The 115343-nt window shown below is 61.2% G+C and carries 87 protein-coding genes, 9 tRNA genes and 1 pseudogene (2 of these 97 cut by a window edge); 36 read left to right on the plus strand and 61 right to left on the minus strand.

The features are described 5' to 3' along the window. Window positions 1-136, minus strand: partial view of a DUF1654 domain-containing protein gene (locus tag GXB78_RS06485; RefSeq protein WP_329514802.1) — the start only. 179 nt of this gene lie to the left of the window's left edge; the window shows 136 of its 315 coding nt (coding positions 1-136); its start codon is at window positions 134-136; the stop codon falls past the left edge of the window. Between the two features lie 512 nt (window positions 137-648). Here GXB78_RS06485 and GXB78_RS06490 point away from each other — a divergent pair. From GXB78_RS06490 to GXB78_RS06500, 3 genes are read left to right on the plus strand one after another with little or no spacing between them, the layout of a single operon-like run. Beyond that, window positions 649-891 carry a hypothetical protein gene (locus GXB78_RS06490; protein WP_329514803.1) on the plus strand — a complete coding sequence of 81 codons (243 nt, stop codon included), beginning with the start codon at window positions 649-651 and terminating at the stop codon, window positions 889-891. Between the two features lie 15 nt (window positions 892-906). Beyond that, entirely contained in the window at window positions 907-1209 is a 303-nt protein-coding gene (locus GXB78_RS06495) for a hypothetical protein (RefSeq protein ID WP_329514804.1), read from the plus strand. A 60-nt stretch (window positions 1210-1269) separates the two neighbouring features. Beyond that, the gene (locus GXB78_RS06500) at window positions 1270-1449 is read left to right on the plus strand and encodes a hypothetical protein (RefSeq protein ID WP_329514805.1); all 180 of its coding nucleotides are present in this window, start codon (window positions 1270-1272) and stop codon (window positions 1447-1449) included. 242 nt (window positions 1450-1691) lie between these two features. On the opposite strand, the gene GXB78_RS06505 is transcribed toward GXB78_RS06500, so the two are convergent. Next, on the minus strand, window positions 1692-2042 hold the full coding sequence (locus GXB78_RS06505) for a hypothetical protein (RefSeq protein WP_329514806.1): 351 nt from the start codon (window positions 2040-2042) through the stop codon (window positions 1692-1694). Window positions 2043-2236: 194 nt separating this feature from the next. Between GXB78_RS06505 and GXB78_RS06510 the strand changes: the two genes are divergently transcribed. The 10 genes from GXB78_RS06510 to GXB78_RS06555 all read left to right on the plus strand — a co-directional run bounded on the left by GXB78_RS06510 (window position 2237) and on the right by GXB78_RS06555 (window position 6024). Next, window positions 2237-2473: a hypothetical protein gene (locus tag GXB78_RS06510; protein ID WP_329514807.1), complete on the plus strand. Its 237-nt coding sequence runs from the start codon at window positions 2237-2239 to the stop codon at window positions 2471-2473. Then, window positions 2470-2703, plus strand: coding sequence for a hypothetical protein (locus GXB78_RS06515; protein WP_016773974.1), 234 nt, complete (start codon window positions 2470-2472; stop codon window positions 2701-2703). The genes GXB78_RS06510 and GXB78_RS06515 overlap by 4 nt, the downstream gene beginning before the upstream one ends. Next, a complete protein-coding gene (locus GXB78_RS06520) occupies window positions 2700-2894 on the plus strand; it encodes a hypothetical protein (protein WP_252869377.1) in 195 nt (64 codons plus the stop codon). The genes GXB78_RS06515 and GXB78_RS06520 overlap by 4 nt, the downstream gene beginning before the upstream one ends. After that, window positions 2891-3016: a hypothetical protein gene (locus GXB78_RS06525; RefSeq protein WP_329514808.1), complete on the plus strand. Its 126-nt coding sequence runs from the start codon at window positions 2891-2893 to the stop codon at window positions 3014-3016. Before GXB78_RS06520 ends, GXB78_RS06525 begins: the two co-directional genes overlap by 4 nt. A 119-nt stretch (window positions 3017-3135) precedes the next feature. Continuing rightward, entirely contained in the window at window positions 3136-3282 is a 147-nt protein-coding gene (locus tag GXB78_RS06530) for a hypothetical protein (RefSeq protein ID WP_236169851.1), read from the plus strand. Between the two features lie 11 nt (window positions 3283-3293). Continuing rightward, window positions 3294-4160: an ATP-binding protein gene (locus GXB78_RS06535; RefSeq protein WP_083352042.1), complete on the plus strand. Its 867-nt coding sequence runs from the start codon at window positions 3294-3296 to the stop codon at window positions 4158-4160. Beyond that, a complete protein-coding gene (locus GXB78_RS06540) occupies window positions 4157-4828 on the plus strand; it encodes a 3'-5' exonuclease (RefSeq protein WP_329514809.1) in 672 nt (223 codons plus the stop codon). The genes GXB78_RS06535 and GXB78_RS06540 overlap by 4 nt, the downstream gene beginning before the upstream one ends. Before the next feature lie 9 nt (window positions 4829-4837). Continuing rightward, the gene (locus GXB78_RS06545) at window positions 4838-5080 is read left to right on the plus strand and encodes a hypothetical protein (protein ID WP_090283103.1); all 243 of its coding nucleotides are present in this window, start codon (window positions 4838-4840) and stop codon (window positions 5078-5080) included. Continuing rightward, window positions 5077-5541 carry a hypothetical protein gene (locus GXB78_RS06550; protein WP_329514810.1) on the plus strand — a complete coding sequence of 155 codons (465 nt, stop codon included), beginning with the start codon at window positions 5077-5079 and terminating at the stop codon, window positions 5539-5541. The genes GXB78_RS06545 and GXB78_RS06550 overlap by 4 nt, the downstream gene beginning before the upstream one ends. 75 nt (window positions 5542-5616) lie before the next feature. Next, window positions 5617-6024: a hypothetical protein gene (locus GXB78_RS06555; RefSeq protein WP_329514811.1), complete on the plus strand. Its 408-nt coding sequence runs from the start codon at window positions 5617-5619 to the stop codon at window positions 6022-6024. On the opposite strand, the gene GXB78_RS06560 is transcribed toward GXB78_RS06555, so the two are convergent. Further along, a complete protein-coding gene (locus GXB78_RS06560) occupies window positions 5978-6274 on the minus strand; it encodes a hypothetical protein (RefSeq protein WP_329514812.1) in 297 nt (98 codons plus the stop codon). The two genes, GXB78_RS06555 and GXB78_RS06560, sit on opposite strands and share 47 nt — an antisense overlap. Window positions 6275-6368: 94 nt before the next feature. Continuing rightward, on the minus strand, window positions 6369-6953 hold the full coding sequence (locus GXB78_RS06565; protein ID WP_329514813.1) for a hypothetical protein: 585 nt from the start codon (window positions 6951-6953) through the stop codon (window positions 6369-6371). Between the two features lie 131 nt (window positions 6954-7084). Between GXB78_RS06565 and GXB78_RS06570 the strand changes: the two genes are divergently transcribed. Next, window positions 7085-9142: a DNA cytosine methyltransferase gene (locus GXB78_RS06570; protein ID WP_329514814.1), complete on the plus strand. Its 2058-nt coding sequence runs from the start codon at window positions 7085-7087 to the stop codon at window positions 9140-9142. Between the two features lie 101 nt (window positions 9143-9243). On the opposite strand, the gene GXB78_RS06575 is transcribed toward GXB78_RS06570, so the two are convergent. Further along, window positions 9244-9690: a hypothetical protein gene (locus GXB78_RS06575; protein WP_329514815.1), complete on the minus strand. Its 447-nt coding sequence runs from the start codon at window positions 9688-9690 to the stop codon at window positions 9244-9246. Between the two features lie 5 nt (window positions 9691-9695). Further along, the gene (locus tag GXB78_RS06580) at window positions 9696-10094 is read right to left on the minus strand and encodes a hypothetical protein (RefSeq protein ID WP_329514816.1); all 399 of its coding nucleotides are present in this window, start codon (window positions 10092-10094) and stop codon (window positions 9696-9698) included. Between the two features lie 339 nt (window positions 10095-10433). Here GXB78_RS06580 and GXB78_RS06585 point away from each other — a divergent pair, with 339 nt between their 5' ends. From GXB78_RS06585 to GXB78_RS06600, 4 genes are all read left to right on the plus strand, one after another. Beyond that, window positions 10434-10652, plus strand: coding sequence for a hypothetical protein (locus tag GXB78_RS06585; RefSeq protein ID WP_329514817.1), 219 nt, complete (start codon window positions 10434-10436; stop codon window positions 10650-10652). A 263-nt stretch (window positions 10653-10915) separates the two neighbouring features. Then, window positions 10916-11245, plus strand: coding sequence for a hypothetical protein (locus GXB78_RS06590; protein ID WP_329514818.1), 330 nt, complete (start codon window positions 10916-10918; stop codon window positions 11243-11245). Between the two features lie 44 nt (window positions 11246-11289). Then, on the plus strand, window positions 11290-11523 hold the full coding sequence (locus tag GXB78_RS06595; protein WP_016773953.1) for a hypothetical protein: 234 nt from the start codon (window positions 11290-11292) through the stop codon (window positions 11521-11523). Next, window positions 11523-12545, plus strand: coding sequence for a phage integrase Arm DNA-binding domain-containing protein (locus GXB78_RS06600; protein WP_329514819.1), 1023 nt, complete (start codon window positions 11523-11525; stop codon window positions 12543-12545). The genes GXB78_RS06595 and GXB78_RS06600 overlap by 1 nt, the downstream gene beginning before the upstream one ends. A 223-nt stretch (window positions 12546-12768) precedes the next feature. Here GXB78_RS06600 and GXB78_RS06605 read toward each other — a convergent pair. Then, a tRNA-Val gene (locus tag GXB78_RS06605) sits at window positions 12769-12845 on the minus strand. A 183-nt stretch (window positions 12846-13028) separates the two neighbouring features. Here GXB78_RS06605 and GXB78_RS06610 point away from each other — a divergent pair. Further along, window positions 13029-14312, plus strand: coding sequence for an NAD(P)/FAD-dependent oxidoreductase (locus tag GXB78_RS06610; protein ID WP_329514820.1), 1284 nt, complete (start codon window positions 13029-13031; stop codon window positions 14310-14312). Window positions 14313-14355: 43 nt separating this feature from the next. On the opposite strand, the gene GXB78_RS06615 is transcribed toward GXB78_RS06610, so the two are convergent. The 23 genes and pseudogenes from GXB78_RS06615 to leuC form a co-directional block, all read right to left on the minus strand. Next, entirely contained in the window at window positions 14356-15327 is a 972-nt protein-coding gene (locus GXB78_RS06615; protein ID WP_329514821.1) for an XdhC family protein, read from the minus strand. Window position 15328: 1 nt separating this feature from the next. Next, window positions 15329-16564: a c-type cytochrome gene (locus GXB78_RS06620; RefSeq protein ID WP_329514822.1), complete on the minus strand. Its 1236-nt coding sequence runs from the start codon at window positions 16562-16564 to the stop codon at window positions 15329-15331. Window positions 16565-16566: 2 nt separating this feature from the next. Next, on the minus strand, window positions 16567-17106 hold the full coding sequence (locus GXB78_RS06625) for a (2Fe-2S)-binding protein (protein WP_329514823.1): 540 nt from the start codon (window positions 17104-17106) through the stop codon (window positions 16567-16569). Then, on the minus strand, window positions 17099-19930 hold the full coding sequence (locus tag GXB78_RS06630; RefSeq protein ID WP_329514824.1) for a xanthine dehydrogenase family protein molybdopterin-binding subunit: 2832 nt from the start codon (window positions 19928-19930) through the stop codon (window positions 17099-17101). The genes GXB78_RS06625 and GXB78_RS06630 overlap by 8 nt, the downstream gene beginning before the upstream one ends. 483 nt (window positions 19931-20413) lie before the next feature. After that, window positions 20414-20490: transfer RNA gene (locus GXB78_RS06635), tRNA-Asp, on the minus strand. Window positions 20491-20583: 93 nt separating this feature from the next. Next, window positions 20584-20660 (minus strand) — tRNA-Asp (locus tag GXB78_RS06640). 55 nt (window positions 20661-20715) lie between these two features. After that, a tRNA-Val gene (locus tag GXB78_RS06645) sits at window positions 20716-20791 on the minus strand. 176 nt (window positions 20792-20967) lie between these two features. Then, window positions 20968-21744 (minus strand): annotated as a pseudogene (locus GXB78_RS06650) (SDR family oxidoreductase). Continuing rightward, window positions 21741-22952, minus strand: a complete 1212-nt coding sequence (locus GXB78_RS06655) for an O-succinylhomoserine sulfhydrylase (RefSeq protein WP_016773944.1) — start codon at window positions 22950-22952, stop codon at window positions 21741-21743. The pseudogene GXB78_RS06650 and the gene GXB78_RS06655 overlap by 4 nt, the downstream one beginning before the upstream one ends. Window positions 22953-23023: 71 nt before the next feature. After that, window positions 23024-24529 carry an amidophosphoribosyltransferase gene (gene purF / locus GXB78_RS06660; RefSeq protein WP_007956466.1) on the minus strand — a complete coding sequence of 502 codons (1506 nt, stop codon included), beginning with the start codon at window positions 24527-24529 and terminating at the stop codon, window positions 23024-23026. Between the two features lie 41 nt (window positions 24530-24570). Next, window positions 24571-25131 carry a CvpA family protein gene (locus tag GXB78_RS06665; protein WP_016773942.1) on the minus strand — a complete coding sequence of 187 codons (561 nt, stop codon included), beginning with the start codon at window positions 25129-25131 and terminating at the stop codon, window positions 24571-24573. Window positions 25132-25229: 98 nt separating this feature from the next. Further along, the gene (locus tag GXB78_RS06670; RefSeq protein WP_329514825.1) at window positions 25230-25880 is read right to left on the minus strand and encodes an SPOR domain-containing protein; all 651 of its coding nucleotides are present in this window, start codon (window positions 25878-25880) and stop codon (window positions 25230-25232) included. Continuing rightward, window positions 25864-27171: a bifunctional tetrahydrofolate synthase/dihydrofolate synthase gene (folC, locus tag GXB78_RS06675; RefSeq protein ID WP_329514826.1), complete on the minus strand. Its 1308-nt coding sequence runs from the start codon at window positions 27169-27171 to the stop codon at window positions 25864-25866. The genes GXB78_RS06670 and folC overlap by 17 nt, the downstream gene beginning before the upstream one ends. After that, complete coding sequence (accD, locus tag GXB78_RS06680; protein WP_016773939.1) at window positions 27168-28088, minus strand: acetyl-CoA carboxylase, carboxyltransferase subunit beta; 921 nt, start codon at window positions 28086-28088, stop codon at window positions 27168-27170. Before accD ends, folC begins: the two co-directional genes overlap by 4 nt. A 199-nt stretch (window positions 28089-28287) precedes the next feature. After that, on the minus strand, window positions 28288-28920 hold the full coding sequence (locus tag GXB78_RS06685) for a phosphoribosylanthranilate isomerase (protein WP_329514827.1): 633 nt from the start codon (window positions 28918-28920) through the stop codon (window positions 28288-28290). 64 nt (window positions 28921-28984) lie between these two features. Then, on the minus strand, window positions 28985-29809 hold the full coding sequence (gene truA, locus GXB78_RS06690; protein WP_329514948.1) for a tRNA pseudouridine(38-40) synthase TruA: 825 nt from the start codon (window positions 29807-29809) through the stop codon (window positions 28985-28987). A 266-nt stretch (window positions 29810-30075) separates the two neighbouring features. Beyond that, entirely contained in the window at window positions 30076-32751 is a 2676-nt protein-coding gene (locus GXB78_RS06695; RefSeq protein WP_329514828.1) for a FimV/HubP family polar landmark protein, read from the minus strand. A gap of 208 nt (window positions 32752-32959) precedes the next feature. Beyond that, window positions 32960-33970: an aspartate-semialdehyde dehydrogenase gene (locus GXB78_RS06700; RefSeq protein ID WP_329514829.1), complete on the minus strand. Its 1011-nt coding sequence runs from the start codon at window positions 33968-33970 to the stop codon at window positions 32960-32962. Between the two features lie 234 nt (window positions 33971-34204). Next, a complete protein-coding gene (asd, locus tag GXB78_RS06705) occupies window positions 34205-35317 on the minus strand; it encodes an aspartate-semialdehyde dehydrogenase (RefSeq protein ID WP_329514830.1) in 1113 nt (370 codons plus the stop codon). 66 nt (window positions 35318-35383) lie between these two features. Then, a complete protein-coding gene (gene leuB, locus GXB78_RS06710; RefSeq protein ID WP_016773933.1) occupies window positions 35384-36466 on the minus strand; it encodes a 3-isopropylmalate dehydrogenase in 1083 nt (360 codons plus the stop codon). A gap of 55 nt (window positions 36467-36521) precedes the next feature. Then, window positions 36522-37289, minus strand: a complete 768-nt coding sequence (locus tag GXB78_RS06715) for a class I SAM-dependent methyltransferase (protein ID WP_329514831.1) — start codon at window positions 37287-37289, stop codon at window positions 36522-36524. Window positions 37290-37420: 131 nt separating this feature from the next. Beyond that, entirely contained in the window at window positions 37421-38065 is a 645-nt protein-coding gene (gene leuD / locus GXB78_RS06720; protein ID WP_329514832.1) for a 3-isopropylmalate dehydratase small subunit, read from the minus strand. Window positions 38066-38067: 2 nt separating this feature from the next. Further along, a complete protein-coding gene (gene leuC, locus GXB78_RS06725; RefSeq protein ID WP_329514833.1) occupies window positions 38068-39498 on the minus strand; it encodes a 3-isopropylmalate dehydratase large subunit in 1431 nt (476 codons plus the stop codon). Between the two features lie 139 nt (window positions 39499-39637). Between leuC and GXB78_RS06730 the strand changes: the two genes are divergently transcribed. From GXB78_RS06730 to GXB78_RS06740, 3 genes are all read left to right on the plus strand, one after another. Then, window positions 39638-40528 carry a LysR family transcriptional regulator gene (locus GXB78_RS06730; protein ID WP_042609424.1) on the plus strand — a complete coding sequence of 297 codons (891 nt, stop codon included), beginning with the start codon at window positions 39638-39640 and terminating at the stop codon, window positions 40526-40528. A 63-nt stretch (window positions 40529-40591) separates the two neighbouring features. Further along, window positions 40592-43870, plus strand: a complete 3279-nt coding sequence (locus GXB78_RS06735; protein WP_329514834.1) for a PAS domain S-box protein — start codon at window positions 40592-40594, stop codon at window positions 43868-43870. A 94-nt stretch (window positions 43871-43964) separates the two neighbouring features. After that, window positions 43965-45656, plus strand: coding sequence for a molecular chaperone HscC (locus GXB78_RS06740; protein ID WP_329514835.1), 1692 nt, complete (start codon window positions 43965-43967; stop codon window positions 45654-45656). Here the strand turns inward: GXB78_RS06740 and GXB78_RS28095 are convergent. The 14 genes from GXB78_RS28095 to uvrB form a co-directional block, all read right to left on the minus strand. After that, window positions 45653-47008 (minus strand): DUF805 domain-containing protein, encoded by a 1356-nt coding sequence (locus GXB78_RS28095; protein WP_408005112.1) that lies wholly within the window; start codon window positions 47006-47008, stop codon window positions 45653-45655. The genes GXB78_RS06740 and GXB78_RS28095 overlap by 4 nt on opposite strands. A gap of 48 nt (window positions 47009-47056) precedes the next feature. Beyond that, complete coding sequence (locus GXB78_RS28100; protein ID WP_408005113.1) at window positions 47057-48343, minus strand: J domain-containing protein; 1287 nt, start codon at window positions 48341-48343, stop codon at window positions 47057-47059. After that, window positions 48340-49035: a DUF1266 domain-containing protein gene (locus GXB78_RS06750; protein ID WP_329514836.1), complete on the minus strand. Its 696-nt coding sequence runs from the start codon at window positions 49033-49035 to the stop codon at window positions 48340-48342. The genes GXB78_RS28100 and GXB78_RS06750 overlap by 4 nt, the downstream gene beginning before the upstream one ends. Window positions 49036-49223: 188 nt before the next feature. Further along, window positions 49224-49670: an Hsp20 family protein gene (locus GXB78_RS06755; RefSeq protein WP_329514837.1), complete on the minus strand. Its 447-nt coding sequence runs from the start codon at window positions 49668-49670 to the stop codon at window positions 49224-49226. A 119-nt stretch (window positions 49671-49789) separates the two neighbouring features. Then, on the minus strand, window positions 49790-50749 hold the full coding sequence (locus tag GXB78_RS06760) for a tRNA dihydrouridine synthase (RefSeq protein ID WP_016773924.1): 960 nt from the start codon (window positions 50747-50749) through the stop codon (window positions 49790-49792). Window positions 50750-50923: 174 nt separating this feature from the next. Beyond that, on the minus strand, window positions 50924-51367 hold the full coding sequence (locus tag GXB78_RS06765; protein ID WP_016773923.1) for an acyl-CoA thioesterase: 444 nt from the start codon (window positions 51365-51367) through the stop codon (window positions 50924-50926). Between the two features lie 46 nt (window positions 51368-51413). After that, window positions 51414-52247: an alpha/beta fold hydrolase gene (locus tag GXB78_RS06770; RefSeq protein WP_329514838.1), complete on the minus strand. Its 834-nt coding sequence runs from the start codon at window positions 52245-52247 to the stop codon at window positions 51414-51416. Between the two features lie 30 nt (window positions 52248-52277). After that, window positions 52278-52817 (minus strand): TetR/AcrR family transcriptional regulator, encoded by a 540-nt coding sequence (locus tag GXB78_RS06775; RefSeq protein ID WP_016773921.1) that lies wholly within the window; start codon window positions 52815-52817, stop codon window positions 52278-52280. 182 nt (window positions 52818-52999) lie between these two features. After that, window positions 53000-53075, minus strand: a tRNA-Glu gene (locus GXB78_RS06780). Window positions 53076-53154: 79 nt separating this feature from the next. After that, window positions 53155-53230 (minus strand) — tRNA-Ala (locus GXB78_RS06785). A gap of 53 nt (window positions 53231-53283) precedes the next feature. Beyond that, window positions 53284-53359: transfer RNA gene (locus tag GXB78_RS06790), tRNA-Glu, on the minus strand. Window positions 53360-53438: 79 nt separating this feature from the next. Next, window positions 53439-53514, minus strand: a tRNA-Ala gene (locus GXB78_RS06795). A 189-nt stretch (window positions 53515-53703) separates the two neighbouring features. After that, window positions 53704-55185 (minus strand): glutamate--tRNA ligase, encoded by a 1482-nt coding sequence (gene gltX, locus GXB78_RS06800; protein ID WP_329514839.1) that lies wholly within the window; start codon window positions 55183-55185, stop codon window positions 53704-53706. Window positions 55186-55399: 214 nt separating this feature from the next. Next, complete coding sequence (uvrB, locus tag GXB78_RS06805; protein ID WP_329514840.1) at window positions 55400-57415, minus strand: excinuclease ABC subunit UvrB; 2016 nt, start codon at window positions 57413-57415, stop codon at window positions 55400-55402. Window positions 57416-57752: 337 nt separating this feature from the next. Between uvrB and GXB78_RS06810 the strand changes: the two genes are divergently transcribed. Together GXB78_RS06810 and GXB78_RS06815 are read left to right on the plus strand one after the other, a co-directional pair. Continuing rightward, the gene (locus GXB78_RS06810) at window positions 57753-58949 is read left to right on the plus strand and encodes an amino acid aminotransferase (RefSeq protein ID WP_329514841.1); all 1197 of its coding nucleotides are present in this window, start codon (window positions 57753-57755) and stop codon (window positions 58947-58949) included. Window positions 58950-59202: 253 nt separating this feature from the next. After that, window positions 59203-59403 (plus strand): hypothetical protein, encoded by a 201-nt coding sequence (locus tag GXB78_RS06815; RefSeq protein ID WP_329514842.1) that lies wholly within the window; start codon window positions 59203-59205, stop codon window positions 59401-59403. Here the strand turns inward: GXB78_RS06815 and GXB78_RS06820 are convergent. Further along, complete coding sequence (locus GXB78_RS06820; protein ID WP_329514843.1) at window positions 59400-59630, minus strand: hypothetical protein; 231 nt, start codon at window positions 59628-59630, stop codon at window positions 59400-59402. The genes GXB78_RS06815 and GXB78_RS06820 overlap by 4 nt on opposite strands. A gap of 219 nt (window positions 59631-59849) precedes the next feature. Between GXB78_RS06820 and GXB78_RS06825 the strand changes: the two genes are divergently transcribed. Continuing rightward, window positions 59850-59925 (plus strand) — tRNA-Asn (locus GXB78_RS06825). Window positions 59926-60124: 199 nt separating this feature from the next. On the opposite strand, the gene GXB78_RS06830 is transcribed toward GXB78_RS06825, so the two are convergent. Further along, complete coding sequence (locus tag GXB78_RS06830) at window positions 60125-61648, minus strand: nucleobase:cation symporter-2 family protein (RefSeq protein ID WP_329514844.1); 1524 nt, start codon at window positions 61646-61648, stop codon at window positions 60125-60127. 253 nt (window positions 61649-61901) lie between these two features. Between GXB78_RS06830 and GXB78_RS06835 the strand changes: the two genes are divergently transcribed. Both GXB78_RS06835 and GXB78_RS06840 read left to right on the plus strand, forming a co-directional pair. After that, window positions 61902-62186 (plus strand): BrnT family toxin, encoded by a 285-nt coding sequence (locus GXB78_RS06835; protein WP_329514845.1) that lies wholly within the window; start codon window positions 61902-61904, stop codon window positions 62184-62186. A 3-nt stretch (window positions 62187-62189) separates the two neighbouring features. After that, window positions 62190-62525 (plus strand): BrnA antitoxin family protein, encoded by a 336-nt coding sequence (locus tag GXB78_RS06840; protein ID WP_329514846.1) that lies wholly within the window; start codon window positions 62190-62192, stop codon window positions 62523-62525. Here GXB78_RS06840 and GXB78_RS06845 read toward each other — a convergent pair. From GXB78_RS06845 to mgtA, 8 genes are all read right to left on the minus strand, one after another. Then, complete coding sequence (locus GXB78_RS06845) at window positions 62522-63355, minus strand: arylamine N-acetyltransferase family protein (RefSeq protein WP_329514847.1); 834 nt, start codon at window positions 63353-63355, stop codon at window positions 62522-62524. The genes GXB78_RS06840 and GXB78_RS06845 overlap by 4 nt on opposite strands. 100 nt (window positions 63356-63455) lie before the next feature. Beyond that, window positions 63456-64250, minus strand: coding sequence for an exodeoxyribonuclease III (xth, locus tag GXB78_RS06850; protein ID WP_329514848.1), 795 nt, complete (start codon window positions 64248-64250; stop codon window positions 63456-63458). 82 nt (window positions 64251-64332) lie between these two features. After that, window positions 64333-65775: a mechanosensitive ion channel family protein gene (locus GXB78_RS06855; RefSeq protein ID WP_329514849.1), complete on the minus strand. Its 1443-nt coding sequence runs from the start codon at window positions 65773-65775 to the stop codon at window positions 64333-64335. Window positions 65776-66001: 226 nt separating this feature from the next. Further along, window positions 66002-66868, minus strand: coding sequence for a pirin family protein (locus GXB78_RS06860; protein WP_329514850.1), 867 nt, complete (start codon window positions 66866-66868; stop codon window positions 66002-66004). A 157-nt stretch (window positions 66869-67025) separates the two neighbouring features. Then, window positions 67026-70232 (minus strand): transporter substrate-binding domain-containing protein, encoded by a 3207-nt coding sequence (locus GXB78_RS06865; RefSeq protein WP_329514851.1) that lies wholly within the window; start codon window positions 70230-70232, stop codon window positions 67026-67028. Window positions 70233-70242: 10 nt separating this feature from the next. Then, a complete protein-coding gene (locus GXB78_RS06870) occupies window positions 70243-70875 on the minus strand; it encodes a response regulator transcription factor (protein ID WP_329514852.1) in 633 nt (210 codons plus the stop codon). A gap of 128 nt (window positions 70876-71003) precedes the next feature. Beyond that, a complete protein-coding gene (locus tag GXB78_RS06875; RefSeq protein ID WP_329514853.1) occupies window positions 71004-71438 on the minus strand; it encodes an ANTAR domain-containing protein in 435 nt (144 codons plus the stop codon). A 230-nt stretch (window positions 71439-71668) separates the two neighbouring features. Then, window positions 71669-74368, minus strand: coding sequence for a magnesium-translocating P-type ATPase (mgtA, locus tag GXB78_RS06880; protein ID WP_329514854.1), 2700 nt, complete (start codon window positions 74366-74368; stop codon window positions 71669-71671). Between mgtA and GXB78_RS06885 the strand changes: the two genes are divergently transcribed. After that, on the plus strand, window positions 74367-74498 hold the full coding sequence (locus GXB78_RS06885) for a hypothetical protein (RefSeq protein ID WP_329514855.1): 132 nt from the start codon (window positions 74367-74369) through the stop codon (window positions 74496-74498). The two genes, mgtA and GXB78_RS06885, sit on opposite strands and share 2 nt — an antisense overlap. 428 nt (window positions 74499-74926) lie before the next feature. Here GXB78_RS06885 and GXB78_RS06890 read toward each other — a convergent pair whose 3' ends face one another. Then, window positions 74927-76264 (minus strand): lysine N(6)-hydroxylase/L-ornithine N(5)-oxygenase family protein, encoded by a 1338-nt coding sequence (locus GXB78_RS06890; RefSeq protein WP_329514856.1) that lies wholly within the window; start codon window positions 76262-76264, stop codon window positions 74927-74929. A gap of 132 nt (window positions 76265-76396) precedes the next feature. Then, window positions 76397-76879 (minus strand): sigma-70 family RNA polymerase sigma factor, encoded by a 483-nt coding sequence (locus tag GXB78_RS06895; protein ID WP_016773904.1) that lies wholly within the window; start codon window positions 76877-76879, stop codon window positions 76397-76399. 280 nt (window positions 76880-77159) lie between these two features. Between GXB78_RS06895 and GXB78_RS06900 the strand changes: the two genes are divergently transcribed. Genes GXB78_RS06900 through GXB78_RS06910 form a run of 3 tightly spaced genes read left to right on the plus strand, consistent with a single transcriptional unit; the run spans window position 77160 to window position 81696 of the window. Further along, window positions 77160-78323 (plus strand): efflux RND transporter periplasmic adaptor subunit, encoded by a 1164-nt coding sequence (locus tag GXB78_RS06900; RefSeq protein ID WP_329514857.1) that lies wholly within the window; start codon window positions 77160-77162, stop codon window positions 78321-78323. Further along, window positions 78324-80294, plus strand: coding sequence for a MacB family efflux pump subunit (locus GXB78_RS06905; protein WP_329514858.1), 1971 nt, complete (start codon window positions 78324-78326; stop codon window positions 80292-80294). It begins immediately after the preceding gene. Window positions 80295-80301: 7 nt separating this feature from the next. Further along, the gene (locus GXB78_RS06910) at window positions 80302-81696 is read left to right on the plus strand and encodes an efflux transporter outer membrane subunit (RefSeq protein WP_329514859.1); all 1395 of its coding nucleotides are present in this window, start codon (window positions 80302-80304) and stop codon (window positions 81694-81696) included. 1177 nt (window positions 81697-82873) lie between these two features. Here GXB78_RS06910 and pvdP read toward each other — a convergent pair. After that, window positions 82874-84499 carry a pyoverdine maturation tyrosinase PvdP gene (gene pvdP, locus GXB78_RS06915; RefSeq protein ID WP_329514860.1) on the minus strand — a complete coding sequence of 542 codons (1626 nt, stop codon included), beginning with the start codon at window positions 84497-84499 and terminating at the stop codon, window positions 82874-82876. Between the two features lie 207 nt (window positions 84500-84706). Here pvdP and pvdM point away from each other — a divergent pair, with 207 nt between their 5' ends. The 5 genes from pvdM (at window position 84707) to GXB78_RS06940 (ending at window position 92636) form a co-directional block, all read left to right on the plus strand. After that, window positions 84707-86071 carry a pyoverdine-tailoring dipeptidase-like protein PvdM gene (gene pvdM, locus GXB78_RS06920; protein ID WP_329514861.1) on the plus strand — a complete coding sequence of 455 codons (1365 nt, stop codon included), beginning with the start codon at window positions 84707-84709 and terminating at the stop codon, window positions 86069-86071. Next, a complete protein-coding gene (gene pvdN / locus GXB78_RS06925) occupies window positions 86068-87354 on the plus strand; it encodes a pyoverdine-tailoring periplasmic protein PvdN (RefSeq protein WP_329514862.1) in 1287 nt (428 codons plus the stop codon). The genes pvdM and pvdN overlap by 4 nt, the downstream gene beginning before the upstream one ends. Window positions 87355-87390: 36 nt before the next feature. After that, window positions 87391-88278 carry a dihydropyoverdine dehydrogenase gene (gene pvdO, locus GXB78_RS06930; protein WP_329514863.1) on the plus strand — a complete coding sequence of 296 codons (888 nt, stop codon included), beginning with the start codon at window positions 87391-87393 and terminating at the stop codon, window positions 88276-88278. A 109-nt stretch (window positions 88279-88387) separates the two neighbouring features. Beyond that, entirely contained in the window at window positions 88388-90037 is a 1650-nt protein-coding gene (locus GXB78_RS06935) for a cyclic peptide export ABC transporter (RefSeq protein ID WP_329514864.1), read from the plus strand. A gap of 115 nt (window positions 90038-90152) precedes the next feature. After that, window positions 90153-92636, plus strand: a complete 2484-nt coding sequence (locus GXB78_RS06940; RefSeq protein WP_329514865.1) for a TonB-dependent siderophore receptor — start codon at window positions 90153-90155, stop codon at window positions 92634-92636. Between the two features lie 1209 nt (window positions 92637-93845). On the opposite strand, the gene GXB78_RS06945 is transcribed toward GXB78_RS06940, so the two are convergent. The 4 genes from GXB78_RS06945 to GXB78_RS06960 form a co-directional block, all read right to left on the minus strand. Beyond that, window positions 93846-94808 carry an alpha/beta hydrolase gene (locus GXB78_RS06945; protein WP_329514866.1) on the minus strand — a complete coding sequence of 321 codons (963 nt, stop codon included), beginning with the start codon at window positions 94806-94808 and terminating at the stop codon, window positions 93846-93848. Window positions 94809-94874: 66 nt separating this feature from the next. Then, window positions 94875-107189: a non-ribosomal peptide synthase/polyketide synthase gene (locus tag GXB78_RS06950; RefSeq protein ID WP_329514867.1), complete on the minus strand. Its 12315-nt coding sequence runs from the start codon at window positions 107187-107189 to the stop codon at window positions 94875-94877. 13 nt (window positions 107190-107202) lie between these two features. Then, window positions 107203-115029, minus strand: coding sequence for a non-ribosomal peptide synthetase (locus GXB78_RS06955; protein ID WP_329514868.1), 7827 nt, complete (start codon window positions 115027-115029; stop codon window positions 107203-107205). Then, window positions 115026-115343, minus strand: partial view of an amino acid adenylation domain-containing protein gene (locus GXB78_RS06960; protein WP_329514869.1) — the 3' portion only. 3084 nt of this gene lie beyond the right edge of the window; the window shows 318 of its 3402 coding nt (coding positions 3085-3402); its start codon lies beyond the right edge, outside the window; it ends in the stop codon at window positions 115026-115028. The genes GXB78_RS06955 and GXB78_RS06960 overlap by 4 nt, the downstream gene beginning before the upstream one ends.

Below are 115343 nucleotides of genomic sequence, written 5' to 3' on the forward strand. Positions count from 1 at the left end.
CAAGCCGATGGATCCTCACTTCGCGTCGCTCTTGGGCGATCGGGTGATTGATCATCGACGACACGCGCAGCACAAGCCGCTCCATCGGGTTCATTGGTGTGATTCCTGAGTCGTTCTTTTTGCTCTGCCGCGCCATAAACACCTCCTTATCAAAGGCTGTACATGCATCCAGTAGTCGAGCGCGAGCATAGCGAACCTTCGGTTCAGCGTAAATCCCATTCCGACCGCCAATTTCTGAACCTAAAAATTAACCAGATAAAATTTATGTACTTTTGGTACTTGACGCAATGTGAACCAGTAGTTCATATTTGCTCCATCGAGCAGCGAAACAGCGGCTCGACAGGGCCTCAACAGACCCGCCGCTCTTTAACAGCCAGCGCCATGAACGACTACCCGGCCAGTCCGGTTAGGTCACTCCCGGCTCCATCGGTGGGAGGTCAGTAAACCGATGAACAAAACCGCACTTGCCTCTACCGGCGACCGGCGATCCGACAGGCCCGAAAGCCTGCCCACGCGCAGCCCACTGCGACGGCGGACGAGGTGTTGACCGAACTGAGTGAATGACCTGGTAAGCGGGTGCGGAGAAAGACCAAAGATTTACTGATGCCGCTTCGATGAGGCGGCATTGGAGATCAACGGAGAAAGACGATGAGCAATTTAGCGTTTGAAGCAAGTGATGAGGTAGTCAACGAAGCCGCCGCTGCCTGCGCAAGGCTTCTGGAAAAGTGGTTCGGCGGCGTTGATGAGGCGATCGCAGCGCTTGAGGCTGATCCTGCCGACATGGCAGACCTTGCGATGCGCAGCCACATCAATCAGCGCCAGGCGATGACGGTAAGGACGCACATGAACATCCAGGCCTTCAGCCGGGAAGTTCTCGAAAAGGTTGCATGAAACGAGGGCAGGACAATGCAAGTTACACGTGAGCAGCGAGAGCAACAGTTGATTGATGCGAGCCTTGGCGTTCTTCACAGCCATCTGGCTATTGATCTGAGCGATTCAGAGCTGGATAGGCTGCTTGGCCCATGTGTCTGCGGCCCTCAATTGATAGCCATCATGAAGAACTGGCGTGACCGGGGAAATGTCATCCCCACGGTTCGGCTGGATTGGGATGACACCGAACTTCTGAAGACGCTCGAACGACCGCTGCCGTACTGGGCGCTGGCATATCAAGCGGCGGAACCCTGCCAGCAAGAATTATTCGCGGCATGAAGATTTCACTGGCTGGCCTTGGCGACAGGGCCAGACGGGAAATCAACCCGGAGAATAAGCATGACTCGTAACGAATATGAAGACGCTGAAGCACTTGCAACAGTTGCATTGGCCGGCCTTCTGGCTCGCGGTACTCCGTTCACGCCTGAGGATATCGCCTCGCATGCATTCGAAATCGCCGAGGCATTCCAGCAAGAAAAGCTGAAGCGCATCGGCGAAAAACCTCCATACGACTTCTGAACAACCAGCGCCACGACAGCCTGTCGTTAACTGCCCGATCCTCTCTATGAGAGCGCATCGGGGTGTGATCTGAGGCTAAGTCTCGGGCAGCGGATGTGCCAACCGGTCGCCTTCAGGGCTATCCCTTCCGCCGAATGCCGGTTGAGCCCCGGCCAGATCACACCCCGATGCGGAAAGACAGCGGCCTGTAACCGCCGACATGCATCAGGCATGGCTCACAGCGAAGTGAGCAAGCGAGTTACTTACTTCGCGGTGATGAACCCGCCACAAAGGCTGTCCAGCAAGCTCTGGCCGCCTTTGGAATTGAAGAATTCCATCGACTGCTTCACTTCCATTTCGTACCTAGGATTTGTAGCAACATCACGGATGTGTTTCGCCATCTCGTCAGTCATGCCCTCTTTCTGCTCAGTCAGGAATTTTTCTAAAGTGATACCTGCTTCTGGATGTTTCTTTGCGCACGCCTGGGTGGATGCGACAGCCGTAACCGCAGTGTTGTGGTCTGTGACAACGTCGGTGGTAGCCGAAGCTGGGACAGCATAAGCGAGGGCAATCACCGCGATGGCTGTAGCACTGCGAACTTTACTCAGAAACATTCAGATCTCCAGATCTCAATTATTTGGCATTAATGCCAAGACGTATCGGCCAAGCTCGCTGGTTCCTTAGCGATTTAGTCACCCTTCCCCGACACCACCCGAATGCACTCCCCTCCGCGCCCAACGGCAACCAGCGGAGCGGCTGAGTGCATCCGAGTTTTGTTGGATCAACACCCGCCACCACGGAGGCGACCATGGCAACCAGCTATGCAGACAGTGCGCAGGCCCGAGAGTGGGATCGGCGCTTTGATGAATGGGGGCGCCCTAAAGCGCCAAAGGTTGAAGACTTTCACGACTACGAAGCCGCTGAGCGAGAACGCACACAGCGTCAGGCGCTGATGGCAGCTCAAGAGTTGGTCGACCGCAAGGCGCGGGCCAAGCGAGTCGCGGCAGCGGTGGTCGCCTACGGCGAATTCTGGGGGCTCAAATGAACATCCAGCAGCGCGACCATCAAACGGCGGTGACCTGGATCGAGGGCGAGATCAGCAACATGATCCGCGACCTCGGCAAGCCCAACGCCAGCGCCGCCGCGACATCCTGCATCACCCTGGCCTTCATGCTTCGTGCCATTGACGACAACGAGCATCGTCACTACCGCGCACGCATCGACCAGATTTACGCCTCCTACAACGCCTCCGTCTCGCAAGGAGCTGCAGCATGACAACCCCTCTGGTGAAAACGCTGGCCGATGAGCAGCTCGAGGATATCGAGCGCCGCATTGCGATTCTTGGCTTCGGCCTGCCCTTCAATGAAGTGATCGGCCGAAAGCGAGAGGATCTGGTCGACAGCCTCCCGCAGCGCCTGTCGGTGACCATGAAAGGCGGACGCATCGCGGTGAGGGCTCGGCCATGAATCTCTTGTACTGGTTTCTCGTTGTGATCTTGATTGCCGGTGCCGGCGCCTACGGCATCGTGAAAGACGGCTCGGGCACTTGCCAAGTGCCGCGCTCGACCACCTACCAGGTGTTCCGATGACCGGCCGGCAGATGGCCCGCCGCATCCTGATTCGGCGCGGATCGTTCTCCGCCATTGGCGTGTTCACCTTCCTGATGCTGCTCAGCGCCCTTGCCGATCGCATCACACAGTAGGTCCCCATGAACAGCTCCCCCCGCTTGGCCGCCCAGCTCGACTGGGTGACGGTCGGCGCCTTCTCGCCCGAGCAGTTCAGCGGCGAGCAGCGCAAAGAGTACGAAGACGAAGCCCGCCGCATCGAACAGCAGTGGGACAACCAACCGAACTGAGGAAACTCGCAATGTTCAAGAAAGCCGAACGCAAGCAGGCCAAGCTACGGCTGGCACTTGCTGGGCCATCTGGTTCAGGCAAAACCTACTCCGCTCTCCTGCTCGCACAGGGGCTCGGCGGCCGAATCGCAGTGATCGATACGGAGCATGGCAGCGCCTCGCTGTACGCGGATATCGCGGACTTCGACACACTGGAATTGCACGCGCCCTACTCGCCTGAACGATATGTCGACGCCATCACCGCTGCCGAGCAGGCCGGTTACAGCGTGCTGATCATCGACAGCTATTCCCATGAGTGGACAGGCTCCGGCGGATGCCTTGAATCGAACGAGAAGCTTGCCCACCAGAAATTCAAGGGCAACACCTGGGCGGCCTGGAACGAGACAACGCCGCGCCACCGGCGGCTGACCGACAAGATCCTGACCAGCTCGTTGCACATCATCTGCACCATGCGGAGCAAAACGGAAACCGTGCAAGGCGAAGGGAAGAAGATTCTCAAGCTGGGCATGAAGTCTGAGCAGCGAGACGGCACCGATTACGAGTTCACCGTCGTGCTGGACCTCACTCACGACGGGCACACTGCCATGGCGAGCAAGGATCGAACAAAGTTGTTCGAGGAGCCTGAACTGATCACCGAAGAGACCGGCCGGCGATTGCTGGCGTGGCTGAACTCGGGTGTAAGCCCTGAGGAGCGCGCCAAGGAGCTGCTGGTGGATGCACTGGCCGATATCGCCACAGCCAAGGACATGGCCTCGCTGCAGTCGGCATTCAACGCGGCCAAAGCCATCGCCGTCGGCTTTGACGATCTCGTTCAGCAGGTCGTGGCCGCCAAAGACAAGCGCAAAAACGAACTCTCCCCACAAAGGCAATCAGCATGACCGCATACATCTTTGATAGCGAAACAACCGGCTTGAACGATCCGCATCTGGTCGAGGCGGCCTGGCTGAAACTGAGCGGCGTCAGCAGTCTCGCGGTGACTGACTCTTTCCTGCACCGCTACAAGCCGGGCAAGCCGATTGAGCTGAGCGCGCTCGCCACCAGCCACATTCTCGATGAGGAACTGGCTGACTGCCTGCCACACACCGATTTTGCCCTGCCCAGCGACGTCGTCTACCTGATCGGGCACAACGTCGACTACGACTGGCGCGTGATTGGCGAACCGGATGTAAAGCGAATTTGCACCCAGGCCCTGAGCTCGAAGCTGTGGCCGAACGCGGGCAGTCACACCCAGTCGGCGATGATCTACCTGCACTACCGCGCCGAAGCGACCGGCCTGCTCCGCAATGCCCACGCCGCGCTCGACGATGTGAAGAACTGCCGCCTATTGCTGGTCAAGATCCTCGATCAACTCGCTGCTGAGCTTGGCCGGCCGGTTAATGACTGGGAGGAGCTCTGGCAGATTTCCGAGGATGCACGCATCCCGACGGTCATCGGATTCGGCAAACACAAGGGCACCGCCTTCGCGGACTTGCCAAGCGACTACCGGCGCTGGCTTTTGAACCAGCCCGACCTTGACCCATTCGTTCGTAAAGCGCTTTCGCGCTGATGGTGACTCATGATCAGCAACCACCTCAACCTCGTCGAGCAGCACCGACCGGATGCCGAGTCGATCGCTGAACGAATCGCGCAATACCTGGCCGCCGGCGGGCGGATCGATCAACTGAAAAGCCCGCCGCGCAATCCGCTGCCACCGCCCCGCTCGAAGAAAATAGACCCTGAAACGGTCCTCAAGCGCCGGCCGAAGCCGATATCGGCAGCCGAACGCAAGGCTCTGCGCAAAATGGCGGACTCGCTATGAAGTCGAAACGCAAACCCAACAACGGTTTCGCCCGGGCCGAACGCAGTTGCCGGGCGCTGCTGCGCACCAACCACGTTGCGGTGGTGAACATCGATCCCAGCGGCAGCCAGATCATGGCGAACTGGAAGAGCTGCCGGCAGATCCGCAGTCTGGCGATCGCGAACGCGATATTCGACTTCTCCTACCGCTGGACGATCTACATCGCCGCCATGTGTCGCGACGAGCGCGGCGCCGAGTACATCAAGTCAGTCGAGATCTCGCCCGAGGGCATCTACAAGGTCGAGCGCCTGACCGATGCCATCGAGCATTACTACCTGGAGCTGCGCAACAGCGCGAACCCGGCCCATCTGGTCGCGTCAGGCTGGATCGCCATTCCGGATGAAGTTTCGATGGATGAAGCCGAAGCCGCGAAGCTGTTCTACGCCGCCGGCGCCTGGCATCAGGTGAAGGTAGCTGCGTGAGACGTTCCAGACCCCAACAACGCAAACGACAGACCTGGCTGGACTTGCCGGCCAGCGGAATTGAAGAGGTAGGCCATGGCCGACGAAAAGGAACTGACGGAGGAAGCCAAGAAGCAGCGCAGGAAGCGCGAGAAGGCTGCAGCAAAGGACGCTGTATTGGGCGTCGAGAAGTTTACGGTTGAGGTGGCCGGCGTGTTCAAGCCTGACCTCAAGCGGGTCATGGCAGCGCACGGCATCAACAACCAGCAGGAGGTTTACCAGCTGCTGCTGATGAACCTTATCGCCGCTGACTTCGATACCCAAGCCCAAATGCTCAAGTGTGTCACGACACCTTTTGTCGCTACTGAAAAGGTGTCGCGGCCTATTGAAGCGGCCGGCATGAAGTCCTTCGCCGACGATCCGCCAGAGCCTGACGACGAAGTCGAGAAGCCCGAAACTAGGGCAGCTCGGGATCAGGTTCGTATGGCCCCATCACCTTGTTGATGTTCGGCCACACCATATAGGCCTTCCAGATCTCATTGTCCCGAGAGCAGTAAACGAGGTATTCGCTGTCGCTGCTGCGGCTGACGCGGTAGCGATAAATTCCGCAACCTTTCACTTTTGCCTGAACCAGCGCGCCGGTGACTGCGTTGTTGAATTCATAGACCCATGGCCCCGGATACATTTCCTTCACCGATTCTGCGGAAGCGGCCATCGGTATCAGTGCGGCAAGCGCGATCATCAATCGCTTCAATTTGAATCCCCTTCCGGCTCCATGCCGGGCCGAACACAAATACCCCACTTCTACGAATCACGCCAGCCGGCGGGGTAACAGAAAGCGAGTGCCTTCACTGCCTGTACTTTTGGCGCAGCATCCATTCAAGCTCAGAGACCGTTGCAGCATACAAATGTCGAACCTCGTCGGTTATCAAGCGGCACTGCTCAAGATACTCATGACGGGCGTAGACCGAAGGAGCGTTAGCGTACGCCATTACTATTCTCAACGGATCGTCTAACGATCGCTTAACGAATACCGGCGCAGGCCCGCTGAATGCTGACTCTTCATCAGGCGTGAAGAAAACAGCGGCAGTCCCCCAAGCCTGGTTATAGGCCTCTAGGTCCTTGGTCCACTGCTTTCGGGCTTCTTCCTCGGTTTCTCTCAAATCTAAATCTTCAACGCCGCCGCTTTGCATCAGGTGAATACATCGCGCCTGAACAGTTAACAGATACTTCCTGAAAGTATGCAGCCTCGTGGCAGCGTCTTTGAGAGCCTTCAAAGATTCGAATCGCGCCGCATGGCGAAATTGACTGCGCCAGTTTGATAGCGCAATCACCGCTACGGCAGCAGCGATCATAGTTGCAATGGCGCCGAAGATATCGAACAGATCGTGGACGCTCGTAACCGTCATAAAGCTTTTTTTGTCCGGGATCATTCCCCAAACGACGCCACTACAAAAAGCAGGATACACCCCAGCCAAATTACCCAGTCCCTACTCACGCGCCTCTCCCGTCAATTTCCCACAACAGTTTATGCCGAAGCTACTGCTAACGGCGAGGATCCCCTATGTCCGCACAACAGAAGAAACACCCCTTCGATTTCAAAACTCAATACGGACTCGGCTTCAGCACTCAGGACGATGAGATCGTTGTCGACTTCTTCTGCGGTGGCGGCGGTGCCGGTACCGGGCTGGAGATGGGCCTTGGCCGCGCGGTGAATGTCGCGAAGAACCACAGCCCGCAAGCAATCAGCATGCACACCGTGAATCACCCGGGCGCCGTGCACTACACCACCGACGTGTTCGAGGGTGATCCTGACACCGAATGCGGCGGCAAGGCCGTGGGCTGGTTCCACATGTCGCCGGACTGCACGCATCACAGCCAGGCCGCCGGCGGTCAGCCGCGCAAGCGCGAGATCCGGAACCTGTCATGGATCGGCCTGAAGTGGGCCGGCAAGAAGAAACCTCGCGTCATCAGCTTGGAAAACGTGAAACAGATCCTGCAGTGGGGGCCGCTGATCGCCAAGCGCTGCAAGGCCACCGGCCGGGTGATGAAGTTGGGCGGCGCCATTGCCGAGCCTGGCGAAGTCGTCCCGGTTCACCAGCAGTTCCTGGTACCTGACCCGAAGCGCCGAGGGCAAACGTGGGCGGTGTTCGTCGCTGAGCTCCAGCGTCTGGGCTACGCCGTCGAATGGAGGGTCATCAAGGCCTGCGACTTCGGCGCGCCGACCAGCCGCGAGCGCCTGTTCATGATCGCCCGTTGCGACGGGCAGCCGATTGTGTGGCCTGAGCCAACCCACGCGAAGAATCCGGCGAAGGGCCAACAGAAGTGGCGCACCGCCGCCGAGTGCATCGACTGGACCATCCCGAGCAAAAGCATTTTCGACCGGCCCAAACCGCTTGCACCGGCCACCCTGCGCCGCATCGCAAAGGGCATGAAGAAGTTCGTCATCGATGCGGCCGACCCATTCATCGTGCCGATCGCGAACTGGTCGGGGGAAAGCGTTCAGTCTGCGCATGAACCGCTGCGCACCGTGACGTCCTGGCCGCGCGGCGGATCGTTCGCCATGGCCAGCCCGATCATCGCGCCAGCAACGCATCAGGGCAGCGACCGCGTAAACGATCCACACGCCCCGCTGCCGACGGTTACCTGCGCGAATCGCGGCGAGCTGACGCTTATCAGTCCTACCCTGATTCAAACAGGCTACGGAGAGCGTGCCGGTCAAGAACCGCGCGTGCCGGGCCTTGACCAGCCCCTCGGCACTGTGGTCGCCGGCGGCGTGAAACATGCACTCGCTGCCGCGCACCTGGTGAAGTTCCGGTTTGCGGACGAAGGCAAGGCGCTCGACGAGCCGCTGCCGACCATTACCAGCGGCGGCGACTACAAGCGTCCCGCCGGCGCCGCCCACGCCATGGGAATCTCAACGGTATTCATGGCCCAGATGAACGGCGGGTTCAACACCACCGACGCCAAGAGCGTCGACGATCCGATGACCACGGTGACCAACACCGGAAGCCAGCAACAGCTGGTGACGGCGAACCTGGTGCACCTGCGCGGCAACTGCGATGCGCGGGACACCGCCGATCCGCTGCACACCATCAGCGCCGGCGGCACTCACCACGGGCTGGTCACCGCTTTCATGGAACGTCAGTTCGGCGCCAGCGTTGGCCAGGGCGTGGATGAACCGGCGCCGACCATCACAGCAGGCGGTGGCGGCAAGAGCTCGCTGGTCGAGCTGCAGCTCTCTCCAGAGGTTGAGGCCGGCGCGCTGCGGGTCGCGGCATTCCTGATCAGCTACTACGGCACCGAGAACATCAGCGCCGCAGACGCTCCAGCGCCAACCATCACCACCAAGGATCGGCTGGGACTGGTGACCGTCACCATCAAGGGCATGCCTTACGTGATCGTCGACATCTGTCTGCGGATGCTGCAACCGGCCGAGCTGTACAAGGCTCAGGGCTTCCCCGCCGACTACATCATCAGCCACGGCGCCGACGGCAAACCGTTCACCAAAACACAGCAGGTGCATATGTGCGGCAACAGCGTCAGCCCTCCGCCCATGGCGGCACTGGCCCGAGCCAACGACCCATGGAGCGTTCGCGAGCACGATATTAAAGCCGCTTAAAATCGACTCTTTCCGGCGGCATTCCTCCATTCGCTAATTGGAATAATGCCGCACATCGATCAGCAGTAAAGGGACTGAGCGTAGAATAGCCACAACACTACTTAACCTTTTTCAGGTGCTGCCTTGGCTTTAGCGGATCGGTTGCGTTTAGGAGCTTGATTCTGTGCACGTGGAGTTGCGACCGCATGTTTTTTCAGACGCTCTGCTTTATTCTTGAGCATACTCATCCGAGCATGATTTCGAGTTGCTATAACCTCTTCTCTGTCACTACTCGTAACTGCTTGATCCTTCAGGATGCTATCGCATTCCTGTAGGATAAAATCAACATCCGCTTTTTCAGTTCGTGACGACCACCAATCACTAACCCGCGATTCGACGAAATCCGTGATAGTGTAAACAACTAACGTTATGGGTGGAATCGCATACAGTACACCACCCCAAAAAACATCATCCGGATACTTCCCGACCACATAGGTTAGTAAAGATCCGACGGCACCAGCAAAACATGTGGAATAGCTGAGCCGGGCATAAGGGTCATCCTTGGCCATTCACTTTAAACTCCATCAGGAAATTTTGTCACGACGTCTGAATAAGCAACATTCAAACTCCGCAATGAATATTCCAAAGTTCGCTTAAAGTCTTCTGCGTTCTTAACAAATGATTCTAGAGAAACAAAAAGCCCTTCATCAACGTAGAAACACTTTACAAGCTTATAAGTCATTGCGATGTGATTGCACACCTCATAACGCTTAGAAAAGTCTGAAGCCCCATCCAATTCGTATGGAAGAATTATTTCTATAAAACCGTCATCATCTTTATCAACACGGAGTATATAGTTCAGTCCCTGAGCGATAAATCCAAGCTCATTTTCATCATAAATTTTTTCAATTTCACAGCCTGCCTCAACAAGTGAAGCTTTGTACTTATCTAAACTAGTTTTTTTTAAAGACATATATATCCAGCTTCCTCAATATTACGTGAATAGCCATCCATGGAATTTACTTAGAGGCTACCATCAAAACCTCGAGATGATACCTGATTCGCGCCTGCACCCGTAAAGCGATTTAGAAGACATCTTTATTTTTTTTGAACGAAAAACCTCATCCGAACCGTCCAACACAATCCAAATGCAAGATCGCGAAACCTTCTAACACCATTCTTCAAAGTCAGCCGCTTTAGCGGCAAGGACGAAGTTATGCCAGCAGAAAACCAAGCTCCAGAGTTCTAACTCAAGGGCGCCCAGCCAGCGCACCCTCTCCCGCTCTGCTTCCAAGTCGGCGAATGTGAGTGGGTGGCTGCCCGCGACGAAGACGAGGCACGTCGCGTACTGGCAGAAATGAACGGCGATGACCCGTCTGAATATACGAACTGGGATGTCGAACTGACCAGCGAAGCGTTTCTCGATAAGCAGTGGGTCGACGAAGAACCACCCCACCCTGAATGCGGTTGTCTCCGTCAGTGGCTGGCAGAGGCTACCGAACCTTCCTACCTGATTGGCACGGAGGGCTGAGCCATGATCATCGCCCCGCTCTCTATCCACTACCGCATCTACAAGGGGCCGTGGCGATGACTCACCAACCCAAAGGCGGAATGTGCACCACCTGCACCCACGCCCACCGCGATTGCAGCCACCTTCCCTTCAGCACCATGCCTCCGCTTTCGAACGACAAGCAGACCGTGATCGTGCGCTGCACTGACTTCAAACGCCGCGCCCAGCGGTAACCCCTCCCCCAACTCAACAGCCTGCCGGTGTACGGCGGGCGAGGTGCACCCATGAAAAAAGAACAGTTACCAGAAGTGGTGGCAGCAGTCGCGCGCGCCCTCGAAGCAGGTAAGGCCGCCGCAGCAGCGGCACCGGACGATGGCGGTAGCGCGAACCTCGACCGGGTTTATCTCCGCGTCGGCCTTCTCCGCGAGAAGACGCTCCACGATGCCGGCCTTCATGGCTGGATGCAGTCTGCCAGCACTTACCACGCCCGAGCCTTTCACCTCGGCGCGCCGTTTGATGGCCAGGGTAACCGGCGCTATGCCGGCGTGCAGGCCATGCACAAATCGCTGCAATCCGAAGGCGTCGATTGCGGCGTCTGGTACCAAATGGATTAACCCATCACCACCTTCTGCCGCCACGCGCGGCATGGAGCATCACAATGGCAAAAATTCTGGCCCAGATCACGGTCAAGTTGCCGCGCCTTATGGAGGCAGGCGAATACAGAAAGCTCCGCTACGTCGGCGGCAAGCCGAGTTTGCAGCAGTTGAAAAAATGGATTGAGGAAGGCGAAGTGGTAGGAGAGGTAAAAGGCGGGATGTATTTTGTGGATGTGCAGGCGGCCGTGATGGGGTCAGATGATCCCCTGCTGGCCAAGATGTTGGAGATAGGCTGATGGCTGCCCGGCCGCGCACGCTCAAAAACAGGAAGCTACCCCCAAATCTTTACCCGAACGGTAAATATTTTCGGTACCGGAACCCCATCACCGGTTTGATGACCAGCATCAACCGCCCACTTGAGGAAGCAATCAAGCTCGCGCACGCAGCAAACCTCAAGGTCGCGGCGCTGGTCGTCGATGACGGCGCCCTGCTTACCCTGCTGACAGGCGACCGGTTGCCAACGGTGAGCAACCTGCTGCAGCGGTTCAATGACGAATGGCTAATCGACAAGGGCTATGCGGCGCGGACACTGGAAGAGATCAAATTCAAGCTCGAGCGGTACCGGCAAGATCTCGGCGATCGCCTGATCGGGCAGATGGATGTGCTGGCCATGGCCGAATACCTGGACCAGTTCAGCAACAACGCCTACACAAAGCATCGCGGGCTGTGGGTGCAGATCTTCGCTTTCGCCGTGGCCAAGGGGTTGGCCGAGCGCAATTGCGCCGAGCTGACTCTGGTCAAGAAGGAAGCCGAGAAGAAGCGCCAGCGGCACACGCTGGAAGGATTACAGACGATCATCGGCGCGGCGACCACGCCGCCTTGGCTGAAACGAGCAATCCGCCTGGCACTGGCCAGCCTTCAGCGCCGTGAGGATATCGTGACCTGGCTGAAGTCGGCGGTCGACATGGACAAGAACACGCTGACCGTGTCGCCGGGCAAGACTCAGGGCTACGACAATCCGGTTCACCTGAAGATCACCATGGGAGCCGCGCTGCGTGAAGTCGTCGGCGAGTGCCTGCGCTCGCCTCTGGTCTCGCCCTACCTGATCCACTACAAACCGAAGGCGCGGCGCCGCGAACAGATCGATGCGAAGGACCACTGGACGTCGGTGACGCCGGACTATCTGACCAAGGAGTTCAGCAAGGCCCGCGACGCGGCGCACGCTTATGACCACGTGCCGGCCGGTGAGCGCCCCACTTTTCACGAAATCCGCGCTTTAGGTGCGTGGCTGTACGAGCAGCAGAACTTCCCGCAGTAATACATCCAGGCGCTGCTGGGCCACGCGGACGAGAAGATGACGAAGCACTATCAGGAGGGACACGGCGACAAGACGATCGACTATGTTGAGGTAAGCGCCGAACTGGCGTTCTGAGGTGGGGGTTTTGCAAAAGTTTTGCAAAAGTTTTGCAAATCGTAGGCAACAAAAAAGGGCTCACCTTTCGGTGAGCCCTTCTAGACCGCCCAGCAGAGCGGATTTTGTTTGGTAGGCGCGATTGGACTCGAACCAACGACCCCCACCATGTCAAGGTGGTGCTCTAACCAACTGAGCTACGTGCCTGCTGTGAGGCGGCATTCTACGGAATTCCGGAGGGGTGTCAACACCTTTTTTTCACCTAACCCTATGAATATGCAAAATATTTAATTTTGGTTTGGCGCAGAAGATTTTCCGGCGGCTGGCGGAGGTTTTTCAACTCGGGTAGGATCGACGCACTCGTAAAATATATTAAACAGAGGCGGCAGGATGGCGAACACCCAATACCCAGAGTCTTATTACGCTGCGTCGGCCAATGCCGTACCGCCCCGTCCTGTGCTGCAGGATGATGTGGAGACGGACGTCTGTGTGATCGGTGCCGGGTATACCGGGCTGTCTTCCGCTTTGTTCCTGCTGGAGAACGGTTTTCGCGTAACCGTGCTGGAAGCGGCCAAAGTCGGTTTTGGAGCATCGGGGCGCAATGGTGGGCAAATCGTCAACAGCTACAGCCGCGACATTGACGTTATCGAACGTACGGTCGGCCCCGGGCAAGCGCAGCTGCTCGGTGAAATGGCCTTTGAAGGCGGCCGGATCATTCGCGACCGCGTAGCCAAATACAACATCCAGTGCGATCTGAAGGACGGCGGCGTGTTTGCCGCCCTCTCCGCCAAACAGATGGGCCATCTCGAAGCGCAAAAGCGCCTGTGGGAGCGCTTTGGTCACACCCAACTGGAGCTGATGGACCAACGCCGCATCCGTGAAGTGGTCGGTTGTGATCAATACGTCGGTGGCATGCTCGACATGAGCGGCGGCCACATCCATCCGCTGAATCTGGCGCTCGGTGAAGCGGCGGCGGTCGAGTCTCTCGGCGGCACCATCCATGAGCAATCTCCTGCCGTGCGCATCGAGCGCGGCGCCAATCCGGTTGTGCATACGCCGCAAGGCAAGGTCAGGGCCAGGTTCATCATCGTTGCCGGCAATGCCTACCTCGGTAATCTGGTGCCGGAACTGGCGGCCAAATCGATGCCGTGTGGCACTCAAGTGATCACCACCGAGCCTTTGGGCGATGAGCTGGCAAAGGCGCTGTTGCCGCAGGATTACTGCGTGGAGGACTGCAACTATCTCCTCGACTACTATCGCCTGACCGCCGACAAGCGTTTGATCTTCGGCGGCGGCGTAGTCTATGGCGCGCGCGATCCGGCGAACATCGAAGCAATCATCCGCCCGAAGATGCTCAAGGCGTTCCCGCAACTCAAGAACACCAAGATCGATTACGCCTGGACCGGCAACTTCCTGCTGACTCTGTCCCGCCTGCCTCAAGTCGGACGCCTGGGCGACAACATCTATTACTCGCAGGGCTGTAGCGGTCACGGCGTTACCTACACGCATCTGGCAGGCAAAGTCCTCGCCGAAGCATTGCGCGGTCAGGCCGAGCGTTTCGATGCCTTTGCCGACCTGCCGCACTACCCCTTCCCCGGCGGGCAGTTGCTACGCACACCGTTTGCCGCGCTGGGTGCATGGTATTACGGGCTGCGCGACAAATTCGGGATGTAAAAAAGGGCCGCAAATCGCGGCCCTCTTCATTTCTGCATAAAGCTCAAAGCTGATCCCGAGCAATCCCGCTGCGAATCCTCAGGATATCCGCCAGTACCGCCAGCGCAATTTCCGCCGGGGTCTTGCTGCCGAGGTTGAGGCCGATCGGCGCGTGAATCCGCGCCAGCTCAGCCTCACTCAAGCCACCAATGCGCCGCAAGCGTTCGAAACGTTTTTGCGATGTCTGCAGAGAACCCATTACACCGATGTAGAACGCTTCGGTGCGCACCGCTTCCATCATCGCCAGGTCATCGATACGCGGATCGTGGGTCAGCGCCACCACCGCTGTGTCGCGATGACAGCCACCGTCGGCGATGAACACCGCAGGCAACTGCCGACGGATTTCCACGCCATTGAGCACCACACCTTCAAGCACTTCATCGCGCGGGTCGCAGAGAATCACTTCGAAGCCAAGCCCTACCGCAAACTCGGCACAGGCCTGCGCCACACTGGAGTAGCCGGCGAGCAACAAGCGCTGCGCCGCGCCAATACGGATGCGCACCCGATCGATCTCACGCTCGATCCGCGCGCCCTGCTCACGATCAGCGAACAGAGTGCGCGCACCGCTGGCCAGGTCGACCTCGCGAAGCAGCCGACGCTGACCGAGCAGCGCTGATTCCAGTTCGCGCAGATGCGCCTGCACCTTGCAGTCAGCGTCAAGTTTCTCTACCAACACATCGAGAATGCCGCCACAAGGCAGGCTGACCCGCGAGCGCGGATCATCGCCTTCGCCGTAGCGCACGACGCTGACCGCTTCGAGAAACGCACCTTCGGCGACGCGCTCAAGAAAGTCCTCTTCCACGCAACCGCCCGACAGCGAGCCGATCCACTGCCCGCCGTCGTTCACCGCCAGCAGCGAACCCGGCGCGCGCGGTGCCGAGCCGTAGGTGGCCAGCACGGTGCACAGCCAGATGCGCTGCCCGGCCACCGACCATTCCAGCGCTCGACGCACCACTTGCAGATCGAGATGCTGCATATCAGTGGGCCTTGTGCTCGACGCTCGGCGCGTCGGCTTGCAGCTTCTGCACTTCGCTCACCGCCAGCTCAGCGCTCTGCCCACCCCAACCCTGACGCAGGTAGTTGAGCAGATCGGTCAATTGCTCGGGACTGAGCTTGTCGGCAAAACCCGGCATCGGCTGCATGTGCTCGAACCCGGAGAACTTCTGTTCACCGATACCGTCCTCGATAACCCGCAACAGGTTGCGCGGATCTTCCAGACGCAACGTGGTGTTGCCGCGCATGGCCACGGCAATGTGCGGTTTGCCTTCACCGCCAGCAGCGTGGCAACCGGCACAAACGTTCAGATATTCCTGACGGCCGCGCTGGGCACTCGGGCTGAGCTGGTCCAGCGGCACTTCGACGAGCTCTTTGGCTGGCGGCGGTTGCTCGCCGAGCAGGAAGGTCGCCATCGCCGCCAGATCAGCATCGCTCAAACCCTGAGTGCTGTTGTGAAACACCGGGAACATCTCGTTGAACATCGTTCCTTGCGCGCTCATACCGTGTTTAAGGAACGTGCTCAGATCCTGCTGATTCCAGCCGCGCGCGGCCAGGTCAGTGGCCAACAGGCTCGGCGCCAGATAACCATTGAGGATGCCGCCGGTCATGCGCTTGTCCATCTGCATCGCGCCGGGCAGGCCGCGTGGCGTGTGACATTCACCGCAGTGACCGAGGACATCGACCATGTACTGGCCGCGCTTCCAAGCCTCACTTTTGCCTTCGGCGGGCTCAAGCTTGACGTCTTTGCCATAGAGCATGTTCCAGCCGGTCAGGCCCAGACGCACGTTAAACGGAAAGCTCAGGCTGGTTACCGGTGCTGCGCGCTCGATCGGCTCGATGGTTTTCAGATACGCGTGAATCGCATCGGAATCGGCGCGCGGCATCAGGTGATACGAGGTGTACGGCATCGCTGGATAGAGATTGGCACCGTCGCGACGCTTGCCTTCGGTCAAGGCAGCGAAGAACTCGTCATCGCTATAAAGACCGATGCCGTGCTCTTTGCTCGGGGTGATGTTGGTGCCGTAGATCGTGCCGAATGGCGAGACGATCGGCAGGCCGCCGGCATAAGGCGCGCCACCCGGTGCGGTGTGGCAGGCCATGCAGTCGGCGGCGCGGGCGAGGTATTCGCCGCGCTTGACCTGATCGTCGGCGTGGGCAAAAAACGCCGGCGCAGCGACGCCAACCGCGAGGGCCAAGCGGGTCAGTAAACGCTTCATGCTCAACCCTCCTTGACCAGGCCGAGATCGCTCAGCACGTTGCGCGTCGCGTTGTAATAACGCACGTACCCGGTGCAGCGGCAGACGTGGTGGCCAAGGCTGTCCTCAATCACCTGTTCCAGCTGACTTTTGACAATCGGCTGGCGTTGCAGCTTCTCGACCAGCACGGTTGCGGCGTTGACGAAGCCCGGCGCGCAGTAGCTGCACTGGAACGCGAATTCGTCGACAAAGCGCTGCTGGATCGGATTGAGCTCGGTGACCTGACCTTGCTCATCGCGAGTGGCGTGGCCTTCGATCGTGCGAACTTTCTTGCCCTCGAAGTAATGCGCGCCGGTGATGCAGGTGCGCACTTCTTCGCTGGTGCCGTCGGGGTTGTCGACGATTACCACACAGGCGTGGCAGATGCCCTGACCGCAGCCCAGACGCGAGCCGGTGAGGTTTTTGTATTCGTGCAGGTAGTCGATCATCGGCAGGTCATCAGGGATGTCCACCGGGCCGACGGATTGACCATTGAGGGTCAGTTGAAGCGGACGGTTAGCCATTGAGGGCCTCCTTGATGCGCGCAGCAGTGATGGGCAGGTCGCGAACACGTTTACCGATGGCGTGCGCCACAGCGTTACCGATGGCACCGACAATCGGGATCATCACCACTTCGGCGATGCCTTTTGACGGATCGCTCGGCGACAGCGGCGGCAGAATTTCCGCGGTCTGTTTCCACACTGCAACGTGACGCGCCATCGGCAGACGGTAACGGTTGAAGTTCCAGTCACCCTCCCCCGGCCCGCCTTCGTACAACGGCATTTCTTCCATCAGCGCATGACCAATACCCATGGCGACACCGCCTTCGAGCTGGCCCTTGACCAACTCTTCAACCAGCACGCGACCACACTCGATCCACGAATGGTGATTGAGCACTTGAACCTCTGCCGAGCCTTTGTTGACCTTCAACTCGACCAGCGTGGCGACCGGGCTGTAATAGGTCACCGCTGCGTTGTTCAATTGCACCACCGGGTAATTGACGTTCTGCCGATCGAGCAGATGGAAGCCAGCGCTGTTCATCTGCGCTTTCTTCGCTTGCGGCGCACCATCGCCGTATTTCACCGCCAGACCGTCGAGCGGCAGGCGCTCGCGCACGCCGTCGATGCTGTACTCGGCCTCGGCCCAGCTCCAGCGGTTGAAACCGTGCACCGTGGCGCCTGTCACCAGACCGCGTTCATGGGCGCGCCTGGCCAGCTCTTCGAAGCTCAGCGGTTGCATGCCGTTGGCGGTCAGCTTGCCATCGACCCAGTGCGCATCTTCGCGACGCACCACGTAAGGGTTGGCCTGGCCGCCATGCGGGCCCTGACGCCAGATTTCGAGCGCCGCCGGCCACAAACCGTGGTTGAACAGCACGCGCGCCGCTTCCCGGGTCGCATGGCTGAAGTAATAGGCGGAGTTGGTCGCCGACGACGCCGAGGCCAGCTTGCCGACCCAGCGCGGGTTGCGCAGCAGATTGTCCTGCTCGGCCTGGCTCATGATGTACGGATTGCCGCTGGTGATCAGTTGCATTTCCTGCCATTCGGTTTCGCCGGTCTTCACATCGTGCGCCGGGCTGCCGAGGAAATCGGCGACGACCAACGCTTGCGAGGTGGACATGCCGGTGCCGATTTCGATGCCGATGTGGCGCAGGGTGATGCGCCCGTCAGCAGTGAATTCAATACTGGCCATCGGCGCTTCGGAGCCGGTGCCGAAGTCTTTCTGGCAGATGGCGAAACCGACGCCATACCAGTTATCAGGATCTGCCGCTTCGCGTTGTTGCTTGATCGCGTCACGGTTTTTCCAGACTTCGTGCACCGAGGCCTTGTCGAGAATTTCGTGCAGGCGCAACGCACCGGCCGGAATCGCACCCTGGGTGTTCTTCATGCCGGACCGCAGGGCATTCCTGCGGCGCAAATCGATCGCGTCGACACCCAGGCGATTGGCGATCTCGTCGACCATCATTTCGGTCGCGGCCATGCTTTGCAGGGTGCCGTAACCGCGCATCGAACCCGCCTCGACCGCGCGCGAGTGGTACGCCGTAACCTGCAGATCGTTCTGCGGCATGTAGTAGATCGACTGCGCAGCCGTGGCACCCACCGCCGCCACCGACGGGCTGTAGTTGACCCGGCCGCCGCCGTCGACGCTCATTTCCGCGCGGAAAATCCTGAAGGTGTAGTCGTGCTTGTCCACGGCCAACTGGTAGCGGATGTCGAACGGGTGACGCTTGATACCGCTCTGGAATTGCTCGTAGCGGTCATTGGCCAGACGCACCGGCACACCGGCGCCGTACAACGCGGCCAGGGCTGCGTAGTAGACAAAGATGTTGTGGTCTTTGGAGCCGTAGCCGACGGTGTAGCCTGGGTGCATGTTCAGGTTGGTCAGGCCGAAACGCGACGGCCCGATCATCTTCGCCGTCTCGGTCGCAACTTCCAGCGGGCACTGAGTGGCAACAACGAAATGCAGGGTTTTGGTTTTCGGGTCGTACCAGCCGTTGCCGTTGTCCGGCTCGAGGGCGGCCGGTTCGATCGACGGGGTTTTGTAGCGCTCATCGAACACCAGCCAGTTGTCTGGCGGCGTGTCGATTTCCTGCTTCATGCGGTCGGCGTAGAACAGGCCGCGCTCGGTCAGGTTGCCGTGCAGGTTCGGCGAGGCATTCCACACCGGTCGGCGGTTCTTCAGCATCGGGAACAGGATCGAATCCTTGAGGCTGGCGAACTCGTCTTCGTCCGCCGAGGTCGCGCCGCCGACGCGCACGTAGCGGAAGCTGCCGTAGGGGTCGCCTTCGTAGAACGGCACCTTGGCGCCGTAACGAATCGCTTTGTCATTGAATTTGAGTTGATTCTTGGCCTGCCGGAAACGCTCGAAGTCGTTCCAGATCAGGATCGCCACCGGGTGACCGATGAACATCGGTACCTTGCCTTCGGGCAGCAATGGATCGGGAGCGTGTTCTTCGGGGAAAACGATACCGTCCTTGTCCAGATCGGCAGCGGTGACGATGCGGTCGGGCTGCAGATCGGCGCCGAGCCACGACAGGTCGTAGCCTGCGTAGATGCGGTCGGCCTTGATGGTTTTCAGCAGCATCGCGTGGCCCTGTTGCTCAGGCCAGCCGGGCATGTCCTTGGCGCGGATGTCGCGGGCAAACACTTTGCTGCCGCAGACCTTGGACAGGGCATCGTTGCGTTGCCGCGCCTTGCCGTTATTGCCGAGCCATTTCTCGGACGGCACGGTGACGCTGTTTTCCATCAAGGCAGCCAGCGCCTGACTGCTGAGCGGCGTAAGCGTAACGCTCACACCCGCCACCAGCCCGCCCTGAAGGAACGAGCGCCGGGATATTTCACGGTTGGACATGGATCATCCTCTGGGCGGTTATAGGTCCGCCCTTGTGGTTATCTACTGGGGATCTCGAGTCGTGCAGAAGCTCTTTCTGGCGAAGCAAAGAGCTGTGTTGACAGTGCAAAGCTGACCGAAAGGTTAACTTTAAAGGTTTCTGCGCCCGCAGCAAACAACCAGTTACAAAAACCTGACTAAATAATCAAAAAATCAATGCGACGTGGGATCGCAGGGGGCTTGCAGGGATTCTTGTAGGAGCTGTCGAGTGAAACGAGGCTGCGATCTGTTGATCTTGCTTTTTAAAATCAAGATTAAAAGATCGCAGCCTCGTTTCACTCGACAGCTCCTACAGGGCGATTTGTGCAGGGGTTCGAGAGGGGAATAGCCAAATTTCAGACACAAAAAACCCCGGTCTTTCGACCAGGGTCTTTGCTATCAATCCGATTCAGCCTGTGGCTGGTCTCGGCGCTTCAAGGCGTTCAGTGGTCCTTGAAGCAGATATGGCGCAGCGGACGGGACTCGAACCCGCGACCCCCGGCGTGACAGGCCGGTATTCTAACCGACTGAACTACCGCTGCGTATCGCTTTGAGCTTGCGCTCAAGTAACTCGTTTTGATTGCCGGCTTCGGTGCCTGGCAATCGCGAACCAGATGAATCTGACTCGTAAAATATGGCGCAGCGGACGGGACTCGAACCCGCGACCCCCGGCGTGACAGGCCGGTATTCTAACCGACTGAACTACCGCTGCGCGTCGGTGCAGGCACTTTCAGCCTACTCTCTTGCTTGCGCAAGCTTCTCGGGAGTGGTGGGTGATGACGGGATCGAACCGCCGACATTCTGCTTGTAAGGCAGACGCTCTCCCAGCTGAGCTAATCACCCGTTTGCATCTCCGAGGCCGCGAAATTTACGCAGGTGGCGAAGCTAAGTCAATAGCAGGATTGGAGTTTTTTTCAAAAACGGGTTTTAGCTGCAAGCTGCAAGCTGCAAGCTTCAAGAAAAAGCAGGATCACCTAAAGCAGGCACACCAGCGTCTTGCTTTAGCTTGCAGCTGCCTTTCACTGCTCGTAAATCATCTTTTTCGTCATGCCGCCATCGACGACGAATTCCTGGCCCGTGACAAACCCGGCATTGCGCGACAGCAGCCACGCCACCATCGCCGCCACGTCCTCGACCGTCCCTACCCTGCCCGCCGGATGCTGGGCATGATCGGCATCGGCCAATGGTTCTGCGCGACGCACCGAGGGATCACGCGCATCGATCCAGCCCGGGCTGACGGCATTGACTCGAATTTCCGGCCCGAGGCTGATGGCCAGCGCATGGGTCAGCGCCAATAATCCGCCCTTGCTCGCGGCATAGGCCTCGGTATCCGGTTCCGACTGCCCGGCGCGGGTCGAGGCCAGATTGACGATCGAACCGTTGTGCGCACGCAGGTAAGGCGCACAATGTTTGGCCAGCAACATCGGCCCGCTGAGATTCACCGCCAGCACCCGATTCCAATACGCCAGATCGAGGCTTTCCAGGGTGATGTTGTGCGGATCGGCCACCGCTGCGTTGCAGACCAGCGCATCCAGGCGACCAAACTGACCCAGCACCTCGGCCACGCCCAGCGCGACCTGATTTTCATCCGCGACGTCCATGGCGATGAACCAGGCATTCTCGCCGAGCACCTTTGCCACTTTGGAACCACGCGCCCTGTCGAGATCGGTCAGCACCACTTGCCAGCCTTCGCTGATCAGCTAAGCGGCGATGCCCAGGCCGATACCGCGTGCAGCGCCGGTGACCAGCGCCACGCGGCCATGGGTATTGGCCGTCGGTGTCGACAACTCGATCACAACGCCGCCAGACCGCGCGCCAGGTCCGCTTGCAGGTCGGCAACATCTTCCAGACCGACCGCGACGCGGATCAGGCTGTCGCGAATCCCTGCCGCTTCACGCTCCTGCGGTGCCAGACGGCCGTGGGAGGTGGTGCTTGGATGGGTGATCGTGGTTTTGCTGTCGCCGAGGTTGGCGGTGATCGAAATCAACCGCGTAGCATCGATAAAGCGCCAGGCGCCCTCTTTGCCACCCTTGACCTCGAAGCTGACCACGGCACCGAAGCCCTTCTGCTGGCGCTGGGCCAACTCGTGCTGCGGATGGCTCTTGAGGCCGGCGTAATGGACTTTCTCGATGCCGTCCTGCTGCTCCAGCCATTCGGCCAGCGCCTGGGCGTTGGCGCAGTGAGCTTTCATACGCAGATTGAGGGTCTCGAGACCTTTGAGGAAGATCCACGCGTTGAACGGGCTGAGGGTCGGCCCAGCGGTCCGCAGGAAACCGACAACTTCCTTCATCTGTTCGCCGCGACCAGCGACAACGCCGCCCATGCAACGGCCCTGACCGTCGATGAACTTGGTCGCCGAGTGCACGACAATGTCCGCGCCGAGCTTCAGCGGCTGTTGCAGCGCCGGGGTGCAGAAGCAATTGTCGACCACCAGTTGCGCGCCCTTGGCATGGGCGATTTCTGCCAGCGCGGCGATATCCACCAGCTCGGCCAACGGATTGGACGGCGACTCGACAAAAAGCAATTTGGTGTTGGACTTGATCGCCGCATCCCAGGCTGACAGATCGGCCAGCGGTACGTAATCGACTTCAACGCCGAAGCGTTTGAAATACTTCTCGAACAGGCTGATGGTCGAACCGAACACACTGCGCGACACCAGCACATGATCGCCAGCACTGCACAGGCTCATCACCACCGCCATGATCGCGGCCATGCCGGTTGCCGTGGCGACGGCTTGCTCGGCGCCTTCCAGCGCGGCGATACGCTCTTCGAACGCACGCACAGTCGGATTGGTGTAACGCGAGTAAACGTTACCCGGCACTTCGCCGGCAAACCTCGCGGCCGCATCGGCGGCGGTGCGGAACACGTAACTGGAGGTGAAGAACATCGGATCACCGTGCTCGCCTTCCGGCGTGCGGTGCTGACCGGCACGGACGGCCAGGGTATCGAACGCTACGCCTTCGAGGTCGCTGTCCAGCCGACCGGCATCCCATTCCTGACTCATGCTGTCTCTCCTTGCTGTTCTCGAACAATGAATATCACATACAAAACCGGCCCCTCAGGGCCGGTGGAAACTCAGTTGTTGTACAGATCGATGATCGCACTGACTGCCTGGGTCTTGACCTTCGAGGCATCGTTGCGCGCCTGTTCGATCTTGTTCAGGTAAGCCTCGTCGACGTCACCGGTCACGTACTTGCCATCGAATACGGCGCAATCGAAGTTTTCGATCTTGATCTTGCCGCCGCCGACCGCTTCGATCAAGTCAGGCAGGTCCTGATAGATCAGCCAGTCAGCGCCGATCAGATCAGCCACGTCCTGAGTCGAACGGTTGTGCGCGATCAGTTCGTGGGCGCTCGGCATGTCGATGCCGTAGACGTTCGGGAAGCGCACCGCGGGTGCCGCCGAGCAGAAGTAGACGTTTTTCGCGCCGGCTTCGCGGGCCATCTGGATGATCTGCTTGCAGGTGGTGCCGCGCACGATCGAGTCATCGACCAGCATCACGTTCTTGCCGCGGAACTCCAGCTCGATGGCGTTGAGCTTCTGGCGTACCGACTTCTTGCGCGCGGCCTGGCCCGGCATGATGAAGGTGCGGCCGATGTAGCGGTTCTTGACGAAGCCTTCGCGGAATTTCACGCCCAGGTGATTGGCCAGTTCCAGCGCCGCGGTGCGACTGGTGTCCGGAATCGGGATGACCACGTCGATATCGTGTTCAGGACGCTCGCGCAGGATTTTCTCGGCGAGCTTCTCACCCATGCGCAGACGCGCCTTGTACACCGAGACGCCGTCGATGATCGAGTCGGGACGCGCCAGGTAGACGTGTTCGAAAATGCACGGAGTCAGCGACGGGTTGGTTGCGCACTGACGGGTGTGCAGCTTGCCGTCTTCGGTGATATACACCGCTTCGCCCGGCGCGAGATCGCGGATCAGGGTGAAACCGAGCACGTCCAGCGAAACGCTTTCCGAGGCGATCATGTACTCGACGCCTTCATCGGTGTGACGCTGACCGAAGACGATCGGACGAATGCCGTGCGGGTCGCGGAAACCGACGATGCCGTAACCGGTGACCATCGCCACCACGGCGTAACCACCAACGCAGCGGTTGTGTACATCAGTCACGGCGGCGAACACGTCTTCTTCGGTCGGCTGCAGCTTGCCGCGCTGGGCCAGCTCGTGGGCGAACACGTTGAGCAGCACTTCCGAGTCGGAGCTGGTGTTGACGTGACGCAGATCGGATTCGTAGATCTCTTTGGCCAACTGTTCAACGTTGGTCAGGTTACCGTTATGCGCCAGGGTGATGCCGTAAGGCGAGTTGACGTAGAACGGCTGGGCTTCGGCCGACGTCGAGCTGCCGGCAGTCGGGTAACGAACGTGGCCGATACCCATGTGGCCGACCAGACGCTGCATGTGACGCTGCTGGAACACGTCACGCACGAGGCCATTATCCTTGCGCAGGAACAACCGGCCATCATGGCTGGTCACGATACCGGCAGCGTCCTGGCCGCGGTGCTGGAGCACGGTTAGCGCGTCATACAGCGCCTGATTGACGTTCGACTTACCGACGATACCGACGATGCCACACATGCGACGCAACCCCTACTTAATGGATCTGAACTGAGCAACACTCACTGAGGCGTTTTCGCCGTCGGCAAGAGCTGCTCCTTGAACGGAATCTCAGCGGGTACGCTGATTCCGCTGGCAAGCCACTGACTGCTCCACCCGAGTATCAGGTTTTTGGACCAGTCGGCGACCAATAGAAACTTGGGCACGAGCTGTGATTCTTTCCACCACCCGTCCTGCTGTACCGGCCCCAGGCTCAACAGCCCGACCGCCACGACCACCAGCAACACGCCACGCGCTGCACCGAAGGCCATGCCGAGGAATCGATCGGTCCCGGACAACCCGGTGACGCGAACCAACTCGCCGATAAGATAATTGATCATTGCGCCCACGATCAGTGTGGCGACAAACATGATGGCACAGCCCGCGATCACGCGAGCCGATGGGGTTTCGATGTATCCGGCGAGGTATTCGGACAGTGAGCCACCAAACATCCAGGCAACCGCTCCTGCGATGATCCAGGTCAGCAGCGATAAGGCTTCCTTTACGAAGCCGCGGCTCAGACTGATCAAAGCGGAGATGGCGATGATTGCAACGATCGCCCAGTCAACCCAGGTAAATGGCACAGTGCAGCCTACAGACGGATAAGGCGGCGCATTTTAGCAGAGCGCATGGCTGTCGGTAAGCTGCGATTGTCAGTGCTTTTCAATCGAGGTGATAGATTTCAGCCACGTTCAGGCTGAAAACGGACAACGAAGCCCTTGAGGTTCTGCTGGCGACTCAGCAGATCACGCAGACGATCGGCTTCGGCACGCTCGATCAGCGGACCGACGAACACCCGGTTCTTGCCATCGGCAGAACGAATGTAGGCGTTATAACCCTGGCTGCGCAGGTTTTTCTGCAGGCTTTCGGCGCTGGCGCGGCTAGACAGACTGGCCAGTTGCACCGACCAGCTCACTGACAGACCGTTGGCATCGACGCGGCTCTGCGTGGTGTCCGGCTTGCTGGTTGCCGAAGTGATCGGCTGGGCCGGCGCCGGAATCGGCTTGGCCACCGGTGGCGGCGTTGCCGGACGGGCAATCTGTGCAGGGATGGTCGGAGCCGGGGCAGCCGGGGCAGCAGGCGCTGCGTCTTCAGCGACTTCTTCGTCAGTCGGCACCGGCTCTTGCGGCAAAGCCTGCGGCTCAGGCACGGCGACCGGGTCCATTTGCACTTGCGGCAGGGCCGAAGGCTGAGGCGCAGCCGGGGCCTCGACCGTCACCTGACGCTGCTCGTCCTGGCGGGAAAACAGCATCGGCAGGAAGATCACCGCCAGCGCCACCAGCACCAGTGCGCCGACCATGCGCTGCTTGTACGCTTTATCCAGCAAAGCCATTTGCCGCTTCCTCCGTGGAGCGCCGGGCCAGCCACTCAAGGGCCTCGGCGACACAATAAAATGATCCGAACAAGAGAATCTCGTCGTCGCTGGTCGCTATCGCGCACTGCCCTTCCAGAGCGGCTGCGACGCTGTGGTAAGACGTGACCGAAGCGCCAAGGTTCTGCAGCGCTGCCTGCAACTCTGCGACCGGGCGCGCGCGTGGCGAATCCAGCGGCGCGACAGCCCAATGCGCGACACTAGCATTCAATTCGCCAATAACACCATCCAGATCCTTGTCCGCCAGCAGGCCGAACACCGCCAGGCGTTTGCCAACCAGCGGCCGCGCTGCCAGTCGACGCGCAAGATATTCAGCGGCATGCGGGTTGTGACCGACATCCAGCAACAGGTTCAAGCGCTTGCCATTCCACTCGAACGAACGACGATCGAGGCGCCCGACCACGCGCGTAGCCTGCAACGCCGCGACAATCTGTTCGGCATTCCACGGCAACCCCGTCAGCAGATAGGCTTGCAGCGCCAGTGCGGCGTTTTCCATCGGCAGATCGAGCAGCGGCAAGTCGCGCAATTCGACCGCTTGACCCTGCGCATCGGTACCGCGCCACTGCCAGAGTTGGTCGGTGATGCCGAGATCGAAATCGCGTCCACGCAGGAAAAACGGACACGCCAGTTCGCGTGCCTTGTCGAGCAGTGGTTGCGGAGGATTCAGATCGCCACACAGGGCCGGCTTGCCCTGGCGGAAGATTCCGGCCTTCTCGAAGGCTACGGATTCGCGGGTATCGCCCAGGTAATCAGCGTGATCGACGCCAATACTGGTGACCAGCGCAATATCGGCATCGACTACATTGACGGTATCCAGACGTCCGCCCAGCCCCACTTCAAGCACCACGGCATCAAGTGCGGACTGCTGGAACAGCCAGAACGCCGCCAGGGTGCCCATTTCGAAGTAAGTCAGGGAAGTCTCGCCGCGGCCGGCCTCGACCGCAGCAAAGGCTTCGCACAGCTGGGCGTCAGTGGCTTCGACGCCATTGAGCTGCACCCGCTCGTTGTAACGCAGCAGGTGCGGGGAATTGTAGACACCAACGCTCAGGCCCTGCGCGCGCAGCAACGAAGCCACGAACGCGCAGGTCGAACCCTTGCCGTTGGTGCCGGTGACCGTGATCACCCGAGGCGCCGGCTGGCCCAGCCCCATGCGGGACGCTACCTGTTGCGAACGCTCCAGGCCCATGTCGATGGCCGACGGATGCAACTGCTCGAGGTAGGCGAGCCATTCACCAAGGGTGCGCTGGGTCATACGTTGGCAGGCACCGGCGGTACCACGATCGGCTCGATCGGCGCGGCGACAAACTTCGGCGTCGGCTTGCCGGTCATCTGCGCCAGCAGGTTACCCAGACGCGGGCGCAGCTCTTGACGATGAATGATCATGTCGATGGCGCCGTGCTCCAACAGGAATTCGCTGCGCTGGAAGCCTTCCGGCAATTTTTCGCGCACGGTTTGCTCGATCACCCGCGGACCGGCAAAACCGATCAGAGCCTTCGGCTCGCCGACGATAACGTCGCCGAGCATCGCCAGACTGGCGGAAACACCGCCGTAGACCGGGTCGGTCAGCACGGAGATGAACGGAATCCCCTCTTCACGCAGACGCGCCAGCACGGCCGAGGTCTTGGCCATCTGCATCAGCGAGATCAACGCTTCCTGCATGCGCGCACCACCGGAGGCGGCGAAGCAGATCATCGGGCAGCGGTTTTCCAGCGCGTAGTTGGCAGCGCGAACGAAGCGCTCACCGACGATGGCGCCCATGGAACCGCCCATGAAGTTGAATTCGAATGCCGAAACCACCACTGGCATGCCCAGCAAGGTGCCGCTGACCGAGATCAGCGCGTCTTTTTCGCCGGTCTGCTTCTGCGCAGCGACCAGGCGATCCTTGTACTTTTTGCCGTCGCGGAATTTCAGACGGTCAACCGGCTCCAGATCGGCGCCCAGTTCGTTGCGGCCTTCCGGGTCGAGGAAAATGTCGATTCGCGCACGTGCGCCGATGCGCATGTGGTGGTTGCACTTGGGGCAAACGTCCAGGGTCTTTTCCAGCTCCGGACGGTACAACACCGCCTCGCAGGACGGGCATTTGTGCCACAGACCTTCAGGCACCGAGCTCTTCTTGACCTCCGAGCGCATGATCGAAGGGATCAGTTTGTCTACTAACCAGTTGCTCATGCTTTCTTTCTCCAGTACCGGCGGCCCGAACGCTCTGGTTCGCAGCCCCGCGTATGCCCTTGAGCTAAATTCATGTGTGTGGCGATGGTTGATGAACGGTCGCGGTCAGCGCGAAACATGACCTGCGTACGATTCAGCAACCCTCAGCCGCGCCTGCTTTGTGCAAGTGCATTGATGGACGGCGGCAGACTGCCAGCCGTCACATCGACGACGTATTGCCGCGCACCGCGTTGATGAATGCGCGAATCTTGCGGTGATCCTTGATGCCTTTGCTCGCCTCTACTCCGCCGCTGACATCCACCGCGTACGGTTTGACCCGTGCCACGGCGTCGGCAACGTTCTCCGGCGTCAGGCCGCCGGCCAGAATCAGCGGTTTGCTCAAGTGTTGCGGAATCAGTGACCAGTCAAACGCCTCGCCGGTTCCGCCGGGCACCCCTTCGACATAAGTGTCCAGCAGTACGCCACTGGCACCGGGGAAGGCATCGCAGGCAGCGGCAATGTCATCACCGGCCTTGACCCGCAGCGCCTTGATGTACGGACGATGCCAGCCTTCGCATTCCTCGGCGCTTTCGTCGCCATGGAACTGCAGCAGATCCAGCGGCACCGCATCGAGGATTTCTCCCAGCTCGCAACGGCTGGCATTGACGAACAGCCCGACGCTGGTGACGAACGGCGGCAACGCCTTGATGATCGCCCGCGCCTGCTGCACGTTCACCGCTCGCGGGCTCTTGGCGTAGAACACCAGGCCGATCGCGTCGGCACCGGCTTCGACCGCGGCCAGTGCATCTTCGATGCGGGTAATGCCGCAGATCTTGCTGCGAACGGCTGACATGTCAGGAAAACCTCAAGGCAAAATCCGAAAACGTCCCGGATGGTAACAAAAGCGTTCGAGGGCGTCAGCCGTCAAGTTCGGAGAAACCCGTAAGGAAATGTGGCCCGATAAAGCGCTCGGGCAACGGGAATTCGTCGTGGTACTCGACCTGCACCAGATACAGTCCGTACGGATGCGCGGTCACCCCGCCGGAGCGACGCTCGCGGCTTTCCAGCACTTCCTTCATCCACTCCACCGGGCGCTCACCAGCACCGATGGTCATCAGCACACCGGCAATGTTGCGCACCATATGATGCAGGAACGCGTTGGCACGAATGTCGAGCACGATCATCTTGCCGTGACGGGTCACGCGCAGGTGATGCATCTTCTTGATCGGCGACTTGGCCTGGCACTGACCGGCTCGGAATGCGCTGAAATCATGGGTACCGATCAGGTACTGCGCCGCCTCGGCCATACGCTCGGCGTTGAGCGGACGGTGATTCCAGGTGATTTCTTCGTTGAGGTGCGCCGGGCGAATCTGATCGTTGTAGATCACATAGCGATAACGCCGGGCGATGGCTTTGAAGCGCGCGTGAAAATGCGCCGGCATGACCCTGGCCCAACTGACGCTGATGTCGTGGGGCAGATTGATGTTGGCGCCCATGACCCAGGCTTTCAGCGAGCGATCGACCTGGGTGTCGAAGTGCACTACTTGGCCGCAAGCGTGCACGCCAGCGTCGGTACGCCCGGCGCATTGCAGGGACACCGGTGAATTGGCGACTTTCGACAAGGCTTTTTCCAGCTCTTCCTGCACCGTCGCCACGCCGGTCAGTTGCCGCTGCCAGCCGCTGTAGCGCGAGCCTTTGTACTCAACGCCCAGCGCGACGCGGTAAAAGCCGTCGGGCGCCATTTCGGCGACCGGGTTATCTATGTTTGCCAAGGTGGGACAGCCTGCTGATTTGCAAAGGCGGGCATTATAAGGCGGTGGGCCGGGGATGCCAGAATTCTCTATCGGCAGTGCCGCCCCTTCGCGAGCAGGCTCGCTCCCACATTTGCAATGCGCCCCCCCTGTGGGAGCGAGCCTGCTCGCGAAAGCAATCGATCAAACACCGCCGAATCCGGCACAAACAAAAACGGCAGCCCCACCGGGCTGCCGCTTGTTGTCTACCGCTGAACTCAGACCAGGTTGGAAAGCATTTCCTTGGCCTCGCCCCGCTGCTTCTCGTCACCCTCGGTCAACACTTCGTTGAGGATGTCGCGCGCACCGTCGGCGTCGCCCATGTCGATGTAAGCCTGGGCCAGATCGAGTTTGGTCGCTGCTTCGTCAGTGCCAGCGAGGAAGTCGAAATCGTCTTCGCCCAGATCGTCACCCATCGCAGCGTCCGCTTCGGTGAAGGTCGGTTCGGCCATGCTCTGCGACAGACGATCCAGCTCGGCATTGACATCGTCCAGCTCGGCCGCGAAGGCGTCCGGCTCGGCGGCGGGATTGGTGTCCATTTCGTCTGCCAGGGACAGGTCGAAATCGGCCGGCAACTCCAGATCGTCCTGCGGCACGTCGGCGACTACCGGCGTTTCGACCGGCGGCAGATCTTTCACACCGTCATCGAGGTCGAGCAGGAAGTCATCTTCAGCCAGGGTAGTTGGCGATGGCTCGGCGCCAAGGTCCATGTCCAGATCGAAGTCCGACAGATCGTCAAGATTGTCTTTCATCTCGGTCTGCTCTTGCAGCACCGAGGCGAAGCTCAGATCGTCTTCGGCCGGGAAATCATCCAGCTCGACCGGCGCTTCTGGCTCAGCCACTGGCGCAGGATCGACTGGGGTGATGTTGTCGAGATCATCCAGGCTCAAATCGAACGCTGTATCGAGATCATCAGCAGCAGTCTCGGGCGCTTGCGGCTCGTCCTGCAGCAGCTCCTTGACGTATTGCGCGTCCAGCTCGGCAGCGACGGCGGCAGCCGCGAGCCCACCGGCAGCAACCACAGCCATGGCCGGGAAGCGGCTTTTCAGCGCTTCGACCTTGGCGAAGTTGTCGCCGTTGGCGACCAGTTGGCGCTCTTGCGCGACGAACGCATCGCGGTCGCCCTGCTGACCGTAGACTTCCATCAGTTTCAGGCGCAGATCGCTGCGTTCCGGCTCAAGGCTGACACCCTCTTCCAGCAGCGCGGCGGCCTGATTCAGGCGGCCGGCGTTGATGTGCGATTGCGCTTTGTCGAGGACGTCATCCGAGCGTTCGCCGGCCGGGGCTACCAGAGGCGCGGCGATCGGCGCGGCCATTACCACCGGAGTGACAACCGGTGCTGGCGCTGGCGTCGGCGCAGGTGCCGGAGCAGGCGTGTTCAATTTGACGCTGGCCGCCGGAGTTTCCAGGCCAGAGAAGCTGCTTTCCGGCAAATCATGCTCGGCGGAAAACTCTTGTTCTTCAGCCAGAGCGCGAGCCATGCGCAGATGCTTTTCAGCTTCCTGCTGGGCTTTGCGACGACGCGCCAACAGCAACAGCAAAAGCAGCAGAACCACTGCACCGCCGCCAATCAGGCCGAGCAGGATCGGATTGGTCAGCAGGTCGTTGAAGGCCTTGTCATCGTCAGCAGCAGCGGGCGTGGTTTCGACCACCGGCTCGACAACCGGCTCCACTGGCGTTTCCGCTGGCGGCGCAATGGCCGACTCCGGGGTGGGCGAAGTCGCTGCGGCATCGGCCGGGGTCGCCGGCGGAGTCGCGGCCAGTTCGGCGGTAATCGCCGGCACCGGCGGTACAGCACCGTTGGCGCCAGGCGCAGCGCCCGGCGCGACACCGGTGCCATCGGCCTGCATCTTCGCCAATTGATTGTTCTTCAGCTCGATCAGTTTCTGCAGCTTGTCCAGCTGACTTTGCAGATCAGCCATGCGGCTTTTCAGTTCCTCGTTGTCACGACGGGTCGTGTCGAGGTTTTCCTGAGTGATCGCCAGTTTGTTGCTCAGCGCCTTGGCGTCGCCCGCCGGGCCTTTCGCGCCGGGCTTGGCGTTTTCCGCCGAGACCAGGCTCAGGTTGTCCTGAGTGTTGGGCGCCGCACCGGCATTGCCACGGCCGCGATTGGTCGCGTCGAGTTGCTGCTGACCAGTGCCAGGCTTGGCCACGTAGCGACGGCCCTGACGCCAGGCTTCGTTCTGCGCCGCCACTTCAGCGATGGCTGCCGATTGCGGCAGCGCGGTGCTTTGTACCGAGTCCGGCAGACGCAGCACCTGACCGGTTTTCAGACGGTTGATGTTGCCGTCGATAAAGGCATTCGGATTGAGTGCCTGAATCGCCAGCATGGTCTGCTGCACCGAGCCGCCATTGCGCGCCTTCGCGGCGATTTCCCACAGGGTGTCGCGCGGTGTGGTGGTGTATTGATTGCGATGGGTGGCGCCAGTGGTTGGCGCAGTGATGGTCTGCGACGGCGCTGGTTGCGCGGCAGCGTCAGCGGTCTGCGGCGAGAACTTCGACGGATCGAGCAGCACGCTGTAGTCACGCAGCAAGCGACCATTGGGCCACATCACTTGCACGAGGAACTTCACCATCGGTTCCGACAATGGCTGGCTCGAGGTCACGCGCAACACGCTTTTGCCGTTGGCGTTGAGCACCGGGGTAAAGGTCAGATCGTTGAGAAACGCCTGGCGGTCGACGCCGGCCTTGGCGAAATCTTCGGGTGAAGCCAGGCTCGGCACCACCTCGGCGGCGGTGAGATCCTTGACGTCGAGCAGCTCGATTTCAGCCACCAGCGGCTGGTTCAGGGTCGACTTCAGGGTCAGCTCCCCGAGCCCGAGGGCATGCGCCATACCGGAGGACAGCGCCGAGGCGGCCGCTATTGCTAACACCAGTTTGCGAACTTGAACCATAGCCTCATCCTTTGTTTGAACGTTCCTCGGCCAGCGAGAAGCTTTTGAATACCGCTGCCGTAAGGCATTGCGCGCGACGACGGAAGTCGCCGCGCGCGATCATTTCTTTACTGCCCCGGAAAGTCCCGGAGGGTGACTCGTCATCGAGCGCTTCGGGCAAGCATAGCGCGCACCTAGAATCAGTCGACAAATTGTTGCCAAGTATCTTTTACAGCAGGTCTTTTATCAACAACTCAGCCAGTTGCACGGCATTGAGGGCCGCGCCTTTGCGTACGTTATCTGACGTCAGCCAAAGATTTAGTTCCGCCGGGTCGTCGACGCCACTGCGTACGCGACCGACATAGACCACGTCCTGCCCCACTGCATCGCCGACAGCGGTCGGATAATCGCCAGCATCAACCAGCTCGATGCCCGGCGCAGCTTCGAGCGCTGCGTTGACCTTTTCCAGGTCAACAGCACTACCTGACTGCAAGGTCACGCTAAAGCTATCGCCAAAAAACACCGGGGCTTGAACGCAAGTGGCAGAAATCTTCAATAAAGGTTTCGCCAGTACCTGCCGAAGCTCACGCACCAGGCGTTTTTCCAGCAGCGTATGGCCCTGCGCATCCGGCGTGCCGACCTGGGCCAGCAGGTTGAACGCCATCTGCCGATCGAAGAAGGTCGGCTCCAGCGGGCGCATGTTCAGCAATTCGGCAGTCTGCCGCGCGAGCTCGGTGACCGCCTCGCGACCTTGCGCAGAAACCGCCAGATTGGCGGTGACGTTGACGTATTGCAGATCGATCAGATCAAGCAGCGGCGCCAGCACTACAGCAAGCGTGGTGGCCGACGGGCTTGGGCTGCTGACCTGGAACGGGCTTTGCAGACCGGCGAGGATATCGGCATTGGCCTCGGGCACCACTTGCGGCGCCTGGTCCGCCGGCAAGGCGCCGGACAGGTCGATCAACGAGCAGCCAGCGGCATGGGCGCGCGCCGCATAGCTCAGCGACACCGCAGCGCCGGCGGCGAAGAACACCAGTCGGACCTTGCTGAAATCGAACTCGTCGACCTCGCGCACGCGCACGTTCTTGTTGCGGAACAGCACCGAACTGCCGGCCGATTCACTGCTCGCCAGCAGGTGCAGATTGCCGACCGGAAAGTCACGCTCTTCGAGAATCTGTACGAGGGTTTCGCCGACAGTACCGGTGGCGCCAATAACGGCGATATCGAAAGTCTGGGTCATGGAGCTACCTCTGGCAAAACGGGGGGAGCGGCACTTTACCGGCTGACTGCCATGCAGGCAATTCGGGGGTGCCTGTACCGCCCTCTTCGCGAGCAGGCTCGCTCCCACAGGGAGAATGCATTTCCACGGTGGGAGCGAGCCTGCTCGCGAAGATTCCAGGCAAGGCACCGCATCTTCAGGCATAAAAAACCCGCACCTCTCACAAGGCACGGGTTCTTTCATTGCTTCAAGCGATCAACGCTCCAGCAGAATCCGCAGCATGCGGCGCAGCGGTTCGGCCGCGCCCCACAGCAGTTGGTCGCCGACGGTGAAGGCACCGACGAATTGCGAACCCATGTTCAACTTGCGCAGACGGCCGACCGGGACATTCAGGGTGCCCGTGACCTTGGTCGGGCTCAGCTCCTGCATGCTGATCTCGCGGTTGTTCGGCACCAGCTTGACCCACGGGTTGTGCTGGCTGATCAGCCCTTCGATATCGGCGATCGGTACGTCTTTGTTGAGCTTGATGGTCAGCGCCTGGCTGTGGCAGCGCATGGCGCCGATGCGCACGCAGATGCCGTCCACCGGGATCGGGCTTTTGAAGCGGCCAAGGATCTTGTTGGTCTCGGCCTGGGCCTTCCACTCTTCACGGCTCTGGCCGTTCGGCAGTTCCTTGTCGATCCACGGGATCAGGCTGCCGGCCAGCGGTACGCCGAAGTTTTCGGTTGGATACGCTTCGCTGCGCATGGCCTCGGCCACGCGACGGTCGATGTCGAGGATCGCGCTGGCCGGGTCGGCCAGTTGATCGGCGACAGCGGCGTGGGTCGCGCCCATCTGCTTGATCAGTTCACGCATGTTCTGCGCGCCGGCACCGGAGGCCGCCTGATAGGTCATGGCGCTCATCCACTCGACCAGACCGGCCTCGAACAGACCACCCAGGCCCATCAGCATCAGGCTGACGGTGCAGTTGCCGCCGATGTAGTTCCTGGTGCCAGCGTCCAGCTGCTGGTCGATGACCTTGCGGTTGACCGGGTCAAGAATGATCACCGCGTCATCGTTCATGCGCAGGCTCGACGCCGCATCGATCCAGTAACCCTGCCAGCCGGCTTCGCGCAGCTTGGGGAATACTTCGCTGGTGTAGTCGCCGCCCTGGCAGGTGAGGATCACGTCGAGAGTCTTCAGCTCGTCAATGCTGTAAGCGTCCTTGAGCGGAGCAATGTCCTTGCCCACGGACGGGCCTTGGCCACCGACATTGGACGTGGTGAAAAACACCGGCTCGATAAGATCGAAATCCTGCTCTTCCAGCATCCGCTGCATGAGCACGGAACCGACCATCCCGCGCCAACCGATCAGACCTACACGTTTCATCGCAACTACACCTTCTTGAAAAGTGGGCCGCTGCTTTGTATTGAATTTCGCAGCGGGCCCGAGAGATTACAGATTCCGCAGCGCGGCGACTACTGCGTCGCCCATTTCCTGCGTACCGACTTTGGTACAACCGGCGGAATGAATGTCGCCGGTGCGCAAGCCCTGATCGAGCACGACGCTGACGGCTTTTTCGATGGCATCGGCAGCATCATGCAGATTGAAGCTGTAACGCAGCATCATCGACACCGACAGGATCGTCGCCAGGGGGTTGGCAATGCCTTTACCGGCAATGTCCGGCGCCGAACCGTGGCAAGGCTCGTACATGCCCTTGTTGTTGGAATCCAGCGAGGCCGACGGCAGCATGCCGATGGAACCGGTGAGCATCGACGCTTCGTCGGAGAGGATGTCGCCGAACATGTTGTCGGTGACGATCACGTCGAACTGCTTCGGCGCACGCACCAGTTGCATGGCGGCGTTGTCGACGTACATGTGGCTCAGCTCGACTTCCGGATAATCCTTGGCCACTTGCTCGACCACTTCACGCCACAACTGGCTGGACGCCAGCACGTTGGCCTTGTCCACCGAGCAGAGCTTCTTGCCACGGACCATGGCCATGTCGAAACCGACACGGGCGATGCGGCGGATTTCGCTTTCGCTGTACGGCAGGGTGTCGTAGGACTGGCGCTCGCCATTGTCCAACGTACGGGTGCCACGCGGCGCGCCGAAATAGATGCCGCCGGTCAGCTCACGGACGATGAGGATGTCCAGGCCGGCAACGATTTCCGGCTTCAGGCTCGACGCGTCGGCCAGTTGCGGATACAGGATCGCCGGGCGCAGGTTGCCGAAGAGGCCCAGTTGCGCACGGATTTTCAGCAGACCGCGCTCAGGGCGGATGTCGCGCTCGATGGTGTCCCATTTCGGACCACCGACCGCGCCCAGCAGCACGGCATCGGCAGCACGTGCACGATCCAGAGTTTCGTCCGCCAGCGGCACGCCGTGCTTGTCGATGGCCGCGCCACCGATCACGTCGTGGCTCAGCTCGAAGCCCAGGCTGTACTTGTCATTGGCCAGTTCCAGCACTTTGACTGCTTCGGCCATGATTTCCGGACCAATACCGTCACCCGGGAGAATCAGAATCTGCTTGCTCATGCTTTCCTCGTGTCTTCAAGCGGTGCGCCATTGAACAGCGCGCCGGGAAAAATTCTTATCGCTCAGCCATCAGTACGATTACATCGGTACTGAACGAGCCGTCGGCATCAATTTCAAAATACTCACGCACTTCGTTGCCCATCGACTGCTGCAACTGGCGGATCGCCGCGCGCAGCACTTCAGGTGTGCGCATGCGCTCGACCCAACTGCCATACTCCAGATGCAGGCGCTGGCGGGTGGCACTGCGCACATGCAGACCGGCCTCGCTGACCTGCCGCAGCCACTCGGCGGCGGAGTAGTCGCGCACATGACTGGTGTCGCGAAGCACTTCAACGCTTTGCAGGTAAGTGTCGAACAATGGACTGCCCGGAGACAACACATCAACGAACGCTGCCACCCCGCCCGGCTTGAGCACCCGGCGAACTTCGCGCAAGGCCAGGCCCAGGTCGCTCCAGTGATGCGCCGAATAACGACTGAACACAAAATCGAACTCGCCATCGGCGAACGGCAGGCGTTCAGCGGCGCCGTTGACGGTGACGATGTTGCCCAACCCGCGATCGACGGCAGCGCTGGCGACGACATCGAGCATTTGCTGTGACAGGTCGTAGGCGACCACTTCCCGGACCAGCGGCGCGACGTGGAAACTGACGTGACCGGCGCCACAACCCAAGTCCAAAACACGTGCCTCGCCCTGCCCGGCCAGCTCCGCCTGTAGCAGAGCGAATTCGGTGCCTTGAGCGTGGACGGCGCTGCTCAGGTAGGCGGCGGCCTGTTCGCCGAATTGCTGCTGGACGACCAGGGAGTGCTGGGTGGTGCTGGTCATGGTCACATCCTGGTATCTATGTTGTTTGGGTTGCCGTTTTCGCGAGCAGGCTCGCTCCCACCGGGGATTGCATTCCAAGGTGGGAGCGAGCCTGCTCGCGAAGAGGCCCGCCCTGACTACATCAATTCGAATCAGGCGTCGCGAAACAACCACGGCTGGCTAACCCGATGTTTTGCCTCGAACGTCGCAATCGCATCGTTGTCCTGCAAGGTCAGGCCGATATCATCCAGGCCATTGAGCAGGCAGTGCTTGCGAAATGCGTCGATCTCGAAGCTGTAGACCTTGCCATCCGGGCGGGTCACGGTCTGCGCTTGCAGGTCGATCTGCAATTGATAACCCGGCTCGGCTTCAACCTGCTTAAACAGTTCATCAACTTCTGCATCGCTGAGGATGATCGGCAGCAGACCGTTCTTGAAGCTGTTGTTGAAAAAGATGTCGGCATAGCTCGGCGCGATGATGCTGCGGAAACCGTACTCTTCCAGCGCCCACGGCGCGTGCTCACGGCTCGAACCGCAGCCGAAGTTCTCGCGGGCGAGCAACACGCTGGCCCCCTGATAACGCTCGGCGTTGAGCACGAAATCCTTGTTCAACGGGCGCTTGGAGTTGTCCTGATACGGCTGGCCGATATCCAGATAACGCCACTCGTCGAACAGGTTCGGGCCGAAACCGGTGCGCTTGATCGACTTCAGAAACTGCTTGGGAATGATCTGGTCGGTGTCGACGTTGGCACGATCCAGAGGCGCGACAAGACCAGTGTGCTGAGTAAATGCCTTCATCTTTACTGTGCTCCTTGGATCAATTCACGAACGTCGACGAAACGGCCGTTCACCGCAGCCGCCGCCGCCATGGCCGGGCTGACCAGATGGGTACGGCCACCGGCGCCCTGACGGCCTTCGAAGTTACGGTTGGACGTCGAGGCGCAATGCTCGCCGGACTCCAAACGGTCCGGGTTCATCGCCAGGCACATCGAGCAACCCGGCTCGCGCCATTCGAAACCGGCCTCGAGGAAAATCCTGTCGAGACCTTCGGCTTCGGCCTGCGCCTTGACCAGACCAGAGCCCGGCACGACGATCGCCTGCTTGATGGTCGAGGCAACCTTGCGGCCCTTGGCGATTACCGCAGCGGCGCGCAAGTCTTCGATGCGCGAGTTGGTGCAGGAACCGATAAACACGCGATCGAGCTGAATGTCGGTGATCGCCTGATTGGCGGTCAAACCCATGTATTTCAAGGCACGAACGATCGAGTCGCGCTTGACCAGATCCATTTCCTTCGCCGGGTCCGGCACATTCTGATCAACGGCCAAAACCATCTCGGGCGAAGTGCCCCAGCTGACTTGTGGCTTGATCTGCGTGGCGTCCAGCTCGACTACGGTGTCGAACCTGGCATCGGCGTCGGAGACCAGGTCTTTCCAGGCTTCGACGGCCATGTCCCACTGCTCGCCCTTCGGCGCGAATGGACGGCCTTTGACGTAGTCGATGGTCTTCTGGTCCGCCGCCACCAGACCCACGCGGGCGCCGGCTTCGATGGACATGTTGCAGATGGTCATGCGGCCTTCGACGGACAGATCGCGGATCGCACTGCCAGCAAATTCAATGGCATGGCCGTTACCGCCGGCGGTGCCGATCTTGCCGATTACCGCGAGGACGATGTCCTTGGCGGTCACGCCGAACGGCAATTGGCCTTCGACGCGCACCAGCATGTTTTTCATTTTCTTCGCCACCAAACACTGCGTGGCGAGCACATGCTCGACCTCGGATGTGCCGATGCCGTGGGCCAATGCGCCGAATGCGCCATGGGTCGAAGTGTGCGAGTCGCCGCAGACTACGGTCATGCCCGGCAAGGTCGCGCCCTGCTCCGGGCTGATGACGTGGACGATGCCCTGGCGAACGTCGTTCATCTTGAACTCGACAATGCCGTATTCATCGCAGTTGTCGTCGAGGGTCTGTACCTGCAAACGCGAAACCTGATCGGCAATGGCTTCGATGCCGCCCTTGCGTTCCGGGGTGGTCGGTACGTTGTGGTCCGGGGTGGCGATGTTGGCATCGATACGCCAAGGCTTGCGCCCGGCCAGACGCAGGCCTTCGAAGGCTTGCGGCGAGGTCACTTCGTGGATGATGTGACGATCGATATAGATCAGCGCCGAGCCATCGTCGCGCTGCTTGACCAAATGCGAATCCCAGAGCTTGTCGTAGAGCGTTTTGCCGGCCATCAGACGGTTCCTCATCAGCTTGTTTCTATGCCCTGGGCTTATCAATAACCCTTTGGCTTGTGAGGCCGATCCTATGGGGTTAGATTAAATAACTCAAATTCATATTTTTTATGCTTTGGATAACCAACTGGAATGCGACATGGATCTGGCTAACCTCAATGCTTTTATTGCCATCGCCGAGACCGGCAGCTTCTCCGGTGCCGGCGAACGCCTGCACCTCACCCAACCGGCAATCAGCAAGCGCATCGCCGGGCTTGAGCAGCAATTAAAGGTGCGCCTGTTCGATCGCCTGGGCCGCGAAGTCGGCCTGACCGAGGCCGGCCGCGCCCTGCTGCCAAGGGCTTATCAGATTCTCAACGTGCTCGACGATACCCGCCGCGCCCTGACCAACCTGACCGGTGAAGTCAGCGGCCGCCTGACCCTGGCTACCAGTCACCACATCGGCCTGCACCGCTTGCCTCCTCTATTAAGGGAATTCACCCGCCGCTACCCACAGGTCGCGCTGGATATTCAGTTCCTCGATTCGGAAGTGGCCTACGAGGAAATTCTCCACGGCCGGGCAGAACTGGCGGTGATCACCCTCGCGCCGGAGCCGCACACTCTGGTCAAAGCCACGCCGGTGTGGGACGACCCGCTGGATTTCGTCGTCGCCCCGGAGCATTCGCTGATCAATAACGGCGCCGTCAGCCTGGCGGACATCGCCGGCCATCCGGCGGTTTTCCCCGGCGGCAATACGTTTACCCATCACATCGTCCAGCGCTTGTTCGAAGCCCAGGGCCTGACGCCGAACATCGCCATGAGCACCAACTACCTGGAAACCATCAAGATGATGGTCTCCATCGGCCTGGCCTGGAGCGTGCTGCCGCGCACCATGCTCGACGAGCAAGTGGCAAGCATCGCATTGCCGGGCATACAGCTCACTCGCCAGCTAGGCTATATCTTGCACACCGAACGGACGCTATCGAACGCAGCAAGAGCCTTCATGGCCCTGCTGGATGCACAAATCGATCGGCCAGGGACTCCGGCCTGACTTGTGCTACTTCTATAGAGCCGCCCCTGTGCCTAACGCCACTCAGCCCAAGGCCCGCTGACAATGCCGAAATCTGTTGACCGAATTCCGCCGATGCCGCGAATCCAGGCTGTTGATCCGCGCCATTCCGAGCAGAGCTGGGAAAGCGCGCCGCAATTGCTCGCCGCGCTCAACGGCGCGCGGCTCGGTGCCTGGTATTGGGACATCGAACGCGGGCAGATCAGTTGGTCGCGGGGCACTCAGGCGTTGTTCGGTTTCGACCCACGGCAGCCATTACCCGCCGATTTGGAATACCTCGATCTGTTGCCACCGGAAGACCGCGCGAAAACCGTGCGCGCCTTCCACGCGGTGATCGCCGGCGCCCCGCTTGAACAGGCGATGCATCACCGCATCCGCTGGCCCGACGGCAGCCTGCACTGGCTGGAAATCAGCGGCAGCCTGTTGCCGGACAAGAACGGCCGGCCCCGAATGATCGGGGTGATTCGCGAAATCACCCACCAACGCCAACGCGAGCAGGCCCTGAGCAGCTCGGAGAAACGTTTCGCTACACTTTTTCACCTGTGTCCGAACATGGTTCTGCTGACCCGTCAGGAGGACGGTCTGATCAGTGAGGCCAATCAGTATTTCGAAAGTCTGTTCGGCTGGCCGGTGCAAAGCGCGATCGGCCGCACCACTCTGGAACTGGGCTTGTGGGTGCACCCTGAGCAACGCGCCGAACTGGTGAAGAAAACCAAGGCCAAGGGCGAGCTGATCAGCATGGAAGTGCAGTTCCGTGCCAGCAACGGCCAGGTCCACGACGGCATCCTCAGCGCGCAGAAGGTCGAGCTCGAAGGCCAGCCTTATCTGCTCAGCACATTCCTCGACACCACCGAACGCAAAGCCGCCGAACTGGCCTTGAAGGACAGCCAGGAGCGCCTCGACCTGGCGCTGGATTCGGCGCAACTCGGCACCTGGGACTGGCACATCCCCAGCGGCATGCTCTACGGCTCGGCGCGCGCCGCGCAATTGCACGGGCTCGAGCCGATTCCATTCCATGAATCATTCGAAGAGTTTTTCGAAGGCGTGCCGGGCGAGGAGCGCGACAGCATGCGCGATGCCTACCGCAGCCTGCGCGAAGGCCCCGCCGGCAATTATCAACTGACTTATCGCGTGCAATTGCCCGACGGCAATTCGCGTTATCTGGAAAGCCGCGCGCGCCTCTACCGCGACGACAACGGAGCGCCACTGCGCATGGCCGGCACGCTGCTGGACATCACCGATCAGGTCGAGCGCGAACAGCGTCTGGTGGCCTCGGAAGAGAAATTCGCCACACTGTTTCAGGTCAGCCCTGATCCGATCTGCGTCACGCGCCAGGAAACCGGGGAATTCATTGAGATCAATTCAAGCTTCAGCCAGACTTTTGGCTGGAGCGCCGCCGATGTGATTGGCCACACCGCCGAAGAAATCGGCCTGTGGGACGCCTCGGCAAAGAGCCTGCAACGCATCGAACGGGTGATTCGCGAACAAGGCCTGAGCAACGTCGCGATTCTGGTTCAGCACAAGGACGGACAGTCGCTGACCTGCGTGATTTCCAGTCGGCAGATCAGCGTCGGCGATCAGCCCTGCATCGTCACCACCTTGCGTGACATCACCCAGCAACAGCGCTCGGAAGCGGCACTGAAGGCCAGCGAAGAAAAATTCGCCAAGGCGTTCCACTCCAGCCCCGACGCCATCACCATAACCGAGCGCGACACCGGGCGATATCTGGAGGTCAACGACGGCTTCTGTCGCCTCACCGGCTACCGCGCCGACGAAGTGGTGGGCAAAACCGTTTATCAAGTGGGGATCTGGGCCGAAGAAAAACAGCGCTCGACGCTACTCGCCGAACTGCAGATCAAGGGCCGCGTGCATCATCAGGAAATGCTCGGGCGCAACAAGCGCGGTGAATTGCTTACGGTGGAAGTCTCGGTCGAGCCGATCACCCTCAATGAAACCGCCTGCCTGCTACTCACCGCGCGCGACGTCAGCCTGTTGAAGAACGCCGAGGCGCAGATCCGTCACCTGGCCTATCACGACCCGCTGACCAACCTGCCCAACCGCGCGCTGCTGATGGATCGCCTGAGTCAGCAGATCGCCCTGCTCAAGCGCCACAATCTGCGCGGCGCGTTGCTGTTTCTCGACCTCGATCACTTCAAGCACATCAACGATTCCCTCGGCCACCCGGTCGGCGACACCGTGCTGAAAATCATCACCGCACGGCTCGAAGCCAGCGTGCGCATGGAAGACACCGTGGCGCGCCTCGGGGGCGATGAGTTCGTGGTGTTGCTCAGTGGCCTCGAAGGTTCACGCAGTGAAGTCAGCGAGCAAGTGCGTGCACTGGCCGACACCATTCGCGAACTGCTCTCGGAGCCGATGTTCCTCGATGGCCAGCGCCTGCAAGTGACGCCGAGCATCGGCGTGGCATTGATTCCCGATCACGGCTCGACCCCGACCGATCTGCTCAAACGCGCCGACATCGCCCTGTACCGGGCCAAGGACTCCGGGCGCAACACCACGCAGATGTATCACAACACCATGCAGAAAGCGGCCAGCGAGCGCCTGCGGATGGAGACCGACCTGCGTCTGGCGCTGTCGCGCGGCGAGTTCAATGTGCATTTTCAGCCGCAGGTCGATGCCCGCGACAACCGCATCATCGGCGCCGAAGCGCTGGTGCGCTGGAACCATCCCGAACTCGGCGCGCAATCGCCCACCGAGTTCATCAAGGTGCTGGAAGACAGCGGCCTGATTCTCGAAGTCGGCACGTGGATCCTCGATGAAGCCTGCAACGCCTTCAAAAAACTGATCGCACTGAAACTCGTCGACCCGCTCAACTTCAGCCTGTGCGTGAACATCAGCCCGCGGCAGTTCCGCCAGAACGATTTCGTCGAACGCATCGAACACAGCATGACCAGCCACGGCCTGCCCTGCTCGCTGCTGAAACTGGAAATCACCGAAGGCATCGTCATCCAGAATCTGGAAGACACCATCAGCAAGATGCGCCGCCTGAAAAAGCTCGGCGTGAGTTTCGCCATGGACGATTTCGGCACCGGTTATTCATCGCTGACCTATCTGAAACGGCTGCCGGTGGACACGTTGAAAATCGACCAGTCGTTCATCCGCGACGCGACCACCGACTCCAATGTCGCGGAGATCATTCGCGCCATCGTCGCGATGGCCCGCAGCCTTGAGCTGGAGGTCATTGCCGAGGGCGTGGAGACCCCGGAACAGTTGGCGTTCCTGCAGGGGCTGGACTGCCATTTGTATCAAGGCTATTTGCACAGCCGACCGGTGGGGCTGGAAGATCTGAAAAAGCTGCTGCCCTGAATCGGCGGTCGCACAGCCTGGCAACAGAGCAACAATTGCCACGGTTTGCGTCAGCCTGTAGGGTCGCGTTTTTTGCGCCGCTTCGAGATCAACCATGCAGGATGCATCCCTTCCCCGCCCGGCCCTGCTGGGCATCGACCTTGGCACCACCAACAGCCTGATCGCCGTCTGGCGTGAAGGCCGCGCCGAACTGATCCGCAACGCCCTCGGCGATGTGCTGACTCCATCGGTGGTCAGCCTTGATGAAGACGACACGATTCTGGTCGGCAAAGCCGCCCGCGCCCGCCTGACCACGCACCCGGAACGCACTGCCGCCGCGTTCAAGCGCTTCATGGGCAGCGACAGGCAAATCCAGCTCGGCTCTCGCCAGTTCAGCCCGGAAGAGTTGTCGGCGCTGGTACTTGGCTCACTCAAGCAAGACGCGGAAGCCTTTCTCGGCCAAGCGGTCACAGAAGCGGTCATTTCCGTACCGGCATATTTCAGTGACGAGCAGCGCAAGCGCACCTTGTTCGCCGCCGAACTGGCCGGGCTGTCCGTGACGCGCCTGATCAATGAACCGACTGCTGCCGCCATGGCGTACGGCCTGCACGAACAGAAGTTCGAACGCACGCTGATTTTCGATCTCGGTGGCGGCACGTTCGATGTCACCGTGCTCGAATACGCACTGCCGCTGATTGAAGTGCATGCCTCCACCGGCGACAACTTTCTCGGCGGCGAAGACTTCACCGCCGCCCTGTTGCAGGCCTGCCTGAAACACTGGCAAGTGACGCCCTCGACAATCGACGCGCAAGCCATGGCCAGCCTCGGTGATGCGCTCGAACAGCTCAAATGCAAACTCGGCGAAGGCGCGCAGCAGTTGAGCTGGCGCCATGCCGAACAGACATTCGAATGGGAACTGGATGAAGCCGCTGCGGTGAAAATCTGGGAGCCGTTGCTGGCCCGCTTGCGCGCGCCAATCGAACAGGCACTGCGCGATGCCCGCCTGAAACCGCGCGACCTTGACAGCCTGGTGCTGGTCGGAGGCGCCACGCGCATGCCGGCGGTACAGCAAATGGTCGCCACGTTGTTTGGGCGCCTGCCTTATCGGCATCTTGATCCGGACACCATTGTGGCGCTGGGCGCAGCGACGCAGGCGGCATGCAAGGCGCGGGACGGTGCGGTGGAGGAATTGATTCTGACGGATGTCTGTCCGTATACGCTGGGGATTTCGACCAATCGTGGCGAAGGCGTCAGTGGCGCGTTCTCGCCAATCATCGAGCGCAATACGGTGATTCCAACGTCACGGGTGCAGCGTTACTCGACGACGTTTGCGCAACAGACTGAAGTCCGTATCGCGGTGTATCAAGGGGAACGCCCGTGGGTACGCGACAATATTTTCATCGACTCCTTTGACATCCAGTTCACGCCTAGTGAGCAACTGCAGAGCCTCGATGTGCGTTTCAGCTATGACATCAACGGCCTGCTGGAAGTGGACGTCACGCTTCTGGAAACCGGCGAACGTTACGGCCACAGCATCGACCGCAGCCCGACCGGACTGGATGAACAGGCGCGCAGAGACAGCCATGCCCGGCTCGCGACGCTCAAAGTCCACCCTCGCGATGCCCTGCCCAACCGCACCCTGCTCGCACGGCTGGAGCGAGCATGGATGCAAAGCCTGGGCGACGAGCGTGCGCGCATTGCCGAGTGGATGGATACCTTCAACACCGTGCTTGCCGGCCAGCAACCCAGCGAAATAGCCAGCCACCGCTCAGCGCTGAATGATGCGCTGGATCAGATGCGTCTTTAGCCGTTCAGTCGCCGCAGAGCGGCCTGCAACCCGCCGGACAACATATCTGCCCCACCGTCCGGCGGCACGCCGTAGCGATTGGGCAGTTTGTCTCCTGGAAAACCGAAGAGCACCAGCGGCAGAAATGGCAGAAACGGCGACAATCCCAGAAATATCAGCAGTGTCGGAATGCCCCGGCCCATATCGTGCAACCGCCGTAGAACTGCCGCGAACAACAGCAGCACGCCAAGCAAAAAGATGACCATCCCGCCAATCGTCGTGCCCGTTATCAGGCCGGCTATCGGTGTGACCACCACGCACCCCAGGACCTGAGCGATAAATGCCTTGCGCCCCAGCCGTGATCCGAGGCGCCAGAACGCTTTCGCTGGTACTGGCTGGACATCACTGCTGGCTAACAGCAACCGCTCCGACCACGACAGCAACGCGCACAGTGCCAAGCGCAAACCGACGCTGTTCTGCACGTCATCCTTACCCTGCTGCAGTTGCCGCAATACTCGCGTTTTCGGCACACCGGCAGCGCCGTAGCGAATCAAGCTCTTGAGCGCATCCAGCGCTTCATACGCCAACAGTTTGTCGACACCGAAATCCGTCAACACCTTGCGCGGTGGCCAGACGGGTTCGCCCTTGATCAGACCGTCGCGAAAACCTTCGAACCAGTCATCCTCGCAACTGACCGCTGCAATCGACTGCAACAACGCCCGGTGCTGCTCGGCGCTCAGGCTTGGATCGTGGTAGAGCACGCCCCAGAACATCAACAAGCCCAGCAGGTCGTCACCGCACGCGGCACGGTCACTTTCGACGCAGGTGTAAAGCAGGGTATTGGCGGGCAGCCTGGCGCTGTCGAGAGCCTGCTCCACGCTGAACAATTGTTGCACCAGCAAACCGTGCACAGGATCGTCACCCTGCAACCACCCCAGCAAACCGGCGCCATTGCCCTGCTCACGCAGCAAGCGCCGCAATAGCGGCTGCAGGCGACTCAAAGGATGCGCAGGATTGAACGGCAAACGCTCCAGACACTGCGCATCAATCAATTGCAACCAGCGCTCGGGCTGTTCCAGCAATGCCAGCAAAAACACGGTTTGAGCGTGCCAATCCCAGAGGGCCGCACCCAACCCGATCGGCGGCAAACCTGTCGCGTGCCGACTCAACTGGCGCATGAGATCAAGCTCCGAGAGGTCATTGCCGTCTTTGACCGCACTCAGTTCGAACGCGTCGGCAATGCGCGCAAGCGCCGTGTCGCTGTAGGGCCGCAAGCGCTGCAACCAAAGACGACAAACCTTGTGCAGCGCGCCTTCGGATAACGCGGGCGGCAATTGCGGTGAAAGTGTTTGCGAGTCAGTGAAAGCGCTCATGGCCTGCGCAACAGGCGCCTTGGCCAGCCAGTGCAGATGTTGCCTGGCCTAATACTTGAGGCCGGTCAAAACCAGGCATTCCAGCGCGTCGACCGGGAGCGGTTCGTCGACGATCTGCTGCAACAAGGCCGAATCACCGCGATGCAGCGCCCAGGCGTGCCGGTACAGACGCAGCAAACGGCTGTCTTGGTTTTCGCCGATCAACTGCGCGAGCAATGGCAGCTCGTCGCCCGCCATGCGCCAATCAACAAAGCTCTGCGCCAGCGCATCAAGTTTGAGCCGTCCGACACCCAACCAACGGGTCAACGTCTCGGGCCGTTGTGACGGACTGCCATACACTTGGCACTCAGCACCCAGATCGTCCGGCCAAACGGCGCAGTCCTCCAGACGATCGAACGCCTGAATCAGCAACGGCACAAAGGTCGGCTGACGCTTGGCACACAGCTCCAGCAAGCGACTCTCTGCCGCAGGATGGCGATGTTCGCTCCAGAGCCGAATCCAGCATGGAAACGCTTGATCGTCGTGCCCCAACAGACTGTACTGACACGCCAGCAGGTACAGCCAGTCGACGTTATCCGGCGCGGCATCGTGCTGTTCGGCACAGCTTTGCAGGAACGTCGGCGCGCCCATCCCCGCTTGGGTGAATTGCACCAGCAGACGCTTGAGGTACGCGGCATCGTTGGGCAACGGCAAGCAGGTGTGCCGACTGGCGAAATCGGCGAACTCGTGAAGAGGACGCTGAGTAAATATGAAATCGAGGCTACGGGCATACCACAGCGACTCGGTCTGTGCCGGCTCTGACCAAGCGCTCATCAGATCCGTGTCGAACGGGTCGGGCGTTTTGATGCGCTGCAAAAAGCCTTCTACCGCTTGCGCATCGTCGAATGCCAGATCGAGCAATTGCTGGTCCCAAGCCATGCGTTGCGCCAACAGATTCGCACAACGGTAGGACAACGGACCGGCGCCGGACAGTCGGTGGTACAAGCCCCAGTTGAGGTCATCGAAAACCTCCAGTGACAAGTCATCCAGCGTCCGGACAAATGCCTGCCATGCCGTGTAATTGAAGCGTCGCGCGGGATCGTCCAGCAGCGTACAAAAATCCAGGAAAGCTTGAGGCGCCCGAACGACATCGGCTTGTGCAGCCTCGATCTCGTCTTCAGCCTCTGCCTCCTCTTCACGGGCCAGACGCAGGGCGCTCTCGTAGGCCATGCGTAACGCTTGAAAACCTTCCGGGTCGGTTTCCGGATGATGTGCCGGCAAACGGGCGCGATAGGCGTTGCGAATCAGGGTTTCGTCGTTAGTCGGCTCTATGCCCAGTCGAATCCAGCAACTCATGACCAGTCGAACTCCCCAAGCGATGCCGGACGAGACGGCGGATCAATATCCATGTGCCAAGGCAGATCGGCGAGAAAATGTGGAATGTTGTGCGCAAGGCCGCGGGCAATCCTGGTGTTGAAAGCGCTGGTGCCCTCGCGACTCATCTCGACCGCCAGTTCATCGTCGCTTTTGCTCATGCAGCACCAAAAGGTTCGCCCCACCAGAAAGCCGTTGAAGTAAGCCATCCAGCTGCCGTAATGAAACTGCGCCCGCAACGCCAGACGACTGTGCAACCAGTTGCTCTCGACCAGATCGATCCATTGATTACGTACGGCGCAGCGCAACAGAAAGCCCATCCGGCCGTAATCCCAGGACAGGATGCCGCCGGGACCACAGCTGCCGAAGGTACGGCTGGCAAATTCATGGAGGACCCGCTCACGCGGGCTCAGATCATTGAGCAAAGACTGCCATTCACTCGGCAGGCATCGCTGCCACGCCAGATAGGCCCCGCTGAGGTGCTTGGCATGGCCGTCGTCGGTCATCCATTCGAGCATGTCGAACAACTGTCGCCGATCATCGAAACCCCAACTTTCCTTGAGGTTGATGTAACGATCATTGCAGAACGCCGGGTCGTCATACCCGGCGCCGGTGTTGAGCGCGGCCATTGGTGCGGACAACGCGCACAGCCAGCGCTGTTGAATCTCGTCCATGAAAAAAGGCTCCAGGCCGACCGCTGGGAAATGGGGGTCGGCAAAACTGCGCAGATTGTAAAGAGCCCCGACAACAGCAGCAAACCCTGCAGCGCTTTTACTGCACGCACAAAAAAGGCCCCGACGTATCGGGGCCTTTCGTTCAGCGGCTTATCGCCGTTTCGGACGATTGTGTGTCAGCACATGAATCAATGCTGCAACGCCGGCTGCTGCGCTCCATTGATCGGGATGCGCTTGGCTTTCGCTTCTTCCGGGATCACACGGAGCAGGTCGATGCTCAGCAGGCCGTTGCGCAGGGCAGCGTCCTTGATCTCGATGTGATCGGCCAGACGGAACGACAGCTTGAAGGCTCGCTGAGCGATGCCCTGGTGCAAGAACGTGACGTTCTCGTCGGTGTCGCGCTTGCCGCCACTGATGGTCAGCACACCCTTCTCGACTTGCAGGTCCAGGTCTTCTTCCTGGAAACCGGCGGCCGCAACGACGATACGGTATTGGTCATCACCGTGTTTTTCGACGTTGTAAGGTGGGTAGCTGCTGCCTGGCTCGTTGCGCAGGGCGGTTTCGAACAGGTCGTTGAAACGATCGAAACCTACCGAGGAACGGAACAGTGGTGCGAGAGAAAATGCAGTACTCATGATTCAAATCTCCTGAAAACAATCAGCAAGGTTTTGTGTCTCCGCGACCCGAATTCGGCATCGCGTAACCCTTAGATAGGGACCGCTGTTTTGATTTCAAGAGATTATTTTCAGATTTTTTATGCGGCTTCGACGAGCGGTAATCCGAGCAAACGCGACACCTGATCAGGCTCGGTTTCGCGGCGCAGAACGGTGAAAAGTTCGGCAGCTTCCGGGTAGTTGCGGGTCAGCATGGCCAGCCATTGCTTGAGGCGACCGGGCGATTGGCGCGCGGTCATCTGCGCTTTGGCCTGCAGCCAGAAGTCCTGAATCAGCGGCATCAGCTCGGCCCAGGTCATCTCGACGACTTCTTCGCCGGCGCGAGCCGCAGCGATCTGCCGGGCCAGATCCGGGCGGGAGACCAGACCCCGACCGAGCATGATGTCTTCGACGCCACTGATCTCGCGGCAACGGCGCCAGTCTTCGACGCTCCAGATATCACCGTTGGCGAACACCGGCACTTTGACCACGTCTTGTACGCGCGGGATCCACTCCCAGTGCGCCGGCGGTTTGTAGCCGTCCATTTTCGTCCGCGCGTGTACGACGATGTGCTCCGCTCCGCCTTCGGCCAGCGCCGTGGCGCAAACCAGCGAACCGTCAGGGCTGTCGAAACCCAGGCGCATTTTTGCCGTTACCGGGATGTGCGCCGGCACGGCGCGACGGACGTGCTCGACAATCTGGTTGAGCAGCTCCGGCTCCTTGAGCAGCACGGCGCCGCCGCGGGATTTGTTGACGGTCTTGGCCGGGCAGCCGAAGTTGAGGTCGATCACTTCAGAACCGAGTTCGCAGGCCAGCGCGGCGTTTTCCGCCAGACACACCGGGTCAGAACCGAGCAACTGCACACGCAGCGGCACGCCGGATGCCGTGCGAGCGCCGTTGAGCAGCTCGGGGCCGAACTTGTGGAAGTACGCCGGGGTGAGCAACTGATCGTTGACCCGAATGAATTCGGTCACGCACCAATCGATGCCGCCAACCCGGGTCAGCACGTCGCGCAGGATGTCGTCGACCAACCCCTCCATGGGCGCCAGAGCAATTTGCATGGGGAAACACTACTTGAAGAAAAACGTGCGGCAGTTTACTGGATTACGCGCAAAACCGCAGAACAACACATTTCTCTGTGGGAGCGAGCCTGCTCGCGAAGGCGGTCTGTCAGTTGATACATGCGTAATTGACCCGCCGCTTTCGCGAGCAGGCTCGCTCCCACAGGGTGAGATTTACATCGCCTCTGCAATCTGGATCGCCGGGCCATAGCCTTCGATAAACTCCGCCGGCATGCGCTTGGGTTTGCCGGTCGACAGTTCGATGCAGACAAATGTAGTCTGCGCGCGCAACAGGGTGGCGTTGTCGCTGGGGCGTTTGAGCTGGAAATGCCGGGTCATTTTCAGGCGCTGATCCCAGTCGACGATCCACGTCGCCAGTTGCAGCTCATCGCCTTCATAGGCCGCGGCCAGATAATCGATTTCGTGGCGCACGACAGCCATCGCCCGATCCAGCCGCCGGTACTCGACCAGGTCCAGGCCGAGGCGCTGCGAGTGGCGCCAGGCGCAGCGTTCGAGCCAGGTCACGTACACGGCGTTGTTGGCGTGCCCGAGCCCGTCGATGTCTTCGGCGCCTACTTGCAGATCAATGGTAAACGGCGTTGCCCGATCCCAGCCCATGCCCCACTCCCGGTCAAAGTTTTCAACCGGGGCAGTGTAACGAAGCTCAGGCCGATTGGCGCGCCTGAAGGCTGCGACCGGCAAGCAGTGATAACACACCATCAATCACGCGAGGGTCGGCCAGTACCCGTTGATGGCCTCCGCTTTCCAGACGCAGCAGGCGGCTGTCGAACCAGGCCTCGTGAATCAGTTGTGCTTCCTTGACCGAGACGAAATTGTCGTCCTCGGCGTGGACGATCAGGCCGGGCATATCCAGTTGATAGTGGGCAACGTCAAGCGTCGCGGCGCGCATGCCGACGTCCTGCTCGACCTGACGAATGAACGCCGAACGCGCTCGCGCTGGCAGACCCACGTAACGAGCGAAACCGCGCAATACGCCGAGGATTCGTGACGGTGCGGCGATGCTGACCAGGGTTTCGGTGCGCAGCCCCAATTGCACGGCGAGCATCGCGCTGGCGCCACCCATGGAGTGGCCGATCACCGCTTGCAGCGGCGGCAATTCGGCAGCCGCTTCAAGCATGGCGCGGGCGAACAGCACCACATTGGCTTCGCGCCCGGGCGAACGACCGTGGGCCGGGCCGTCGAGTGCGACGACGGTATAACCGGCATCGACCAGCGCATTGATCAACGAAGCGAATTGGGTGGGCCGCCCTTCCCAACCGTGCATCAGCAACACCGTAGGGCCTTGCCCCCAACGCAGCGCCGACAGGCCGAAGCGCAAGGTGATGCGTTCGGAACTCGCCAGCAGCGGCAGCTCCCAGTTCCGCAGCGGAAGCGCGCGGGGCGTCATGAACGCCAGGCGCATTTTGCTCGCCACCAGTTTCGGTGCAAACCAGCCCAAGGTACCGTTAACGCCACGAACCCACTTCAACGCGTTCATCGCTCTCTCCTCAGGCTTGTTGCCTTCAGGTCAACGCACCGCCGACTTGGCAGCGCGCAGCAATCGATCGGATAACTCTCCCGGACCCAGCGCCCTGGCGAGGGCCAGACCACCTACCATCAGCGCGACATCAGCCAGAGCCTTGTCGGTGTCTTCAGGGCTGGCCGCCAGTTGCGCCACCATCAGCTCCAGATGCTCGTTCAGCGCAATGCGGAACGACTCCGGCAACCGTCCCAGCTCACCAATCGAGGCGGGGATCGGACACGCCGCTTCGCTGGAATCGCGGTGCTTGCGCGACAGGTAGAACGCAGCCACCAGGGCGCGGCGCTCTTCGCCGGTCAGATCGGCATCCATGTCGGCGATCAGGTCTCGGCGGCGGCCCAGCAGCTGCTTGAACGCTTCGAGCATCATTGCGTCCTTGCTTTCGAAGTGCGCGTAGAAGCCACCGACGGTCAGGCCGGCCGCGCCCATCACTTCGCCCACGCTCGGGTCTGCCGGGCCACGCTGGATCAGTGCGGCGCTGGCAGCCTTGAGGATGCGTTCGCGGGTTTGAGCTTTTTTATCGTTCATCGTTGCCTCCGAATATTACGACTAGAATATTATTCGCATAATAATATTCCGCAAGTCATGAATATGACCGCTGGTCTGAAGCACAGTGTAAGGAAAAAGGAAGGTTGGCCAAACGCCAGACAAACAAAAGGGCCATTCAATAATTGAATGACCCTTATAAAATCCCGCAAAGCGGGTAATCGTGGCGTCCCCTAGGGGACTCGAACCCCTGTTACCGCCGTGAAAGGGCGGTGTCCTAGGCCACTAGACGAAGGGGACACAAACCCTTCTATACAACTGATCAGCGCTGAGAGCTGATCGATTCAAGGCCGGTGTGGCCAGACCTTGAACTGTAAATTGGTGGAGCTAAGCGGGATCGAACCGCTGACCTCCTGCATGCCATGCAGGCGCTCTCCCAGCTGAGCTATAGCCCCGGATTTTTCGCCTCGCGGCGGAGTGATCTCTTGCAACATCACTTCTGTAAAACTGGCGTCCCCTAGGGGACTCGAACCCCTGTTACCGCCGTGAAAGGGCGGTGTCCTAGGCCACTAGACGAAGGGGACGCAAACCCTTCTATACAACTGATCAACGCTGAGTGCTGATCGCTTCAAGGCCGGTGTGGCCAGACCTCGAAGTGTAAATTGGTGGAGCTAGACGGGATCGAACCGTCGACCTCTTGCATGCCATGCAAGCGCTCTCCCAGCTGAGCTATAGCCCCTCATCGCTGAGGACGGGGCGAATCTTAAGGGCGTATCGAAAGCCTGTCAAACTTATTTTTGAAAAATTTCAAAATTTTTTGTCGGGATAACAATCACTTACCGCCCTCCCCCGTAAATTCGGGAGAAACGCCGAAGGCAGGATCAAAAGATCGCAGCCTGCGGCAGCTCCTACAGAGAAGCAAAAGCAATCAAGCGATGGCGCCCAGGAGCTTTTCCCACTCTTTGTTTTCTTTCTTCGACACGCCGCCCAGCAGGTCAATCGCCTGGCGCAGACGGAAACGGGTCAGGTCCGGACCGAGGATTTCCATCGCATCGAGCACCGACACCGAACTGGCCTGGCCGGTGATCGCGGCAAACATCAGCGGCATCGCGTCGCGCAGTTTCAGCTCGAGGGATTCGACCACCGCCTGAATCGTCGCGGTGATGCTGTCCTTCTCCCACTGACGCAGGCTTTCCAGTTTCCACAGGATCAGTTGCATCAACTGGCGAACCTGGTCGGCGGAAAGCTTTTTCGACTCGAACAGTCTGGCATCCGGATTCACGCCGCCAGCGAAGAAAAACCCCGCCAGCGGTGCGACCTGGCTGAAGGTTTCGACGCGGCCCTGAACGTGCGGCGCGATCTTCATCATGTACTCGGAATTGAACGCCCACTTCTGCACCCGTGCAGCAAACTCTTCCACCGGCAAGTCGCGCAGCCACTGGCCGTTGAGCCACGACAGCTTCTCGATATCGAAGATCGGCCCACCGAGAGAAACGCGCTTGAGATCGAAGTTGTCGACCATTTCCTGCAGGGAGAACTTCTCGCGCTCGTCCGGCATCGACCAGCCCATGCGGCCGAGGTAGTTGAGCATGGCTTCGGGCATGAAGCCCATGCGCTCGTAGAACGTCACCGAGGTCGGGTTCTTGCGCTTGGACAGCTTGCTCTTGTCCGGGTTACGCAGCAGCGGCATGTAGCACAGCTCTGGTTGTTCCCAGCCGAAGTATTCATAAAGCAGGATCAGTTTTGGCGCCGATGGCAGCCATTCTTCGCCACGCAGGACGTGGGTGATGCCCATCAGATGGTCATCGACGACGTTGGCGAGGAAGTACGTCGGCAGGCCGTCGGTCTTCATCAGCACCTGCATGTCCATACGATCCCACGGGATCTCGACATCGCCACGCAGCATGTCCGGCACCACGCAGACGCCTTCGCTCGGCACTTTCATGCGGATCACGTGCGGTTCGCCAGCGGCCAGGCGCGTGGCGACTTCTTCTTTCGACAGCAGCAGTGCGCGGCCGTCGTAGCGTGGGGTTTCGCCGCGGGCCATTTGCTCGGCGCGCATCTGGTCCAGCTCTTCAGCGGTGCAGAAGCACGGGAACGCATGCCCCATGTCAACCAGTTGCTGGCAGTACTTCTGATAGATGTCGCCGCGCTCGCTCTGCCGGTACGGGCCGTGCGGGCCGCCGACGTCCGGGCCCTCGCTCCAGTCGATGCCGAGCCAGCGCAGGGCGTCGAAGATCTGCTGTTCGGACTCGCGGGTCGAGCGCAACTGATCGGTGTCTTCGATGCGCAGGATGAATTCACCGCCGTGCTGCTTGGCAAAGCAGTAGTTGAACAATGCGATGTAAGCGGTACCTACGTGGGGGTCCCCGGTAGGCGATGGCGCGATGCGAGTGCGGACGGTGGTCATGGCATGTCTCGAAAAAATGAAGAGCAGAACAATCAAGCGGCGAATGGTAACAGGCGACACCCGCCCCGCTCCAGCGGGCAGGGTATTTAAGCCGGATGCGCTAGGCCGTCCGACTGTGTGAAGGCCATTCGCGAGCAGGCTCGCTCCCACAGGGATAGGCAATTCCTCTGTGGGAGCGAGCGTGCTCGCGAAGAGGCCGGTCAGGCGATGAAAATCAAACGGTCAGCAATCGCTCGCGCAGTTTGGCAATCTCGTCGCGCATCTGCGCCGCCGCTTCGAACTCCAGATCCCGCGCCAGCTGATACATCTTCTCTTCCAGCGCGCGGATGCGTTTGGTGATTTCGCTGGGCGAGCGCAGCTCGGCTTCGTACTTGGCGTTCTCTTCGGCGGCCTTGGCCATGCCTTTGCGCTTCTTGCTGCGCGAACCGGGCACGGTGGCGCCTTCCATAATGTCGGCAACATCCTTGATCACGCCTTTCGGGGTGATGCCGTTTTCAAGGTTGAACGCGATCTGCTTCTCGCGACGGCGCTCGGTCTCGCCAATCGCTCGCTCCATCGAACCGGTCATGCGATCAGCGTAGAGAATCGCCCGGCCGTTGAGGTTACGTGCGGCACGGCCAATGGTCTGGATCAGCGAGCGCTCGGAACGCAGGAAACCTTCCTTGTCCGCGTCGAGAATCGCCACCAGCGACACTTCCGGCATGTCGAGGCCTTCACGCAGCAGGTTGATGCCGACCAGCACATCAAACACGCCAAGGCGCAAGTCGCGGATGATCTCGACGCGCTCGACGGTGTCGATGTCCGAGTGCAGGTAACGCACACGTACGCCGTGGTCGGCGAGGTAATCGGTGAGGTCTTCGGCCATGCGCTTGGTCAGCGTGGTGACCAGCACCCGTTCTTCGATCGCCACACGCTTGGTGATTTCCGAGAGCAAGTCGTCGACCTGGGTCAGCGCCGGCCGCACTTCAACCTGCGGGTCGACCAGGCCGGTCGGCCGTACCACTTGCTCAACCACGCGCCCGGCGTGCTCGGCTTCGTAGTTGCCGGGGGTTGCGGAGACGAAAATGGTTTGCGGGCTGACCCCTTCCCACTCGTCGAAACGCATCGGCCGGTTGTCCAGCGCCGAGGGCAGGCGGAAGCCGTACTCGACCAGGGTTTCCTTGCGCGAACGGTCGCCCTTATACATCGCACCGACCTGCGGCACGCTCACGTGGGACTCGTCGATCACCAACAGCGCGTCGGCGGGCAGGTAGTCGTAAAGGGTTGGTGGCGCCGCGCCGGCCGGACGTCCGGACAGGTAGCGCGAGTAGTTTTCGATGCCGTTGCAGTAACCCAGTTCGAGGATCATCTCCAGATCGAAACGAGTGCGCTGCTCCAGACGCTGGGCCTCGACCAGTTTGTTATTGCTGCGCAGGTATTCGAGGCGCTCCTGCAATTCAACCTTGATGTGCTCGATGGCGTCGAGCAGGGTTTCCCGCGGCGTCACGTAGTGGCTTTTTGGGTAAAAGGTGAAGCGCGGCATCTTGCGGATGACTTCGCCGGTCAGCGGATCGAAGGCAGAAATGCTCTCGACCTCGTCATCGAACAGCTCGATGCGGATCGCTTCCAGATCGGATTCCGCCGGGAAGATATCGATCACGTCACCACGCACGCGGAACGTCGCCCGGGCAAAATCCATGTCGTTACGGGTGTATTGCAGGTCAGCCAGGCGCCGCAGCAGCGCGCGCTGATCAAGCTTGTCGCCGCGATCAACGTGCAAGACCATCTTCAGATAGGTTTCCGGACTGCCCAGACCATAGATGCACGACACCGTGGTGACGATGATCGCGTCCTTGCGCTCCAATAATGCTTTGGTCGCGGACAGCCGCATCTGCTCGATGTGGTCGTTGATCGACGCGTCCTTCTCGATGAAGGTGTCGGACGACGGCACATACGCTTCGGGCTGGTAGTAGTCGTAGTAGGAAACGAAGTATTCCACCGCGTTGTTCGGGAAGAACGCCTTGAACTCCCCGTACAACTGCGCGGCCAGGGTCTTGTTCGGCGCCAGCACCAGCGTCGGACGCTGTACCTGCGAGATGACGTTGGCGATGCTGAAGGTCTTGCCCGAACCGGTCACACCGAGCAGTGTCTGGTGCGCCAGCCCGGCGTCAATGCCCTCAACCAACTGGCGAATGGCTTCCGGCTGATCGCCGGCAGGCTCGAAGCGGGTGACTAGCTGGAATTCCGACATACACACCTCTGGAATCGCGGCGTTCCGCATCAGACGAAGCACCGCGAGGACGACCGCAAACGACCGATGTCGCGAAAGAAAAAAACTGGATTGTGCTTAATGTGGTGGCGATTGCCTGACCTTTCAAGGCAAACGTCCTACATCCGGTAAAGTCTCTGACAAAGTCAATCGACTAACGGTCAAGAAATAATCGGAAAAACTTACCGCAAAAGCGGATTCGCCTGTCGCCATTGCGCGGTGATGGCCTCTATACTAGCTCCCCGTTTGTGCACCGCTCTAGTGCATTCGGCTGGAGCGCTACACGTCCCTCCACTCTCCATTCAGAGCCGCCGTAATAATGAGCCTGTTCTCCGCTGTCGAAATGGCACCCCGCGATCCAATCCTGGGCCTCAACGAAGCATTCAACGCCGATACCCGGACCACCAAGGTCAACCTGGGCGTGGGCGTGTACTGCAACGAAGAGGGGCGAATTCCACTGCTGCGCGCGGTGATCGAAGCCGAGACGATTCGCGTCGCGCAACACGCTTCGCGCGGTTACCTGCCGATCGATGGCATCGCTGCCTACGACCAGGCCGTGCAGAAACTGCTGTTCGGCAACGACTCGCCGCTGATCAGCGCCGGTCGCGTCATCACCACTCAGGCCGTCGGCGGCACTGGCGCACTGAAAATCGGTGCCGACTTCCTCAAGCAACTGCTGCCGAACGCCGTCGTGGCGATCAGCGACCCGAGCTGGGAAAACCACCGCGCACTGTTCGAAACCGCGGGTTTCCCGGTGCAGAACTACCGTTACTACGACGCTGCCACCCACGACGTGAACCGTGCCGGCATGCTCGACGACCTCAACGCCCTGCCGAACGGCTCGATCGTTGTCCTGCACGCTTGCTGCCACAACCCGACCGGCGTCGATCTGACCCCGGCGGACTGGAACAACGTGCTGGAAGTGGTCAAGGCCAAGGGACACGTGCCGTTCCTCGACATGGCCTACCAGGGCTTCGGCGACGGTATCGATGCAGACGCCGCGGCCGTGCGCCTGTTCGCCGAATCCGGCCTGACCTTTTTCGTCTCGAGCTCGTTCTCCAAGTCGTTCTCGCTGTACGGCGAGCGCGTTGGCGCACTGTCGATCATCAGCGAATCGAAAGAAGAAAGCGCGCGCGTGCTGTCGCAGGTCAAACGCGTGATCCGCACCAACTACTCCAACCCGCCGACCCACGGCGCCAGCATTGTTGCTGCCGTGCTCAACAGCCCGGAACTGCGCGCGCAGTGGGAAGCCGAGCTGGCCGAGATGCGTCTGCGCATTCGCGGCATGCGCGAGCAGATGGTTGCCCTGCTGGCGGAAAAAGCCCCAGGCCGCGACTTCAGCTTCGTCGGCCGTCAGCGCGGCATGTTCTCCTACTCCGGCCTGACCACCGAACAGGTGCATCGCCTGCGCAACGAGTTCGGCATCTACGCCCTGGACACCGGGCGCATCTGCGTGGCTGCGCTGAACCAGAGCAACATCAAGGCTGTGACGGACGCGATCGTTCAGGTCATCTGATTTTCGCGGCGTGATGAAAAACGGGAAGCCTGGAACGGCTTCCCGTTTTTACTTGTCTCTGGATGATGTCCACACCTCTAGACTGCACACAATTCAGAACCGTAGGAGCTCGTAGGAGCTGACGAGTGAAACGAGGCTGCGATCTTTTGATCTTGTTTTTTAAGATCAAGATCAAGATCAAGATCAAAAGATCGCAGCGTTCCGCAGCTCCTACCGGTTGTGTGTACACCCGAGATTTTCGAAGAGAACCCAAATGAAAAACGACAACCTGCGCGCCGACCGTGACGATCTGGATGATTTTATCCCGCGCGCTCCGGCCAAACGTGAAAAAAGCCTGGTGCTGCAAGTCGCCACCGGGGTATTCCTCGGTGGCCTGGCCCTGTGGCTCGTGCAACTGGCAGCGACGGCGGCCTATGCCAGGCTGATGCTCGGCACGCTCACCTTCGGCAGTTAAGCCAGTTCGGCCGAACGCTGGGTGGCGGCATCGTCGTAAATCACATACAGCGATTCGGCGATCTGGCTCTTGATGGCCTTGCTGCTTTCGAGACCGAGGACGAAACCCTCGGCCTTGCCGCCGGCGCGATTCAATTCTTCGGCGGTGCTGGCGCCGGTGATGGCATCGAAAAGTTTCTCGGCGTGCGGGCCGATGCCTCTGGGCAGGCTGATCTGTGCAGTGCTCATGCGAGCATCTCGGTGTTGCGAGTGATTTGAATCATGGCGCGTACCTTTGCGGCGAATGGCCGGTAGCGCGTGTGACCACTTCCGGGCTGCCATGGTAGACCCCTGAGGCCATTCTGGTAACCGCCAATCGCTGACAAAACACCGTCTGTCCAGGCGAAACGCAAAAGTTGCCAGGCGACGCTTGACTTCTCTTTTTGAATCAGTAACATACGCACCAATTCCGCAATAGCTCAGTTGGTAGAGCAAGTGACTGTTAATCACTGGGTCCCTGGTTCGAGTCCAGGTTGTGGAGCCAGATAGCAAAGCCCCTGAATCGCAAGGTTCAGGGGCTTTTTTGTGGTCGCCTGAAAAGATCAAGAGATCGCAGCCTTCGGCGGCTCCTACAGGGAAACGCTGATCCCGATGTAGGAGCTGCCGAAGGCTGCGATCTTTTAATCTGCAAACGAAAAGGCCGATCTGTACAACCAGATCGGCCCTTCTGTATTCAGCAGCGGTCAGACATGTTCGCTGCTTTTCACCTGTACCTTCGGCGCGCCATGGCCATGGTCGTGGTCATCCGGCTCGATCACCGGCACCTCCTTGCCATCGCAGTCATGCAGTTTGCCGTCGCTGAAGTAATCGCCTTCGCGCAGCGCGGCCAGATCGCGGTAACGCAGGGTGCGCTCTTCCGCTGCGGCGAATACCGATTGTTGATCCGAATTGCCGGCCGTGAAGTGGTTGAACGCCAGGTTGAGCAGGATCGCCATGATTGCCGACGAACTGATGCCCGAATGGAAAATCGTCGCGAACCAGCTCGGGAAATGATCGTAGAAGTTCGGCGCGGCGATCGGGATCATGCCGAAACCGATCGAAGTGGCAACGATGATCAGGTTGACGTTGTTGCGGTAGTCCACCTTCGACAACGTGCGGATGCCGCTCGCCGCCACAGTACCGAACAGCACGATCCCGGCGCCGCCGAGTACCGAAGTCGGCACTGCTGCAATGACTCGGCCCATGAACGGCAGCAGTCCGAGCACCACCAGAAACAAGCCGCCGGTGGCGACCACGAATCGGCTCTTGATCCCGGTCACCGCCACCAGCCCGACGTTCTGCGCAAACGCACTTTGCGTGAACGAACCGAAGATCGGCGCAAACATGCTCGACAGCATGTCGGCACGCAGGCCGTTGCCCAAGCGTTTCGAGTCGACCTTGGTGCCGATGATTTCACCGACGGCGAGGATGTCCGCCGAGGTCTCCACCAGGGTCACCATGACCACAATGCACATCGACAGAATCGCGGCGAAGTGGAAGGTCGGCATGCCGAAGTGGAACGGTGTCGGGAAGCCGAACATGGGCCCGGTGGTAACGCCGGAGAAATCCGCCATGCCGAGAAACACCGCCAGCACCGTGCCGATGACCATCGCCAGCAGAATCGACAGCCGCGAGATAGTCGAGCTACCGACCTTGCTCAACAGCAACACCAGCACCAGCGTCACCGCCGCCAGACCGATGTTCTGCATGCTGCCGAAGTCCGGCGCGTGGCTGTTGCCGCCCATCGCCCAGCGTGCGGCAACAGGCATCAGCGTCAGGCCGATGGTGGTGATCACAATGCCGGTGACCAGCGGTGGAAAGAACTTGGTGATGCGCGAGAACACCGGCGTGATCAGCAAGCCGATCAATGAGGCGGCAATCACCGCGCCCAGCACCGATTGGAAACCGCCCTCCCCGCCACTGCTGACGATCGCGACCATGGTCGCCACGCCGGAGAACGACACGCCCTGAACCAGCGGCAGCTGACAGCCAAAAAACGGCAGACCCAGGGTTTGCAGCAATGTCGCCAGCCCCCCCGCAAACAATGAAGCAGCAATCAACAGACCGATGTCCGCCGGCGACAAACCGGCCGCCTGGCCAATGATCAGTGGCACCGCAACGATACCGCCGTACATGGTCAGAACATGTTGCAGGCCGTAAGCCATATTCGCGCCGACCCCGAGATTTTCGTCCTCGGGCCGTTGGTGTGAAACATGGGGCGTTTTCATGGTGGGGGGGTTCCCTGGTTTTTGTTATGCGCACACTGTATTCAATACTCAAGACAAATGTCCATAGAGTTGTATACAACTTATCAGTCAGATAATGGTTAGGTAGCCACCCAAGCTTCTGGCCCGCGGCTTGCGCCCCCACAAATCCGGCAACACATCCCCGCTGCGTCTGCGCCAGTGCCCACTAGGCTGAAGTGTTCACGGCGACCGACGGTGCAGTCTCGCTCTTTTTTATACATATAAAGTATGCATAATGAAGTCATTCAAGATTCAGTACGACAAAAGCAAGAACGCAGCCAACAAACTCAAGCACAAAGGCATCAGCCTCGCCGAGGCCGAACCCGTTTTCTACGACGAACGCGCACTGACGCTTGAGGACAACGATCATGACGAACAACGCTGGATCACCCTCGGCCTCGATGCCAAGGGTCGTGTGCTTGTCGTGGCTTACAGTTACCGCGAAGCCAATGTTGTTCGAATCATTTCTGCACGCCTCGCCACACCCAGCGAGCGGCGCGCATATTTACGCGAGGTTTGAACGATGAAAGACGAATATGACTTTTCTGCAGGCAAACGCGGCGCAGTGGCGCCGAACAAGGGCAAGACCCGCATAACAATCATGCTTGATGACGCGGTGATCGAAGCGGCGCGTACCGCCGCAGAAACCGAGGGCTTTGGCTACCAGACCGTGATCAACAACACCTTGCGCCATGCCTTGCTGGAAGGTAACCGCCAGCAGGAACGCGTTGACGATTCAGGTCTGTCGGGCCAGTTCAAGAAAGGCATCACGGCCACCGACCTGAAAAGCCTGGAGAGAAAGCTCTCGGCAGCCATCGGCGAAATCCGTCGCGTGCTGGAGCCTGACGTAAAACCCTAGACCGATACTGGCGCGAATACCCGAGCCAGCGCCTGCCGCACCCGCGGTGAATCAGGCATCTGAAGATCAAACTCATGCCGCAGCAACCCCATCAACTCGTCGACGTCCGCCACTTCGCGTCGCTGACTTTCAGCCCCCATAGGGTGAATGGCAAAACTGCCGTTGTTCAGGGTCTTGCGCCAGCCATCGCCAGTACGCGCGACCATCAGACGCTGGGCAAAAGGTGATTCGGGATGGGTCGAGACATACCAGTTGCCGACGATGTAATCGATGTCTTCCTGGCGTTGCAGATCAAACAGGTACATCGGCCGCCACTCTCCTGCGACCCTGGCGCGTAGCAAGTAGCCATCGGCCTGCTTGTCGATGCGATAGGGCTCGTGCGGAGTGGATTGCTCATCTTCGCTGTCGAGCAGCAGCGGTGCCGTCGGCACCATGCCGCCGAAGCCGACGTCGGCGATATAGCGAGTGCCGTCGATGGTGACCAGGCTCAAGCGGTGCGTGCGCGCCGTCCAGCTGCCTTCCGGTTGATTCATCACCACGCGACCGCTGATTGCCCGCGCGTCGAAGCCCAATTCCCGCAACAACGCGAAGAACAGGTGGTTGAGTTCGTAGCAATAGCCGCCGCGACCGCCACGCAGGATTTTCTCTTCAATCGATGGCAGATCGATCAATACCGGTGCCCCGGTGATGGTCGCCAGATTCTCAAAAGGAAAGACGCCGGTGTGGCGCAATTGCAATTGACGCAACGTAGCCAGCGTCGGCGGCGGCGCTGTGTCGAAACCCAGGCGTTGCAGGTACAGCTTGGTATTGGTCAGCCGTGGCGCACTCATTGCTCAGTCCTTATGCATGGGCCGCAGAACACTGCGTGAATGTTGCCCTGTATACGGGATCAAGCACGGCTTGCGACAATTGATTTCGCCAATCGCCCGCTCAGCGCTTTTTCCGCGAGCCGATGCGAATCCATGTCGGTGCATGGTCACTGGCGTGCGGCTCATTGCGCACCCAGGCGTCGACGCCGGCGTCGTGCAGATACGGACTCAATGCCGGGTTGAGGAGCAGGTGATCGATGCGCAGGCCGGAGTTGGTTTGCCAATGATTGCGGAAGTAATCCCAGAAGGTGTAGATGCGTTCTTCGGGATACACGTGGCGCAGGGAATCGGTCCAGCCCTGGTCCAGCAGCCGCTGGTAGCACTCGCGGCTTTCGGGTTGCAACAAGGCATCCTTGAGCCAGGAGCGAGTGTTGTAGATATCCATGTCGGTGGGCACGACATTGAAGTCACCGGCCAGCACCACCGGGTGATCGCTGCTTTGCAGGTCCTTGGCGTAGCTGATCAGGCGTTCGAACCAGGCCAGTTTGTAATCGAACTTCGGCCCCGGCTGCGGGTTACCGTTGGGCAGATACAGGCACCCGACCAGCACACCGTGCACCGCTGCTTCGATATAGCGGCTGTGGGTGTCATCGGGATCACCCGGCAAACCACGCCGACTCTCCAACGGCTGCGCATCCCGCGCCAGGATCGCCACGCCATTCCATGACGCCTGTCCCTGCCAGATAGCGCCGTAACCGGCGGCTTCCAGTTCAGCGGCGGGAAACGCGCTGTCCACCGATTTCAGTTCTTGCAGACAGGCGATGTCCGGCTGCTCGCGCTCGAGCCATTCCAGCAGATTCGGCAACCGCGCGCGCATGCCGTTGACGTTATAAGTGGCGATTCGCAGGTTTTTCATCATCCGCAACTCCTGCCCGGTGGGATTAGAAATTGTGACCCTGAGAGCGCCGCGCAGGTTGCATCGAATGACAAGGTACAGCTCAGACGCGATTACGCAGCCACTGCAGAAAGCCTTTTTTCGGCGCGACCACGGGCGCCTCCTCGGTCAGCGATTGCGCCTTGTGCAGTCGGAAATCGAGCAACGCCTGCATGGCATCGTGGATGTCATGGCGTGCGTCCAGGCACGGTTTAAGGTACGACTTCTCGATGCGATACAGCGCGCAGAAAGTCTTCGCGGAAAAATCCGCCGGCAGTGCGGTGTCGGACAGGATTCCAGCCTCGCCGATTACCTCGCCCGGCCCCATGCGTCCGGATTCCAGTGGCGTACCGTGGCGCTTGAGCGTCACCGAAACCACACCGGATTCAATGATGAACAAATGATCGCTGACCTCCCCGCCCGCCAGAATCGTTTCGCCGGCGCGGAAAGTTTGCAGGGTCATGTTCTGGCTGAAGGTGTCTTTCTCTTCCTCGCGCAGGGTCGAGAAGATCGGCGAGCTTTCCAGCAGTGCCCGTGGCCGCGACAACTGCGGCGCGGCGCTGGTCTCATTGCTCGACAGCAGATTGACCCCGGAGGCCTGCAAGTGCCGGTAAGCGAGATCGAACAACTGATTGCGCACCACGCGCTTCTCGCCCATCGAGGCGACAAACCCGCTGATCTCGTATTCGGCGCCGCCGCTGGCAGAACTCTTCAACGACACGCTGGGCGCCGGAGTGTCGAGCAATTGCCGGCAACCCTGCATCGCCCGCTCCAGCGCCTCGATCACCGAGCTGGGCCGGGCATGGAGGCTGACGGGCACGCTGACCGAAACGCCGAACATGTTGCTCGGTCGACTGAAGTTGATGATCTTGGCTTTGGCCGCCAGCGAGTTCGGAATCACGGCCATGCTGCCCTGGCTGGTTTGCAGACGCGTGGCGCGCCAGTCGATGTCGGTGACGCGACCCTCGGTGCCGTCGATCGAGATCCAGTCATCGAGTTGATACGGCTTGGTGGTGTTGAGGACGATACCGGAGAACACGTCGCTCAAGGTGCTCTGCAAGGCCAGACCGACAATGATTGCCAACGCGCCGGAGGTTGCCAGTACGCCTTTGACCGGCAGGTCGAGCACGTACGCCAGCGCCGCAATGATCGCGATAAGAAAAATCACCGCGCCGAGCAAGTCCTGCAACAGCCGGCCGGTGTGGCCGACCCGTTGCATCATCACTGCACCGATCAGCACCGTCAGGGTGCGCGCACCAAACAGCCACCAACCGATCTGCAACCCGGTCGCCGCCAGATGCAGCGGCACGTTGTCGGCCCACGGCGCCGGCTCCATCGGGTTGAGGCCTTCGTTGAACAGCACAATGCTGAACAGGGCGAAAATCAGCACCCGCACCAGCAGTTTCCATTCGCTGCCGCGAGAGCTGATCAGGCGCCACAGGCCAAGATCGAGCAGGATCAGGATCAAGGCGCAAAACAACGGATGTTCGGTCAGCAGAGACAGCATCAAACAACTCCGACAAAGGCCAATCGCGAGAAGATCGCACAGATTGGCACAGTGTAGGAGCAATTGATTTCGGCGGATGAACCGCGTCTCCAAAACGCTGAACAACCTGTGGGAGCGAGCCTGCTCGCGAAGGGGTCCTGTCAGTCAATACTTCTTCGACCGAATCAGAGCATTCGCGAGCAGGCTCGCTCCCACAGGGGTGTTTCAGTTGCCAGTAAAGCTCGGGTCAGGGGTGCATCTGGCCAAAGCGCCCGGACTGGAAGTCGGCAAAGGCCTGGTGGATTTCCTGCTCGGTGTTCATCACGAACGGGCCGTGGCCGACGATCGGTTCGTCGATCGGCTCGCCGCTGAGCAGCAATACCACCGCGTCTTCGCTGGCTTGCAGGGTGAGTCGATCACCGTCGCGTTCGAACAGCGCCAACTGCCCCACCCCCACCGATTCCGCGCCGTTGACCTGCACCGAACCTTTCAACACCACCAGCGCGGTGTTACGCCCTTCGTGCAGATCAAGTGTCAGCAGCTTGCCGGCATTGAGGCGCAGATCCCAGACGTCGATGGGTGTGAACGTCCGCGACGGGCCGGTGTGGCCGTCGAATTCACCGGCGATCAGACGCAGGCTGCCGGCGTCGCCCTTGAGCGCAATGTTCGGAATGTCGCCGTCGAGAATGGTCTGGTAACCCGGTGCGGCCATTTTGTCCTTGGCCGGCAGGTTGACCCACAGCTGGACCATTTCCAGCTTGCCGCCGGTCCTGGCGAAATTCTCCGAATGAAACTCTTCATGGAGGATGCCGGACGCTGCGGTCATCCACTGCACGTCACCCGGGCCGATGGTGCCGCCACTGCCGGTGGAGTCACGGTGCTGCACTTCACCGTCGTAAACGATGGTCACGGTTTCAAAACCACGGTGCGGGTGCTGGCCGACGCCACGCTGTTCTGTAGTCGGGGTGAATTCGGCGGGTCCGGCGTGATCGAGCAGCAGAAACGGGCTGATGTGCTTGCCCAGGTTGTCGTAGGAAAACAGCGTGCGCACCGGGAAACCATCGCCGACCCAATGGCCGCGGGGGCTGGTATAGATGCCGATGATGTTTTTCATGGGGTCTCCAATGTGTAAAAGCATTGGATTAAGCCTAAAGGCATCTCGAATATTCGACTAGAGGGTGGAAATCGGCTTGAGTGTTCCATGTGCAGAACAATTGAGTCAGCGGCGCGCTTTTCGCGAGCAGGCTCGCTCCCACGGAGACTGCGTTTGTTCAGAGACACCGTGCGAGGCTGTGCATGGCTTCGCGCAACTTGTTGATGGCACGGTCGATAACTGCGTTTTCACTGTCTCGGCACGCCGTGTCCAGATCTGCGCACGCCGCAACGACCCGCGCCGCCCCGACCATCTGCGCGCCACCCCTGATGCGATGGGCCAACTCGCGCAAGTCTGCACGGTCGCTCGCCTGCAAGCGATCCAGAGCTTGCAGATCATCGCGCAGGCTGTTGCCGACTTCCTTGCGCAAGCGTTCGATCAACGAATGATCGGCACCGGCCATCTGCTCCAGAGCACTCAGGTCAAGCTCGACAGGCTCGGCGGCCGGCGGCTGATCCTCGTTCGGCTCGCAAGGGTGGACGCCGTTCAAGGCTTCAGCCAGATCATGCAGGCGAATCGGTTTGAACAGACAGCCGTCCATGCCGGCATCGACACAGCGCAGGCGCTCTTCGATCTGCGCATTGGCAGTGAAACCGAGAATCAGGCAGGGCCTGCGGCCACTGGCGGCTTCTTCGTTGCGAATCGCCTGCGCCAGTTCATAGCCATTGCGTCGCGGCATGTTGCAGTCGGTGATCACTACATCGAAGGCCTGGACTTGCCAGCGGTCCAGACCCTGTTCACCATCGCCAACGTCTACCGTGCGGTGCCCCAGTTCGCTCAGTTGCCAGCACATCAGCAAGCGGTTGACCGGATGATCGTCCACCACCAACACGTTCAATACACCGGCAGCGGGCGCCACTTCGGGCGTTGCCGCTGTGGTCGTGATCGCGGTCAGCAGCGGCAATTGCAGATGGATTTCCACGCGCGTGCCCCGTTCAGGATCACTGTCGAGGCGCAGCGTGCCGCCCATCATGTCGCAGAGATTGCGGCTGATCACCAGCCCCAGACCGGAACCGCCGCGCGCCACTTGCGGACTATTGCTCGCTTGCACGAAAGGGCTGAACAGGCGCTCCTGATCCTCGGCACTGATGCCTATGCCGCTGTCTTCGATGCGCACCAGCATGTCCATTTGAACGTCTGTCATGGCGATAACCTGCAAGCGCAAACTCACCTCGCCCACCTCGGTGAATTTGATTGCATTGCTCAGCAGGTTCGACAGCACCTGCTTGAAGCGCGTCGGATCGATCAGCACATCGACGTCGGCGCGCGGATCCAGTTCGATGCGCCACAACAAGCGCTTCTGCCGCGCCAGCGCTTCGAATACCCGGCACACCGAAGACACCGTCTCGCGCAGGTTGGCCCGTTCGGGGGCGAGGGACATATGCCCCGACTCGATGCGGGCGATGTCGAGAATGTCACCAATCAACGCCAACAGTTGCTGGCCGGCATTCGATGCCACTTGAATCGCCAGTCGATCGGTCACGCCCTCCTCCGCACGCTTGAGCGCCAGTTCGAGCATGCCGATCAGGGCGTTCATCGGCGTGCGGATCTCGTGGCTCATGGTTGCCAGAAAGGTACTCTTGGCCCGATTGGCCTCGTCCGCCGCCTCCTTGGCCTGTTGCAGTTGCAGCAACCATTGCTGGCGCTGGTGAATCTGCCGGCGCTGCCAGCCGATCCAGATCAAGGCCAGCGCCAGCAAGACCGCCGCGCCGGCAAAGCCAAGCAGAATCTCCTCACGGTGGCGCGACCAATAGCTGTCCTCGACCACCACATCGTGGCTCCAGCGCTCGACCAGTTCATCCATTTGCTGCGGCGCGATGCTCAGCAACGCCTTGTTCAGAATCGAGTGCAGCAACGCCGATTGCGGCGCCGTGGCCAAAGCGATACGCGCCGGCTGATCGCCAACGGTGCCGGTGATGCGCAGGCGGTCGCGATATTGTCGGGCGATCAGAAAACGCGCCACCAGCAACGAGCTCACCGTCACGTCGACCTGTCCCCGGGCAATCAGCGCCATGCCTTCAGCGGGGCTTTTGACCTCGACCAGGCGCAGACCGGGCACGCGTTGCAGCAGGTAATCACGCAATGGGTGGCCGCGATAGATCGCCAGGCGTTTGCCCGCCAGGTCGTCGAGCGGCAATGGATGCTGGCCGTTCGCTGCGCTGACCAGCACAAACGGATTGTTCAGATAGGCGCGAGTGAATTGCAGCTGCGCTTCCCGCTCGGTGCTCGGCGTCACTACCGGCAGGACATCGAGCTCACCGGCCTGCAATTGCTCGAACTGGTCGTTCAATGACGTTCCGCGCACGATCTGGAAATTCAGCCCGCTGCGCTGCGCAATCAGGCTCAGCAACTGCGCTGCCAGCCCGTTGAAGCGCCCGTCGCCATCGAAAAACGCCAACGGTGCGAAGTCTTCAACGGCGCCCACCCGTACCACCGGGTGCTGATCCAGCCACTGCTGCTCGGCGGCACTGAGTTGCACCCGCGACTGTTCGGCCATCTCGGCGAGGCCGACACTCCAGCGCTGTTCGATCAGATGCCGGCGCTCCATGGGCACGGCCAGCAAGGCCTTGTCGACGATGCGTTTGAGCACCACGTCGCTGCGCAACAGCGCAAAAGCGAACGGATTGGCGTCAAGCCCCGACGGCCCGGCCAGTTGCAAGTCGTTGCGGTAATTGGTGTTGATCAGATAGTTGGCGCTGATGAAGTCGCCCAGGTACACGTCGTCGGCACCGAAGGCGACGGCGCCGAGTGCATCCATTGCCGACGCATAAAGCTGCACGTCGGAGCCAGGGTAGAACGCCTGAACATGGGCCAGCGGCAGGTAATCCTCGACCATGGCGATGCGTTTGGCTGAAAGATCAGCCGGCAGCTTATCGTCGTGGCGTGTGATCAGCATCGGCTGATCTTCAGCGTACGGCCGCGACAGAATGAAGGCCGGATCCGCCGCTTCGAAACTGTTCGAGGTGCCCAACAGATCGACATCCGCGCGCTTGAGCGCCGCCATCAGTGCGGGCCGATCGGCGAAACGCCGCACCTCAATCCTGATACCGAGCAATTGCGCCAGCAGGTCGGCGTAATCTGCGGTCAGCCCTTCCAGCTCATGCTGATTGCGGGTGATCTCGAAGGGCGGGTAATCCGGGCCGGAGATGCCCATGCGCAATACTGGATGCTCGCGCAGCCACTGACGCTCGGCATCATCGAGGCGGACCTGGATACTCCCCGGTTCGAGGCGCGCCAGCACCTCCAGCGTCTGCGGTTGGTCATTCGCCCCGACCCAGGCAACAAGCCCCAGCCAAAGCCAGAAAATCCGCAGTCCCTGCGTCATGTCGGGGCACTCAGATCAGGTGATTGCGCTTGGCGAACTCACGCAGGAGCACCAGTGAACCCAGGCAAAGTTTCGCCATCATGCGGGTCTTGTAGGTGCTGACGGTCTTGTGACTCAGGTGCATCTCCTGGGCGATGGCCTTGTTCGGCTTGCCCAGCGCCAGGTTCACGAAAATGCATAACTCTCGATCGGACAGCTGAGCGATCATCTCCTGTTCAGTGCGTTGCACGGCGTTGTACAGACCGCTGGTATTGGGCAACGCGGAGAAGTAGGTGTGGCCGGACATCAGCGCCTTGATGGCTTCGTGCAGCAGAGTCAGTTGATTGCTCTTGGTCACGTAGCCCCTCGCGCCGGCACGCAAACAGCGCTCTTGATAATGCGTGGGCTCGTGCATGCTGAACACCAGGACCCGGCAGCGCGCCGTCGGCGCCTTGATCTGGATTCGTGTCAGCACTTCCAGCCCGTCCATGGACCCCAACCCGAGATCAAGCACGACCAGGTGCGGATCATGCGCGCAGATCAACGGCACCACTTCATTGCCGTTGGACGCTTCATGAATCTGGGTGAAGCCTTGAGCCTGCAGGACGATTCGAATGGCCGCGCGCACGACTGGATGATCATCGACGATCAGCGCTGACTTCATTGGTACTCCCGCAAAATCGTCAAAGACACCGTAACAGTCGGTTCCGGAGTCGGTGGCTGCGCCGGCAATGTTACATGGATGGGCAAGAGAATCACCTGTCAGGTCTGACAGTTGTGCAGATTGGTTTTTTATGCATGAGCATGGCGCAACAACGCGTGTGAGTCAGGGGCTGTCTGGCATTCGTCGCAGGCCTCGACTCTGGCCATCACCTGCCCGATGAGGGGTGAGTTGGGCAATGGCGCCGGGCTGATCTGCACGTTTTCCTGGGCAAACCCTGCACTTTTCTGCAACGGTGCCGACGCTTCGTTGTAGATCAGAGCGTGGCGAACCTGCGGGTTATCGAGCAGAAAGCCCAGCAGATCGAGAGAGCCTGCCGCCAGTTCGGCATTGATCACCAGCACATCGAACGGCTCGCAGCCGTAGTCGACCAGGGTCAACAATTCGTCGAGACTCTGCACCGGGGCCACGCGGTAGTAGCCGAGCGCGTTGAACAGGCGCTCGATTTTCATGCGATGAAAATGCTGCGGGTCGGCGATCAGGATGCGCAACGCTTTGTTGCTCATGGGCATTCTCCCGGTGGGGTTTGGGGAGGGCAAGACTACGCAAGCGGCAGGGATAGCTCTGTAGGACTTTTCCTAAAAAGCAGGTCATTCATCCGGCGGCCCTGACGCACCAATACCCCCTGTGGGAGCGAGCCTGCTCGCGAAGGGGCTATACCTGTCAGAGATGTATTGACTGACACGACGCCTTCGCGAGCAGGCTCGCTCCCACATGGGAAAGCATTCCATGGCGGTTATTGCCAGCCAAACCGACGAATGTAGAAACCCTTCACTGCCTGGGTCAGGGCCATGTACGCCAGCAGAATCAGCGGCAGAAACACGAAATACAGCGACGGCAATGCCTGCAATTTGAAGTAATGCGCCAGCGGTCCCATCGGCAGGAAAATACCCACCGCCATGATGATCGTGGTCATCACCAGCAGCGGCATGGCTGCGCGGCTTTGCAGAAACGCAATCTTCGGCGTGCGGATCATGTGCACGATCAGCGTCTGGGTCAGCAACCCGACCACGAACCAGCCGGACTGGAACAGCGTCTGCTGATCCGGGGTGTTGGCATCGAACACGTACCACATCAAGGCGAACGTGGTGATGTCGAAAATCGAGCTGATCGGGCCAAAAAACAGCATGAAGCGCCCGACGTCACCCGGTTGCCAGCGCTGCGGTTGTTTCAGCATCTGTTCATCGACGTTGTCGAACGGAATGGCGATCTGCGAAATGTCGTAAAGCAGGTTCTGCACCAGCAGGTGCATCGGCAGCATCGGCAGGAACGGGATGAACGCGCTGGCGACCAGCACCGAGAAGACGTTGCCGAAGTTGGAGCTGGCGGTCATCTTGATGTACTTGAGCATGTTGGCGAAGGTGCGCCGCCCTTCGAGCACGCCCTCCTCCAGCACCATCAGGCTCTTCTCCAACAGAATGATGTCCGCCGCTTCCTTGGCGATGTCCACCGCACTGTCGACGGAAATGCCGATATCAGCGCTGCGCAGCGCAGGCGCGTCGTTGATGCCATCGCCCATGAACCCGACGACATGGCCGTTGCCCTTGAGCACACGGACGATGCGCTCCTTGTGCGACGGTGTCAGTCTGGCGAAAACATTGGTGCTCTCCACCGCCGCGGCCAGTTCGGCATCGTTCATGCGCTCAATGTCGTTGCCCAGCAGCAACCCCTGTTGCGCGAGGCCGACCTCACGGCAGATCTTCGCCGTCACCAACTCGTTGTCGCCGGTCAGCACCTTCACCGCCACACCATGCTCGGCCAAGGCCTTGAGCGCTGGCGCGGTGCTTTCCTTCGGCGGATCGAGGAACGCCACGTAACCGATCAGCGTCAGCGCCTGCTCATCCGCCAGGCTGTAAATCTCCCGACCTTCGGGCATTGCACGAGCGGCGACCGCCACCACGCGCAACCCTTCGGCGTTGAAGGCGGCGGTGACCTGGCGAATCCGCGCCAGCAATTCATCGCTCAAAGCCTCATCAACTTCGCCATGACGCACGCGACTGCACACCCCCAGCACTTCCTCGACCGCGCCTTTGCAGATCAATTGATGTGGCTGACCGCGGCCCTCCACCACCACCGACATGCGCCGGCGATTGAAGTCGAACGGGATCTCATCGACCTTGCGAAACGCGCTACCGACTTTCAGTTCGCGGTGGATTTCCACGTGTTCGAGCACGGCGACATCCAGCAGGTTTTTCAGGCCGGTCTGGTAGTAGCTGTTGAGGTAGGCCAGTTCCAGCACTTCGTCAGAGTCTTCGCCCCAGACGTCGACATTGCGCGCGAGAAAGATCTTGTCCTGAGTCAGGGTGCCGGTCTTGTCGGTGCACAGCACGTCCATGGCGCCGAAGTTCTGGATTGCGTCGAGGCGTTTGACGATGACTTTTTTGCGCGACAGAAATACCGCGCCTTTGGCCAAGGTTGAAGTGACGATCATCGGCAGCATTTCCGGGGTCAGGCCGACGGCAATCGACAGCGCGAAGAGCAGCGCTTCGGTCCAGTCGCCCTTGGTGAAACCGTTGATGAACAGCACCAGCGGCGCCATGACGAACATGAAGCGGATCAGCAGCCAGCTGACCTTGTTGACGCCCTGCTGAAACGAGGTCACCGCCCGGTCTGTCGCGCCGACCCGTTGTGCCAGCGCACCGAAATAGGTGCTGTTGCCGGTGGTGAGAATCAGCGCAACAGCGCTGCCGGAGACGACGTTGGTGCCCATGAACAGAATGTTGTCCAGCTCCAGCGGGTTGCGCGTGTCGCGATCGGTCTGCTGGATGAATTTCTCCACCGGCATCGATTCGCCGGTCATCGCTGCCTGACTGACGAACAGATCCTTGGCGCTGAGCACGCGGCAATCGGCGGGAATCATGTCGCCGGCCGAGAGCACGATGAGATCGCCGGGCACCAGTTGCCTGATCGGCAGCTCCCGCCGCGGCGCATTCCGGCGCAGTACCATGGCGGTGTTGCTGACCATGGCTTTGAGCGCATCGGCGGCCTGATTGGATTTGCTTTCCTGCCAGAAGCGCAGCAGCGTCGACAGCACCACCATGGAGAAAATCACCACGGCCGCCTTGAGGTCTTCGGTCAGCCACGAGATCACCGCGAGCAAAGTCAGCAGCAGGTTGAACGGGTTCTTATAGCAGTGCCAGAGATGGCTCCACCACGGCAGCGGTTGCTCGTGTTCGACTTCGTTCAGGCCATGTCGGGCGCGCAGTGCATCGGCCTCGAGCTCGCTGAGCCCCTCGCCGTGTGTGCCCAGTGACGACAGCAACCGAGCGCTGTCGGCATGGGAGGCAGCGACCAGCGTACCGGCCAGTGTCGGCGGCACTTCACGGCTGACCCTGGTGTCGTTGATCGAGTCCAGCAGCGCCAGACGACGGAAGTGCCGGGCGATGTGGCGGCTGTGCAGAAAACCTGCGAAAAATTCCTTGAGCGTGAGTTTCATGGCTGTGTCCCCTGTGGTCAGCCGGGAAACCGTCGAGCAGGTACCGCCGCGCCTCGGCACCGGGGAAACCGGCGCGGCAAGGCGTGGCACGCCGGTCGGCAATGACAGGCGTGTCGATAGGCAGCGATGACGATAGAGGTCGCCATCACGTTCTGATCAGCGTCGATGAGAGGGACGTCGAGACACGGCCCAGGACTGGCCATGCACGGGATGCCGCTGCTCGCTGTTACGGCGAGACAACGGCAGGGAAAGACTGCGCGTTATCTTGCCGAGAATCTGCCGGTCGCCGAGACCGGCCGACAACTGTCACTCGAACAAGTACCCACTGTGGGTCTCCGCAATTGATGAAAACGCGCGCAGCTTACGCCCGCAGCGAAACGGCTGGAAGAGGTGTTGGCGGGGAATGTGGCGGGTGTTCAGGAAGGGTTCAGATTCAGGATCTGTGGGCTTTCCATGGCCCCTTCGCGAGCTGGCTCGCTCCCACATTTTGCCCTGCGTTCACAGAACCATTGTGGGAGCGAGCCTGCTCGCGAAGGCGGTATGTCAGGCAATGCAGACTCAGCTGGCAGTGGCCAGCAACAGCTCCGCCACCGAGCGACTATGCCCGCGCTGTTTGCCATGCTCGTAAAGCGAGCCAGCAATTTCGTCGGCGCGAATCGGCAGCACCGACAGCAGCGTATCGCTCAGACCATGGCTGGCCTGGCAGAAGCCCTGCATATAAATGCCGGCCTTGCAGCGCTCGTCGGTGATCAGCTTGTAGTTGCGATCGACCTCGAACTCACCCAGGTATTCCTCCAGCGGCGCGAGCAGTTTGCGGTGCATCTGCCGCTCGTAACCGGTGGCCAGCACCACTGCGTCATAGATGCGCAGGGTGACCTCACCGGTGGCGTTGTTACGCACCGCCAGTTCGATGCCGTTTGCCGTGGCCGTGGCACTCTCGACGGTGGTCAGAGTACGGAAGGCATGGCGGGCAATCCCGGAAACCTTCTGCCGATAGAAGATGCCGTAGATGCGTTCGATCAGGTCGATGTCGACCACCGAATAATTGGTGTTGTGATACTCGTTGACCAGCCGTTCGCGCTCGACGCTGTTCTGCTGGAACACCAGATCGGTGAACTCCGGCGAGAACACTTCGTTGACGAACGGGCTGTCGTCCGCAGGCTTCAAGGCCGAGCCGCGCAGGATCATGTCGACCTGCACCGAAGGGAATGAATCGTTGAGGTCAATGAAGGCTTCCGCCGCGCTCTGCCCGCCGCCGATGATCGCGATGCTCATTGGTTGATTGTTCACACAGGGCTGGCGGGCCATTTGCGACAGGTATTGCGAATGGTGGAACACCCGGTGATCGCCCTTCAGCGCCTTGAATGCCTCCGGAATACGCGGTGTGCCGCCGGCGCTGACCACCACCGAACGCGTGGTGCGGACGAATTGCTGGCCGTCGCTGCCCCGGGAAATCACCCGCAAGGCTTCAACCTGCTGGTTATGCAGGACCGGTTCGATGAACTGCACTTCTTCGCCGTAACGGCTCTGCTCGGTGAACTGCCCGGCCACCCAGCGCAGGTAGTCGTTGTACTCCATGCGGCAGGGATAAAAGGTGCCGAGGTTGATGAAATCGACCAGACGTCCGTGGTGCTTGAGGTAATTGACGAAGGAATACGGGCTGGTGGGATTGCGCAGGGTCACCAGGTCCTTGAGGAAGGAAATCTGCAATTCGCTCTGCGTCGACAACGTATTGCCGTGCCAGCTGTAAGTGGCCTGCTTGTCGAGGAACAGCACATCCAGTTCGCCCTGGATCCGGCCGCGTTCTTGCAGAGCGATGGCCAGCGCCAGGTTCGAAGGGCCGAAACCGACGCCGATCAGGTCGTGAACGATGGGCGATGCAATTGCCTGTGTCATTTCCAGTGTCCTCTGGATGAACCCCTCAACGCGGGGAAAAAAGCCTGGGTGGCCTGACCGGCCTGAATCAGGTCAGCAGGTCGTCTGTTGAGTAGGAACGAGGACGATGAAAGGAAATTTAACCGGCGCGGATCACTGGCCATCCCATTGCTGGATGCGCAAGCGGCAATGTTTCATGGCGTTGACGATGTGTTTTTCCACCAGCGCCCGGGAGATGCCGAGGGTCTGGGCGATTTCCGGATGGGACATTCCTTCGATCTTGCGCAGCAGAAAACTGTCGCGGCACAGCGGCGGCAACTCGGCCAATGCGCGCTGGAGCATTTCCAGACGCTGACCGTGATCGAGGGTGCCGTGGGGGGACGGAGTGAAATAGCGCTCTTCGTTATCCAGCACGTCCAGCGATTCAACCTGGCGCAGCGCGTTACGGCGGTGATCGTCGATAACCAGATTCAGCGCGGTGCGATAAAGGAAGGCCCGGGGTTGTTCGATCGGTACTTCGCTGGAGCGCTCGAGCACGCGTACATAGGCGTCATGCACCACATCCTCGGCGACCTGACGGTTGCCCAGCCTGGCGTTGAGGAAACACACCAGCTCACGATAGTAGTTTTCCAACATGACTCCCGACCGCATCGATGCCGTTTCTGTCCTTGAGCGCACTGATCAGACCTGCGGATTACGCAGTAGCAAGATAGTGGCAACTTGAGGTGCGTAATTTATAGTAATTCTCATATAGATTTAAAGAGCTGATTCCATATCCCGGACAAATAGTGCTGGCCCGGCACCCGGTAACTCGATGTGTCTGCGGCTAAATTCCGTGGCCCATGCCTCGTTTACAGGACAGCCCCTGTGTCTGTCGTGCCTTGCGACAGGCCGCAACCACTGGCCGGAACCCTGCATGAATCGTCCCCGCCCCGCCCGCCGCGCGCTGTTCGTCGCCCTCTGTCTGATTCCCGTGATCGCCGTTGCCGCCTGGCAAGTGCTGCCGCCCGGTCGCGACGCCGTGGCCACCGTGCAAGTCAGCCGGGGCGATATCGAAAACAGCGTGACGGCGCTCGGTACCTTGCAGCCGCGCCGCTACGTGGATGTTGGCGCGCAGGCCTCGGGACAGATTCAGAAGATTCACGTCGAGGCCGGCGACGCGGTCAAGGAAGGCCAGTTGCTGGTGGAAATCGACCCGTCAACGCAGAAAGCCAAGCTCGATGCCGGACGCTTCTCCATTGAAAACCTCAAGGCGCAGTTGCAGGAGCAACGTGCCCAGCACGACCTGGCACAGCAGAAATACCAGCGCCAGCAGAAACTCGCCGCCGGTGGCGCCACCCGCGAGGAAGACGTGCAGACCGCCCGCGCCGAGGTGCGGGCGACCCAGGCGCGCATCGACATGTTCCAGGCACAGATCCGTCAGGCCCAGGCCAGCCTGCGCAGCGACGAGGCGGAGCTCGGCTACACGCGCATCTACGCGCCGATGAGCGGGACCGTGGTCGCCATTGGTGCACGCGAAGGCCAGACCCTCAACGCCCAGCAGCAGACCCCGCTGATCCTGCGCATCGCCCGGCTTTCGCCGATGACGGTGTGGGCCGAGGTTTCGGAGGCCGACATCGGCCATGTCAAACCGGGCATGACCGCCTATTTCACTACTCTCAGCGGCGGCAATCGGCGCTGGAGCAGCACCGTGCGGCAGATTCTGCCAGTGCCGCCGCGTCCACTCGAACAGAATCAGGGCGGCAGTCCCACCAGTGGCCGCAGCGGCAGCGAACGCGTTGTTCTCTATACCGTGCTGCTCGACGTCGACAACGCCGATCACAGCCTGATGACCGACATGACCGCCCAGGTGTTCTTCGTCGCGCAACAGGCGCAAGACACTTTGACCGTGCCGACTGCTGCCCTGCAACCGGGCTCGCGTCCGCAGTGGCAGCGAGCGCAGATCGTCGCCGCCAACGGTGATATTCAGGCGCGGGAAGTACGCACCGGCATCAGCGATCGCCTGCGCACTCAGGTGCTGGAAGGACTGGCCGAGGGTGAGCATATTCTCAGCGCGCCGGCCAGCGGCAATGGAGGCTGAATGCACACGCCTCTGATCGACCTGCGGCAGATCCGCAAAGCCTACGGCGGCGATGACAGCCCGCTGGTGGAGGTGCTGCGCGGGATCGATCTGTCGATCCACGCGGGCGAGTTCGTTGCCATCGTCGGAGCCTCCGGTTCGGGCAAATCGACGCTGATGAACATTCTCGGTTGCCTCGACCGCCCCACCAGCGGCGAATACCGCTTCGCCGGGGAAAACGTCGCGCAGCTGGACAGCGATGAACTGGCCTGGCTGCGCCGCGAAGCGTTCGGTTTTGTCTTTCAGGGCTATCACCTGATCCCGTCCGGCTCGGCGCAGGAAAACGTCGAGATGCCGGCCATCTACGCGGGCACCCCGGCCGCCGAGCGCCATGCCCGTGCCTTCGCGCTGCTGGAACGTCTTGGCCTCGGCAGTCGCACCGGCAACCGTCCGCATCAGCTTTCCGGCGGTCAGCAACAGCGGGTGTCGATTGCCCGCGCGCTGATGAACGGCGGCCACATCATCCTCGCCGACGAACCGACCGGCGCCCTCGACAGCCACAGCGGCGCCGAGGTCATGACCCTGCTCGACGAACTCGCCGATCAGGGCCATGTGGTGATCCTCATCACCCACGACCGCGAAGTGGCGCAACGGGCCAAGCGCATCATCGAAATCCGCGACGGCCTGATCATCAGTGACAGCGCCAAGCATGCGGCCACGCCCTCTTCGGCCTATCCCGGCGCGCTGCAAGCGGTCGATCTGCGCCAGCGCCTGAGCAGCGGCAGCAGCCAGACCGGCGCCTGGAAAGGTGAATTGGTCGATGCCGTGCAAGCGGCCTGGCGGGTGATGTGGATCAACCGTTTTCGCACGGCGCTGACGCTACTGGGCATCGTCATTGGCGTGGCCTCGGTGGTGGTCATGCTCGCCGTCGGCGAAGGCAGCAAGCGCCAGGTCATGGCGCAAATGGGTGCATTCGGCTCCAACATCATTTACCTCAGCGGCTCGGCACCGAACCCGCGCACGCCGGAGGGCATCATCACTCTCGACGACGTCGCCGAACTGTCCGCCCTGCCCCAGGTAGAACGCATCATGCCGGTCAACGGCTCGACCGCCGGGGTGCGGTTTGGCAATGCCGACCACAGCAGTTACGTCGGCGGCAACGACACCAATTTCCCGGTGATCTTCAACTGGCCGGTGATTCAGGGCAGCTACTTCACCCAGGCCGACGAGGACAGCGCCGCCGCTGTCGCGGTGATCGGCACCAAGGTCCGCGACAAGTTGCTCAAGGATGTCGCCGACCCGATCGGTCAATACATCCTCATCGAAAACGTGCCGTTCCAGATCCTCGGCGTGCTCGCCGAAAAAGGCGCCAGCTCCGGCGACTCGGACAGTGACAACCGCATCGCCGTGCCCTATTCGGCGGCGAGCATGCGCCTGTTCGGCAGTCGCGACCCGCAATACGTGGTGATCGCGGCCAAGGATGCGCGCAAGGTCAAGGACGCCGAACAGGCGATCGAACAGGCAATGCTGCGCCGGCATCACGGCAAGAAGGATTTCGAGCTGACCAACAATGCCGCGATGATTCAGGCCGAAGCGCGCACGCAAGGCACGCTGTCGCTGATGCTGGGTGCGATTGCGGCGATTTCCCTGCTGGTCGGCGGCATCGGCGTGATGAACATCATGCTCATGACTGTGCGCGAACGCACGCGGGAGATCGGTATCCGCATGGCCACAGGCGCACGTCAGCGCGACATCCTGCGCCAGTTCCTCGTCGAAGCAGTGATGCTCTCGGTGGTCGGCGGTATCGCCGGGATTGGCCTGGCGCTGCTGGTCGGCGGCGTGTTGTTGCTCAGCGGCGTGGCAATTGCCTTTCAAGCGCTGGCGGTGATCGGCGCGTTCGCCTGCGCGCTGGTTACCGGTGTCATCTTCGGCTTCATGCCGGCCCGCAAAGCTGCCCGGCTCGACCCGGTCACGGCCCTTACCAGTGAATGATCGACCTATGAAAGCGCGACTGACGTTCCTCGCCGCCAGCCTGTTGTTGGCCGCCTGCAGCAGCCCTGCGCCGCGCCTCGACAGCGGCGTGCAGCCACCAAGCGCGTGGCAGTCAACCGACAAGCCCGGCGCGCTGCAGAGCAATCGGCAATGGTGGACGCAGTTCGGCAGCCCAGAACTGGAGCGGCTGGTGGAACAGGCGCGCCTGGGCAGCTACGACCTCGCCGCAGCGGTGGCGCGGGTCCGGCAGGCCGAGGCCAGCGCAACCATCGCCGGCGCGCCGCTGCTGCCGGAACTCAAGGCCGGGCTGAACGCCAACCGGCAGAAACTGATTCACGGCAAGGGCTACAGCCAACTGGACGTCAGCCCGGAAAATCGTTCACTGGACTATTACGATGCCGAGCTCAGCGCCAGTTACGAGATCGATTTCTGGGGCGGCAATCGTGCCGCGCGCGACAGTGCCGTGTTCGCGGTGCAGGCGAGCGAGTTCGACCGCGCCACCGTCGAACTGACCTTGCTCAGCGGCGTCGCCAACAGCTACACCCAGGCCCTGGCCTTGCGTGAGCAGGCGCGCATCGCCGAGCTCAATCTGGCCAATGCGCAGAACGTGTTGCATCTGGTGCAGACCCGTTTCGACGCCGGCAGCGCCACCGCGCTGGAACTGGCCCAGCAGAAAAGCCTGGTCGCCGAACAACAGCGTCGCCTGCCGCTGGTGCAGCAACAGGCCCGCGAAGCACAGATCAGTCTCGCCGCCCTGCTCGGCCAACCGGTGCAAGCATTGCCGCTGCCCGAGCAATCGTTCGCCCAACTGCACTGGCCGGAGATCGCCAGTGGCGTGCCGAGCGACTTGCTCAGCCGCCGCCCGGACATTGCCAGCGCTGAAGCCAGACTGGCGGCGGCGCAGGCTGATGTCACTGTTGCCCGCGCCGCGATGCTGCCGAAAATCACCCTGACAGCCAGCCTCGGCACCGGCGCCGATCTCGCCGCCGATTTGCTGCGCACGACGTTCTACAACCTATCATCTGGGCTGACTGCGCCGATCTTCAACAACGGTCGTCTCAGCGCCGAACGCGACAAAGCCAAGGCTCGACAGGATGAGTTGCTGGAGTCCTATCGCGCGGCGATCATCAATGGCTTCGCCGACGTCGAAAAAGCCCTCAGCAGCATCCGTGGCCTCGACGAACAACGGCAATGGCAAAGCGAAGAACTGAACCAGGCACAAACCGCCTTCGACATCGCCCAGAGTCGCTACCAGGCCGGCGCCGAAGACCTGCTTACCGTCCTGCAAACCCAGCGCACGCTGTATGCCGCGCAGGATCTGAACGTGCAACTGCGCCTGTCGCGGTTGCAGGCGAGCATTGCGCTGTACAAAGCGTTGGGGGGTGGTTGGGAGGTGATCTGACGGAGATGCGTCAACTGGACTGACGCCATCGCGAGCAGGCTCACTCCTACAAAGGTACTGCGCACAGATCACAATTTACGGCACAACAAAGCCCCCCCTGTAGGAGCTGCCGAAGGCGGCGATCTTTTGATCTTGATCCTTGAATGCAGGAGCAAAAGATCGCAGCCTTCGGCAGCTCCTACAATGATCGCGCCAACCATGAGGCCGAGTGTCAGCTCGCCTGCTTTTGATCTTGATCCACCAGCGACGTCGGAAGGCTGAGTGGAGGGATTGATCCGGGCGTGGGAGCGCAGCGACCGTTCGACGAAGTCGAACACAGCGCAAGGAGGTGCAGCGAAGCAAACCGGAGCCGCTGCGCCCGGATCGATCCCGCAGCGAAGGAACCCCGAGCCCGCGAGGGGCCGAACGTAGGAGCAAGCCTTTTGGGTTACCTTTTCGGCGCTTGGAAAAGGTGACCCGCCGTAAGGGCGGAACCCTAAGTTGCCGTTACCGCAGCAATGGATATGTACTCACTCAAAAATACCCCACCGCCCCAAGAAAAGCCTTCGCGAGCAGGCTCGCTCCCACCGGGGTATTGGGCATATCCGCCAGAGACTGGTCGGCTATAAGACCGCCATCGCTGGCAAGCCAGCTCCCACAGGGATCAGGGTAGATCCGCTATTCATTCGTATCTTTGAGATAGCTATCGCGAGCAGGCTCACTCCTACAAGAGCAAGAGCAAAAGATCGCAGCCTTCGGCAGCTCCTACAATGATCGCGCCAACCATGAGGCCGAGTGTCAGCTCGCCTGCTCTTGATCTTGATCTTGATCCACCAGCGACGTCGGAAGGCTGAGTGGAGGGATTGATCCGGGCGTGGGAGCGCAGCGACCGTCTGGCGCAGCCAGACACAGCGGAAAGAGGTGCAGCGAAGCAAACCGGAGCCGCTGCGCCCGGATCGATCCCGCAGCGAAGGAACCCGAGCCTGCGAGGGCCGAACGCAGGAGCAAGCCTTTTCGGTTACCTTTTCGGCGTTTGGAAAAGGTGACCCACCGTCAGGGCGGAACCCTAAGTTGCCGTTACCGCAGCAACGGATATGTACTCACTCAAAAAATACCCCACCGCCCCAAAAAAAGCCTTCGCGAGCAAGCTCACTCCTGCAAGCGATTGCGATCAATTCAGAGTATGTGTTGAACCGATCTAGAGCTGTCGGCCCTTGACCTTCAGATGCCGCGCATACCAAGGGCGCTGCGGCACTTTGCGGAACAGCTCGGTCATGTTGTCTTCGTCGCCGAAGGTAATGCGCAGCGCCAGTTTCATGGTTTCCGGGTCCATCTCCACCGAACGCCCGACTTGCAGGCCGGGCACGGTGCTGCAGCCGTGGGTGTCGGGGCCGAGCCAGGGATCGGCGACTTCCACCCAGCGGCCCGGCGCAAACCACGGCACGCCATTGACTTCGAGGCGGGTCACTTCGCCCGGATGAAAGCGTTCGTGGGCGCGGAACCAGTCTTCCAGGCGATCATCGATCCAGCCGTGGAAACGCCAGAACACCGGGTTCACATGGGAGGAAAACGGGTCGCCGAGAAAGTCGTTTTCCGGCGCGTACCAGCGCGCGGCGAAATCCGCCTGATCGCGTGCCATCGGCACGGGAATGTCATTGGACGGGTCACGCGCCACCGAGGCCCAGCGCATGTGCAGCCAGTCGTGCAGGCCCAGTTCGACTTCGGAACCGAACTGGCCAAGGGTCAATTTCGCCAAGTAACGCGGATCACGGTACTGCGATTCCCAGACCAGAAAATTGCTCTGGAAAGTCTCCGTCGCTTTGATGTCGCTGACCCATTTGGTGTACTCGTCATCGCCCTCGGCCAGCCAGGTCGGCGGCAGTGAGTTGCCGTCGTGATTGTCGAAATAACGCGCGAAGCCCTGACGGTCACGTTCCAGCTCCGGTTGCGGCTGCGGGAACGCTGGCCACGACGGCAAATCCTGCATCGACCGGGCGATGCCGAGCATGTGCCGATGCATGAAGAAAAAGTCCACGCCCGAGCCGTTGCGATCCTTGCTTGGGCCTCGGGCATCGCGCTCCTTGTCGCGCGGTCCGGGCTGCCAGCCGATACCGCGCAGGGCTTCGCGTTTTTTCTCCGAGAGCTTGTGCCACTTGTCGCGGGTGGCGTGCCAGAGCTGGTGGAACAACCGATGTTCGGGCGCCACCAGCCAGGCCAACAGTTGCGGATTCAAACCCGTGCGTTCGCGGGCTTCGGGAAAGCGTCGCTTGATGGCGATGAACTGATTGTCCAGCTCGGGCAACGCCAACGGCCGATCCAGACGCAACACTTGCCCGGTAAACGTGGCGCTGCCGGCATTGCCAAACGCCGCCCAGACCTCATCCAGTTTGACTTTGAATTCATATACCGGTGGCGCTAACGGCGCATCGGTGCGCAGCAGGCGCCAATACATCTCGGCGCCGTTGCCTGGGCCCAGATCGCCGATCACCTGATAAAGCACAGGCCCCTCGGCACGCAGATTGGTCCCGGTGTCGAGATAGCCGCGCAGCCCACGGCCACGGTGAGCGATGTCGAGAAACAGCTCCAGGCCTTGCGCCGGCAAACCATCGAGCCCGGCCGCCGCACCGGTAAAGCGAATGTCCCAGACCCCGCGCAGATTGTCCGCCAGTTGTTGTCCGGCGGTGTCCGCCAGATCGACCGTGGCCTCGCCCGGGGTGATCGGAAACTCCTCGCGAGTCAGTTCACGATGTGCATAAAAAGCGGCAGGCAGCGCGGCGCCCGTGAGTGCCATGCCCGCCATGAACCAGCGTCGAGAGATCGTCATTGCCCTACCTGTGTCAGCCATGAAGCAGGCTTTATCCAAGCTAGAACGTTTGCTCGGCGGGGAAATTTACGCCGCCGGCAAAACATCGCTGCGCCGCTGCCGGGCATTTGTAACGCCCGCCTAAATTAGCCACCCGGCCACTCGTTCTTCCCAGATAGCAAAGGCCCCTGCGCCTGTACCTCGACGGCGAACCTGAATGAGATGGCAATGACAAAACCGCGTTGGAAAAAGGCTCTATTCATCGGCCTGCCACTGGCCCTGGCGATCAGTGCCGGCGCAGGATTTCTGGCCTGGGATTACTGGAACAACCCCGGCTACCCGGTGAAGGTGATGAAACAGGCGACCGAGTTGCAGGATCGCCTGCTGTCGTTCGACAGCCACATCACCGTGCCGCTGAGTTTCGGCAGCCACGACCACGAAGCCGACAAGGATGGCTCGGGCCAGTTCGACCTGGTCAAGGCCAATCGCGGACGCCTGTCCGGTGCGGCGCTGACGGTGTTCGGCTGGCCGGAAATGTGGAACGGCCCGAACGCCCCGCACCGCCCGACCGAGGGTTTCGTCGAAGAGGCGCGCAACCAGCAGGAAGTGCGCTACAAGATCATTTCCGGGATTGTCCGCGACTTCCCCAATCAGGCCGGCATCGCCTACACGCCGGATGATTTCCGCCGGCTGCACGGCGAGGGCAAGTTTGCGATTTTCATCAGCATGCTCAACGCCTACCCGCTGGGCAACGACCTGAGCAAGCTCGACCTGTGGGCCGGGCGCGGCATGCGCATGTTCGGCTTCAGTTACATCGGCAACAACAGCTGGGCCGACTCATCGCGGCCGCTGCCATTTTTCAATGATTCGCCCGACGCCCTCGATGGCCTCTCGGACATCGGCAAACAAGCGGTGCAGCGCTTGAACGATCTGGGCGTGATCATCGACGTTTCGCAGATGTCGACCAAAGCCCTCGAGCAAGTCGCCGAACTCAGCCGCACACCGCTGGTGGCCTCGCACTCTGCGCCGCGGGCGGCGGTGGATATCCCCCGCAACCTCAGCGACAAAGAACTGCAATTGATCAAGAACAGTGGCGGCGTTGTGCAGGTCGTGGCTTTCTCGCAGTACCTGAAACCGCTGACCCAGGGCACCCAGGACAAACTCAATGCGCTGCGTGCGCGCTTCGATCTGCCGCCGCTGCCCAATCTGGCCATGGCGCTGATGCCCGGCGATCCGATCATCACCGCCTGGTCGGAACAGAAACTCGGCCAGTACGCCAGCGGCCTCTATGCGATCCTCGAAGAAGAACCGAAAGCCACCCTCAAGGACTTCGGCGATGCCATCGATTACACGGTGCGCAAAATCGGTATCGACCACGTCGGCATCGCCTCGGACTTCAACGATGGCGGCGGGATCAAAGGCTGGGAAAACGTCGGCGAGATCCGCAACGTCACCGCCGAGCTGCTGCAGCGCGGCTACTCCGAAGCAGACATTGCCAAGCTCTGGGGCGGCAACTTCATGCGCGTCTGGGATCAGGTGCATAAAGCCGCGAAACCAGCACTGGCGTCGCGCCAGGAGGTGGCCCGGCCATGACTGATCGTCGCACGTTTCTCAAGCAGGCCGGCCTGCTCGCCGCCGCCCTGCCCTTGGGCGCCAGCCTGACTGCACCGGCGGCGATCGCTGCCGTGCCGACTGCATCGCGGGACAAATGGGCACAGCTGCGCCAGTTGTTCGATCAGGATCCCCAGGCCATCCACTTCGCCAATTTTCTGGTCACCTCGCACCCGAAACCGGTGCGCGACGCGATCGAACGCCATCGCGCGGCGCTGGATCTGAATCCGGGTCTGGCGATGGATTGGGATCTTGGCGTCACCGAGAAGCGCGAAGAAAACGTGCGCCACTGGGCCGGCCAGTACCTGCAAGCCAAACCGGGGCAGATCGCCCTGACCGGCAGCACCACCGAAGGCCTGGCGATGATCTACGGCAGCGTGCAGGTGCGCGCGGACCAGGAGATTCTCACCACGGTTCACGAGCATTATTCGACGCGCAACATTCTTGATTTCCGCAGCCGTCGCGACGGCACGCGAGTGCGCAAACTCACCCTGTTCGAAAACCCGCAGAGCATTTCTCTGGATCAGGTGCTCGACACGATCAACCGCAATATCCGCCCCGAGACCCGCGTGCTGGGCATGACCTGGGTGCATTCGGGCAGCGGCGTGAAGCTGCCGATCAGCGACATCTCGCGGCTGGTCGACGAGCACAACCGTCAGCGCGACGACCAGGACCGGCTGATCTACGTGGTCGATGGCGTGCACGGTTTCGGCGTCGACGACCTGAGTTTCCCGCAGATGAACTGCGACTTTTTCATCGCCGGCACGCACAAGTGGATGTTCGGCCCGCGCGGCACCGGCATTGTCTGCAGCCGCACTGAAGAACTGAAATACGTCAGCCCCAGCGTGCCGACATTCTCCGAGGCCACGGCCTTCTCGACCATCATGACCCCGGGCGGCTACCACGCCTTCGAACATCGCTGGGCGCTGGACGAAGCCTTCAAGCTGCACCTGCAACTGGGCAAGGCCGAGGTGAAGACGCGCATTCATCAGCTCAACAGCTACCTCAAGCAACGCCTGCAGGAGCACCGCAACATCGAAGTGGTCACCCCGCTCGCCTCGCAGTTCTCCGCCGGTTTCACCTTCTTCCGGATCAAGGGCCAGGACAGCGATGAAGTAGCTGCCTGGCTGATGCAGAACCGGGTGATCTGCGACGCGGTCAGCCGCGACGTCGGGCCGGTGATTCGCACCGCACCGGGCTTGCTCAACAACGAAGCCGAAGTGGATCGCTTCATGGACATCCTCGGTAAAAAGCTGCGCGCCTGATCCTCGATTGCCGTTTTCCTTTCAAAGAGACGACTCATGAAAAAGCCTCACGCGTCACTCCTCTCCAAAGCCCTGCCCGCACTGGCGCTGAGCGCCCTCTGCGCGGCACTGCTGCCCGGCACCGCGCTGGCGGCGACCGCACCCGCAGCGGGCAAAGTGTTCAAGGACTGCAAGGACTGCCCGGAAATGGTCGTGCTGCCGACCGGCAGCTACACCATGGGCACGCCGGACGATGAAGTCGGCCGTCAGCCCGATGAAGGCCCGCTGCACACCGTGACCTTCAGCAAACCGTTGGCCATCAGCCGCTCGCAGGTGCTGGTCGGCGAATGGGACGCCTATGTGCGCGAAACCGGCAACAAGCCCTACGACTTCGACGACCGCCCCGGCCGCCGCTGCACCGCCGGCAAACCCGAATTCAAACAGACGCCCCGCGATCCAGCGGTGTGCATGAACGTCGCCGAAGCCCAGGGCTACATCGACTGGCTATCGAAAAAAACCGGCCACGCTTATCGCCTGCAGAGCGAATCGATCCGCGAATACGCCGCCCGAGGCGGCAGCACCGGGCCTTTCCCGTTCCCGTTCGATGAAGGCAAGGATTACCAGATTTCCAAACACGCCAACACCTATGGCGCGGCCGACGGCTACAACTTCACTTCGCCGGCCGGCACCTTCCCGGCCAACGCCTTTGGTGTGTTCGACGCCCACGGCAACGTCTACGAGTGGACCGCCGACTGCTATCACCCGGACTACTCCGGCGTGCCTGCCGACGGTCGTCCATGGACCCAGGAAAACTGCGAACGCCAGGTCATGCGCGGCAACGACTGGGGCGAAGCGCCGATCTTCTCCCGCTCGGGCAACCGCAACAGCAGTTGGCCGACCAGCAAGGGCGACTGGCTGGGCTTTCGCGTAGTACGCGACCTCTGATCCCGCCCTCGACGAGCGCAGCCACGCCTGCGCTCGGTTAAAGAAACTCCGCGACCATTCGTTTTCCTTAAGTACCGGCACTCCCTCCGCATCGAAGCAGGAATCCTCCATGACCAAGCCTACGCGTGGGGCGATCAACGAATTGTTCGCCCTGCTCAAGCCCTTCCGCCTGATCGTCTCGGCGTCCATCGTGCTCGGCATGCTCGGCGGCCTGAGCGTCACCGTGCTGCTGGCGACCATCAACAACGCCTTGCATTCCGATGACGGCCTGACCCGCACCGTGGTGATGATCTTCGCCGGCCTGTGTGCTCTGGCCCTGCTGACCACGATTCTGTCGGACATCGGCACCAACTACGTCGGCCAGCACATCATCGCCAAACTGCGCAAAGAGCTGGGGGAAAAAGTCCTGTCGGCGCCGATCGACCAGATTGAACGCTATCGCAGTCATCGCCTGATTCCGGTGCTGACCCACGACGTCGACACCATCAGCGACTTCGCCTTCGCCTTCGCGCCGCTGGCGATCTCGATGACCGTGACCCTTGGCTGCCTCGGCTATCTGGCCATGCTGTCGTGGCCAATGTTCCTGATGATGCTGGTGGCCATCGCCATCGGCACCACCATCCAGGCCATCGCCCGGGCCAAGGGCATGCGCGGTTTCTACGCCGCCCGCGACTCCGAGGATGAACTGCAAAAGCACTACAACGCGATCGCCGAAGGCGCCAAGGAACTGCGCATCCACCGCCCGCGCCGCCAGCGCATGTTCGTCGCCGGCATCCAGAAAACCGCGGAAAAGATCTGCGACACCCAGATCAAATCGATCAACACTTTTGTCATCGCCAAGTCGTTTGGCTCGATGCTGTTCTTCGTGGTCATCGGCATGGCCCTGGCCCTGCAATCGCTGTGGCCGAGTGCCGACAAAGCGGTGATGAGCGGTTTCGTTCTGGTGCTGCTGTACATGAAGGGGCCGCTGGAACACCTGATCAGCACCCTGCCGATCATCAGCCGCGCACAGATTGCCTTCCGCCGCATCGCCGAACTCAGCGAACAGTTTTCCTCACCGGAACCGCACCTGTTGCTGCAGGATCAGGGCAGCAAGCCGGCCGCCGTCAACAGCCTCGAACTGCGCAACGTGCGCTACGCCTTCCCGCCCGTGGAAGGCAGCGAACCGTTCCGCCTCGGGCCGGTGAACCTGCGCATCGAACAGGGCGACATCGTGTTCATCGTCGGTGAGAACGGCTGCGGCAAAACCACGCTGATCAAATTGTTGCTGGGTTTGTACGCGCCGACCGAGGGCGAAATCCGCGTCAACGACAAGCCGATCACCGCGGTCAACCGCGACGATTACCGCCAGAACTTCACCACGATCTTCGCCGACTATTACCTGTTCGATGACTTGATTCAGGGCGATCGTGAAGTGCCGCAGGATGCCACGCGCTACCTCGAACGCCTGGAGATTGCGCACAAGGTCAGCGTGCGCGACGGCGCGTTCAGCACCACCGACCTGTCCACCGGCCAGCGCAAACGCCTGGCGCTGGTCAATGCCTGGCTCGAAGAGCGCCCGGTGCTGGTGTTTGATGAGTGGGCAGCGGATCAGGACCCGACGTTCCGGCGGATCTTCTATACCGAGCTGCTGCCCGACCTCAAGCGTCTGGGCAAAACCATCATCGTGATTTCCCACGACGATCGTTACTTCGACGTCGCCGATCAACTGGTGCGCATGGAGGCCGGCAAGGTCCAGAGCGAACTGCAACCCGCCTGATCGAGGCAGCCGCGACCAGGCCGGAGAAAAAACTTTTCCGGTTTGCCGCGGCTTCCTCGTCTTAATGAGATGAATAAGAACCATTAACAACTATACCTGCCAAGGTCTTAACCTCATGTCCGCATCCCGTTTCATGCTTCGCCCTCTGACTCGAGCCCTGCTGATGCACGGCGCGACCCGCACTCGCCTGGCCGGTAGCGGCCTGGGTCTGGCACTGACCCTCGCGGCGGCGCCGTATGTCCAGGCCCAGGAATGGACCCTGAACATCCCTGCCCAACCGCTGGCCCAGGCCCTGCAGACCCTCGGTCAGCAGACCAGCCTGCAGATCGTCTACAGCCCGGAAAGCCTGCAAGGCCTGCGCTCCAGCGCACTCAACGGCCGCTATCAGGACGACGAGTCGCTCAAGGCCATGCTCAGCGGCACCGGCATCCGCTATCAGCGTGACGGCAACACCGTCACCGTGCTCGGCCCGGCCACCAGCGGCAGTGCGATGGAACTGGCGCCGACCAACGTCAACGCCAACCGCCTCGGCGCCACCACCGAAGGCAGCAACTCCTACACCACCGGCGCCGTGACCATGGGCAAGGGCGTGCACTCGCTGAAAGAAACACCGCAGTCGATCACGGTAATGACCCGCAAGATGCTCGATGACCAGAACCTCAACACCATCGAACAGGTGATGGAGAAGACCCCGGGCATCACCGTCTACGACTCGCCCATGGGCGGCAAGTACTTCTACTCGCGCGGTTTCCGCATGACCGGCCAGTACCAGTACGACGGCGTGCCGCTGGACATCGGCAGCAGCTATGTGCAGGCGGACAGCTTCAACAGCGACATGGCCATCTACGACCGCGTGGAAATCCTCCGCGGCGCGGCCGGCATGATGAAGGGCGCGGGCGGCACCGCCGGCGGCGTCAACTTCGTGCGCAAGCGCGGCCAGGACACCCCGCACACGCAGCTGTCGTTGTCGGCGGGCACCTGGGACAACTACCGCGGCCAGGTCGACACCGGCGGCCCGCTGAACGACGCCGGCACGGTGCGTGGTCGCGCCGTGGTGACCCAGCAGACCCGGCAGTATTTCTACGATGTCGGCGAACGCCGCGACCAGGTCTACTACGGCGCGCTGGACTTCGACCTCAGCCCCGACACCACCCTGGGCGTGGGCATGGCCTATGAAGACGTCGACGCCACCCCGTGCTGGGGCGGCCTGCCGCGCTACGCCGACGGCTCTGACCTGCACCTGAAACGCTCGACCTGCCTGAACACTGCGTGGAACAACCAGCGCAGCAAACGCGCCACTTACTTCGCCGACGTCAAGCACCAGTTCAACGATGACTGGTCGCTGAAAGTCGCCGGTGTCTACTCGCGCAACACCCAGGACATGGCATACGCCTTCCCGAGCGGCGCGGTACCTCTGGGCGCCACTGCCAGCAACACACTGATGCTCGGCAGTACCTATGACTACGATCAGCGCGATTACGGTTTCGATGCCTACGTCGACGGCAAATTCGATGCCTTCGGCCAGCAGCACGAACTGATCGTCGGCGCCAACGCCAGCCGTTCGCACAAGGACGACTTCTACGCGGTGGCTGCATTGCCGCAGCGCCAGAACGTGTTCAACCCCAACCACCACATCCCGCAGCCGGATGAAAGCTACTACCTGGCCAACGCCTCCCGTGGCGGTCCGGTGGATATGCACATCAAGCAATACGGCGCTTACTCGATCGCCCGCCTGAAACTCGCCGACCCGATGACGCTGGTACTCGGCAGCCGGGTCAGCTGGTACAAATCCGACACGGATTCGGTGCAGTACTTCCGCGGCGAAGGCACCGAGGTCAACACCAAGTCCACCGAAACCGGCCAGGTCACGCCGTTCGCCGGCCTGCTCTACGACCTCAACGACAACCTGACCGCCTACGCCAGCTACACCGACATCTTCACTCCGCAAGGCTCGTACAAAACCATCGACGGCAGCACGCTCAAACCGCTGATCGGCCAGAGCTACGAGTTGGGGATCAAGGGTGAGTGGTTCGACGGTCGTCTGAACAGCTCCTTCAACCTGTTCCGCACCATCCAGAAAGACGCGGCCCAGGATGACCTGCGTTGCGAAGACAGTTCCTGCTCGATCAACTCGGGCAAGGTTCGCGCCCAGGGCTTTGAAGCTGAAGTCAGCGGTGAAGTGATTGATCGCCTGCAATTGCTGGCCGGTTATACCTATACCCAGACCAAGGTGCTGGAAGACGCCGATGCGACTCAGGATGGCGCGGTCTACAACTCTTACGTGCCGCGTCATCTGTTGCGCGTGTGGGGTGATTACGCCCTGAGCGGGCCGCTGGATCGGGTGACGATTGGTGCGGGCGTCAATGCGCAGACGGGCACTTACCGGGTTTCGCCTCTGGGTGGGGACAATGTCGATGGTGCGGGTTATGCGGTCTGGAACGGTCGCATTGGTTATCGGATTGATGACACTTGGTCGGTGGCGTTGAACGGCAACAACCTGTTTGACAAGCGTTATTACGCGACGATCGGGACCGAGGGGTTCGGTAACTTCTATGGCGAACCGCGGAATTTTGTGATGTCGGTGAAGGCTGATTTCTGATTTTCTGATTTGAGCTTTGAGAGAGCCCCGCATTGTGAGATGTGGGGCTTTTTGTTTTTTGGGATTGGGGGCATATCCGTTGCTGCGGGTGCTGCCGCTGGCGGTTTCGCTCTTACAGCGAGTCACCTTTTCCAAACGCCGAAAAGGTAACCCAAAAGGCTTTGCCCCGGCGTACGGCCCGCTCGCTGGGGCTCGGGGTACCTTCGTTACGGGACCGATCCGGGCGCAGCGCCTCCGGTTTGCTTCGCTGCACCTCCTCTCGCTGTGTACGACTGCGTCGTACGGTCGCTGCGCTCCCACGCCCGGATCGATCCCGTAACGAAGCCTGCCGAAGGGGCGGGAGATCAAAAGCCGAAGCAAAGCAAAAGCCAGATCAAGAGCCCCTCACCCTAGCCCTCTCCCAGAGGGAGAGGGGACTGACCGAGGTGTTTGGACGGGGTACACCGACCTGAGACACCGAGTCGAATGCATATGCAGAAAATCAAAAGCCCCTCACCCTAACCCTCTCCCGGAGGGAGAGGGGACTGACCGAGGTGTTTGGACGGGGTACACCGACCTGAGACACCGAGTCGAATGCATATGCAGAAAATCAAAAGCCCCTCACCCTAACCCTCTCCCGGAGGGAGAGGGGACTGACCGAGGTGTTTGGACGGGGTACACCGACCTGAGACACCGAGTCGAATGCATATGCAGAAAATCAAAAGCCCCTCACCCTAACCCTCTCCCGGAGGGAGAGGGGACTGACCCGCGTTGTTTGGGTGAAATATGCCGACTTGCGATACCGAGTCGATGCAGATTCTGAAAAGCCCGCAAATCGGCTCCCTCTCCCTCGGGAGAGGGCTGGGGTGAGGGGCAGCAACAACACAAATCAAAAGCCGGCCCCCCACGCTTTTCACCACTCAATAGGCCGAGTGTCAGCTCGCCTGCTTTTGATCTTGATCCACGGGCGACGTCGGAAGGCTGAGTGGAGGGATTGATCCGGGGGTGGGAGCGCAGCGACCGTTTGGCGCAGCCAAACACAGCGAGTGTAGGTGCAGCGGAGCAAACCGGAGCCGCTGCGCCCGGATCGATCCCGCAGCGAAGGGACCCGAGCCTGCGAGGGCCGAACGCAGGAGCTAGCGTTTTTTGCTTACTTTTTTTGGCGCTTGTAAAAAAGTAAGTCGCCGTAAGGGCGAAACCGCCAGCAGCAACACCAAAAAAAACGGATATTCACCCAATCCAAAAAGCCCGCGCAAGCGCCCCACCAACCCGCGCATAAACCTCCAGAACCCCAGGCACCACCGCCCCCAACCGCAACAAATCATGAGTCAACCCGGCACAAACCTCGACCTCGACCTCAACCCCCTGCCCGCGCAGCTTATCGACATAAGCCTGGCCCTCATCCAGCAACGGATCAAACCCGGCTAATACCACAATGGCCGGCGCAACCCCGCGCAAATCCTCCGCCAGCAACGGCGAAAAACGCCAATCCAGGTAATCCTCCGGCCCACGCGCATAGTGCTGATAAAACCAGTCCAGCGTGTCGTTCTCGAGCAAATACCCCTCGCCAAACAACAGCCGCGAATCATGCACCCGAGAAGCATCGGTCACCGGATAACACAACAACTGCGCCTTGGGCGCGATGGCCACCGTGTGAGGTTGCAGCACCGCCTGAATCGCCAGAACCGTCGCCAACGTGGCGCCCGCGCTGTCGCCACCAAACGCAACGCGCGAACCATCCAGGCCGAGGCTCACAGCCTGTTCCGCCAGCCACGCCAACGCGTCCTCGCCATCCTCCAGCGCCGTCGGAAAGCGATGCTCCGGCGCCAGCCGATAACCGATCGAGAGCACCGCACACGGCGTGCGCTGGCAAAACTCACGGCAGACACCGTCGTGGGAATCCAGACTGCCGACCACAAACCCGCCACCGTGGAAATACACCAGCACCGGCAGCGACGAGGCCACACCGCTGGGCCGATACAAACGCAACGCCAGCGCCGCGCCATTCCGGGACTGTGTTTCGATCTCGGTGACTTCAAGGTCCTGCGGCGCCGGCCAGCGCAGTTGCGCGGTGGTCTGTTCGAAAGTCGCGCGGGCCTCGCTCGGGCTCAGTTGGTGCATGGCCGGCAGGCCGGCGTCCTGGCTGTCTTGAGCCAGGTCGAGAAAAGCTTCCAGATCAGGGTGTAACGACATCGATAAGATCCTTTATCCGCAAAAAACCGGGCGCGCCTTGGCAGCGCCCGCGCAAAAACCGGGCGATCAACCCACCCGTGCCATGCAGTGTTCGATCAACGCTTCAAGCTCGCGCTGGTAATCGCTCATCAGCGCATCCATGGTGCCGGCGCGGTAACGCTGGTTGCTGTAGATGCAGCGCAAGGCCAGTTGCCCGTCATAGACCTGGCCGACGATTTCCAGCCAGTTGCCCAGATTCGCCTTGAGGCTGTAGTTGTCGCCAGTTTCTTCCAGTGCCGGCACCAGCAACGCCTGTTCGTCGAAACTCTGGTCGAACTGGCCGAGGTAGTTGAACGTCACCCGTGCCTGCGGCAATTCGGCCAGTTGCGCCGAAATGTCCGGCCCGGCCAGATGACGCAGCACGCCGTAGCCGATGCCTTTCTGCGGTACGCCCGCCAGTTGCGCCTGCACATCGATGATCGACTGGCCGATGTCGTCGCTGTCCGGGCGCAAACGCACCGGGAACATGCTGGTGAACCAGCCGAGGCTGCGGCTCAGGTCGATCGATTCGAAGAGGTCTTCGCGACCGTGCCCTTCAAGCAGAATCAGCGCCGACGGTTGCTGACTCCAGCGGCACAGCGCACGGCTGAGGGCTGACAGCAGCAGGTCGTTGATCTGCGTGCCGTACACCGCCGGGGCCTGTTTGAGCAGTTGTTCGGTGTGCTCGCGGGACAGCTTGAGCCGTGCCTGCGCCTGTTGCCGCACAAGGTTCTTGCCGCGCGGGTTGTCGCACGGCAGATCGACGCCCGGTTGATCCAGTTGCTCCAGCCAATAGGCCAATTCCTGCTCGGCAATCACAGGCGCCTGCGCCTGCAACGCTTCGGCGAACGAACGATAACTGCTGGTGCGAATCGGCAACTGCGCTGGCAGCCCCTGCACGCAAGCTTCATAAGCGACTTTCAGATCGTCGAGCAGAATCCGCCACGACACGGTGTCGACCACCAGGTGATGAATCACCACCAGCAGCCGCGCCTGGCCATCCGGCAAGGCCACATGCATGACCCGCCAGACCGGCCCGTCTTCGAGCTTGAGGCTGCGTTGCGCGAGGTTGGCCAAGGCTTCGACCTCTTCGCTGTTTTGCGCTTCGCGGCGCCATAGCACTGCGTCATCTGCCGCGCTGATGCTGTAGCGCTGCAACCAGCGCCCGCCGTCGTTGGAAAAACGCAGGCGCAGCGAATCGTGATGTTGTTCGATCAAGCACAGCGCCTGTTCCAATGCATCGAGATCCAGCGGCTGACGTGCGCTGAGCAGCAACGACTGGTTGTAGTGATGCGCCTCGGCCATGCCTTCGGCGAAGAACCATTGCTGGATCGGCAGCAGATTGAACGCGCCTTCCGCTGCCACCTGGGTCAGGTCCGGCAGCGCTTGCCCGGTCCCCTCCTTCGCCACTTGCTGCTCGACAATGCCGGCGATGGTTTGATAGCGCATCAGATCGCGCAGCTTCAGCTCCATCTGCAGGGTCGGATGGTTTCTCACCCGCGAGATCACTTGCAGGCTGAGGATCGAATCGCCGCCCAGTTCAAAGAAGTTGTCGCTGATACCCACCTGCTCGACCTGCAACACCTGCGCCCAGATCTCGGCCAGCAAGGTTTCCTGCTCGGTGCGCGGCGCAACATATTCGTCGCTTTTGAACTCCGGCTCCGGCAGGGCCTTGCGATCGAGTTTGCCGTTGGGCGTGACCGGGAACGCGCAGAGGCAGACGATCTGCGCCGGCACCATGTATTCCGGCAGCGAGGCGCGCAGCCCCGCCTTGAGTTCATCGCCGATGTCTTCACCGCTGGTGGTGACCACGTAACCGATCAGTTGCTTGCCGGACGCATTGTCCCGAGCGATTACCAAAGCATCGCTGACCGTCGGCAATTGACGCAGGCTGGCCTCCACCTCGCCCAGCTCGATACGGAAGCCGCGCACCTTGACCTGATGGTCGATGCGTCCGACGTAATCGACCACACCGTCCGGACGGCGGCGCACCAGATCGCCGCTGCGGTACAGGCGCTCGCCGGGCGCAAACGGGTTGGGCACAAAGCGTTCGGCGCTCAGATCGGGGCGCCCGTAGTAACCGCGAGCGATGCCGTAGCCGCCGATGTACAGCTCACCGGCAAAACCCGGCGGCAGCGGATTCAGATCGTCGTCGAGCACGTACAGCGAACGCGCACCGACCGCGCGGCCGATCGGCGCATACGCCGCTTCGCAGTGCTGGCTGATGGCGACCTTCCAGAGCATCGGCGTGACCACGGTTTCGGTCGGGCCGTAGCCGTTGGTGAAGTATTGCGGACGCAACGCGGCTTTGACCTGTTCGAAGGTCTGCTCCGGCACCGCATCGCCACCGAAGCAGTAGATGCGTACCGGTGGCGGCGCGATGCCGCTGGCTGCCGCGTACTCGGCCAGTTGCTTGAGGTAGGCCGGCGGGAAGCAGGCGATGGTCACGCCGTAATCGTGCAGGGCCTGATAGGTCTGCTCCGGGGTCCACAGGCAACCGTCGCGGATCACTAGACGACCGCCGCTGTACAACGTACTCAGCCAGCGTTCATGAGCGCCGTCGAAAGCGAACGACATGAAGTGCAGCTCGCAACTGCTGGCATCCATTTCGTACAGCTCGGCGATGGCCTGGCAGTGCATGCTCAGCGGGCCCTGAGTAACGGCCACGCCTTTCGGCCGTCCGGTGGAACCGGAGGTGTAGACCAGATAGGCCAGGCTCTGCTCATGGACATCGCAAACCGGAGCAGCGTCGCTATAGAGACTGCGATCGAGCTGATCGATTTCCAAGCGCAGCAGGCCTTGCGGCACCGGCAACGTCGCGCGCAGGCCGGTTTGCGTCAGCAGCAAAGCCATGCGCGAATCCTCGATCATGTACGCCAAGCGCTCCGGCGGATAATCGATGTCCAGCGGCACGTACGCGGCACCGCTCTTGAGCACGGCGAGGAAGCTCACCAGCATTTCCAGCGAACGCGGCAACGCCACGCCGATCACCACTTCCGGCCCGGCACCGTGGGCGATCAGGCACTGCGCCAGTCGGTTGGCCTGACGCTCCAGTTCGGCGTAGCTCAGGCTTTCGCCGGCGCACTGCACGGCGATCGCATCGGGTTGCTGTTGCGCATGACGACCGATCAGCTCCGGCAACAGGCGAGGCTCATGGCGGTGCGCCGGCTCGGCACTCCAGGCCTGCGCCGCATGCCATTGTTCAGCGGACAGACGCTGCAAGTTGCCCAGCCGCTCATACGGCGCCGCCATCATCGCCGCGAGGGTGTTTTCCAGGGTCAGGCGAATGCCCTCCACCGCCTCGGCGCTGAAGTGGCTGCGCAGGTACAGGTATTCGATCGACAACTCGTCGCCGAGCATCACCGCAAGGTCCATCGGCACGTTGGTCACGCCATGGCCGATGGATTTGCCGAAGGTGAGCTCGGTGTCGGTTTCTTCCTGCAAGCGCTCGTCGATCGGGAAGTTCTCGAACACCACGATGCTGTCGAACAACGCCTGACCACCGAGGTTCGACCAGCGCTGCACATCGGCCAGCGGTGCCTGGGAGTAATCGCGAATGTCGAGGTTGTAAGCCTGCACTTCACCCAGCCAGTCGGCCAGACGCTGATCGGCCTGCGGCGTCTGAATGATCGGCAAAGTGTTGATGAACAGGCCGAGCATGTTCCCGACGTTCGGCAGACTTTCCGGACGCCCCGATACGGTGGCGCCGAAGGTCACCGTCTGCTGGCCGGTATAACGCTGCAACAGCAGCAGCCACGCGCCCTGGATCAGCGTGTTGGGGGTGATGCGCAAGTCGCGGCAGAACTCCAGCAGACGCGCGGTTTGCGCCTTGTCCCAATTCGAATAGAGCGCATCGTGGCCGCTAACGTCGGCGCTGTGGCGCGGGTGCATCGCCTGACTCAGCGCAGTCGGTTCGCTGACCACCGCCAGACGTGCTTTCCAGAACAGCTCCTGGGCGTCCTGATCCTGCGCCTGCAACCAGGCAATGAAGTCGCGATAGCGGCCATTTTCGCCAGTCACCTGGCCCGTGGAGTAATACTGCAAAACCTCGCCAAACAACCGCGAACTGCTCCAGCCGTCCATCAGAATATGGTGGCTGGTCCAGATCATCTGGAACTGCTCGTCGCCCAGATGCAACAGGGTCACCCGCTGCAAACGCGCTTCGGACAAATCAAAACCCAATGCGCGGTCGGCGCTGGCGAATTCGGCAATCGCCGCCTCGCTGCAGTCCTGCCCACGCCAATCGAGCACCTGCATCTGCAGCGGCGCATGGCGATGCACAACCTGCAACGGCTTGGCCAGCCCATCCTGCCAATGGAAACTGGTGCGCAGGATCGCCTGACGCACAATGATGAATTCCCAGGCCCGGCGGAAGCGCTCAACGTCGAGGCCCTTGATCGGCAGGCTGACCTGTTGCACGTAAAGGCTGCTGCCGTTATCCGACAGCGTATGGAACAGCATGCCTTCCTGCATCGGCGACAGCGGGTAGACGTCTTCGATCAGCTCCGCCGGCACCGGCAAGGCATCGAGCTGGGCCTGATCCAGTTGCGCCAGCGGGTAGTCGGCAGCGCTGGCGGATTGCGCGTCTTCAAGCGAAACCACTGCGGCCAGTTTCTGCACCGTCTGCTGCTGGAACAGGTCTTTGGGGGTGAAGCAAATGCCCTGCTGCCGCGCGCGGCTGACCAACTGGATCGAGATGATCGAATCACCCCCGAGGGCGAAGAAATTGTCGGTCACGCCGACCCGCTCGATCTTCAGAATGTCCTGCCAGACCTCGGCCAGTTGCTGCTCCAGCGGCGTCGACGGCGCTACGAAATCGCGTTGTGCCTGGCTGGCGTCCGGTGCCGGCAGAGCCTTGCGATCGAGTTTGCCGTTGGGCGTCAGCGGCAATTGCTCGAGGAACAGCCACTGCGCCGGCACCATGTATTCCGGCAGATGCGCCTTGAGCGCGGCTTGCAGTTCGGCGCTCAGCTCATCCAGTTGCGCGAGGCTCTGATCGGCCTCGGCCGGCACCACATAAGCCACCAGTTGCTGGCCGCCAACGCCGTCCACCGCCAGCACCACACCTTCGCGCACGCTGGTTTGGGCCAGCAGACGCGCTTCGATTTCCCCCAGTTCGATACGGAAGCCACGCACCTTGACCTGATGATCGATGCGGCCGACGTATTCGATACAGCCGTCATCCAGCCAGCGCGTCAGGTCGCCGGTGCGGTACATACGCTCGCCGTTGCTCGCCAACGGGTTGGGCACGAAGCGCTCGGCGGTCAGGCCCGGGCGCAACAGATAGCCACGGGTGATGCCCGCGCCGGCCAGATACAGCTCCGCTGCAATGCCGAGCGGCGCTGCCTGCAATTGCTCGTCGAGCAGGTACGCGGTGGTGTTGCGCAGTGGCCGGCCGATATTGGCCTGGCCGCCGGGTTCACGGCGGGTCCAGGTCGAATACGTGGTGTCTTCGGAAGGCCCGTACAGATCGTAGACGTGGGCGACCGAGGTCTCGCGGTACAGCGTGTCGACCAACGCCTGCTTGAGCGGCTCGCCGGCCAGATTGATGATGCGCACGCCCGGCGGGATCTGGCCGATGCGTTGCAACGCGGCAATCGCCGACGGCACGGTGTTGATCAGGCGCACCTGATCACGCTCGGGCAAGTCCGGCAGTTCCAGGGCATTGCGCGCCATGACCATGGATCCGCCGCGCGCCAGGGTGACGAAAATCTCCCACACCGACAGGTCGAAGCACACCGACGTCGAGGCCAGCACGCCTTGCAGGTCGTCTTCGCTGTAGACCTCGGTGGACCAGTGAATCAGTGCCTGCACGTTGCGATGGGCGATGGCCACGCCTTTCGGTTTACCGGTGGAACCGGAGGTGTAGATCACATAGGCAAGATTGGCCGAGTCAGCGCGCGCCGGCAGGTTGTCCGGTACCTGCGCGGCAAACGCCTCGCCGCCGGCCTCGACCAGCACCACCTGCGCTTCTGTCGAAGGCAGTTGCGCCAGCAAGGCTTGCTGGGTCAGCAGGACTTTCGCCTGGCTGTCGTCGAGCATGTAGGCCACGCGGTCGGCCGGGTAGTCCGGGTCCAGCGGCACGTAGGTGCCGCCGGCCTTGAGCACCGCCATCAGGGCGATCACCAGTTCCGCCGAACGCGGCAGCGCCACGCCGACGCGCACTTCGGCGGTGACACCCAGCGTCACTAAATGCCGGGCCAGCTGATTCGCTCGCCGGTTCAGTTCGCCGTAACTCAAGGCCACGCCGGCATGACTCAACGCCAGTGCCTGCGGATGCGCGGCCACCCGTGCTTCAAAGCTCTGCGAGATCAAGCGCTCGGCCGGATAAGCCGCGTGATTGTCGTTCCACTGCGCCAGCGTCTGACGCTCGGCCAACGGCAGCAGACCGATCTCGCCGAGAGCCTGCTGCGGCGCTGCGATAAATTGCTCGAGCACTTCGCGCAAATGTGCGGCCAGAGCGAGCACGCTGCGTTCGGCAAAGTGTTCGGTGAGGTAATTGAAATCGAGGTTGAGCACCTCGCTGGCGCCAGCGATCAGGGTCAGACCGTAGTTGGTCTGCTCGCGATGCTCCAGACCGGAGAAACGCAGCCCGCCCGGATTGGCCTCCAGCGCTTCAGAGACCGGGTAGTTCTCGAACACCAGCAAGGTGTCGAACAGCGCCTCGCCACTCAAGCCGGCCAGACGCTGAATGTCCTGCAACGGCGTCTGTTCGTAGTCGCGCAGCAACAGGTTCTTGTCCTGCACGCTGCGCACCCAATCCCCAACGCTGAGGGTGGCCTGCGGGCTGGCGATCACCGGCAAGGTATTGATGAACAGCCCCAGTTGCTCCTCGATGCCCGGCAAATCCACCGGACGCCCGGATACCGTGGCGCCAAACGCCACGGTGGCCTGACCGGTGTAGCGCTGCAACACCAGCAGCCATGCCGCTTGCACCAGACTGTTGAGCGTTACCTGTTGCTGGCGGGAGAAGTTGTTCAGACGCTGAGTCAGCGCTTCATCGAAATGCAGACGATGCATCTGTTTGCCCGGCCCCGGTACGGTCCGTCCGTGGCAGGCCGACGCCAGTCGGGTCGGTTCGTCGAGTTCGGCCAGTTGCCCGCGCCAGAAATCCTGCGCAGCCGCCTTGTCCTGGCCCTGCAGCCACACCAGAAAATCCCGATAGCGGCCCTGCGCGCTCGGCACCGGCTGGCCGGCGTAATCCTGCAGCACTTCGCCGAACATCCGCGAGTTGCTCCAGCCATCCATGAGGATGTGGTGACAAGTGAAAATCAGTCGATGACGAGCATCGGCGGTGCGCAGCAGGCACAGGCGCAACAGCGGTGGATTCTGCAGATCGAAGCCGCGTTCACGGTCGGCCTGCGCCCGCGCTTCAAGTACCGCCGGCAGATCAGCGGCATCGCGCACATCGATTTCCGGCATTTCCAGGGTCAACTGACGATTGATCACCTGCAACGGCGCGTCGAGGCCATCGCGGCCCCAGATGAAACCGGCACGCAGCACTTCATGGCGATCGACCACGCGCTGCCAGGCTTGCTGGAACCGCGCGATGTCGAGGCCGTCGATGTCCAGCAGCATCTGATAGACATAGGCGCTGGCGTCCGCGTCGTACAGGCTGTGGAACAGAATGCCTTGCTGCATCGGCGCCAGCGGATAGATGTCCTCGATGCGCTGAGCGCCGATCGGCAGGCTGTCCAGATGCGCCTGGGACAAACCAGCCAGCGGCACGTCGGACGGCGTGAGGCCGCCCGCATGGCTGAGGCAGTGGTCGATCAATTCGCTCAGCGCCGTTTCGTAGGCGCGGGCCAGAGCGGCAATCGTCGCCTCTTCGAAGACGTCGCTGCTGTAGGTCCAGGTCAGGCTCAACTGGCCCTGATAAACCCGGCCATCGATGGTCAGCCAATTGGCCATCGGCGCGTTTGCGTCCTGACCGGCGCCCTTGTCTTCGGTGGCTGGCCGCCACAAGGCGTCTTCGTCGAAGTTGTTATCGAACTGCCCGAGGTAGTTGAACGTCACCTGCGGTTGCGCCAATTCATGCAACGCCGCTTGTGCGGCGGGCGTGCCGAGATAACGCAGCAAACCATAGCCGATGCCCTTGTTGGGGATCGCGCGCAGTTGTTCCTTGATGCCTTTGATCGAAGTTTCCAGGCTCGCATTGGGTGTCAGGCGCACCGGGAACATGCTGGTGAACCAGCCCACGGTGCGGCTCAGGTCGATGTCGTCGAAAAGGTCTTCACGGCCATGGCCTTCGAGCTGCACCAGCGCACTGTCGCTGGCCGTCCACTCGCACAACACCCGCGCCAGTGCGGTCAGCAGCAGGTCGTTGACCTGGGTGCGGTAGACCGCCGGGGCCTGTTGCAGCAACTGCCGGGTCCGTTCGGCATCCAGGCGCGTGTCGACGCTGCGCTCGAAGCGGTTGTTCAACTGGCCCTGTGGATTGTCCAGCGGCAAACCGAGCGGCGCGTCGCGCAACTGCTCGCGCCAGTAGGCCAGCTCACTGTCCAGCGCCGCGCTGCGCGCATGCTCTTGCAGGCGCAAGCCCCAGTCCTTGAACGCGCTGGTCTTCGCCGGCAGGTGCACGCTCTGTCCGCTGCTGATCTGCTGATAGGCGTTTTGCAGATCTTCGAGCAGGATCCGCCACGACACGCCATCAACCACCAAGTGATGGATGACCAGCAGCAGACGCTGACTGGCGTCCGGCAAATCGACCAGCGCCGCGCGGATCAGCGGGCCGTTTTGCAGATCGAGGCTGCGTTGCAGGTCCAGGCACAGCGCTGGCAATCCGGCGCTGTCGTCCAGCGTAAAGCTGCGCAACAAGTCTTGTGGCTGATCCGCAGCGCAATGGCTTTGCTGCCAGCCCTGTTCGGTTTGGCGATAACGCAGACGCAAGGCGTCGTGCTGTTTTTGCACTTGTGCCAAGGCCTGTTGCAGCGCAGCGGCTTGCAGGGTTTTCGCCGGGGTCAGCAGGATCGACTGGTTCCAGTGATGGCGCGCCGGGATGTCGCTGTGGAAGAAGTAATGCTGGATTGGCGTCAGCGGCGCGTCGCCGAGCACCTCGCCCTGCTCCGTTTGCACGGCGTCGCTCTGTTGCGCGACGGTGGCCAGACGCTGCACGGTCTGGTGCTGAAAAATGTCCTTGGGCGTGAAGCGAATGCCGGCCTGCCGCGCGCGACTGACTACCTGAATCGAGATGATCGAATCGCCGCCCAGCTCGAAGAAGTTGTCGTGCAGGCCGACCCGTTCGACCTTGAGCACGTCCTGCCAGATCTCGGCCAGACGCTGTTCCAGTTCACTGCGCGGTGCGGCGTATGCCTCTAGCACTTGCGCTACATCCGGCTGCGGCAGTTGCTTGCGATCGAGTTTGCCGTTGGCGGTCAGCGGCAGTCGGTCGAGGAACGCCCAACTGACCGGAACCATGTAATCCGGCAGGGTCTCGCGCAGATGCGCCTTGATCGAGTCGCGCAGGGCGCCCTGCTCGTCCGCGTTCACAGCCTCGACGGGCACGACCCAGGTTGCCAGTTGCTGGCCGCTGAGGCCGTCCACCGCCAGCACCACCGCTTCGCGCACCTGCGGATGCTTGAGCAGTTGCGCTTCGATTTCGCCGAGCTCGATGCGGAAGCCACGGATCTTCACTTGATGGTCGATACGGCCGATGTACTCGATCACCCCGTCGCCGCGCAGCCGTGCGAGGTCGCCGGTGCGGTACAGGCGCTCGCCTGCCTTGCGATTGAACGGATCGGGCACGAAGCGGGTGGCGCTCATGCCGGCCTGATTCAGATAACCACGGGCCAGACCGGCGCCGGCGATGTACAACTCACCGATGCAACCTTGCGGCACCAGGTTGAGCGAACTGTCGAGCAGGTACCACGACAGGTCGACAATCGGCGCGCCGATCGGGCTACTGTGATTGCTCTGCAGATCCGCCAGCGACAATGGCCGGTAGGTCACGTGCACAGTGGTTTCGGTGATGCCGTACATGTTGATCAGCGTCGGCGCGCGGTCGCCAAAACGTTCGAACCACGGACGCAAATTCTGTACTTCCAGCGCCTCGCCACCGAACACCACGTAACGCAGGGCATTACTGCGCGAGGATTCACAGGCGACCTGCATCAACGGCTTGAATGCGGACGGTGTCTGGTTCAACACCGTGACATTTTCATCGCAGAGCAGCGTGTAGAAATCCTCCGGCGAACGACTGACATCGTGGGGCACGACCACCAGTTTGCCGCCGTACAACAGCGCGCCGAAAATCTCCCACACCGAAAAGTCGAACGCGTAGGAATGGAACAGCGTCCAGCTGTCCTGCGCGCCGAAATCGAACCACTGCTCGGTGGCGCTGAACAGGCGCATGACGTTGCCGTGCGGCAGCAACGCGCCTTTGGGTTTACCGGTGGAACCGGAGGTGTAGATGACGTAGGCCAGATTGTCCGGCGTGATCAGGCATGGCGGGTTGCTTTCGATGCTGTGTTCCGGCGTCTGATCCAGATCGAGGCAGACCAGCCCCGGCGGAATCGGCAACTGCCCGAGCAAATGACCCTGGGTCAACAGCAATTGAATGCCGCTGTCGTCGATCATGTAGCTCAAGCGATCATCCGGGTAGCTCGGGTCCAGCGGCACATAGGCACCGCCGGCCTTCAGCACCGCGAGGATGGCGACGATCATGTCCAGCGAACGCTCGACCGCAACGCCGACGCGCACGTCCGGGCCGACACCCCGCTCGATCAGCGTATGCGCCCATTGGTTGGCGCGGCGATTGAGTTCAGCGTAGGTCAGGCGTTGCCCGGCAAAGCTCACCGCCACCGCGTCGGCATGCCGCGCGGCCTGGGCTTCGATGGCTTGCTGGATGCACTGGGTCAGCGGTTGTTCGACCCGCAGCGGATTCCATTGCGCCAACAGCTGTTGCTGCTGGCCGGCGTCGAGTATCGGCAATTGGCCGATGCGCTGGGTCGGCTCGGCGACGATCGCCTGCAACAGCGCAGTCCAGTGTTGCGCGAGGCGCTCGATAGTCGCCGCGTCGAACAGGTCGGTGGCGTACTTGAGCACCGCTTCGATGCCGTGGGCCTGTTCGGTGGTGTTGAGGGTCAGGTCGAATTGCGCGGTCTGGCTCTGCCATTCCAGCGGCTCGATGTTCAGACCGTTCAGGCGTGTGGCGACGCTTGCGCGGCGCTCGGCCTGGTGATTGAACATGACCTGGAACAGCGGACTGTGACTCAGGCTGCGGCCCGGCTCGAGCGCTTCGACCAGTTGCTCGAAGGGCAAGTCCTGATGCGCCTGCGCCTCCTGCGCGGTCTGCTTGACCTGACGCAGCAGCTCGACAAATGGCAACTCTGCGTCGACATCCGCCTTGAGCACCTGGGTGTTGACGAAGAAACCGATCAGGCGCTCGATTTCCACCCGCCCACGGTTGGCCACCGGCACACCGACACGGATGTCGCTCTGCCCGCTGTAGCGATGCAACAAGGCCTGAAACGAAGCCAGCAGCAACACGAACAGCGTGACGTTTTCCTGCCGGGCGAAGGCCTTGAGGGCATGGCTCAGCGCCGGGTCGAGAATCAGGTTATGGCTGGCGCCGGCGAAGCTCTGTTCGACCGCGCGCGGGCGATCCAGCGGCAGCTCCAGTACCGGCTGTTCACCGCCGAGTTTTTCCTGCCAGTAGGCCAGTTGGCGCTCCTGCTCCCCGGCCTCCATCCACTGGCGCTGCCACAAGGCGTAATCGGCGTATTGGATCGGCAGCGCGGGCAGACCGGCGTCATGACCGAGGTTGAAACCGGCGTAGAGCTGCACCAGTTCCTCGATCATCACTTGCAGCGACCAGCCATCGGAAACGATGTGGTGCAGGGTCAGCACCAGCACATGCTCAACGGGGCTGACCTGCAGCAGCGCGGCACGCAGCAACGGGCCGTGCTGCAGGTCGAAAGTCTTCTGGCTCTGGGTCTGGACGAAGGCCTGGATCGAACGCTCCGGATCATTCGCCAGTTCAGTGCTCAGGTTGTGAATATCGAGGGTAAAAGGTCCTGCGGGCAGGATCACTTGCAAGGGTTGTGCACTGTCTTGAGTGAATACCGTGCGCAAGGTTTCGTGGCGTTCGATCAGCGCGGCGATGCTGCGTTGCAGTGCCGGCACATCCAGCGGCCCCTGCAAGCGCAGGGCCGTCGGAATGTTGTAGGCCGCGCTGTGCGGTGCCCACTGCCAGAGGAACCACTGGCGCTGCTGAGCGTAGGACAGCAGCAACGGCTCTTCAGCCGTGCGCTTGAAAACCGGGGCAATGTCAAAGAGGTTGACGCCTTTCTGCTTGAGCAGAACCGCCAGAGCCTTTCTTTGCTTAGCCGAAAGTTGTCCTACCGACTCGATTAACTCTTGCACGCGTTTTTCCCTCTCAAGAAATCAGTTTTTCCAGATCATCGAGGGATAGACGTTTGAGGGCCTCCAGTGATTTAGCCAATTCATCCTGAACGGGCGACATTTCGACGCGCAGGGCTTCGATCCGCGCGCAGAACTCCTTGAGCGTGTCGGTTTCAAACAGCGCCTTGAGCGGCACCTTGTCGCCGAGGCGCTCCTGCACCCGGGTCACCACCAGCGTCGCCAGCAACGAATGCCCACCCAGCTGGAAGAAGTTGTCCGCCAGCCCTACCCGCTCGACCTCCAGCACCTCCTGCCAGATCGTCGCGACCTCCCACTGCAGGTCGCTTTGCGGCGCCTGGTATTGCTCCTGCGTCGGGCTCTCGGCCAAGGCCATCAGCGCCTTGCGATCGAGCTTGCCGTTGGGCGTCAGCGGGATCGCGTCGATCAGGTGCAGATGCCCCGGCAGCATGTGCGCCGGCAAACGACTGGCCAGCGCGCTGCGCACCCGCTCGGTCAGGGTCGACCGCTGGCTGTCCGGCGCGGCGACGAAGTAGGCATGCAGGTGTTTGCCAGCGGCGCCGTCCTGCGCCAGTACCACCGCTTCGCCGATATCGTCGAGTTCCAGCAGGCGCGCTTCGATCTCGCTGAGTTCGATGCGGAAACCGCGAATCTTCACCTGATGGTCGGCGCGACCGATGTACTCGATATTGCCGTCGTCGCCCTGGCGCACCAGATCGCCGGTGCGGTACAGACGCTCGCCATTGCTCGCGTAAGGATTCGGCACAAAGCGTTCGGCGGTCAGCGCTGCGCGGCGCAGATAGCCGCGGGTTACCCCGGCACCCGCCAGGTACAGCTCAGCCGGCACACCCGCGGGTAGCACCTGCAATTGACTGTCGAGCAGGTACGCCACGGTGTTGTCCAGCGGCCGGCCAATGTTCGCCCGCCCCTGAGGCGTGCGCAGGGTGAAGGTCGAATAAGTGGTGTCCTCCGACGGCCCGTAGAGGTCGTAGACCTGCTGTACTTGGGTGCTGGCATACAGGCTGTCGACCAGACTCTGCTTGAGAGGCTCGCCGGCCAGATTGATGGTGCCAACCGAAGCCGGAATCTGCCCGGCCCGTTGCAACGCGGCAATCGCCGACGGCACGCTGTTGATCAGGGTGACCTGCTCGCGGGCCGGCAAGTCGGCCAGCGCCAGCGCGTTGTCGGCCAGCACCAGACAGCCACCGCAGGCCAGCGTGACGAAGATTTCCCACACCGACAGATCGAAGCAGATCGACGTCGAAGCCAGCACGCCGCGCAATTGCTCTTCGCGATAGACCCCCGCTGACCATTGAATCAGCGCCGACAGATTGCCGTGACTGATCGCTACGCCTTTCGGTTTGCCGGTGGAGCCGGAGGTGTAGATCACGTACGCCAGATTGTCTGCGGCGAGGTTGACCAGCGGCACAGTGGCGGGGTATTCGCTGGCGACGCTCGCCTCCACCAGCAGCACCTGCGCGCTCAAGGTTTCGGGCAGCATCGCCAACGCCGCCGGTTCGGTGAGCAGCACGGCGGCGCGGCTATCGTCGAGCATGTGCAGCAAGCGTTCCTGCGGATAATCCGGGTCCAGCGGCACGTAGGCGCCACCGGCCTTGAGGATCGCCAACAGTGCGACCAGCATCTCCGGCGTGCGGCGCATGCACACGCCGACGCGCACCTCCGGCCCGACGCCCATGCCTTGCAGCTTGTGCGCCAGACGATTGGCCCGGGTATCGAGGCTTTGGTAATCGATCGATTGCTCAGCAAACAGCACCGCGTTCGCCTGCGGCTGACGTTGCACTTGCGCGGCGATGTGCGCCAGCACCGTGCGTCGATCCGGCGCGGTCACCGGCGCCTTGCCCCACTCGATCGCTTGTTGCCGTTGTGGTTTAGCCAGCAGTTGCAGCGCGCCCAACGGCTGGGTGGCGTCGGCGAGGAACTGCTCGAGCAGGCCTTGCAACTGCGCACTCAACGCACTGATCGCTGGAGCGTCGAAACTGGCCTGATCGTAACTCACGCCCAGACTCAGCTCGCGGCCGGTAACCGCGACCAGCGTCAGCGGATAGTTGGTCTGCTCCTGCCGGCGGATTGCCGAGAACTTCAGGCCCGTCTCAGGGCCCTGCGCCAGCGCTTCAGCCATCGGATAGTTTTCGAACACCAGAATGCTGTCGAACAACGCCCCGGCACCCGTGCCGGCCCAGCGCTGAATGTCATACAGCGGCGTGTGTTCGTGCTCGCGCAAGGCCAGGTTGAGGTCCTGCACATTTTGCAGCCATTGGCTGACGCCGATCTCCGGCGATGGCGCTGCCACCACCGGCAAGGTATTGATGAACAGGCCGATCTGCTGTTCGACGCCCGGCAAATCGGTCGGCCGCCCGGCCACGGTCGCGCCAAACGCCACGTGATCCTGCCCGGTGTAGCGCTGCAACAACAGCAGCCACGCCGCTTGCACCAATGTGTTGAGGGTGACTTTCTGCTCACGGGCGAAGCGGTTGAGATCGGCGGTCAGCTGTTCGCTGAACACATGCTCGTGATCGGCATAACCGCTTGCGTCGCGCTGCCGGACCGGCATGGCGCTGGCCAGTCGCGTCGGCTCTTCGAGTTCCGCCAGCGCCGCGCTCCAGAATTGCCGACTGGCCTGTTGGTCGCGCTGGCCAAGCCATTCGATGTAATCGCGATAGCGCCCCTGCCCTGCGCCCGGCGTGATGCCGGCGTAGCGTTGCAGCACTTCGCCGAACAACTGCGAAGTGCTCCAGCCGTCCATGAGGATGTGATGACAGGTGTAGATCAGGTGATGAGTGTCCTCATCGGTGCGCACCAGCGTCACGCGCAACAGCGGCGCCTCAAGCAGATCGAAACCACTTTGCAAATCTTCAGCGGCGAGATGATCAAGCGCGGCATCCAGGCCATCGCGACCGCGCCAGTCCTGCACCTGCCACGGCATCTGCACACGGCTGCGCACCACTTGCACCGGCGCGGCGGCATCCTGCGGCCAGACGAACGCGGTACGCAGAATATCGTGGGCTTCGAGGGTCTGCTGCCAGGCCTGGCGGAAGCGCTCGGCGTCGAGTTGTTCCACGTCGACCCGCATTTGATTGGTATAGGCCGGGCTGTCCGGCTCGTTGCGGCTGTGGAACAGAATGCCTTGCTGCATCGGCGACAGCGGGTACAGATCAACGATGTCACGCGGCGCGATTGGCAGCGCCGACAGCTGCGCCTGCGTGAGGTTGGCGAGGTTGAAGTCCGAGGGTGTCACGCCACCGGCGTCGCTCTCGCAGCAATGTTCGATCAGGCGCTCCAGCTCGACGCGATAGGCCTCGGCCAACGCCTCGATGGTCTCGGCGCGGTACATGCCGGTGCCGAAGGTCCAGGTCAGTTCCAGCTCACCGCCGAAGACCTGACCGTCGACACTCAGCCAATTGCCCAGCGGCGCCTGCTCATCCTGATTGGCACCGGTGCTGTCACCGCTCGGCAGGAACAACGCGCCTTGCTCAGCATTGAACGCGCCGTCGAACTGGCCGAGATAATTGAAGGTCACCCGCGGCTGCGCAAGCGTCTGCAACTCGGCAGAACGCGTGAGGTAACGCAGCACGCCATAACCGATGCCTTTGCCCGGCACCGCGCGCAGTTGCTCCTTGATCGCACACAGCGACGCAGCGGGATTTTCCTGCGGGGTCAGGCGCACCGGGAACAGGCTGCTGAACCAGCCGACCGTGCGGCTCAGGTCGATGTCGTCGAACAGGTCTTCACGACCATGACCTTCGAGCTGGATCAACACCGAAGGCTGCTCGCTCCAGTCACACAGCACCCGTGCCAATGCTGTCAGCAACAGGTCGTTGATCTGCGTGCGATACGCCGCCGGGGCGACTTTCAGCAGCTTGTCGGTCAGTGCCTGGCTCAGGCGCGTCGTGGCGCGGGCGGCCTGGGCGCGGGTCTGGCTGTCCTCGGCGAAATCCCGTGGCAGTGCCGCGTCGTCGGCCTCAAGGGTCTCGCGCCAATAGGTGCTTTCGACCGCCAACGTTTCACTCTGCGCATAACGGTGCAACTGCCCGGCCCAGTCGTGCAGCGAACTGCTTTTGCCCGGCAACGCGAGCGCAGTCCCCGCCGCCAATGCGTGGTAAGCCTGCTGCAAGTCCTCCAGCAGAATGCGCCACGACACGCCGTCGACCACCAGGTGATGGATGACCAGCAACAGACGTTGCTCAGCATTCGGCAGAGTTACCAGCACCCCGCGCAGCAATTGCCCGCGTTGCAGATCCAGGCTGCGCTGCGCCGCGTCGGCCAGCGCTGGCAAGGCGTCGAGGCTGTCCAACTCGCGCACCCAGAGCAGTTCGGCATCGCGCTGTGGCTGCGGCAGAGCCTGCCAGCTATCGCCCGATGGCACGAAGCTCAGGGCTAGCGCGTCGTGCTGTTCGACCAACGCCGTCAGCGCCGTGCGCAGATGCGCGGCGTCCAGCGTCAGGGTCGGTTGCAGCATCACCGACTGATTCCAGTGCTGGCGCTGGGCAATCGGCGTCTCGAAGAAACGTACCTGAATCGGCAGCAACGGCAACGGCCCGCGTGCCGCTGGTGCGACGATGGCAGCCGGTTTAGCTTCGATGAGTTTGGCGACGGCGGCCAGTTGGCCGATGGTCTGTTTTTCGAACAACTGCTTGGGGCTGAGCTTGATGCCCTGGCGCTTGGCCCGCGCGATGATCTGCAGACTGAGAATCGAGTCGCCACCCAGTTCGAAGAAGTTATCGCTGCTGCCGACCCGCTCGAGCTTGAGCACCTCGGCCCAGATTGCAGCCAGTTTCTCTTCGATTTCACCGACCGGCGCGACGAACTGCTGGCTGACCACGCCGGGCACGGGCAAGGCGCGTTTGTCGAGTTTGCCGTTGGCAGTCAGCGGCAGTTTTTCCAGCAACAGCAACTGCGCCGGCACCATGTAGTCCGGCAGCCGCGCCTGCAATTGCGCGCGCAGCGCCTGCGCCTGCACCTTCGCGCCCGCTAGCGGCACGCACCAGGCCAGCAGTTGCAGGCGCGCCGGATCGTCATCCACTGGCAGTGCAAGCACGGCGGCTTCGCTGACGCCATCGAGGCTGAGCAACAGCCGCGCGACTTCCGCCGGCTCGACGCGGTAGCCGCGCACTTTCACTTGATCGTCCGCACGACCGATGAATTCCAGCGCCTGCTCGCGGTTGCGCCGGACCCGGTCGCCGCTGCGGTACACCCGCGCGCCGGCTGCGCCGAACGGGTCGGGCAGGAAACGTTCGGCGGTCAGTCCCGGCTGATTCAGGTAGCCCAGGGCAACGCTGTCGCCACCGATGTACAGCTCACCGGCAACCTTATCGGCCACCGGGTTGAGCACATCGTCGAGCACATAAACATGGGCACCGGCCAACGCCGTGCCGACCGGAACGCTGCGCGTTTGCGCGGCAAGTGCTTCGACCTCATGGGTCAGCACGCCTACGGTGGTTTCGCTCGGGCCATAGTGATTGATCAGGCGACAGCCCGGTTTCAGTTGCTGCACGCGCTCGACCAGCGCCGGCGAACAGGCTTCGCCGCCGACGATCAATGCGTGTTCCGGCAGCACGTCGGCTGGCTTGGCCGCCTGCAACAGCGCGGCGAGATGGCCGGGAACGATTTTCAGCACGCCGACGCGATGGCGGGCCATGTAGTCGGCAAAGCGGTCCGGGTCGAAACCGAGCTCTTCCGGCAGCACATGCAGCAGTCGGCCCGAGCACAGCGCGCCAAACAGCACGGTGAAGCCAAGGTCGGCGGCGATGGTCGAAACCAGCGCCATGCTCGCCTCGGGCGCAGGCGCCAGACGCTCGAGGACGCCGCGCACATAACTGCCCAGCGCACCGTGGCTGACCAGCACGCCCTTGGGTTGGCCGGTGGAACCGGAGGTGTGAATCACGTAGGCCGGCGACTGTGCATACAGCGTTAACTCAGGCGCGGACGTCGGCAGTGACTGCCATTGCCCCGGTGTGAACGTCAGGCCCTGACAGCCCTCGACCGCCAGTTCGCTGACCCGCGCATCGCCTTCGGCACCGATCAATGCCCGTGCCTGCGCAGCGCCGAGCATCTGCTCCAGTCGCGCGCTCGGCGCCTTGACGTCGAGCGGCATGTACACCGCGCCAGCCTTGAGAATCGCCAGCACGCAAGTCAGCCAGTCCAGCGAACGTTCCAGCAGCACCGCCACCGGTTCGCCGACATTGATGCCCTGCGCACGCAAATAATGGGCGAGACGATTGGCTTCCTGGTCCACCGCCTGGAACGTCATGGTCTGCTGAAGATCACGGGCGGCCAGCGCCTGCGGCTGGCGGGCCACTTCACGGGTCCAGTGCTGCAACACCGTCAACGCCGGTTCGCGTTGAATGGCAAGCGCCGCAGGCCGTTGCGTGGCGACCGTGTGCAGCGGCGCCTGCGGCGCATTGAGCAATTGGCTGAACAGGTCGAGCAACATCGGCACGAAAGCGGCGACCGTTTCCGCCCGATAGAGATCGCTGGCGTAGGTCATCTGACCGTGGATCAGTGCGCCGTCGTCGGTAATGTCCAGGGCCAGATCGAAATGCGTGCCGTCCTTGGCCAGCGGGTATTCGCTGACGGTCAGACCGGGCAAGGCCATCGAGCGTTGTTTCTGCATGCCGACGTTCTGGTTGAACTTGGCCTGGAACAGCGGGTTATGACCGAGGGTGCGTTCGGCGACCAACTCGTCGACCAGTTGCTCGAACGGCAACTCCTGATGCGCCTGCGCGCCGAACGCCGCTTCACGCACCTGCGCCAGCAGATCGGCGAAGCTGCCGCGCTCATCGACCTGGCAACGCAGCACCTGAGTGTTGACGAAGAAACCGATCAGCCCTTCGACTTCGGCGCGGCCACGGTTGGCATTTGGCACGCCGACACGGATGTCGCGCTCGCCGGCCAGACGCGAGAGGAACAGCGAGAAACCGGCCAGCACCAGCATGAACAGGCTGATGCCCTGGCTGCGCGCGAAGGCATTGAGCTGCTGCGAAAGGTCAGCACCGAAATCGAAACTCAGGGTCTGTCCTGCAAAGCTTTGCGTCGGCGGCCGGGCAAAGTCCGGAGCCACTTCCAGCAGCGGATGCTCGTCGCCCAGTTGCTGACGCCAGTAGTCGAGTTGGCGTTCGCCCTCGCCGGCTTCCAGCCAGCGCCGCTGCCAGATCGCGTAGTCCGCGTATTGCAACGGCAGCGCCGGCAATTGCGGCTCACGCTGCAGACTGAACGCCTGATAGCACTGCACGAACTCCTTGACCATGACGTCCATCGACCAGCCATCGGAGACGATGTGGTGCATGCTCACCACCAGCACGAACTCGTCGTCGGCCAAGGCAAACAGGCTGGCGCGCAACAGCGGGCCATGGCGCAGATCGAACGGCTGGGCGGTGACCTCTTGCACTTTTTGCGCGAGCGCCGACTCGCGCTCTTGCGTGGCGATGCCGCTCAGGTCGAAGCGTTCCAGGGCAATACTCTGCTGCTCGAGAATCACATGATGGGGCTGATCGCCGTCAGTGTGGAACACCGTGCGCAACACTTCGTGGCGCGCCAGCAGATGATCGAACGAACGGCTCAGTGCCGACTCGTCCAGCAGACCTTTCAGTCGCAAGCCAGCGGCCATGTTGTACGCGGCGCTGTACGGTTCCAGTTGCCAGAGAAACAACAGGCGCTGCTGGGCGAACGACAGGGGAATCTGTGCGCAGTCGTGGCGGCTGACCGGCAGCGGCAGCAGGCTGAAATCCTTGCCCTCCTCTCGTAGCCTGGCGAGAAACAGCCGACGCTGTTCCAGCGGCAGGCCGACGAATCTTTGCGCAATACGTTCCGCCATCGTGCCGCTCATACTTGTTCTCCTTGCAAAGCATTCATGAACTGATCCAGGTCGGACCAGTCGTCGTCACCGCTCGCCTCGGCCAGTTGCCCGAGCACCTCGGCGAGATCCGCCAGCAGCGGTTTTTCGAACAGGCTGCGCAGCGGCAGCACCACACCCATCTGCTCCTTGACCCGGGCAATCACCTGCGCGGCCAACAACGAATGGCCGCCCAGTTCGAAGAAGTGATCGTCCAGGCCCACACGCGGCACTTGCAGCACCTCGGCCCAGACCTGCGCCAGACAGTGCTCCGCCGGCGATTGCGGGGCGCGGTAATCGCCCTGTAA

The sequence above is a fragment of the Pseudomonas moraviensis subsp. stanleyae genome, from assembly GCF_036283065.1.
In the GTDB taxonomy this organism is placed as follows: Bacteria; Pseudomonadota; Gammaproteobacteria; order Pseudomonadales; family Pseudomonadaceae; genus Aquipseudomonas; species Aquipseudomonas stanleyae.

Coding starts and splice junctions, on each gene's coding strand:
- GXB78_RS06550 (WP_329514810.1), top strand. CDS start 5,077: ATGAAGTCGAAACGCAAACCCAACAACGGTTTCGCCCGGGCCGAACGC.
- GXB78_RS06750 (WP_329514836.1), bottom strand. CDS start 49,035: ATGGACGAGATTCAACAGCGCTGGCTGTGCGCGTTGTCCGCACCAATG.
- GXB78_RS06760 (WP_016773924.1), bottom strand. CDS start 50,749: ATGCAAATTGCTCTGGCGCCCATGGAGGGGTTGGTCGACGACATCCTG.
- GXB78_RS06600 (WP_329514819.1), top strand. CDS start 11,523: ATGGCTGCCCGGCCGCGCACGCTCAAAAACAGGAAGCTACCCCCAAAT.
- GXB78_RS06545 (WP_090283103.1), top strand. CDS start 4,838: ATGATCAGCAACCACCTCAACCTCGTCGAGCAGCACCGACCGGATGCC.
- GXB78_RS06530 (WP_236169851.1), top strand. CDS start 3,136: ATGAACAGCTCCCCCCGCTTGGCCGCCCAGCTCGACTGGGTGACGGTC.
- GXB78_RS28100 (WP_408005113.1), bottom strand. CDS start 48,343: ATGAGTTGCTGGATTCGACTGGGCATAGAGCCGACTAACGACGAAACC.
- GXB78_RS06540 (WP_329514809.1), top strand. CDS start 4,157: ATGACCGCATACATCTTTGATAGCGAAACAACCGGCTTGAACGATCCG.
- GXB78_RS06515 (WP_016773974.1), top strand. CDS start 2,470: ATGAACATCCAGCAGCGCGACCATCAAACGGCGGTGACCTGGATCGAG.
- GXB78_RS06575 (WP_329514815.1), bottom strand. CDS start 9,690: ATGGCCAAGGATGACCCTTATGCCCGGCTCAGCTATTCCACATGTTTT.
- truA (WP_329514948.1), bottom strand. CDS start 29,809: ATGGCGCCCGACGGCTTTTACCGCGTCGCGCTGGGCGTTGAGTACAAA.
- GXB78_RS06620 (WP_329514822.1), bottom strand. CDS start 16,564: ATGAAGCGTTTACTGACCCGCTTGGCCCTCGCGGTTGGCGTCGCTGCG.
- asd (WP_329514830.1), bottom strand. CDS start 35,317: ATGAAACGTGTAGGTCTGATCGGTTGGCGCGGGATGGTCGGTTCCGTG.
- GXB78_RS06730 (WP_042609424.1), top strand. CDS start 39,638: ATGGATCTGGCTAACCTCAATGCTTTTATTGCCATCGCCGAGACCGGC.
- GXB78_RS06510 (WP_329514807.1), top strand. CDS start 2,237: ATGGCAACCAGCTATGCAGACAGTGCGCAGGCCCGAGAGTGGGATCGG.
- GXB78_RS06555 (WP_329514811.1), top strand. CDS start 5,617: ATGGCCGACGAAAAGGAACTGACGGAGGAAGCCAAGAAGCAGCGCAGG.
- GXB78_RS06955 (WP_329514868.1), bottom strand. CDS start 115,029: ATGAGCGGCACGATGGCGGAACGTATTGCGCAAAGATTCGTCGGCCTG.
- GXB78_RS06755 (WP_329514837.1), bottom strand. CDS start 49,670: ATGAGTACTGCATTTTCTCTCGCACCACTGTTCCGTTCCTCGGTAGGT.
- xth (WP_329514848.1), bottom strand. CDS start 64,250: ATGAAAAACCTGCGAATCGCCACTTATAACGTCAACGGCATGCGCGCG.
- GXB78_RS06870 (WP_329514852.1), bottom strand. CDS start 70,875: ATGAAGTCAGCGCTGATCGTCGATGATCATCCAGTCGTGCGCGCGGCC.
- GXB78_RS06815 (WP_329514842.1), top strand. CDS start 59,203: ATGAAAAACGACAACCTGCGCGCCGACCGTGACGATCTGGATGATTTT.
- pvdM (WP_329514861.1), top strand. CDS start 84,707: ATGACAAAACCGCGTTGGAAAAAGGCTCTATTCATCGGCCTGCCACTG.
- GXB78_RS06830 (WP_329514844.1), bottom strand. CDS start 61,648: ATGAAAACGCCCCATGTTTCACACCAACGGCCCGAGGACGAAAATCTC.
- mgtA (WP_329514854.1), bottom strand. CDS start 74,368: ATGAAACTCACGCTCAAGGAATTTTTCGCAGGTTTTCTGCACAGCCGC.
- GXB78_RS06535 (WP_083352042.1), top strand. CDS start 3,294: ATGTTCAAGAAAGCCGAACGCAAGCAGGCCAAGCTACGGCTGGCACTT.
- GXB78_RS06770 (WP_329514838.1), bottom strand. CDS start 52,247: ATGAACGCGTTGAAGTGGGTTCGTGGCGTTAACGGTACCTTGGGCTGG.
- GXB78_RS06695 (WP_329514828.1), bottom strand. CDS start 32,751: ATGGTTCAAGTTCGCAAACTGGTGTTAGCAATAGCGGCCGCCTCGGCG.
- GXB78_RS06525 (WP_329514808.1), top strand. CDS start 2,891: ATGAATCTCTTGTACTGGTTTCTCGTTGTGATCTTGATTGCCGGTGCC.
- GXB78_RS06740 (WP_329514835.1), top strand. CDS start 43,965: ATGCAGGATGCATCCCTTCCCCGCCCGGCCCTGCTGGGCATCGACCTT.
- GXB78_RS06765 (WP_016773923.1), bottom strand. CDS start 51,367: ATGGGCTGGGATCGGGCAACGCCGTTTACCATTGATCTGCAAGTAGGC.
- GXB78_RS06875 (WP_329514853.1), bottom strand. CDS start 71,438: ATGAGCAACAAAGCGTTGCGCATCCTGATCGCCGACCCGCAGCATTTT.
- GXB78_RS06935 (WP_329514864.1), top strand. CDS start 88,388: ATGACCAAGCCTACGCGTGGGGCGATCAACGAATTGTTCGCCCTGCTC.
- GXB78_RS06565 (WP_329514813.1), bottom strand. CDS start 6,953: ATGATCCCGGACAAAAAAAGCTTTATGACGGTTACGAGCGTCCACGAT.
- GXB78_RS06630 (WP_329514824.1), bottom strand. CDS start 19,930: ATGTCCAACCGTGAAATATCCCGGCGCTCGTTCCTTCAGGGCGGGCTG.
- GXB78_RS06500 (WP_329514805.1), top strand. CDS start 1,270: ATGACTCGTAACGAATATGAAGACGCTGAAGCACTTGCAACAGTTGCA.
- GXB78_RS06495 (WP_329514804.1), top strand. CDS start 907: ATGCAAGTTACACGTGAGCAGCGAGAGCAACAGTTGATTGATGCGAGC.
- GXB78_RS06610 (WP_329514820.1), top strand. CDS start 13,029: ATGGCGAACACCCAATACCCAGAGTCTTATTACGCTGCGTCGGCCAAT.
- GXB78_RS06860 (WP_329514850.1), bottom strand. CDS start 66,868: ATGAAAAACATCATCGGCATCTATACCAGCCCCCGCGGCCATTGGGTC.
- pvdO (WP_329514863.1), top strand. CDS start 87,391: ATGAAAAAGCCTCACGCGTCACTCCTCTCCAAAGCCCTGCCCGCACTG.
- GXB78_RS06890 (WP_329514856.1), bottom strand. CDS start 76,264: ATGACACAGGCAATTGCATCGCCCATCGTTCACGACCTGATCGGCGTC.
- GXB78_RS06775 (WP_016773921.1), bottom strand. CDS start 52,817: ATGAACGATAAAAAAGCTCAAACCCGCGAACGCATCCTCAAGGCTGCC.
- GXB78_RS06655 (WP_016773944.1), bottom strand. CDS start 22,952: ATGAGTCAGGAATGGGATGCCGGTCGGCTGGACAGCGACCTCGAAGGC.
- GXB78_RS06520 (WP_252869377.1), top strand. CDS start 2,700: ATGACAACCCCTCTGGTGAAAACGCTGGCCGATGAGCAGCTCGAGGAT.
- GXB78_RS06595 (WP_016773953.1), top strand. CDS start 11,290: ATGGCAAAAATTCTGGCCCAGATCACGGTCAAGTTGCCGCGCCTTATG.
- GXB78_RS06910 (WP_329514859.1), top strand. CDS start 80,302: ATGAAAGCGCGACTGACGTTCCTCGCCGCCAGCCTGTTGTTGGCCGCC.
- GXB78_RS06490 (WP_329514803.1), top strand. CDS start 649: ATGAGCAATTTAGCGTTTGAAGCAAGTGATGAGGTAGTCAACGAAGCC.
- GXB78_RS28095 (WP_408005112.1), bottom strand. CDS start 47,008: ATGAGCGCTTTCACTGACTCGCAAACACTTTCACCGCAATTGCCGCCC.
- GXB78_RS06840 (WP_329514846.1), top strand. CDS start 62,190: ATGAAAGACGAATATGACTTTTCTGCAGGCAAACGCGGCGCAGTGGCG.
- pvdP (WP_329514860.1), bottom strand. CDS start 84,499: ATGACGATCTCTCGACGCTGGTTCATGGCGGGCATGGCACTCACGGGC.
- pvdN (WP_329514862.1), top strand. CDS start 86,068: ATGACTGATCGTCGCACGTTTCTCAAGCAGGCCGGCCTGCTCGCCGCC.
- GXB78_RS06820 (WP_329514843.1), bottom strand. CDS start 59,630: ATGAGCACTGCACAGATCAGCCTGCCCAGAGGCATCGGCCCGCACGCC.
- GXB78_RS06735 (WP_329514834.1), top strand. CDS start 40,592: ATGCCGAAATCTGTTGACCGAATTCCGCCGATGCCGCGAATCCAGGCT.
- GXB78_RS06900 (WP_329514857.1), top strand. CDS start 77,160: ATGAATCGTCCCCGCCCCGCCCGCCGCGCGCTGTTCGTCGCCCTCTGT.
- accD (WP_016773939.1), bottom strand. CDS start 28,088: ATGAGCAACTGGTTAGTAGACAAACTGATCCCTTCGATCATGCGCTCG.
- GXB78_RS06855 (WP_329514849.1), bottom strand. CDS start 65,775: ATGCTGTCTCTGCTGACCGAACATCCGTTGTTTTGCGCCTTGATCCTG.
- GXB78_RS06590 (WP_329514818.1), top strand. CDS start 10,916: ATGAAAAAAGAACAGTTACCAGAAGTGGTGGCAGCAGTCGCGCGCGCC.
- GXB78_RS06615 (WP_329514821.1), bottom strand. CDS start 15,327: ATGCAGCATCTCGATCTGCAAGTGGTGCGTCGAGCGCTGGAATGGTCG.
- GXB78_RS06905 (WP_329514858.1), top strand. CDS start 78,324: ATGCACACGCCTCTGATCGACCTGCGGCAGATCCGCAAAGCCTACGGC.
- leuB (WP_016773933.1), bottom strand. CDS start 36,466: ATGAGCAAGCAGATTCTGATTCTCCCGGGTGACGGTATTGGTCCGGAA.
- GXB78_RS06505 (WP_329514806.1), bottom strand. CDS start 2,042: ATGTTTCTGAGTAAAGTTCGCAGTGCTACAGCCATCGCGGTGATTGCC.
- purF (WP_007956466.1), bottom strand. CDS start 24,529: ATGTGTGGCATCGTCGGTATCGTCGGTAAGTCGAACGTCAATCAGGCG.
- GXB78_RS06835 (WP_329514845.1), top strand. CDS start 61,902: ATGAAGTCATTCAAGATTCAGTACGACAAAAGCAAGAACGCAGCCAAC.
- GXB78_RS06885 (WP_329514855.1), top strand. CDS start 74,367: ATGGCTGTGTCCCCTGTGGTCAGCCGGGAAACCGTCGAGCAGGTACCG.
- gltX (WP_329514839.1), bottom strand. CDS start 55,185: ATGACCACCGTCCGCACTCGCATCGCGCCATCGCCTACCGGGGACCCC.
- uvrB (WP_329514840.1), bottom strand. CDS start 57,415: ATGTCGGAATTCCAGCTAGTCACCCGCTTCGAGCCTGCCGGCGATCAG.
- GXB78_RS06865 (WP_329514851.1), bottom strand. CDS start 70,232: ATGACGCAGGGACTGCGGATTTTCTGGCTTTGGCTGGGGCTTGTTGCC.
- GXB78_RS06580 (WP_329514816.1), bottom strand. CDS start 10,094: ATGTCTTTAAAAAAAACTAGTTTAGATAAGTACAAAGCTTCACTTGTT.
- GXB78_RS06700 (WP_329514829.1), bottom strand. CDS start 33,970: ATGACCCAGACTTTCGATATCGCCGTTATTGGCGCCACCGGTACTGTC.
- GXB78_RS06945 (WP_329514866.1), bottom strand. CDS start 94,808: ATGTCGTTACACCCTGATCTGGAAGCTTTTCTCGACCTGGCTCAAGAC.
- GXB78_RS06685 (WP_329514827.1), bottom strand. CDS start 28,920: ATGTCAGCCGTTCGCAGCAAGATCTGCGGCATTACCCGCATCGAAGAT.
- GXB78_RS06895 (WP_016773904.1), bottom strand. CDS start 76,879: ATGTTGGAAAACTACTATCGTGAGCTGGTGTGTTTCCTCAACGCCAGG.
- leuC (WP_329514833.1), bottom strand. CDS start 39,498: ATGGCCGGCAAAACGCTCTACGACAAGCTCTGGGATTCGCATTTGGTC.
- GXB78_RS06670 (WP_329514825.1), bottom strand. CDS start 25,880: ATGGCTTTGCTGGATAAAGCGTACAAGCAGCGCATGGTCGGCGCACTG.
- GXB78_RS06940 (WP_329514865.1), top strand. CDS start 90,153: ATGTCCGCATCCCGTTTCATGCTTCGCCCTCTGACTCGAGCCCTGCTG.
- GXB78_RS06625 (WP_329514823.1), bottom strand. CDS start 17,106: ATGGCTAACCGTCCGCTTCAACTGACCCTCAATGGTCAATCCGTCGGC.
- GXB78_RS06715 (WP_329514831.1), bottom strand. CDS start 37,289: ATGACCAGCACCACCCAGCACTCCCTGGTCGTCCAGCAGCAATTCGGC.
- GXB78_RS06845 (WP_329514847.1), bottom strand. CDS start 63,355: ATGAGTGCGCCACGGCTGACCAATACCAAGCTGTACCTGCAACGCCTG.
- folC (WP_329514826.1), bottom strand. CDS start 27,171: ATGACCCAGCGCACCCTTGGTGAATGGCTCGCCTACCTCGAGCAGTTG.
- GXB78_RS06810 (WP_329514841.1), top strand. CDS start 57,753: ATGAGCCTGTTCTCCGCTGTCGAAATGGCACCCCGCGATCCAATCCTG.
- leuD (WP_329514832.1), bottom strand. CDS start 38,065: ATGAAGGCATTTACTCAGCACACTGGTCTTGTCGCGCCTCTGGATCGT.
- GXB78_RS06570 (WP_329514814.1), top strand. CDS start 7,085: ATGTCCGCACAACAGAAGAAACACCCCTTCGATTTCAAAACTCAATAC.